Below are 111,997 nucleotides of genomic sequence, written 5' to 3' on the forward strand. Positions count from 1 at the left end.
GATCGTGGCGGTGGGCGGCATGGCCGCCTACTTCCTGAACCAGAACTATCGCGCGGTGCTGGAGCTGGGCACGCTGACCGACCGCGCCACCCAGGTGCAGGTCATCAACGCCAACATGCTGCGCGCTCGTGTCGCATTGCTGGTGTCCGCCCGCGAACTGCAGGAAGCCGGCGCACCCAACGTGTCGCCCGAAACGGCGGCCGCCGCCAAGAAGGACGCCGCCGATTCGCTGAAGTCGGCCAACGACCTGTTGACGGAGGTGCGCAACAGCTTCGGCGAATTCCAGAAGAACATGCTGGAAGACGACACCGGCCGCCAGCTGTCCATGAACCTGGTGCGCCGCTATCGGTCCTATATCGACGATGGCGTGGACACCATGGTGGAAGCCCTGCGCAGCCAGGACTACAGCACCTTCTACATGGTCAATACGGAATACGGGACGCCGCGTAGCGCCGCCTTCGTCGATGCCATCGAGGAATTCTCGAAGTACATCAAGGCCGCCCAGACCGATACGGCGGACCAGGCCGGGCAGAACCTCAAACTGGCGCTGATCGCCGTGGCCGCCGCCGTGGGCCTGGCCATCATCCTGATGATCGTGGCGCGCATCGTGTTCGGCCGTATGGTCGTGCGTCCGCTGGTCGAGGCCGGCCAGCACTTCGACAAGATCGCCAACGGCGACCTGACGCAACGCGTGGACATCCGTTCGCACAACGAAATCGGCATGCTGTACGGCGCGCTCAAGCGCATGCAGGAAAGCCTGACGCGTACCGTGTCGTCGGTGCGCCGTGGCGTGGACGAGATAAACGTGGGTTCGCGCGAGATTTCCGCGGGCAATACCGACCTGTCCAGCCGCACCGAGCAGCAGGCGGCGTCGCTGGAAGAGACCGCGGCGTCGATGGAAGAGCTGGCCTCGACGGTCAAGCAGAATGCCGAGAACGCACGCCAGGCCAACCAGCTTGCAGCCAGCGCGTCGGACGTCGCCGAACGCGGCGGTTCGGCGGTGGCGGAGGTGGTGAACACGATGCAGGAGATCTCGGGCAGCTCGCGCAAGATCTCGGAAATCGTCAGCGTGATCGACGGCATTGCGTTCCAGACCAACATCCTGGCGCTGAACGCGGCGGTGGAAGCGGCGCGCGCGGGCGAGCAGGGCAAAGGCTTCGCGGTGGTGGCGGGCGAAGTGCGCTCGCTGGCGCAGCGCAGCGCGCAGGCGGCCAAGGAAATCAAGTCGCTGATCGAGGACTCGGTGACCAAGGTGGGCGCGGGTTCGCAGCAGGTGGAGCGTGCCGGCGCGACCATGCAGGAGATCGTGGCCTCGGTGAAGCGGGTGACCGACATCATGGGCGAGATCTCGGCGGCGTCGGAAGAGCAATCCAGCGGCATCGACCAGGTCAATCGCGCGGTGTCGCAGATGGACGAAGTGACGCAGCAGAACGCGGCGCTGGTGGAAGAAGCGGCCGCTGCGGCCGGTTCGCTGCAGGAACAGGCCCAGCGCCTGGCCGAGGCGGTGTCGGTGTTCAGGATCAACGAAGGCCAGGTCATCGACGTGCCGGCGCATCAGCTGGCCGGTGGCGCGGGCTATGCTCCGCTGGCAGCCGGCTGACGCGCAATACCGCAGCAAGTCCGGAGAAGGCGGCCCGCAAGGCCGCCTTTTTTGCTTTCTGCCCGTGGTCTTTTGCTTTCGCCCCTGACTTTTTGCGTTCCGCACTCGACCGGTGCGATCAGCGTTGGAGATGCGTGGAACAACGGCTTATCGGCGGACCGCGATCGTCGAATCTATTCGTCCCCGCCGTTTCTAACCCTGCTCTCCATTCTTTCGAAAGGCTCGATGGGATGTCGGCGTAGCGGTGCGGTGGGTTCGGTAGCGCATGCAACGGCATGCCCCGGGCCCACATCCACGTGTCTTCGTCCTTCCCCGGTCCAACGGCCCGATCCGCTTCTTTTCCTGCTTCCTTTCCCTTCCGCGCTTTCCGCTCCCTTCAATGCCTCCGTGCCGTCGTTCCACGCGGCCTGCCGGAATGGCTGATCCTGCTCTATACGGCCGGCGCCTACCTGGCGCTGGACGGCTTCTTCGCGATCCAGCGATTCCACACCATCGGCCTGAACGTGCAGGGACATTTCGGCCTGGCGGAATACCTGCGGCAGGGCGTTTTCATACTCGAATACCTCGTCGCCATCCTGGCGCTGTACGCCGCCACGCAGGTCAGGCCGGCTGGCGGGGTGCCCTTGCTCCTGTTGTTGTGGCTGCTGGTGACGGTCGACCTGTCTGCGCACGCGATCTACGGCCGGCCCGCCGGCATCGGCAACATCAGCGCATTGAACGCGTCAGCCGGGATGCTGGATGCCGCCTTGCAGGAATACGGCCACCTGATCGGCGTGGCGGGGGGCAAGGGCGCGGTATTGTTCGTGCCCTTGTTGATGAAGAGCCTGGTCCCGCGTCGCTCGCGTGCCCCGTTCGCGCTGCTGGCCATCATGATCCTCGCGTTGGCCGGCATGTACGGCTACATCCTGGCGCAGCGCGGACCTCCGGCCCTGATCGGCTTTCCCAAGGGATTTTCCTATGGCTTCGGCTCCCTGGCCATCCAGGCCAACGATCTTCTGGACCATCCCCGCTATCGACCGGCACGGGTCATGGCGGCCGACGATATCCACGATTTCCGCAACGTCATCGTGATTGTCGACGAGTCCGTGGAGCGCGCGCATTTCGAACGTGAATTCCAGGGCAAGGGTGCGGCCTACGTCGATTTCGGCCTTGCCTACAGCGGCGGCAACTGCTCCGCCGCGTCGAACTACATCCTCAGGAAAGCATGGTGGCCGCGCGCCAACAGCAAGCACGTGGACATCGTCCGCACCGACAGCCTGTTCGCGCTGGCCCGGCAACGCGGCTACACCACCACGTATATCGACAACCAGGGCGTGCTGGACGATCCCTCGACGCGCAACTACATCACCCGCGACGAACTCGCGGACATCGATCACGTCATCGGAAACAAGGGCCCCCTGTACGAGCGTGACGCACGGGCCGCGAAGCAGATCCTGGCGCGCGCGGCCACAGGCAGGAACTTCATCTTCATCAACAAGAACGGCGCGCATTTCCCGTACGCGGACTACATACCGCCGGCGTCGGTGTCGGGTGACAAGGTCGCCGACTACCTCGCGGCGATTCGCCACAACTCGATCGACTTCCTGGCGACGCTGGAGCACGGGCTGCCCGCCGATACCATCGTCTTCTACACGTCGGACCACGGCCAGAACCTGACGACCCGCGCCACGCATTGCAATACCGGCGACGAGGCGACCGCCGAAGAATACCGCGTCCCTTTCCTGGTCCTGGCGACGGATCCGGCCATCCAGGCCCGCCTGCGGCAGGCGGCCGAGATCCAGCACGACAGATTGACCCACCTGGAATTTTCCGAATCGGTGCGCGAGGCACTCGGCTACCGCGTCGACGGCGTGAAATCGCTGTACGCCACAGCGCCCATCGATACGCCGTTCTGCGGTCTGTACGGTTCGCCCAAGGTCTTCTTCGGAGTCCGGCCGGCCTGCAAGGCGCTGCCGGTGGCCGAAGACGCTATCCGGCCATCAGTGTCGCCAGCCGCTCCATCGCATTGACGCCTTCCTGGAACAGCGCGCCCAGGGACGCCGTGCTTTTTGGCAGGGCGACGGCCAGCAGGATGACACCCGCGGACAGGGTGATGGGAAAGCCGACCGCGAACACCGACAGCTGCGGTGCGGCGCGGTTCAATATCCCGAGCGCCAGCTGGATTGCCAGCAGGGATGCCAACAGCGGCAGTGCCAGCAACAGTCCGGAAGAAAAAATCTTGGTGCCAAGGTGCGCGACCATCAGCCAGCCATCGGAATGCAGGGATGCCGTGCCGATCGGCACCAGGGTGAAGGTCTTGATCAGCATGCCCAGCATCAACAGATGCACGTTCAGGCTCAGGAATGTCAGCATGGCCAGGATGTTGAACAGCCGGGCCAATACTTCCGTGTTGGCCTGGGTGGTCGGGTCGAAGATCGTCGCCAGCGACAGGCCCATCTGCAGGCCGACGAAATCGCCGGCCGTCTGTACCGCCGCGAAACAGATGCGCATGCAGAAGCCCATGGCGATGCCGATGAAGACCTGCTGCGCGAGTATCCACAATCCGGCCAGCGAGCCCGGCGATACCGCCGGCATGGGCGGCAGCGACGGCGCGATCGCCACCGCGAGCACCGCGGCCAGGCCGATCTTGGTGGTGCGCGGCGCGCTGCTTTCGCCGAACAGGGGGGCGATGCCGATCAGCGCCAGCAGGCGCGTGAACGGCCACAGGAAGGTACTGATCCACCCGTACCATTGATCCAGCGTGAAGGTGATCATGGCGCCATGCCGCGAGCTTGGGTCACGACACCAGGTTGGGGATCTGTTCCATGATCTGGCGAATGTAGTCGGTCATCATGCCGATCAGCCAGGGTCCCAGCAGCACCAGCGTGGCCGCGACCGCCACCAGCTTTGGGATGAACGAAAGCGTCATTTCGTTGATCTGCGTCGCCGCCTGGAAGACGCTGATCAACAGGCCCACCGCCAGCGTGACCAGCAGCAGCGGCCCGGCCACGACCATGATCATGCGCATGGCCTGGTACGTCATCGTCATTACGGTTTCGGCGTCCATGGCGGGCCTCCGGTCACTGGTAGAAACTGCGGGCCAGCGAGCCCAGCAGCATGTGCCAGCCGTCGGCCAGCACGAACAGCATCAGCTTGAAGGGCAGCGACACCGATATGGGGGGCACCATCATCATGCCCAGGCCCATCAGCACGCTGGCCACCACCATGTCGATGATCAGGAAGGGAATGAAGATGGTGAAGCCGATCTGGAAGGCCGTCTTCAATTCGCTGGTGATGAAAGCCGGCACCAGCACCTTCATCGGCACGGCCGAAGGATCCTCCATCGGCGCCTGGTTCGTCAGGTTGGCGAACAGCGACAGGTCGGTCTCGCGCGTCTGGTGCATCATGAACGTGCGCAGCGGCTGCGCGCCGCGCTCGATCGCCGTTTCGAAGGAAATCGCGCCGTTGGACAGCGGTTCGTAGGCGTCCTTGTAGATCTGGTCGAACACCGGCGACATGGTGTACGCCGTCAGGAACAGCGCCAGGCCCACCAGCACCAGATTGGGCGGCGTGGTCTGCGTGCCCAGCGCGTTGCGCATCAGGCTGAGCACGATGATGATGCGCGTGAAGCCGGTCATCATCAGCAGCGCGGCCGGGATGAACGTCAGCGACGTCAGCATCAGCAGCGTCTGCACGCTCAGCGAATAGGTTTCGCTGCCGTTCGGACCGGGCGTCGCGGTCAGCGCCGGCAGGGTCGCTTGCGCCGACGCCACCAGGGGCGCGCACGCCAGCGCCAGCAGCGCAAGGCCGCACAGCACGCGGCGCAGGGGACCGGCTACGCCGTGTCGAGCGCGTAAGAATCGATTCATGGGACCATCCAGCCGTATCCGCCGCGTCAGCCGCGGCGCAGGGCCTGGGTAAGTTTGCTGGCGAAGGAGGCATCCGCGCCGCCGCGCCGGCGGGCGAGCAGGGATGTCACCAGGGCGCCGGGCTGCTGCGCCGGCAAGGCGGTGTCACCCGCGGGCAGCGTGTGCAACAAATTCATCTGGCCGACCGTCACGCCGACCAGCAGCCAGGCATCGGCGACTTCCACCAGCACGATGCGCTGGCGGGGACCCAGCGTCAGGCTGTCGACAACGCGCATCGTGCCGCCCGCCGCGCGCCCGGCCAGGCCGGCGCGGCGCGCCAGCCAGCCGCAGGCCAGGATCGCCGCGATGACGACGATCAGGCCGACGATGACGCGGAAGGTTGCGGCGTCGCCCATGTCGTGCTCAGCGCCGGCCGTTCAGGCGGTTGATGCGCTCTGCCGGCGTGATGATGTCGGTCAGGCGGATGCCGTACTTGTCGTCGACGACCACGACTTCGCCCTGGGCGATCAGGTAGCCGTTGACGAAGATATCCATCGGCTCGCCGGCCAGGCCGTCCAGCTCCACCACCGATCCTTGTCCCAGTTGCAGCAGGTTCTTGATGGTCAGCCGCGTACGGCCCAGTTCGACCGTCAACTGGACGGGCACGTCCATGATCAGGTCGATGTCGGCGCTCGACTTCTCGGCGGAGCCGGTCAAGGGCTTGAAGACCGACGCGCCGGCCGGTTTGGCCGCGGGGGCGGCGGGAGCGGGCGCGGCGGCCGTCGAGCCCGCGCTGGCGGCGGTCTGTTCGGCCAGGGCATCGGCCCAATCGTCGGCGGGCTTCAGGCCGTCGGCCTGCGTCGGCGGTGCGGCGCGCGACTGTTCCGCCAGGGCGTCGGCCCAGTCGTCGCTGGCCGCGGCGGGTTTGTTTTGATCGGGCCGCTCGGCGTTCTGGTCAGTCATGGTCGGGGGCCTCGTTCTCGGGGTCCAGAGGTGTAAGCAGTTTGTGTACGCGCAGCGCGTACTGGTTGTTGAACACGCCGTAGCCGCAATCGATGACGGGCACGGCGTCGATGTGGGCGGTCACGATTTCCGGCACGTCGACCGGCAATACGTCGCCCACTTTCAACTTCATCAGTTCGCGGATCGACGAGGGAATGCGGGCGAATTCGGCGATCAGCTCGACGTCGGCGCTGCGGATCTGGCGCGACAGCTGGCGCGCCCAGCGCTGGTCCACGGCTTCCAGCGCGGTTTCCTGCAAGGGACGGGTCAGTATGTCCCGCACCGGTTCGATCATCGAATAGGGCAGGCAGATGTTCAGGTCGCCGCCGGTGGCGCCGAACTCGATATGGAAGGGCGTGACCACCACGACCTCGTTCGAGCCCGTGATGCTGGCGAACTTGGTGTGCATCTCGGAGCGCACGTATTCGAACTCGACCGGATACACGGCTTCCCAGGCCTTGCCGTAGCTTTCCAGCGTCAAATTCAGCAGGCGCCGGATGATGCGCTGTTCGGTGGTCGTGAAGTCGCGGCCTTCGACCCGGGTGTGGTAACGGCCGTCGCCGCCAAACAGGCTGTCGATGACCAGGAAGACCAGGTTGGGGTCGTAGCTGAACAGGGCGGTGCCGCGCAGCGGCTTCATCTGCACCATGTTCAGGTTGCTGGGCACGGGCAGGTTGCGTTCGAAATCCGAGTACTTCAGGATGCGGATCGAGCCGACGGTGATGTCGGCGTTGCGGCGCATGAAGTTCAGCAGCACATTGCGCATGTGCCGCGCGAAACGTTCATTGATCAGCTCCAGCGTCTGCATGCGACGCCGCACGACGCGCTCCGGAGAGCTCAGGTCATAGGCGCGTACGCCATCCTGTTCGTCGGGGCTGGCTTCCTTGCCGTCGCTTTCGCCGGTGACGCCCGCCAGCAGGGCGTCTACTTCGTCCTGCGATAGGAACGCCTCGTAAGCCATGCTTATTGCACCACGAATTCGGTGAACAGCACGTCGGTGACGTACTGCCCGTCAGGCAGGGGAGTGAAGGGCTTGTTGATCGCCTTCAGCAGGGCGCTGGCCAGGTCGACCTTGCCTTGCGGCGTCTGCACGCTTTCCGGCGTCTGGGCGGACAGCAGCATCAGGACGCGGCTGCGTACTTCCGGCATGTATTTTTCGATGCGCTGGCGCGACTGCTCGTCGGCCACCCGCAAGGTCATGGCGAGGTGCACGATGCGCTCGCGGTCGGCGCTCTGCAAGGTGACCGTGAAGGGCGTGATGGGTATGAAAATGGGCGCGGGCACCGCCTGGGGCGTCTGCGGCGGCGCGACGAAGGTCGTCGGCGAGGCGCCCACGGCGGGCTGCTGCGCCTGCCCCACGTTGATCTGCACGGCGGAATTGGCCGCGTTGCGCTGCGAGCGTGTCGTGATCATCCAGGTCGTCGCGACGCTGGCGCCGGCGACGATCAGCAGGACCAGCAGGCCGATGATCGGGCGGAGGAAGCGCGACGAGCCGCTGTTACGCATCGGCAGGGTGCTGCGCGGCGGCATGGTGGGGGTTTTTGATGTCGCCATCTCGGATGGTGGTTGGTTTACCGGGAAAACGGATATCTATTGTTCGCTTGCATTTTGCCTCACTTGGGCAGGCAGGACGCAAGGGAAAAACAGGGCGAAAACTGGGTATCTCCGCCTATTGCGTGACGGGTTTCGATGGTGCCTCGGGAGGCGGTCCGTGCGGTCCGGTGAAGCGCGCTCATGCGAAGGTGTCGACCCGTCCGGCTTCCACGCCGCGTGCGGTCGGCACGGCGATCTGCACGGTATCGCCCGACGTGTCCGCCTGCGCCTGCGCGGCGGCGCCACCGCCATGTCCTGAGCGGTCGCCGCCCTGGTTCATGCCGCCGAAGCCGGCTTGCGCGCCTTGATCGCTGACGTTGGCCTGCCCCAGCGAGATGCCGGCCTGCGCCAGGCTTTGCTGCAACTGCGGCAGGGCGGACTCGACGGCCTGGCGCACGGCGGCGTGGGCCGATACGAACGACGCTTCCGCCACTCCGTTGTTCAGCTTGATCGTGACGCTGAGCGGGCCCAGGTCGGGCGGGTCCAGGCGCAATTGCGCGGTATGCGCGTCGTTGCCGGCGCGATGGGTCATGAGGACCAGCTGACTGCCCAGCTCGGTGCCCCATTGGGGCTGGCCGACCGGGGTGTGGATGGCGGGAGGGGCGGCGTTCGCGCTGGCGCTGGGTGCTGGCGCCTGCCAGGCGGATGCCAGGGCTTGCGCCATGTCGCCTGGCGCGGCGTGGGCACCGGCGCGCGGCGTGGTGGCACCGGCCTGCGTATCCCTGTCGCCATCGGCGCGCGTCGCGTTGGCCGCGGCGCGCAAGGCGTCGTCCTGCGGCCGCGCGCCGGCGTCCAGGCCTGCGTCCGTCGCGGCGCCGGCCTCGGCCTGCTGGCCGTCGCGCGGGGGAGCGGCCATATCGATGGCTTGCGCGTTGGCGGTATCGCGTCCGGCGGCGTGCGCCGCCCCGCCGGGATGGACGCCGGGGGCGGCGGCCGTCCGCGCATCCGTGGCGCCGCCCTGTGCGGGCGCCCCGGGCAGGGTCGCGGCGAGGACTTGCGCCGGCGCGGGCGTGGCGGTTTGTCCGTCCGCTGGCGTCGCGGCAGTAGCGGCGGCGCCCGCGTCCGCGGCCGCCAATTCGATCGTACCGGTCAGCGCGGTGGCCGCGGCGCCCGTGGCGGTGGCGCCGGCCGGTGCGCCGGCCTGGCCATCGGTGGAACCCTGCTTGCCTTGATCCGGGCCGTTGCCCTGCAATTGCAGCGACAGGGTGGCGATTGCCAGCGCCTGCTGCGCCAGCGTCGGCGCGGCGTCGGCGCCGGCCGTCGCGGCGAGCTTGTCCTCGTCATGCTGGCCATCGTCCACCTTGGCGTCCTCGCCGGCGGGCACGCTGTTCTGCGGCGTCGCGCTGGCGGCGTCGGTTGGCGTGCGCACGGTGCCGTCGGCGGGCGCGGCCGCATCCTGGCTGGCGCGCTGGCGCGCCATGATGTCGGAAAAGCGCGAGGCGTCCTTGCCGTCGCGCGGGCCGCGGCCATCCGGGGCCGAGGCGGCGGGCCTGGTCGCGCCGGGCGTTGCGGCGCCGGGGGCCGACGGTCCGGAAGGGGGAGCGGAGGGCGTGGCCAAGGCAAGCATGGCAAGCGGGGAAGTCATGGTCGGCGTCCTCTTCAATGCAGTCCCCCGCCGCGCCGGACCAGGCGCGCGGAGTACTCGTCATTCAGGCGTTGTTCGCGGCGCGCGTCCTCGCGCGCCTGCACTTGCTGCTGGCGCTGCGCCAGCGCGTCGAAGGAATTCAACTTGCGGCGTTCTTCGCGCCAGTGTTCCTTGCCTTGTTCCAGATGCGTCGCGGCCTGCTCGAGCACCGCTCGCTGCTGGTCGATGGCATCGTCCAATGTCGCGATGAAACGTTGGTAATTGTGGCAATCGGCGGCTGACATGCCGGTCATCATGGCGTTCTGCAGGCGTTGCAGGTAGTCGGCGCGATAGTCGTGCAGCATGCTCAGTTGCTGCTCCGCCTTGTTGCGCGCGACATGCAGTCCGCCCAGCTGCTTGGCCGCTGCGTCCGTGTGGTCCTGGGCCAAGGAGATCAGCATATCCAGGGGGAGTTGGCTAGGCATGCGATTCACCTGTCTGTAACGTGGCCTGCAGTTGCGCGATGGCCGTGCCGTAGTCCACTTTCTCGCCGACGTTCTGTTGCAGGAAGGCTTCCAGCCGCGGATAGCGCGCGATGGCGTCGTCCAGCGCCAGGTCGTGGCCGGGCGCGTAGGCGCCCACGGCGATCAGGTCGCGGTTGCGCTGGTAGCGCGACACCACCTGCTTGAAGCGCCTGACCACCGCGAACTGGTCGGTGCTGATCAGCGACGTCATGGCGCGCGATATCGAAGCCTCGATGTCGATGGCCGGGTAGTGGCCGGCCTCGGCCAGGTGGCGCGACAGCACCACGTGGCCGTCGAGGATGGCGCGGGCGGAATCGGCGATGGGATCCTGCTGGTCGTCGCCTTCCGCCAGCACCGTGTAGAACCCGGTGATCGAGCCAGCCTTGCCGTTCGGCCCGGGCGCGCCCATGCCGGCGCGTTCGACCAGGGCGGGCAGGCGCGCGAATACCGATGGCGGATAGCCCTTGGTGGCCGGAGGTTCGCCGATGGCCAGCGCGATCTCGCGCTGCGCCATGGCGTAGCGGGTCAGCGAGTCCATGATCAGCAGCACGTCCAGCCCCTGATCGCGGAAGTGTTCCGCGATACGCGTGGCGTAGGCGGCGCCCTGCAAGCGCAGCAGCGGCGACACGTCGGCGGGCGCGGCCACCACCACCGAGCGCGCCAACCCATCGGGACCCAGGTTGTGCTCGATGAATTCCTTGACCTCGCGGCCGCGTTCGCCGATGAGCCCGACCACGATGACGTCGGCCTTGGTGTAGCGCGCCATCATTCCCAGCAGCACGCTCTTGCCCACGCCCGAACCGGCGAACAGGCCCATGCGCTGGCCGCGGCCCACGGTCAGCAGGCCGTTGATGGCGCGCACGCCGACGTCCAGCACCGTATCGATGGGCGCGCGCGACAGGGGGTTGATGGGCAGGGCGGACAAGGGCGCCGAGTCGGCGCCCACCAGCGGGCCGAGATCGTCCAGCGGCCGTCCGCCGCCATCCAGCACGCGTCCCAGCAGGGCATTGCCCACCGGCAGGTGGCGGCCCAGCGCGGGCTTGGCATTGCCGTTCAGGATGGCCTTGCGGGGGAGGGGGATCTGCCGCTGCAGGGGCGGCTCGCCCGGAACCACGCGCGCGCCGGGCGGCAGGCCGGAGATATCCGATTGCGGCATCAGGTAGAGCGTATGGCCGTCGAAGCCGACCACCTCGGCGTCGGCCCAATGGTCGTGGCCGGGCGCGATCTCGATGCGGCATACCGCGCCGACCGGCAGGCGCAGGCCGGTGGCCTGCAGCACCAGGCCGGTGGCGCGGGTCACGCGGCCGGTCGCCAGCCACGGGTCGGTGGAGTTGGCCCGTATGGACCCGATCTGCAACTGCGTGACCCAGCGGTCCACCACCGGAACGGCGGGCACGCCGGCGATGGCGGGGGCGTCGCTCATTCCTCGCTCTCCAGCGGCATGTCGCGGCCCAGCGAAGCCGCGACGCGGCGCCAGCGCGTTTCCAGTGTGGCGTCGATCTCGCCCAGCGAGGTCTCGGCACGGCAGCCGCCACGCGTGATCGATTCGTCGACCAGCACGCGCCAGGGGCCGGTCTTGAGTTCTTCCGCCAGGTGCAGGCGGACCAGTTCGAGGTCGAGCGGATGCAGCCACAGGCGCAACGGCGCGCCCGCCGTGGGATTCATGTGCAGCACTTCACGGACGGCGGCCAGCAAGGCATCGGTCTGGTTCGCGACCGTGATGCGCACGACCTGGCGCGCGATGTCCAGCGCCAGGGTCATCAGGGCCTGTCCGGTTTTTTCCTCGAGCTGCCCCAGGGACGTCGCCGTGGCGTCGGCGATCGCGCGCAGGCGCTCGGCTTCCTCCGCGCCTTGCTTGCGGGCATCGGCCAGGCCTTCGGCATGGCCCGCCTTGCGACCTTCCTGCAGGCCTTCTTCGTAACCGCGTGCGCGGCCTTCGGCCACACCCAGGTCGTAGCCTTCGGCGCGGCCTTCCTTCAGCCCACGGGCATGGCCGGCGCGGCGGGCTTCTTCCTGTATCTGGCGTGGATCGGGGCCCGGGTCCGGCAATACCTCCGGCGCGTGGGCGGCCGCGTCCTGTTCCTCGAACGACGCCAGGCGCCAGCGCTGCCACGGCGCGTTGGCGGGCGGCGATGGAACGACGCGGCGTTCAGACATACGCGTCGTCTCCCTGGGCACCCAACACGATCTGGCCGCTCTCGGCCAGGCGGCGCGCGACCAGCAGGATCTTCTTCTGCTCGGCCTCGACCTTGGACATGCGGATGGGCCCCTGCGCTTCCAGGTCCTCGCGCAGCATTTCCGCCGCGCGGCTGGACATATTGCGCAGGAACTTGTCGCGCAGGTCCTCGACCGCGCCCTTGAGCGCCACCATGAGGGTGTCGTTGTCGACTTCCTTGAGTATGAGCTGGATGCCGCGGTCCTCGACCTCGAGCAGGTTTTCGAACACGAACATTTCGTCGACGATCTTCTGCGCCAGGTCGGCGTCGCGCTCCCGCAGGCTGGCCACGACGGTTTCCTCGTCGGAGGAATTCATCATGTTCAGGATCTCGGCGGCGGTGCGCACGCCGCCCATCTTGCTGCGCTTGGCGCCCTGGCCGGCCAGCACGGCATTCAAGGTTTCCGTCAGCTCGGACAGCGCCGCGGGCTGCACGCCGCCGAAGGTGGCGATGCGCAGCATCACGTCGTTGCGCAGGCGTTCGGTCAGGCGGGTCAGCACGGCGGCCGCCCGGTCGCGTTCCAGGTGGACCAGGATGGTGGCGATGATCTGCGGATGCTCGTCGCCGATCAGTTCGGCCACGATGTGCGGATCCAGCCAGTTCAGGGCATCGATGCCGCTGCCGCTGTCGCCCGCTTCCAGGATGTCCTCGATCAGGCCGGCGGCGCGATCGCTGCCCAGCGCCTTGGTGAGTACGCTGCGGATGTAGTCGTCCGAACCCAGCGTCACCGCGATGAACTGGTCGGACTCCTGGCGGAATTCCTCCAGCACCTCGGCCACGTCTTCGCGCGTCACCTGCTTGAGTTGCGCCATCGCGGCGCCCACCTGCTGGACTTCGCGCGCGCTCAGGAAGCGGAACACTTCCGCCGCGGCGTCCTCTCCCAGCGACATCAGCAGCACCGCCGCCCGCGTCATGCCATCGATGGGTTTATCACTTGGCATCTTTGCTCATCCAGGTACGCAGCACCATGGCCACCGCGCGCGGGTCCTTGCTGGCCATATCGCGGGCGCGCTTCATGTTGTCCTCGAAACGATCCATTTCCTTGGCACGCGCCTGCTCCTGGGCGTCGCGCAGCGCATCCTGGCGTTCGATCTCGGCGATTTCCGGATCGATCGGCGGATTCATATACCGCTCGTAGATCGGGCGGACCAGCGAGCGCCACACCCACACCGCCAGGATCGCCAGTACCAGCCAGCCCAGCGCGGTCTTGGCCATCGAGATGTTCGACGGATCCTTCCACCACGGCGTCGTCGGTTCGGCGTCGTTGAACTGGCTGTTCACCACGTTCAGGGAGTCGCCACGCGCTTCGGAATAGCCCATGGCTTCCTTCACCAGCGTGGTGAGCTTGTTCAACTGTTCTTCGGGCAGCGCCTTGGGCTCGCCGTCCTTGTCGGGCATGTAGTTGATCACCACCGCCACCGACAGGCGCTTCACCGCGCCGACCGGCTGCTTGATGTGGCTGATCGTGCGATCGACTTCGTAGTTGGTGGTGTTCTCGCGGCGCGAGGTCGACGGACCTTGCTGCGCGGCCGCCCCGGTGGTGGACGTGGTCTGCTGCTGTTGTCCCGCCTGCTGGGCACCCGGCTGGCCGGGACGCTGCTGCGTGGCCGGCGGGTTGGCGATGGGCGCCTGCGCATTGGCCGGCGGCTCGTTGCTCAGCGCGCCGGGCACGCCTTGCGCGGGGTTGACGCCGTTCTGCTGGGAGTCGTTGGTCTGCTGGCTGCGCACCGCGCCCTGGCCCGGTTCCTGATTGGGCCGGTACACTTCCGACGTTTCCTCGCGGCGCGCGAAGTCCATGTCGACGCTGGCCTGGGCGTGCACATTGCCGGGGCCGACCAGGGGATTCAGGATCGCCAGGATACGCTCGACAGTGCGCTGCTCGGTCTCGCGCACGTAGCGCGTCTGGTCGGCGTCCATGCCGCGGCCTTCGCCGCTGGGCGAGGACAACAGGCGGCCGTTCTGGTCGACGATGGAAACGTTGCTGATGTTCAGGTCGGGAACGCTGGACGCCACCAGCCAGGAAATGGCCGACACCTGCGAATCGCCGATGCTGCGGCCGGGGTAGAGCGTCAGTACGACGGATGCCGTCGGCGGACGGCGGTCGCGCACGAACAAGGTCTGGCGCGGCAGCGCCAGATGCACCCGTGCGTGCTGCACGGCGTTCATCGACTCGATCGAACGCGCCAGCTCGCCTTCCAGGCCGCGCTGGTAATTGATCTGTTCGGTGAACTGGCTGGCGCCGAAGCGGGTGTTGTCCAGCAGCTCGAAGCCGACCGAGCCGCCGCGGGGCAGGCCCTGGCCGGCCAACTGCAGGCGGGCGTCGTAGACCTTTTCGGACGGCACCAGGATGGCCGTCCCGGTCTCGTTGAAGCGATAGGGCACGTTCATCTGGTTCAGGGCGGCGACGATGGCGCCTCCGTCCCGGTCGTCCAGATTGGAGAACAGCACCTTATAGTTAGGATCGCGCCCCCACATCACCGCCGCGACGATCAATGCGATGACCGCCGCCGCCGCGCCCAGCAACAGCGGTTTCGGAACGTTCCGCAGCTTCTCCAGCACGGGAAACCGGGAGATCAGGGAAGAGGTCAGTGTGGCCTGCTGGTTCATCGGCTGCCCCCGCTCGCCAAACGGCGCGAGTTCCGGGGATGTATGTCGGGGGTGGGCAAGTTACACATGCAACGTGCTTCGGGTATCGGAGCGTGGATTATGGCTGTGCGGTTCGACATCCCAAGGGGAGAAAAACCTGGGTTTTTGGCGTCATTTGCCATTTATGTCTTGTGCGGTACAAGCCTTCGGCGCCAAGCAGGGGAAATATCGGGTTTTTTGACTTCATTTGTGCCGTATGCTGTCGTCCCTGGGGCGGTAGTCTCTAGCCACCGACAAATAAGGATAGATTTGCCATGGCAATAGCCGGACTGGCCGGAATTGAGAACATGCTGGAGCGGATGCGCCAGGTCGTGCGGGTCGCCGAAGGCGGCGCCCTGGACGGCACGAACGGGATGCAGGCGGCCTCGAATGGCGCCTCGGCGATCGGCGGCGGTTTCGCGGCGGAGCTTCAGCGCTCGCTGCAACGGGTGTCCGGCGCCCAGAACGCGGCTGTCACGCAGGCCAAGGCATTCGAACTCGGGGCACCCAACGTTTCCTTGAACGACGTCATCGTCGATATGCAAAAGGCCAACGTAGGTTTCCAGACGGCGGTGCAGGTGCGTAACCGCCTGGTTTCGGCCTACAAGGAAATCTCGTCCCTGACGGTGTGAGACTTGCCTGTTTTGTGCAAGAATCCTGCCCGTGCGGCACGCTTCGGACTATTTCCGTTATCGCCGTTGACGGTGTGCGATGCTTGACACTCTTACATTGCTTGTCGTAGCCGTAATCCAGTTCGAAATCATCGGCGTCGTGCTGCTGACAACTTGGTTCATTTCCCGGCGCGCCCGCGGCGCGCTCGGAGGTGGCGGCGCCATGGCGCTGGTCGCGGCGATGTGCCTGTTGCCGATCTGGTATCTGTGGGATACCGGCATCGCGCACATCGTTGGATTCCACTGGATACTGCTCGCGCTTATCGTGGTGGTGCCCTCGGGCCTGCTGCTATTCCTGGCTTTGCATCTGGTACGTTCGGAAGCCATCCTGCGTGCGGTGCGCATTACCCGCAGCGGCCAGAGCGTGCTGGGGCTGTCGCAGGTCGCCGATTCCGAAGCGTTGGAAGAAGACCTGCGCCAGGCCATGCAGGAAGTCGGGCAGCTCTACGTCCACTATCAGCCCATCTACAGCGCGGGCACGCGCACGCTGGTGGGCTTCGAGGCATTGTTGCGCTGGAACCACCCGCATCGCGGGCTGGTCGCGCCCATGCAGTTCATTCCGCTGGCGGAACAGACCGAGCTGATCGTCCCCCTGGGCGCCTGGGTGCTGGAAACGGCCTGCGCCGAAGCCGCCACCTGGCCGGAGCCCTGGTATCTGTCGGTCAACCTGTCGCCGGTGCAGCTGGAAAAGATCCAGCTGGTGCGCGACGTGCGGGCCGTCCTGGACCGCACCGGGCTGAAGGCGGAACGCCTGGAGCTGGAAATCACGGAAGGCGTGCTGGTCGCGGCGGAAGGCGGGGAAATCTCCCGCCTGGCCGAACTGCGCCGTGCCGGCGTGCGCATCGCCATCGACGATTTCGGTACGGGCTACTCCAGCCTGGGATATCTGCGGCAGCTGCCGTTCGACACGATCAAGATCGACCGGTCTTTCGTGCGCAATCTGGAAACCGATTCCAGCGCGCAGGCCATCGTCGGCACCATCGTCGAACTGTCGCGCCGTTTGAACCGCGAGATTGTTGCGGAAGGCGTGGAAACGGAAGGCCAGTACGCCATCCTGAACGCGCTGCAATGCCATCGGGTGCAGGGCTGGCTCCTGGGCAAACCGATGCCGCCCGAGGAAATCGCCGCGCATTACTTCCCGTCGGCGACGGAAGAAGGCGAAGCGCGCGAAGTGCCCTGGATCGACCAGGCCGGCACCGCCTGAGCCAGGCACTGCCCGGGCCGGCCGCACCTAACCGGCCGCACCTGGCCGGCCGCACCTGGCCGGCCGCACCTGGCCGGCCTGGCCTTTCTCTCAGTTCGTGGTGGCGCGTGCCTTTTCCAGGCGCCAGACGACCTGCTGCAGCCATGCCTCCTGGCGCCCGCTCAGCGCGGCGAATTCCGCGCCGATGTGCGTCAGCGGATCCTGCAGCGTCAGGCTGGGCCGGAGGGTGACCATTTCCGCCGCTCCCGCCTGCGCATCGTCCGTCGCCTGCGGCAAGGGTTGCCCGGACAGCGGGATCACCGTGCGCACCTGCAGATCGGTGGTCATGTTGCCGAAGTCCCCGAAGTCCAGGTAGACGTCCTGCATGATGGCGCCTTCGGCCGGCATCTCGCTGGCCGGCCGCTCGACGCGCAGGCCGATGCCTTCCACCGAAATATCCCGGATGGTGAACAGTACCGGCTTGGAGGCCAGGTCCGGACGCCACTGTCCGGCGCAGCGCACCGCCGTGCCGATGATCGACGCGCGAAACAGCTTGCGCCGCTGGATGCGGGACACGCGTTCCGGCAACGGCGACACGAAGGCGGCGCTGCCGTCGTCGAAGCGCACCAGGTCGGGCCTGGGCACGCGGAAATGGATCTGCACGCCGCCGTAGCCGTTGCCATGGAATTGCAGCACCGTACCCACACGCAGGCCACGGCTGTCGTTGGTGGCGAAGTCGGACCCCGCGAAATCGCGTGGCCGCCAGAAGAAATGGTCGGTCTGCTTGTCGATGCCCAGGACCAGGATCGCGGTTTCGCGATCGGCGGCATCGCGCACCAGCGTCGTGCAATCCTGGTGCGTCAGTTCAAAGATGGCGGAGCGTATTTCCTCCGGCCGCGTCAGCAGAAAGTCCGATTCGGGCTCTTTCAACGGCATGGCGAATTCCAGCGTGGATATCAATCGTTTCGGTCAGGGGGCAGGCCGGGTAGCGCCTTGTCGGGGCGCGCTTCCAGCCGATAAAGCCATGCCAATAGTTCGGCGACCGCCAGGTACAGCTGCGGCGGTATGTGCGCGTCCAGGTCGACCTGCATCAGCAGTCCGACCAGTTCGGGCGACTGGTGCACGTACATCCCGTTTTCGCGCGCGGTACGGATGATGGTGTCGGCCAGCGTGCCATAGCCCTTGGCCACGACACGCGGCGCGGCTTCGCCGTCCTGGTAGGACAGGGCGACCGCGGCGGCGCGGCCCGGCTCGTCGTGGCCGGCGGGGGGCGGCAGCGTCATGAGCGCTCCCGTGGCTTGGGGTGGCCGGCAACGCTCATGGCGCCGGCTCCGGAGCCGGCGCATGGGCGCTGATGGACAACTGCGTCAATTGCAGTCCGGCGCCTTCCATGCGCTTGCGCAGGTCGGCGCCGCCCGCCGCAATCTCGCGCTCGCCTTCGGGCGCCACGATCTGCAGGGATAGCTGCTGGCCGGACAGCGAGATACTCGCTTCCACCGTACCCAGGCGCGGCATGGTCAGCACCAGGCGGGTGGCCCAGCCGGCCGGTTGGTCCAAGTCACCCATGTAGGCCGACCCGTCCTGCTGCTCGCGGCGGATTTCCCACCACATGCCGGTGCCGGGCCATGCGGTGCCTTCCCATGCCAGGGTCTGGTTGGCCAGCACTTCCAGTTGCTGCCGCACCAGTAGCGTGGCGTCCGGATGGATGCCCGGCGGCGCCGCCGGCGCATGGGCGGGCGTGGAGCCCGACCAGGTCGGCGCGGAACCGGACGTCGGCGTGCCGTCGGCCTGCGGCATCGTCGGCGCGGCGCTGGTCGGCAGGTTGAACCGGGGGTTGTCGGCCAGGATCGATTGCTTGGGGACAGGCGTCTGTATCGTTTCGGCCTGGCTGGCATCCAGGCCGGCCTGGGGTTCGGTGCGCAACTGGTCGAGCCCGCGCTTGCCGTAGGCGACGTCGCTCAGATGCGATTCGTAGAACAGGCCGCTGGTCTCGATCGCCTGTTTCAGCGCCTGGGCCAGGGGACCCGCCTGCGGCGCCCCGGGATGCAGGGCGGTGGCCCGCGCCGCGTCCGCACCCTGGGCGCCCGTGGCGGCAGTGCCGGCGCCCGGGCGGGGGCCATTGGCGAGCTGCGTCACGTCGTCCGCGGCATTCTGCGCGGCCGATGCCGCCGCGGCCTTGCCGGCGCCGCCGGCGGCCTGGTCCCGGGCCGATCCCGTGGATGCCTGCGCGCCCTGGTTCTGGCCGTCCATGTCCTGTTGGGCGCCGTCGCCGCGTTCCTGCACCGGCCGCGGTTCGCCGGCCACCGCGCCCATGCCCCCGGGTCGCGCGCCCATGCCTTGCGCGGCGCCGTCGTGGCCGGTGTCGGTGGAACCGTCGCCCGACCAGAGCGGCGCCTTGCCGGCCAGGGCAGGGGCGGTCTCGGGATACTGGGCGAGCAGGGTCAGGATGACGCGGGCGGTCTGCCCCAGCGTCGTGGGCGCGGAAGGGGTGGTGCCGGTGCTGACGAAACGGCTGCGCAACGCGGCGGCCAGCTCGGCCTGTTCCGCGGCCTCGCGCAGGGCGGCGCGCTCGCGTCCCGTCAGGTTGCCCAGCTGGTCGTTGCCGCGTCCCTGCGGATCCGGCCTGACGCCGTCGGCGCCGCCGGGTGGAATGACTGCATCGCGCAGCGCGGTATTCGTGCTGCCTTGCTGTGCGAGCTGCGTTCCCAGCACAGCGTCCAGGCGCTGCACCAGCAGCGAACTGAGCGCTGTCGGGCCGATGCTCATGGGTGGGCGCTCATGCTACGGGCGCCTTGAACCCATAGGCGTTCAGCGCCGCCTGCTGCCGCTTCATGCGGCCGAGCAGCTCGCTCATGCGGGCGAGTTCGGGGATGGCCAGATCGCGCGTGTTCGCGTCGTTTTCCAGGATCTGCACCAGCATGTCATGCTTCTGGCGGCGCTCCGCGTCATCCAGCGGTTCGGTCACGCCTATGGTGCGCAGCCGTTCGACGATCTCGCAATAGGTTTGCCCGAACTGCAGGACGCTGGTCCAGTCCTGCGCGCGGGCTGAGTTCAACATCGCCGCGGTAACCGCGACGATCTCGCGATAAAGCTCGAGAATGATTTGCGAGGACGGAGACGACATAGAGAGTCTTGTGACAGCGTCGAATAATGTTGAAGGGCCCGGGACGCTCAGCTCTTGGCAGCTTCGCCGGTGCGATCCACGGATGTCTGCCATGCTTCCTGAAGCTGGGCCAGCAGCGTATCGGCGGTTTCCAGCAGCCCGGCATCCCCCTTCAGGTTGGCGTTGATCAAGGTCCGCAGGACGTAGTCGTAAAGGTTGTTCAGGTTGGCCGCGATTTCGCCGCCGTTCTCCAGGTCGAGCGCCTGTTTCAGCCCTTCGTCCACCAGGCGGGTCGCCTTGCTGATCGCGATGGCCCGCGCGGAACCGTTGCCTTGTTCGATATGGATGCGCGCCTGCCCGATGGCGGCTCGCGCCGCCGTGTAGAGCAGGGTGATGAGCCTTTCGGCGCTCGCGCTCATCACCTGGGTTTCGAGCCCTACGTCCGCGTAGGAGCGCACGGAGTAGGCATTATCCGGACGGCGGTGTGCGTAGGTCATTTACTTACTTCTGATTGGAGAGCGCGGCGAACTGCTGCGTCAGGTAGGAGCTGGTGCTGTTCATCTGCGCGACGAAGGAATCCAGCTGCACGAACTGCGCGCGCAGGTTGGCGATGTCGGCATCGATGCGATCGCTCACGCTGTCGTACTGGTCCTGCAACGACTTCTTGGTCTCGGTCAGCCCGGCGGTGCGGTTGGACAGCAGCCCGTTGGTACCCAGGATGCCCTTGATCGCTGTCCCGACGCTGGTGCCCAGCGCGGTCAGGATATCGCCGACGTCCTTGGGATTGCTGGACAGCGAATCGTTCAGCGAGTGCAGGTTGTCCTTGTCTATCGTGTTCAGGTTCAGCACCAGCGTGCCGTCGTCCGGCGACGTCGTGATGCCCAGGTCCTGGATCGTGCGCAGCGTATCCGTACCCGATGCCAGCACGCGCAGGGCGCTGGCCAGGCTGGACGAAATGGACCGGGTCGTGCTGTCGCCGGTCAGCGCCGAGCTCTGGTCCGTCGTCGGATCGTACTTGGTCAGCGACGTCACCAGTGTCTGCAGCGTGTTGTACGCGCTGACGAAACCCTGCACCGCCGACACCACCCCGGAAGAATCCGTGCTGACGTTCACCGTCACCGGGCCGTCCGTCACGTCGGTCAGCGAGACGGTGACGTTGTCGATATTCTTGTCGAGCGTATTGGAGCCGCTGACGATCTGCACGCCGTTGATGGTGGCCTTGGCATCCGCCGCCGCTTCCTGCTGCGTCATGCCGCCGGTGGGCGTCGCCGCGGCGTCGTAGCCGATGGCGCTCTGGATGTCGGTATTGGTCGACGTGATCTTGGTCACCGCCGCCTTGGTGCCGGTGTTCGTCGAGGTCAGCTGCAGATAGCTCTTGCCGTCGCCGTCGGTCAGGATGGCCGCCGTGACGCCGGCTTTCTCATCGGCGTTGATGGCCCGGGCGATACCGTTCAGCGAGGTGTCCTTGCTGACGTCGATGGTCTTGCTGGTGCCGTCGGCCAGGGTCACGGTGACGCTGCCGCCCGTGCCTATCTTGGCGGTACGGTCGCCGATCGCGCCGGACTTCAGCTGTTCCGCGGTGGCCAGCTGGTCCACTTCGATCTTGTACTTGGCCGGCGTGGCGCCCGGCAAGGTCTTCACCGTGAAGGCGGTGCTGCCGCCGACGACGGTCGCCGTCGTCACGTTGTAGGTCTTGGGATCGGCCAGGGCACCCGCCGCCGTCTGCAGGGTCTCGATCGCCTGCTGCAGGGTGCCGTAGGCGGAAAGCTGCGTGGTAACCAGGGTCTGCTGGTTCTGGATGGGCACCAGCGCCTGCTTTTCGTTGTCCTTCAGGCTGTCCAGGATGCCCTGCAGGTCCAGGTTCGAACCGGAGCCCAGGGAAGTGACTGGCGGTAGGGAAGAGGTTGCCATCGTGCTGTTTCCTTGATGCGCTTATTCTGTCAAACCGGCGGCCAGCCCGATAAGTCGGGCAAGCGGCATAAGGCCGGCTTGTTCGGGGCTTTCAGCCGTGATCGGCGGGTCGCCGGGGGCTCTCAGGCGCTGGTTTCGACGCCGCCGCCCTGCATTTTGGTGATCATCTTGGCGATGTTCAGGACCGTTTCGCTGGGGATGGTCTTCAGCGTGTCCCCGGTTTTGGAGTCCTTGATGGAAATCACGACCCGATGGGTGTCGGGGTCGATGGCGAACTCCATCTGCGTGGACCAGGCCGTCATCTGCTCATTGATTTTCTGCAGGGCCCGTTCCAGGGAAGATTGGGGGTCGGACGAGTTTCCGGACGCGCCGCCGTCGCCGGCGGCGGCGCCTTTCTGGGCGTCCCCGGCGGGAGTCACCAGAACGGCCGCGTCGGGCAACGGTGCAGGTTGAGCCTCGGCGGGCTGGACCGGAAGGGCCGCGGGGGCGATAGGGCTGACAGCCATAAGGACTCCACTTCTGCTGTGCGTCGGCGACGCGGGTTTCTGGGTAGACAACCTCGTAACGGCAGAGGGCAGGAAAACTTAAACGGGCGGGGTGGCTGTTAAAATCGGGGTTGCTTCAGCTTCGCTTTCCGCCATGTCCCTCATCGCCCCGCCAGACCCCGGCGCCACGCTCACTCAGTGGCTGGCCTACCTGGAATCCCTGCACCCGAAAACCATCGATCTGGGCCTGGAGCGGGTCCGTCAGGTACAGCAGCGGCTGGGGGTGGAGCTGGATTGCGTCAAGATCGTCGTGGGCGGCACCAATGGCAAGGGGTCGACCTGCGCCATGCTGGAAGCCATGCTGCTGGCCGCGGGCTTCAAGACCGGCTTGTATACCTCTCCCCATCTGATCGACTTCAACGAACGTGTCCGCGTCAATGGCGAACTGGCCTCCGATGCCGACCTGATCGCCCAGTTCCAGGCGGTCGAAGCCGCTCGCGGCGACATTTCGCTGACCTATTTCGAATTCACCACGCTGGCCGCGCTGCGGCTGTTCTCCCGTTCGCGGCTGGATGCGGTGGTGCTGGAAGTCGGCCTGGGCGGCCGCCTGGACGCCGTCAACATCGTCGACGCCGATTGCGCCGTCGTCACCAGCGTCGACCTGGACCACATGGATTGGCTGGGCGACACGCGGGAAAAGATCGGCTACGAAAAAGCCCACATTTATCGCCCCGGCAAGCCTGCCATCTGCGCCGACCCCGTGCCGCCGCAAAGCCTGCTCGATCATGCCGCCGCCATCGGCGCCGACCTGTGGCTCTTCGGGCGGGACTACAACTACTCCGGCGACCGCCAGCAATGGGCCTACGGCGGCCGCGCCCAGCGCCGTGGCGCGTTGGCCTATCCCGCCCTGCGCGGCGCCAACCAGTTGTTGAACGCCGCCGCCGCCCTGGCCGTGCTGGAAGCCCTGCGCGATCGGCTGCCCGTGCCGCAGCAGGCGGTGCGGCAGGGCCTGCTGCAGGCCACGCTGCCCGGCCGCTTCCAGATCCTTCCGGGGCAGCCCACCGTCATTCTCGATGTCGGGCACAACCCGCACGCCGCCGCGGTCCTGGCGCAGAACCTGGACAACATGGGCTTCCATCCCTACACCTACGCGGTGTTCGGCATGCTCAATGACAAGGACGTCGCCGGTGTGGTGGCCAAGCTGGCGGGGCGCATAGACCGCTGGTACTGCGCCGGCCTGCCCGGCCCGCGCGGCGGCACCGGCGAAGCCCTGGCGGAGCAGGTGCGCGCGGCCCTGCCACCGCCCGGCGCGGGCGACGACGTACCGCTCATCTGTCCTCACGCCGATCCCGCGCAGGCCTATGCCGCCGCGCGCGCCCAGGCGGGTGAGAATGATAGAATCGTGGTGTTCGGATCGTTCTTCACGGTCGCCGCCGTGCTCCAGTACCTGGGGCGAAAAGCCTGAATTTTCCATCGCGCATCGGGCGCGCCGGCTGCAAGGAATTCGTGCTTCATGGGTTTGTTCAATCGCAAAGATTCCTCGTCGGACACGCCGGCGGGCCGTCCTCGTCCGTCGGTATCCAGCGAAGCGCAGGCGGCCGAACTGCGTTCGCGCGCGCGGCGCCGCCTGGCTGGCGCGGTCGCCCTGGTGCTGGCGGCAGTCATCATCCTGCCCATGGTGCTGGATTCCGAACCGGCACGCGTCAGCGACGACATACCCATCCGCATCCCCGACCGTAATTCGCCTTACCAGCCGGCGGTTTCCGATCCGCAGGCGCAGGCCGATGCCGGCGGCGCGGGCAGCGCCAGCACACCCGCGACGTCCGGCGTAGCTGTCCCCGGCACCGTCGCCCCGCAGGGCCAGGGCGGACAGCCGGCGCCCGGCCAGGCGGCGTCGGCCGGCGCCACGCCGTCCGCCGACGCCGGCAGGACCGGTGTCCAATCCCGCGCCGACGCGCCCCGGACCGCGGGCGATCCCGCGCATGCCGACACCGGGCGCGTCGATACCAGCCGTGCCGATGCGAGCCGTGCCGATGCGGCGCGTACCGATGCCAGCCGGACGACGCAGCGCCAGGACACCCGCGCCGACACCTCCCGCCAGGAATCAAAGCCGGATACCCGCACCGAATCCAAGCCGGCCCCCAAGCCGGCCCCCAAGCCGGAGCCCGCGCCCCGAACCGACGACGGCAGCAAGGCGCTGGCCTTGCTGGAAGGCCGCACGGGCAGTTCCTCGCCGCCGAAACCGGCCGCCGATACCCGCGCCAACGCCGACACCAAGGGCAACTTCGTGCTGCAGATCGCCGCGTACACCACGCAGGCGGACGCTCAGGCCCGCCGCGACAAGCTGCATGCGGCCGGGGTGACCAATGCATTTGTCCAGGAAGCCAGTGTGGGCGGCAAACAGCAATACCGGCTGCGCGTGGGGCCGTTCCCTTCGCGCGAGGCGGCCCAGGCAGCCCAGGCGCGCTTGCGCACCTTGGGCTATGACAACGGTTTCATCGCCGCGCAGTGACCGGGTTCGATTTCGTCGTGCTGGCGATCATCGCCATATCGGGGCTGCTGGGCCTGGTGCGTGGCTTGCTCAAGGAAGTCCTGTCCCTGCTGGCGTACATCCTGGCGTTCGTGGCGGCGATCTGGTGGGGCCCGACGGTCTACGGATGGCTGGCCCAATGGATAGAAACAACGGTGCTGCGCATGGGCGCGGCCTATGCGGCCGTATTCCTGGTCGTGCTGCTGGGGGTCGGCCTGGTCAACATGACCCTGTCCGCGCTGATCCGTACCACCGGCCTGTCGCCGGCCGACCATGGGCTGGGCGGCCTTTTCGGCTTGATCCGCGGCGCGCTGATCGTGCTGGTGCTCGTCACGGTGGCCGGCTATACGCCGCTGCCGCAGGAGCCCTGGTGGCGCGACGCGATGTTCTCCCATACGGCCACAGAAGCCGTCAAACATACCAAAGTGTGGCTGCCGCCATCCCTGGCGTCCATGCTGCCTTATTGAATATGGCCTTATCGTGGCCATATTGAGCATATTCGTATCGTTCGAAAGAACGCGGTAGGATCAACAGGAAATTGCCATGTGTGGAATCGTCGGCGTCGTGGGGCGCAATCCCGTCAACCAACTGCTCTACGACAGCCTCCTGCTGTTGCAGCACCGCGGGCAGGATGCGGCCGGTATCGCCACGGCGCAGGGTAGCCAGTTCAATCTGTTCAAGGCGCACGGCCTCGTCCGCGACGTCTTCCGCACCCGGAACATGCGCGCGCTGCCCGGCAACAGCGGCGTCGGCCAGGTCCGCTATCCGACCGCGGGTTCCAGCGCCAGCGAAGAGGAAGCCCAGCCGTTCTACGTCAATGCCCCTTTCGGCATCATGATGACGCACAACGGCAATCTGACCAATTGGCGAGAGTTGCGCGAATCCCTGTTCCGCGTCGACCGCCGCCACATCAATACCAATTCCGATTCCGAGGTCCTGCTGAACGTGCTGGCCCACGAACTGCAGTCCGCGGCGAATGGCATTTCGCTGGATGACGACGCGATGTTCCGCGCGGTCACGGCGGTGCACCGGCGCGTGCGTGGCGCCTACGCGGTGGTGGCGCAGATCGCCGGCTACGGCCTGCTCGCTTTCCGCGATCCCTACGGCATCCGCCCGCTGTGCATCGGCCGGCAGGAAAACGAGCAGGGTGACGTCGAATGGATGGTGGCGTCCGAGTCCGTGGCGCTGGAAGGCAGCGGCTTCAGCTTCGTGCGCGATGTGGCGCCCGGCGAAGCCGTGTTCATCGACCTGGACGGCAAATTCTATAGCCGCCTGTGCGCCGACAATGCCCAGCTCGTGCCGTGCATTTTCGAGTACGTGTATTTCGCCCGCCCGGATTCGCTGATGGACGGCGTTTCCGTCTACGACGCCCGCCTCCGCATGGGCGAGTACCTTGCCGACAAGGTGGCGCGCAGCATGCGCCTGGGCGATATCGACGTCGTCATGCCGATTCCCGATTCTTCGCGTCCGGCCGCCATGCAGCTGGCCGCCCGCCTGAACCTGGATTATCGCGAAGGCCTGATCAAGAACCGCTACGTTGGCCGGACGTTCATCATGCCGGGGCAGGCGGTGCGCAAGAAGTCGGTGCGGCAGAAGCTCAACGCCATCGGCCGCGAATTCCAGGGCAAGAACGTGCTGCTGGTGGACGATTCCATCGTGCGCGGTACGACCAGCCGGGAAATCGTCGAAATGGCGCGCGCTGCCGGAGCCAACAAGGTGTTCTTCGCCTCCGCCGCGCCCCCCGTGCGTTTCCCCAATGTCTATGGCATCGATATGCCGACGCAGCGCGAGCTCATCGCCACCGGCCGCAGCGACGAGGAAATCGCCCGCACCATCGGCGCCGATGCCCTGGTCTACCAGGACCTGGACAATATGCAGCAGGCGGTGCGCGACCTGAATCCCGCCATGTCGCGTTTCGAGGCGTCCTGCTTCGACGGCCAGTACATTACCGGCGACATCACGCCGGAATACCTGGAGCGCCTTGGCCAGAGCCGGGGCGAGGCCGACGAAGAGGCGCGTGGCGGGCTGTTGTTCAACATGGGCTACGCCGCCAACGACGCCTGATCGCCAGCCGCGCAGGTACGGAAACGGCGGACCGGGAATACCCGGTCCGCCGTTTCGTTTGAGCGACGCCTTGTCCGTACGTGCGGGTGGTCGGGTGCGGCCGGCCAGGTGCGGCCGGCTAGTGCGGCCGGCTCAGGCGCGGCGCAGCAGCGCGCGCAGGCTCAAAAGCGCCAGGATGGCGAACAGCACCAGGCTCCAGACCGCGTATTCGACGCCCAGCACCTTTACCGCGGCGTCCATGCAGGTGGCATAAATCCCGAACACGGACGGCAGCGCCGCGTCCAGGCCGCTGCCGGCGATGAACTTGTCGGCGAAGGTCTGCGCGCACGACAGTAGTTGCGACGCCACGGTGTACTGGTAATAGGCGGCCCATACGCCGCACAGCGACAGGATCAGCCCCAGCAGCGCACCCACGCGCCGCAGCACCGGTCCCAGGAAGGCCAGCACCAGGCAGACGATGCCGATGACGATATAGATCAGCCGCTGCAGCACGCACCACGCGCAGGGTTGCAGGCCGAAAGCGTATTGGGACACCAGCGCGATGCACACGGCGCCGAAGGCCAGGATGGCGATCAGTACCAGGGTGCGTTGCGAAGTCGACATCATGATGTTTCTTATCCTGTAACGTCGGAAAGGAAGGGAAGCGGTATCACTGCGCGGTGCCGGCCGCGCTGGCTGTGGCGGCTTCGACCATCACGCTCAACAAGAGTTCATGCACACCGTCCCAGACGATCTGCACACCCAGGCATAACAACACGAAAGCCGACAGCCGCATGAATACCGCCGTGCCGTTATCTCCCAGCCTGTACAGGAATTGGGCGGCGAAACGCAGGCAGACGTACAGCGTCAACGCGGTAACCAGGATGCCGGGCAGCGAGCCGACCAGCCTGACCAGGCTGACGATACGGTCCGGTTCGCGCAGGGAAGCGCCGACCGTGATTGCGGCGGCGATCGAGCCGGGCCCGCAGGAAATCGGGAAGGTGAGCGGATAGAAGGCGCGCGCCTTGGCCATTTCCGGCGTGAAGGACTCGGCGGCGCGGGCGGCGCTTTGCGCCCCGGCATCGGGCGAGTTCACCAGGCGCCACGCGCTGGCGATGACCAGCAGCCCGCCGCCTACGCGGACGATCGCCAGGGACAGTCCGAAGAAACTCAAAAGCACGTTGCCCGCCACCATCGCGATGGTCAGCATCACGCCCACATTGATGGCCACCCGCTTGGCCAGCGCCGTGCGCGTGGCATTGGAAGCGCCTTCGGTCAGCGTCCAGAAAATGGGCGCGACGGCCGGAGGATTCAGGAAAGGCAGCAGGGTGGCCAGCGCGAACAGGAAGCTGCGACCAAATACCAGCAGATAGTCGTGCGCGAGCATGGGGAAAGGTGGCCTGGCCGACGAGGAAAGGTCGATTGTAAGCGTCGACCGTTCGTTCCGGCCACGTCAACGTGGATGTAAGGCGCTATCCGAACCCGCAATTCCACGTCGGATTTCATCCACGCCCCGCGCCATACGAGGATGCCGCCCAATCCAGGACGCCGAGGATCCGGGCGGGCGGCCAGCCCTCCGCCGGTCCTCCAGCGTCGGCACGCGACGCCGCAACGTGTCGCAGGTGCTGCTTGACCCGGGACGCCGAGGATCCGGCTCCGCCGGTCCTCCAGCGTCGCCCCCCTTGGGGGGAAGCGCGCAGCGCTTCGGGGGGGGACCCTCAAGCAGCCGCGCGCTGCGTCCCGTCGCCCGACAGCGCGTCCAGGATGGCGCGCTCGAACTGCATTTGCGAGCGGGGCCGTTCCAGGGTCGAGCCTTCGATGATGAAGACGTCTTCCACACGGTCGCCCAGCGTCATGACCTTGGCCATCTGCAGATTCACGCCATGGCCGACGAAGACCCGCGCCAGGGCATGCAGCAGGCCCGGCCTGTCCGTCGCCGTGACGGAAAGCCGCCAGGATTTGCTGCGGTCGTCCGGCTGCAGTTCGGCTTGCGGTGGCACCGGGAACACGCGCGACATCCGCGATTGCCGCAGCCGGCCATAGGTCGCGCCGCCGCCCGCCGTCGCCGAAGACGCCGTGCCGGCTTCCTTGAGCCGCGCGGCCAGTTCGTGTTCGACCAACGACGCCTGCGCGCGCAGGTCGCTCGCGCCATCCGGCAGCAGCACGATAAAGCTGTCCAGCGCCCAGCCATGGCGTGTGGTATGGATGCGGGCGTCCTGGATGCTCAGCGACTTGGCGTCGAAATAGCCGCAGATCGCCGCGAACAGGTCGGGCGCGTCGCGGGTGTACACCATGACCTGCAGTCCTTCGCCCTGTTCGGTGGGCCGGGCCTTGACGACGGCCTGGTCCGGGGCAGGGCGGTGGTACAGGTGGCGTGTATGCCAGGCGATGTCGGAAGCGTCGTGGCGCAGGAAGTAGGCCACGTCCAGCTGTTTCCAGAAGGCTTCGCGCGCGTCGTCGCGCAAGCCGGCCAGCCGCGTCAGCCGCGCCGCTTCCGCCTTGCGATGATTCAGCACCGTATCCGCATCGTGATGCGCGCCGCCCAGCGCACCCAGGGTCAGGCGGTACAGGTCTTCCAGCAGCTTGCCTTTCCAGGCATTCCAGACCTTGGGGCTGGTGCCGCGGATGTCGGCGACGGTCAGCAGGTACAGGGCGGTCAGATGGCGTTCGTCCTTGACCGTGGCGGCGAACTCGCGCACGACCTCCGGGTCGGACAGATCGCGCTTCTGCGCCACGGTGGACATCAGCAGATGCTGCCGGACCAGGAATTCCACCAGTTCGGCGTCTTCGGGCGCCAGGCCGTGGTCATGGGCGAACTTGCGCACCTCACGCGCGCCCAGCTCGGAGTGGTCGCCGCCGCGCCCCTTGGCGATATCGTGGAAAAGCGCGGCCACGTAGAGCAGCCAGTGCCGGTCCAGCTCGGAAATCAGCTGGCTGGCCAGCGGATACTCCTGCGCGTGTTCGGGCATGGTGAAGCGGCGCAGGTTGCGGATGACGGTCAGCGTATGCTGGTCCACCGTATAGACGTGGAACAGGTCGTGCTGCATCTGGCCGACGATGCGGCGGAACACCGGCAGGTAGCGCGGCAGGATATTCAGCATCGTCATGCGGCGCAGCTCGTGCACGATGCCCGCCGGCTGCTGCAGGATCTGCAGGAACAGCCGGCGATTGACCGGATTGCGGCGGAACTGCGCGTCGATGCGATGACGCGAGTGCCAGATGGCGCGCATGGTGCGCGCCGACATGCCGTTCAGGTGCGGGTGCTGCTGCATGACCAGGAAAGCGCGCAGCAGCAGCGTCGGATTGCGTTCGAACGCATCGTCGCGAATGATGTCCAGCCGGTCGTGCAAGCTGCGGAAATCGTCATCGATATCGCGCGCGTCGCAGGCCGGGCGAGGGAACAGCCGTTCTTCGATATTCTGGACCAGGATGGAATTCAGCTGCGTGACCAGGCGCGCCGCCCAGTAATAGCGCTGCATCATCAGTTCGCTGGCGCGCCGCGTGGCGGTCGCCTTGATACCGTAGATTTCCGCGAGCGCCGGCTGCAGGTCGAACAGCACGCGGTCTTCGCGTCGCTTGGACATCAGGTGCAGCTCGATGCGCAAGCGCTTGAAGGCCTGCTCGGCGCGCCGCAGGCCGCGCGCTTCCGATGCCGTGAGCAGGCCGGCCTTGGCGATCTCGCGCCAGGTCTCGCCGAAGCCCGCCGCCCGCGCCATCCACATGATGACCTGCAGATCGCGCAGGCCGCCCGGGGATTCCTTGCAATTCGGTTCGAGCGCGTACGGCGTGTCCTGGTAGCGCGCATGGCGCTGCTGCATTTCGACCCGCTTGGCGCGGAAGAACACCGCCGGATCCAGGCGCGCCCGCATCGCGGTGTCGAAGGTTTTCATCAGCGCGCGGTTGCCGGCCAGCCAGCGCGATTCCAGCAGCGCGGTTTCCACCGTGATGTCGGCATCCGCCTCGCGTTCGCAGTCGGCGATGGTGCGCACGCTGTGGCCCGGCTCCAGGCCCAGGTCCCACAAGGCGGCCACCAGGCGCTCGATGGCGGCTTCCTCATCCTGCGATGGCGGATGCGGCAGCAGGATCAGCAGGTCGACGTCGGAATGCGGGTAAAGTTCGCCCCGGCCGTAGCCGCCCACGGCGGCCAGTACGGCACCGGGCGGCAGCGGGCATTGCTTGATCAGGTCGCGCAGGGTCTGGTCGGTGATCCGGCGCAGTTCATGCAGCAGCGGATCGGGCCGCTCGTGCTCCCGGAAGGCGGCGATGGCGGCATCGCGGCGCTCGCGCATGCGGGCGCGCAGCGCGGGTAGGCCCGCGGCCGCATCGGGCGCCGCGAGCAGGGATTCGGCTTGCGTACTCATACGGCGGTCCTTCCGGTGTGTCTGGGCGCTGTCGGCGCGGTTGCGCGGCTAGGCGGCCGGTACCGCGACCGCTTCCGTCACGAAGGCGGGCGGCGCCGGCATGCCGGACGACACCGTCAACACTTCGTAGCCCGTTTCGGTGACCAGGACGGTATGTTCCCACTGGGCCGACAGGCTGTGGTCGCGCGTGACCACGGTCCAGCCGTCCGACAACTGGCGGATCTCGCGGCGGCCCGCGTTGATCATCGGTTCGATGGTGAAGATCATGCCGGGCACCAGCTTCACGCCGGTGCCGGGCTTGCCGTAGTGCAGCACCTGGGGATCTTCGTGGAAGCGGCGCCCCACGCCGTGGCCGCAGAATTCGCGCACCACCGAGAAACCGCTGCCTTCCGCGTGCTTCTGGATGGCGTTGCCGATGTCGCCCAGCGTGGCGCCGGCGCGCACCTGGCGGATGCCCAGCCACATGCATTCGTAGGTGACGTCAGCCAGCCGGCGCGCCAGGATGGACGGTTCGCCGACGTAGAACATCCGGCTGGTGTCGCCGAACCAGCCATCCTTGATGATGGTGACGTCGATATTCAAAACGTCCCCATTTTTCAGGACCTTGTCGCCGGGGATGCCGTGGCAGACCTGATGGTTCACCGACGTGCAGATGGCGCCGGGAAAGGGCGGGTAGCCCGGCGGCGCGTAGCCGACGGTGGCCGACTTGACCTTCAATTCATTGGTCAGGTAGTCCAGCGCCAGACGGTCCAGCTCGCCGGTCGTGACGCCCGGCTTCACGTAGGGCGTGAGGTAATCCAGCACGCGCGCGGCGTCCTGGCAGGCCAGGCGCATTTGGTCGAGTTCGGCGGGGTCGGTGACTATGCCCATGTATCAGCTTGAGGATTGTCTTGGAAAAATAGTAGAATTATAGGCTTCCCTGGAAAAGCAGGGGAGCTTCACTGTGAAGTCTGATCTGTGAAGGCCGATCTGTGAAGTCTGATCTGTGAAGTCCAATAGAAGTCCAATCGCGCGCCCAGCCAACGAGGGTGTCGACGGGAATAGCCGGCAGCGAATCGCGAAAGCGAAAGCCGCTCTTTCCGGACGATGCAGGCCCGGCGCAAGTCCAAACCCTTGGAGAATACTATGTCCCTCATGCGTGAAATGCTGGAAGCCGGCGTCCACTTCGGCCACCAGACCCGTTACTGGAATCCGAAGATGGCCCCCTTCATCTTCGGTCAGCGTAACAAGATCCACATCATCAACCTGGAACAGACGGTCGGCAAGTACGTCGAAGCCACCAAGTTCGTCAAGCAGCTGGCCGCTCGTGGCGGCAAGATCCTGTTCGTGGGCACCAAGCGTGCCGCGCGCGAACTGATCGCCGGCGAAGCCGCCCGCTGCGGCATGCCTTTCGTCGACGCCCGCTGGCTGGGCGGCATGCTGACCAACTTCAAGACGGTCAAGACCTCGATCAAGCGCCTGAAGGACATGGAAGCCGTGGTCGCCGAAGGCGGCGCGGAACGCATGATCAAGAAGGAAGGCCTGCTGTTCCAGCGCGAACTGGAAAAGCTGAACAAGTCCATGGGCGGCATCAAGGACATGAACGGCCTGCCGGACGCGCTGTTCGTGATCGACGTCGGCTACCACAAGATCGCCATCGCCGAAGCCCGCAAGCTGGGCATCCCGGTCGTGGCCGTGGTCGACACCAACCACTCGCCGGACGGCATCGACTACGTCATCCCGGGCAATGACGACTCCGCCAAGGCCATCGCGCTGTATGCCAAGGGCATCGCCGACGCCGTGCTGGAAGGCCGCGAGCAGAACCTGAACGGTCTGGTCGAAGAAGGCGGCGAAGGCCAGGAAGAGTTCGTCGAAGTGCAAGACGGCCAGGCTTGAGCAGGCGCCCGCGGGCGCCCTGTGCCGGATGCGCTCTGCGGAGCGCATCCCCGAATCGAAACACAACATGCCCCGGCTTGCCGGGGCGTGCTTTAGAAAGAATGGAGCGAACATGGCTGAAATTTCCGCCTCGATGGTCAAGGAACTGCGCGAGAAGACCGACGCGCCCATGATGGAATGCAAGAAGGCGCTGACCGAAGCCGAAGGCGATCTGGCTCGCGCCGAGGAAATCCTGCGCGTCAAGCTGGGCAACAAGGCCAGCAAGGCCGCCGCCCGCGTGACGGCCGAAGGCCTGATCGGCCTGTACATCTCGCCCGATGCCAAGCAGGGCGCCGTCATCGAAGTCAATTGCGAAACCGACTTCGTCGCCAAGAACAACGACTTCGTCGCCTACGTGAACACGCTGGCGGAAATGGTCGCGACCAAGAATCCGGCCGACGTGGCCGCGCTGTCCGAACTGCCCCTGGAAGGCGGCACGGTGGAAACGGTGCGTACCGCCCTGATCGGCAAGATCGGTGAAAACATCTCGATCCGCCGCTTCGAGCGCATGGAAACCGCCAACAAGCTGGCCAGCTACGTGCATGGCGGCAAGATCGGCGTGCTGGTGGACTTCAGCGGCGCGGACGGCGTCGGCAAGGACCTGGCCATGCATATCGCGGCCACCAAGCCCAAGGCGCTGAACGCCGACGGCGTCCCTGCCGCCGACATCGCCACCGAGCGTTCCGTGGCCGAGCAGAAGGCCGCCGAATCCGGCAAGCCGGCCGACATCGTCGCCAAGATGGTCGAAGGTTCGGTGCAGAAGTTCCTGAAGGAAGTCACGCTGTTGTCGCAGCCCTTCGTCAAGAACGACAAGCAGACCGTTGAACAGATGCTGAAGGCTGAAAACGCCGGCATCGCGCGCTTCGCGCTGTTCATCGTCGGCGAAGGCATCGAAAAGAAGACCACCGACTTCGCGGCGGAAGTCGCCGCCGCCGCTGCCGGCCGCGCCTGATAAGTTCCGACACAGACTTATCCGTCGCATTGCAGTTCTTTTTATTACAGGCCGGCGCGTGACCGGCCTGTTTCTTGTCTTACACTTCCGTCGGATCGTTTCCAGGGATATCGCTCATGACCAGCAGATCGTATAAGCGGGTTCTTCTCAAACTGTCCGGCGAAGCGCTGATGGGCGAGGACGCCTTCGGCATCAACCGCGCCACCATCGCCCGGATGACCGAGGAAATCGCCGAGATCGTGAATCTGGGCGTGGAGCTGGCCATCGTCATCGGTGGCGGGAATATCTTCCGCGGCGTGGCCCCGGGCGCGCAGGGCATGGATCGCGCGACCGCCGACTACATGGGCATGATGGCCACCATCATGAACGCCCTGGCCCTGCAGGATGCCTTGAAGCACCGCAGCGTCGACACGCGCGTGCAGTCGGCCCTGAACATCGAGCAGGTGGTCGAACCTTATATCCGCCCCAAGGCCTTGCGCTACCTGGAAGAAGGCAAGGTGGTGATTTTCGCCGCCGGTACGGGCAATCCCTTCTTCACCACCGACACCGCGGCGGCACTGCGTGGCGCGGAAATCGGCGCCGAAATCGTGCTGAAGGCGACCAAGGTGGACGGCATCTACAGTGCCGACCCCAACAAGGACCCGACCGCCACGCGTTATTCCCGTATCAGCTTCGACGAGGCCATCGTGCGTCGCCTGGAAGTCATGGACGCCACGGCATTCGCCCTGTGCCGCGACCAGAAGCTGCCCATCAAGGTGTTTTCCATCAACAAGTCGGGCGCGCTGAAACGCGCGGTCACCGGCGAAGATGAAGGCACACTGGTACACGTTTGAATCAAGGAGTCGCAATGAGCGTCGCAGACATCAAGAAATCGGCCGAGTCCCGGATGGCCAAATCCATCGAAACGCTCAAGGTCAATCTGTCCAAGATACGGACCGGCCGCGCGCACACCGGTATCCTGGACCACGTGCAGGTCGAATACTACGGCTCGCCCGTGCCCATCAGCCAGGTGGCCAACGTCAACCTCGTCGATGCGCGCACGATCAGCGTGCAGCCCTATGAAAAGAACATGGCGGGCCCGGTCGAAAAGGCCATCCGCGAATCCGATCTGGGGCTCAATCCGGTGTCCATGGGCGAAACCATACGCGTCCCCATGCCGGCGTTGACCGAAGAGCGTCGCCGCGACCTGACCAAGGTTGTCAAGAACGAAGGCGAGGACGCCAAGATCGCCGTGCGCAACCTGCGCCGCGAGGGCAACGAAGCCTTGAAGAAGCTGGTCAAGGACAAGTCGATCTCGGAAGACGAAGAGCGCCGCGCGCAGGACGAAATCCAAAAACTGACCGACCGCTGCGTGGGTGACATCGACAAGATGATCGCGCAGAAAGAAGCGGAGATCATGACCGTCTGACGCGAGCGCCGCGCGGTCTTTGCAACCTCATGACTATCAGTTCCACCCAGGCCGTCCCGCCGACGTCGAACATCCCGCAGCATGTTGCCATCATCATGGATGGCAACGGCCGCTGGGCCACGCGGCGGCATCTGCCCCGCACCGCCGGGCACGCCAAGGGCGTGCAGGCCGTGCGCCGGGTCGTGGAGGCCTGCGGCCGCCGTGGCGTCCGTTACCTGACCCTGTTCGCCTTCAGCTCCGAAAACTGGCGCCGTCCGGCCGAAGAGGTCTCGCTGCTGATGCGGCTGTTCGTGCAGGCGCTGGAACGCGAAGTCGACAAGCTCGACGGGCAGGGCGTCAGGCTGCGCGTGGTGGGCGATCTTTCGCCCTTCGAGCCTCGCTTGCGCGAACTGATCGAGCAGGCGCAGGCCCGTACCGCGCACAACGACCAGCTGCATCTTTCGGTGTGCGCCAACTACGGCGGCCGCTGGGACATCCTGCAGGCCATGCGCCGCATGCTGGCGGAAAATCCGGCGCTGGCGCAGGCGCCGGACGGCATCGACGAAGCCACGCTGAGCCGCTATCTGTCGATGGCCTGGGCGCCCGAACCGGACCTGTTCATCCGCACCGGCGGCGAACAGCGCATCTCGAACTACCTGATCTGGCAATTGGCGTATACCGAGCTGTTCTTCACGGACCGCTATTGGCCGGATTTCGGTGGGCCGGAGCTGGAAGAAGCCTTCGAATGGTATCGGACCCGCGAGCGGCGTTTCGGGCGCACCAGCGCCCAGGTCAATGCGGCCGGAAAACGCTAGCCTGGCCGGGCCCCTTCGCCCGCCGCCACGCGGCCCCATGAAAAGGGGGCAGAATACGGTGTTCCCGCCGTTGCGGCGGGCGGTCGCCCAGGCACCCGCCCCGGAACATGCCTGGGCATCCGGCCCGGCACTTGCCCAAGCACCTGGCCGGGCACCTGCCCAAGCACCTGCCCAAGCACTCGCCCAAGATTAGGAGACCCCATGCTGCGCCAGCGCATCGTCACAGCCGTCATCCTCCTTGCCGTCCTGGCCGCCACGATGGCGGCGCCTACCCCCTGGCCTTTCATGGTGCTGCTCGCCGTCGCGACCGCTTGCGCGGGCTGGGAATGGGCGCGCCTGACGCTGCCGGCGGGCGGTGGGGCCGGGGCGATCGCCGTCGGCGTATTGCTGGGCATCGCGGCACTGTGCGTCACCTTCTGGTGGACGGGCGGCAGCCGCTACGATTTCGCCGCCGAAGCCTCCGGCGCGCTGCTATTCAACTGGGTCGTGCCCCTGTCGGCATTGTTGTGGATCTTCGGCGCCACCGTCGCCGTGGTGCGCGGACGCAGCGACGCGCCGCCGGCCAGCGTGCCGCTGACGCTGTTCGCCATCCTGGCCCTGCTGGCGGCCTGGGCGGTCCTGGCCTTGTTCTTCATGACCCACGGGGCGGTCTTCCTGCTGTCCCTGCTGGCGCTGGTGTGGGCGGCCGATATTGCCGCCTATTTCGGCGGCCGGGCCCTGGGGCGCCGCAAGCTGGCGCCGCGCGTCAGCCCTGGCAAGACCGTCGAAGGCGCCATCTGCGGCGTCGCGGCCGCCGTCATCTGGATAGGCGTCAGCAGCCTCTGGCAGGGTACCTTCGGCCACGCCCTGGTCCAGCGCTGGACGCTCTGGGGCGCGCTGCCCATCGCCGCGCTGCTGGGCATGCTTTCCATCGTCGGCGACCTGTTCGAGTCGCTGCTCAAGCGGCGCGCCGGACGCAAGGATTCCAGTAATCTGCTGCCCGGGCACGGTGGCGTCTACGACCGTATCGACGCCATCCTGCCGGTGGCGCCGGTGGCCTTGCTACTCAGTGGAGTACTGTTTTGACAGCGTTTCAGCGTATCGCCGTGCTGGGGTCCACGGGATCGATCGGCGACAGCACCCTGGACGTGATCGCGCGGCATCCCGACAGGCTGGGCGTGTATGCGCTTTCGGCCCATAGCCGCATGGAAAAGCTGGCGGAACAGGCGCTCGCCAGCGCCGCGCGCGTGGTGGTCGTGCCTGACGCGGATGCCGCCGCGCGTTTCCGCCAGGCCTGGGCGCAACTGCGCACGCAGGGAACCACGCCGCCGGAGATCCGCATCGGCGCACAGGCGCTGGCCGATACCGCGGCCGATCCGGATTGCGATACCGTCATGGCGGCCATCGTCGGCGCCGCCGGCCTGCCGTCGGCGCTTGCCGCCGCGCGCAGCGGCAAGCGGGTGCTGCTGGCCAACAAGGAAGCGCTGGTCGCGGCCGGGTCGCTGTTCATGGCCGCCGTGCGCGACCACGGGGCCGAACTGCTGCCCATCGACAGCGAGCACAACGCCATCTTCCAATGCCTGCCGCATGGCGAGCGCGCCTCCGCGCCCACGCGGCCCGCCGCCGGCGTGCGGCGCCTGATCCTGACCGCGTCGGGCGGCCCGTTCCGCCAGCACGACCCGGATGCGCTGCACGCCATCACACCGGCGCAGGCGTGCAAGCATCCCAACTGGAGCATGGGCCGCAAGATCTCCGTCGATTCGGCCACCATGGCGAACAAGGGGCTGGAAGTGATCGAGGCGCACTGGCTGTTCGCCATGCCCGCCGACCGCATCGAAGTGCTCATCCATCCGCAGAGCGTCGTCCATTCCATGGTCGAGTATGAAGACGGCTCGGTGCTGGCGCAGCTTGGCCAGCCGGACATGCGCACGCCCATCGCCTACGGGCTGGGCTTTCCCGACCGTCTGGCCAGCGGCGTCGGGCTGCTGGACCTGGCGCGCTGCGGCCGCCTGGATTTCGAAAAGCCCGATCTGCGCCGTTTTCCCTGCCTGGGCCTGGCCTTCGATGCGCTGGCGGCCGGGCAGGGCGCCTGTATCGCCCTGAATGCCGCCAACGAGATCGCCGTGGACGCCTTCCTGCGTGAAACGGTGCCCTACACCTGTATCCCCGCCGTTATCGCCCAAACCCTCGAGTGGCACGCCGGTCGGCCATCTGTTACGCTGGACAGCCTCGACGACGTCCTGGCGGAAGACGCTGCCGCGCGGGCTCGGGCGGAACAGGTCCTGGCGCATTCCCGGGTCGCCGCAACCCAGTCCAGGGGCCGCTGACGCCATCCGCGACGCCATCACGCGAAACGGCCGCGCGACACCATCGCGCGGCGTGCCTTGCGCGGCTCCTTCATTTGGTACGCCTCCATGCTCTTCACCTTGCTTGCCTTCGCCGTCGCGCTGGGTATCCTGATCACCTTCCACGAACTCGGCCATTATTGGGTGGCGCGGCTGTGCGGCGTACGGGTATTGCGGTTCTCCGTGGGCTTCGGCAAGGTCCTGTTGCGGCGCATCGACCGCCACGGCACCGAATGGGCCGTCTCGGCCATCCCCCTGGGCGGCTACGTCAAGATGCAGGACGATCCCCCACCAGGCGCCACGCCGGCGGAATCGGCCGAGTCGTTCAATCGGCAACCCGTGGGCAAGCGCATCCTGATCGTCGCCGCGGGTCCCGTTTTCAACCTGATCCTGGCGGTAGTCCTCTACGCCGGCCTGAACCTGGCCGGCGTGGAGGAGCCCGCCGCCTTCATCGCCCAGCCTGCCGCCGGTACCTCGGCCGCCCAGGCGGGCCTGCAGGCCGGTGACCGCATCGTCTCGATCGATGGCGCGCCGATCACGTCATGGAACGACGCGCGCTGGCAGTTGATGGACCATATCTCCACCGGCGGGCGGGTACAGGTGGGCGTGCGGACCGTGCAGGGCGCCGTCCATGAACGCGAACTGACGCTGGGCGAGAACCGCCTCGATCCTTCCCAGGGCGATCCGCTGGCCGTGGCCGGCCTGCGCTTGCAGGAACCGCGTCCCGTGGTGCGTGGCCTGGTGGCCGGCTCGGCGGGAGAACAGGCCGGGCTGCGGGGCGGCGACGTCGTGCTGGCCGTCGATGGCCAGCCGGTGCAGGATGTCGGCTCGGTGGTCCGTGTGGTCCAGCAGCACGCCGGCCAGGCGGTGCCCTTGCTGGTCCGGCGTGATGGCGCCGATGTCTCCCTGATGGTGACGCCCCGCGCCGAACGCCTGGAAAACGGCGAAACCGTCGGCCGCATCGGCGTGCAGCTGGGCGGGGACGTGCCCATGGTGACGGTGCGCTACGGCCTCGTCGACAGCATGTGGCAGGGCGTGACCCGCACCGCCGACACGGCCTGGTTCTCGCTGCGCATGATGGGCCGCATGGTCACCGGCGCGGTTTCGTGGCGCAATATCAGCGGTCCGGTGACCATCGCCGACTATGCCGGCCAGACGGCCCGGATCGGTTTGGCCGCCTATATCGCCTATCTGGCGCTCATCAGCATCAGCCTGGGCGTCCTCAATCTGCTGCCCATCCCCATGCTGGACGGCGGCCACCTGCTGTATTACCTGTTGGAAATCGTCCGTGGCAGCCCGCCGCCTACGCGCTGGCTGGACATCGGCCAGCGTGCCGGCCTGGGCCTCCTGGCGGGCTTGATGGGGCTGGCCCTGTTCAATGATTTCGCCCGGCTTTTCACCTAGGCGCCCGGGTCCTGCATGCCCCTGCCGACCCTCCGCGGCCCGCATCCGACGATGTGGGCCGCATGGGTGGAAGGTGTGTGCCTTTCGCTCGGGCGGGTTCTGCCTTAAAATCCTCCGCCATTTGCACCTATAACTCCGCCATTTGGACCACCAAGGATCCCCCAGGATGTTTTTCCGCTGGATGTTTAAGCCCAACAAGGGTATTTGGGCGGGCCTGATCGCCATGCTGATGCTGCTGCCGGCGCTGGCCAACGCCTTCGAACCCTTCGTCGTCAAGGACATCCGAGTGGAGGGCATCCAGCGTATCGATGCCGGCACGGTGTTCGGCTATCTGCCCTTCAAGGTGGGCGATACCTTCACGGAAGATACCGCGACGGAGTCCGTGCGCCGCCTCTACGGCAGCGGTTTCTTCAGCGACGTGCGCATCGACACCAACAACAACGTGGTCGTGGTGGTGGTGCAGGAACGCGCGACCATCGCGTCCATCACGTTCAATGGCATGCGGGAGTTCGACAGCAAGGCGATCCTGGAATCGTTGCGCAACGTCGGCTTCGCGGAAGGGCGCATCTTCGACCGCTCCATGCTCGAGCGGGCCGAACTCGAACTCAAGCAGCAGTACATGTCCAAGGGCAAGTACGGCGTCGAAGTCACCTCCACCGTGACGCCGCTGCCGCGCAATCGCGTCGGCATCAGCTTCGACATCTTCGAAGGCGACGTGGCGCGCATCCGCGAAATCCACTTCGTCGGCAACAAGGCCTTCTCGGAAAGCGAACTGCTGGACCAGATCCAGATGACCACGCCCGGCTGGCTGACCTGGTACACCGATACGGACAAGTACTCGCGCGAAAAGCTGGAAGGCGACGTCGAGCGGATCCGCTCGTTCTACCTGGACCGCGGCTATCTCGAAGTGGCGGTGGAGCCCCCGCAGGTCACCATTTCGCCCGATCGCAAGGACATCTACATTACCTACACCCTGCACGAAGGCGAGCCCTACAAGGTGCGCAGCGTCAAGCTGGCCGGCAACCTGCTGGGGTTGGACAAGCAGATCGACGCGCTGGTGCAGGTCAAGGCCGGGGAGACCTTCTCGGCCGCCAAGACCAACGATAGCGCCAAGGCCATCACCGACTACCTGGGCGAACTGGGCTACGCCTTCGCCAACGTCAACCCGAATCCGCAGCTGGATCGCGCCAAGCATGAGGCCGACCTGACGTTCTACGTCGATCCCAGCCGCCGCGTGTACGTGCGCCGCATCCAGATCGGCGGCAACACGCGTACGCGGGATGAGGTCATCCGCCGCGAAATGCGCCAGGAAGAGGCCGCCTGGTACGACGCCGGCGATATCAAGATGTCGCGCGACCGCGTCGACCGCCTGGGCTATTTCAACGACGTCAACGTCAAGACCGATCCGGTGCCGGGTTCGCCCGACCAGGTCGACGTCAACGTCGACGTCAAGGAAAAGCCGACCGGCATGGTCAACCTGGGCGTGGGCTACGGCTCCACGGACCGCGCCATCTTCAGCGCCGGTATCAGCGAAGACAACGTTTTCGGCAGCGGCACCAACCTGACGCTGCAGCTGAACACCAGCAAGACCAACCGCGCCGCGGTGCTGTCGCATACCGACCCGTACTGGACCAAGGACGGCATCAGCCGCACCACGTCGCTGTACTACCGCCAGCAGCGTCCGTTCATCGACAACGACGGCGAGTACCGCGTCGATACGTTCGGCCTGGGCATGAATTTCGGCGTGCCCATTTCGGAATACGACCGCATCATCCTGGGTGCGTCCTTCGAACGCAACCGCGTCCATCTGGACAGCAACTCGCCGCTGGCCTATCAGCAATACGTCGACCAGTACGGCGCTTCGACCAACTCGGTGCTGTTGACCACTGGCTGGAACAAGGACACCCGCGACAGCGCGCTGGCGCCGACCAAGGGCTACTTCACCAAACTGCAGGCCAACGTGTCGACGATGGACCTGAAATACACCATGCTGTCCGGGCAGCAGCAGTACTACATGCCGCTGGGCCGCAGCTACACGCTGGCCTTGAACGGCATGATCGACTGGGGGCAGTCGTACGGCGGCAAGGACTTCCCGGTCATCAAGGACGTCTACGCCGGCGGCATCGGCTCGGTGCGCGGCTATGAAGGCGCGTCCCTGGGCCCGCGCGACTCCCTGACGGGCGATTACCTGGGCGGCGCGCGCCGCATCGTGGCCAATGCGCAGCTCTACCTGCCGTTCCCGGGGGCCACCAAGGACAAGACCCTGCGCTGGTTCCTGTTCACGGACGCCGGTCGCGTACAGCCGGGCACCGGGCTGACCTGCACGGCCGGCAAGAACAACGAAGTCGAGGATCCTTGCGGATGGCGTTATTCCGCGGGTGTGGGCCTGTCCTGGCAATCGCCGCTGGGCCCGCTGCAACTCTCCTACGGCCGGCCGCTCAACGCGAAGTCGGGTGACGATACACAGAGCTTCCAGTTCCAGATCGGCACTGGTTTCTAAACGCAAATCAAAGGTGGCCGGATGTTTCCGGCCGCCCAATAGGGTGTCGGTTTAGTGGCACAATAGCGGTTTGCTTGACCTTATCGGAAGGTGAAATTTTCATGATGTCTATTTTCGTACGCAAATTGTCCCGTTCATCGCGCAAGAGCTCCGTTTCCCTGACGGCTGTGCTGGCGCTGGCGGGCGCGCTGCTGCTGGGCGCGTCGTACGCGGCGCCCGCCGCTGCGCAGGGGACGAAAATCGGCTTCGTCAATACCGAGCGTATCCTGCGCGAATCCGGTCCCGCCCGCGCGGCGCAAGCCAAGATCGAATCCGAATTCAAGGCCCGTGACGCCGACCTGCAGCGTCTGGCGACCAATCTGCGCGCCCAGGCGGAGAAGTTCGACAAGGATGCGCCCGTCCTGTCCGAGTCCGATCGCATGAAGCGCCAGCGCGACCTCAGCAACATGGATGGCGACCTGCAACGCCGCCGCCGCGAATTCCAGGAAGACTTCAACCGTCGCCGCAACGAAGAATTCTCGGCCATCGTGCAGAAGGCCAACGCGGCCATCAAGAATATCGCCGAGAAGGAAAACTACGACCTGATCGTGCAGGACGCCGTGACTGTCAGCCCGCGCGTGGACATCACCGACAAAGTGATCCAGGCCCTCGGCAAGTAAGCGTCGCCCATGCCGGTTCTGCTAGATCCCGCTCGCGCGCCCTTACTTGACGAGTTATTGGCGGATACCGACACCCAAGGCCTGACGTGGCAGATCAGCGCCCCATCGAATGGGGCGCTCCCCCGCATACAGGGGCTGGGAACGCTGGCCTCCGCCGGGCCGGCTGAAATCAGCTTTCTTTCCAATCCCCGCTATCAAAACCAGCTGCCCGCCACGCGGGCCGGCGCGGTCATCGTGACGCCGGACGTGGAACAGGCTTTGTCCGCCCAGTCGGCGCCTGCCGCCTTCGCCCGCGTCGTCACCGCGAATCCCTATCTGCTCTACGCGCGCATCGCGCAGTGGTTCGACCGTGCGCGGCGTCCGGCATTGCCGGGTGGCGTGCATCCCACCGCCGTGGTCGCCGACGACGCGGTGATCGAAGCCGGCGCGCGTGTCGGGCCGCATTGCGTGATCGAATCCGGTGCGCATATCGGCCGCGACGCCGTGCTCGGGGCCGGCTGTATCGTCGGTGCCGGATCCTCCATCGGGGCTGGCGGACTCCTGCACGCTCGGGTAACGTTGTATGCGGGCGTAACCGTGGGCGCCCGCGCCGTCATCCATACGGGCGCGGTCCTGGGCGCGGACGGTTTCGGTTTCGCGCCGGATCCGGCCCTGGGCAAAGGCGCCTGGGGCAAGATTCCCCAGTTCGGCGGCGTGACCGTGGGCGATGATGTGGAAATCGGCGCGAACACCACGATCGACCGGGGCGCGCTGGAAGACACGGTGATCGGGGACGGCGTCAAGCTGGACAACCAGATCATGGTCGCGCATAACGTCCGGATCGGGGCGCATACGGCAGTGGCGGCTTGCGTGGGCATCGCGGGTTCCACCACCATAGGCGCGCGCTGCACCATAGGCGGGGCATCGATGTTGTCCGGCCACCTGACGCTGGCGGACGACGTCCACATATCGGGCGGCACCGCCATCACGTCGAATATCTCCAAGCCAGGCCGCTACACCGGAGTCTATCCCTACGCGGAACATGGCGATTGGCAGCGCAATGCGGCTGTCATCCAGCAGTTGGGCCAGTTGCGCCGTCGCGTGCGGACGCTGGAGCAGGAATAACATCGCGGCGCGCGGCCAGCCCGCCGTGCCGTAAGAAGAATTGCAATGCAGGAACATACTCATGGAACTCGACATTAAGGGGATCCTGGATCGCTTGCCGCATCGGTATCCGATGCTGTTGATCGACCGCGTGATCGACATCCAGCCCGGCAAATCCATCATTGCCTTGAAGAACGTCTCGATTAACGAGCCGTTCTTCACGGGGCACTTCCCGCACCATCCGGTCATGCCCGGCGTGCTGATCCTGGAAGCCATGGCGCAAGCCGCCGCGCTGTTCTCGTTTTCGGATGAGTCCGCGCTGAAGAACGACGCCGGGGGCTCGTCCACGGTGTATTACTTCGTCGGCATCGACGGCGCGCGTTTCCGCCGTCCTGTCCTGCCGGGCGACCAACTCCGCATCGAAGTCGACGCCGAGCGCTTGAGTCGCAGCATCTGCAAGTACGCCGGCCGCGCGCTGGTGGACGGCCAACTGGTCGCCGAAGCCAAACTCATGTGTGCCATCCGCAACCTGGACGCATAAATGACCGATCGCATCCATCCCACCGCCGTGGTCGATCCGGCTGCTGAGATCGACAGTTCCGTTGTCATCGGTCCATACAGCGTCGTCGGCCCGCGGGTGCGCATCGGCGCGGGAACGGAGATCGGATCGCATTGCGTCATCGATGGCGTCACCACCATCGGCCGCGACAACCGTTTCTACCGGTTCTGCTCGATCGGCGGCATGCCGCAGGACAAGAAGTACGCCGGCGAACCGACACGGCTGGAAATCGGCGATCGCAACACCGTGCGCGAGTTCACCACCTTCAACACCGGCACGGTGCAGGACGGTGGCGTCACCACCATCGGCAGCGACAACTGGATCATGGCGTACGTGCATATCGCCCATGATTGCCACGTCGGCAGCAATACCATACTGGCGAATGGCGTGCAGCTGGGCGGACACGTGCGGGTGGGCGACTGGGCTATTCTCGGCGGCCTGACCGGCGTCCATCAGTTCAGCACCATAGGTGCGCACAGCATGACGGGCGGCAACAGCTCGCTGATGCAGGATACGCCCCCCTACGTGCTGGCGGCGGGCAACCCGTGCCGTCCGGTGGGCATCAATGTGGAAGGCCTGAAGCGGCGCGGCTTCACGCCCGCCGTCGTCTCGTCCCTGCGCGACGCCTACAAGGCCATCTACCGGCGCGGCCTGTCCCTGGACGAAGCGCGCGCCGAACTGCGCGCCCGGCAGGATAGCGAGCCCGAAACGCGCGAAGTCCTGCAGGTCATGCTGGATTTCCTGGATCAGTCGCAACGCGGCATCATCCGGCCGTGACCACGCGTATCGGCATGGTCGCCGGCGAGCCCTCCGGGGACCTGCTGGCCGGCCGCATCATCGAAGGCTTGCGCGAATACGATGCCTCGGTGTCCTGCGCCGGAATAGGTGGGCCGCGCATGCAGGCGCGCGGCTTCGACAGCTGGCATCCCATGCATGCGTTGACGGTGTTCGGCTACGTGGATGCGCTCAAGCGCATTCCCAGCCTGCTGGCCATCTACGGTGACGTCAAGCGGCGCATGCTGGCCGAGCCGCCTGCCGTGTTCGTCGGCATCGACGCGCCGGATTTCAATCTCAAGCTCGAATTGCAGCTGCGGCAGGCGGGCGTACCGACCGTGCATTTCGTCGGGCCGTCGATCTGGGCCTGGCGCTACGACCGCATCCACAAGATCCGCCAGGCGGTCTCGCACATGTTGGTGCTGTTCCCTTTCGAAGTCGATATCTATCGCAAGGAAGGCATACCGGTCACCTATGTGGGCCATCCGCTTGCCGGCACCATACCCATGGTTCCCGATCGCGCTGTCGCGCGCGCGCGCCTGGGCATGGAAGCCGGTGCCCGCGTGCTGGCCATGCTGCCAGGCAGCCGCTCCTCGGAAATCCGCGTGCTGGCGCCGCGTTTCCTGCAGGCCCTGCAGCAATTGCAGGCGCGCGACCCGGCCCTGCAATGCCTGGTGCCCATGGTGAACGCCGCGCGCCGCGCCGAATTCGAAGGCTTCCTGCGCCAGCATCCCGTCAGGAACCTGCGCATCGTCACGGCGGAAGACGTCGCACCCGCCGAGGGCCATCCCGTGGCCTGGTCGGTCATGGAAGCCGCCGACGCGGTGCTGGTGGCCAGCGGCACGGCCACGCTGGAAGCCGCGCTGTACAAGCGTCCCATGGTTATTTCCTATGTGCTGTCGCCCTGGATGCGACGTATCATGGCGTGGAAATCCGGGCAGCAGCGTCCCTATCTGCCTTGGGTGGGGCTGCCCAACGTGCTGCTGCGCGACTTCGCCGTACCCGAGCTGCTACAGGACGACGCCATGCCGGACAAGCTGGCCGACGCCACCTGGCGCGCGCTGACGGATGAAGCTGGCGCCGCCCGTATCCAGGCGCGGTTCACGGATCTGCACGCCGAGCTGCTGCGCGACACGCCGGCACTGGCGGCCCGGGTCATCAACGAGGTGGCGCATGGCGCAAAGTGACATGTTCGGCGACGAAGGCCTGCGAGATGTAATCATCTCTGGGGTGGACGAAGCTGGGCGCGGGCCGCTGGCCGGCGCCGTCTACGCCGCCGCGGTGATCCTGAACCCGGCGCGTCCCATCGAAGGGCTGGCGGATTCCAAGGTGCTGACCGCCCCGCGACGCGAGGAGCTGGCGCTCGAAATCAAGGAATACGCGGTCGCCTGGTGCGTGGCCAGCGCCAGCGTGAAGGAAATCGACTCCCTGAACATCCTGCGGGCGACCTTGCTGGCGATGCGCCGCGCGGTGCTCGGGCTGGGCGTCAAGCCGGGCCTTGCGCTGGTGGACGGCAACCAGGCGCCGCGCCTGCCTTGCGGCGTCAAGACGGTGATCCAGGGCGACGCCCTGGTGCCGGCCATTTCGGCCGCGTCGATACTGGCCAAGACCGCCCGCGATGCCGACCTGGTGCGCCTGCATGGCAAGTATCCCAACTATGGCTTCGACCAGCATAAGGGCTACGGCACGGTCATGCATCTGGAACGCCTGCGCGCGCATGGCCCGTGTCCCGAACACCGGCGCAGCTTCTCGCCCGTCAAGGATCTGCTGATCCTGTCATGAAGCACATTGCTTCACGCGACAATCCCCTGGTCAAGACCCTGCAGCGCCTGGCCGCATCGGCGGGGCGCCGCGAATCCCAGGTACTGCTGGACGGCATCCATCTCTGCCAGGCGTGGCTGCGGCATCACGGCGCGCCGGTGCGGGCGCTGTTCGACGTCGCGCGGCTGGACCATCCGGAAATCGCCGAGCTGGCGCGCGTGCTGCCGGAGGAAACCTGCGTCAGCCTGGACACGCGGCTGTTGCGGGGCCTGGCCAGCGTCGAAAGCGACCAGGGCGTGGCCTTCGTCGTGCAGCCGCCGCAGCCGGCACTGCCCGAGCGCATCGAGGAAACCTGTGTTTTGCTGGATCGCGTGCAGGACCCCGGCAATGTCGGCACCTTGATACGCACCTGCGCGGGCGCCGGCATACGGCGCATCCTGCTGTCGGAGGGCTGTGCCGCGGCGTGGTCGCCCAAGGTGCTGCGCAGTGCCCAGGGTGCGCATTTCGCGCTTGCCGTGCACGAGCGGGTCGACCTATCGGACCTGCTGCCGCGGCTGGGCGTGCCCCTGGTGGCCACGGCTCTGCAGGAATCGATCTCGCTCTACGACGCCAACCTGCCGGCGCATTGCGCCTGGGTATTCGGCCACGAGGGGCAGGGCGTTTCGGCGGAACTGCTGCGTGCCGCCGACCTGCGCGTGCGGATCCCGCACGATGCGCAGGCGGTGGAATCCCTGAACGTCGCGGTTTCGGCGGCGATCTGCCTGTTCGAGCAGCGGCGCCGTTTTCCCTCTCCGACGGGGGGCGGTTAAGCGGCGGCGCTCAAGCCGCCGGCGCGGCCGCGCCCCGTCTCAACCGCCGCGATCCAGGCCGACTTCCTGCAGCACCGTGGTGGAAATTTCCTCGATCGATTTGGTCGTGGTGGACAGCCACTCAATGCCCTCGCGGCGCATCAGGCGCTCCGCCTCGGCGACTTCATAGCGGCACTGCTCGATGGACGCGTACTGGCTGTTGGGGCGCCGTTCATGCCGCACTTCCGCCAGCCGGTCGGGCTGGATCGACAGGCCGAACAGCTTGCTGCGATGGGGCGCCAGGGTCGAAGGCAGCACACCGCGCTCGAAGTCGTCGGGCGTCAGCGGGAAGTTGGCCGCCTTGACGGCGTACTGCATGGCCAGGTACAGGCTGGTCGGCGTCTTGCCGCAGCGGGACACGCCGACGAGGATCACGTCCGCCTGGCCCAGATTTGTAACGAACTGGCCGTCGTCGTGGGACAGGCTGAAATTGATCGCGTCGATACGGTTGCGATATTTCTCACTATTGGCCGCCATGTGCGAGCGGCCGATGGAGTGGCTGGATTTCAGGCCGAGCTCGTGTTCGATGTGGCTTACAAACGTTCCAAATAGATCCAGGAAGATACCGTTGGCCTGGCGCACCCGCGCCATGATTTCGGGATGCACCAGGGTGCTGAAAACGATGGGCTGCATACCCGTTTCGGCCGCGTTGCGGTCGATGCGCAGGGCGGCTTCTTCAGCCTTCTGCAGGGTATCGACGAAGGGCAGGCGGATCTGCCGGAACGTCACGTTCTCGAACTGCGCCAATACCGAATGGCTGAAGGTCTCGGCCGTGATGCCGGTGCTGTCCGAGACGATGTAGACGGTCCGTTCGAGCGGTAGGTTGGTCATATGTAAAAAATTCCGACGAGGCTGGAAGTAGGGCGGATCCTAGCGGGTACAATCAGCCCCCGATAAGTCACCCCAATGCGGTCCCAAGGCCAGTTTGGCCAGCGCGCGTTTCCGTGCCCTGACCAAACTCGCTTTCTTTCCATTGTAAAAGGTGACTTCAATGTCGTACGTCGTTTCGTTCGAGCAGCTCCGCATGGCGGATGTGGACTCGGTAGGAGGCAAGAACGCATCACTAGGTGAAATGATCAGCCAACTGGCGGGCGCGGGTGTGCGCGTGCCGGGTGGCTTTGCGACCACGGCCGAGGCGTTCCGCGATTTCCTGAAATCGTCGGGCCTGGACAAGCGTATCGCCGATCGTCTCGCCTCGCTCAATCCGGAAGACGTACGCGAACTGGCGACGGCCGGGGCGGAGATCCGCCAATGGCTGACCGACGCGCCGTTCTCGCCCGAATTCGAGCAGCAGATCCGCACCGCCTTCGCCGCCCTGGATGCGGACGGCAAGGGCTCGTTCGCGGTCCGTTCGTCCGCCACCGCGGAAGACCTGCCCGACGCGTCGTTCGCGGGCCAGCAGGAAACCTTCCTGAACGTGGTCGGCATCGAAGACGTGCTGGACAAGATCCGCCACGTCTTCGCGTCGCTGTACAACGACCGCGCCATCTCCTACCGCGTGCACAAGGGCTATGCGCATGCCGACGTCGCCCTGTCGGCCGGCGTGCAGCGCATGGTGCGCTCGGACAAGGGCAGCGCCGGCGTCATGTTCACCATCGACACCGAATCCGGCTTCAAGGACGTGGTGTTCATCACGTCGTCCTACGGCCTGGGCGAAACCGTGGTGCAGGGCGCCGTCAACCCCGACGAGTTCTACGTCTTCAAGCCCACGCTGGAAAAGGGCATGTACCCCATCGTGGGCCGCCGCATCGGCTCCAAGCTGATCAAGATGGAATTCGACCCGGAGCGTCCGCAGGGCCGCGCCGTGCGCACGGTGGATGTGCCGGTGTCCGAACGCAATCGCTATTCGCTGACCGACGATGAAGTCACCGAACTGGCGCGCTACGCGGTCATCATCGAAAAGCATTACGGCCGTCCCATGGACATCGAATGGGGCCGCGACGGGGTCGACGGCAAGCTGTATATCCTGCAGGCCCGTCCGGAAACCGTGAAGTCCCAGCAGACCGGCAACGAAGTGCAGCAGCGCTACCGCCTGAAGGCCACCGGCCGGGTCGTGGTGACCGGCCGCGCGATCGGCCAGAAGATCGGCTCGGGCCGCGTGCGCATCGTCGCCGACGTTTCCGAAATGGACAAGGTGCAGGCGGGCGACGTGCTGGTCACCGACATGACCGATCCCAACTGGGAACCGGTGATGAAGCGCGCCGCGGCCATCGTCACCAACCGTGGCGGCCGCACCTGCCACGCCGCGATCATCGCGCGTGAGCTCGGCATCCCGGCGGTGGTGGGCTGCGCCACGGCGACCGACGACCTGAAGGAAGGCCAGGCGGTGACCGTGTCCTGCGCGGAAGGCGATGAAGGCCGCATCTACGACGGCCTGATCGAAACCGAGGTCGAGGAAGTGCGCCGCGGCGAAATGCCTGCCATCGACGTGAAGATCATGATGAACGTCGGCAATCCCCAGCTGGCTTTCGATTTCGCGCAGATTCCCAACGAAGGCGTGGGCCTGGCCCGCCTTGAGTTCATCATCAACAACAACATCGGCATCCATCCGAAGGCGGTGCTGGATTATCCCAACGTCGATGCCGAGCTGAAAAAAGCGGTCGAATCGGCCGCGCGCGGCTATGCCAGCCCGCGTGCCTTCTTCGTCGAAAAGCTGGCCGAAGGCATCGCCACCATCGCCGCCGCGTTCTGGCCCAAGCCGGTCATCGTACGCCTGTCCGACTTCAAGTCGAACGAGTACCGCAAGCTGGTGGGCGGTTCGCGCTACGAGCCGGAAGAAGAAAACCCCATGCTGGGCTTCCGCGGCGCCTCGCGCTATATCGCGCAGGAGTTCGACGAGTGCTTCCGCATGGAATGCGAAGCCCTGAAGCGGGTGCGTGGCGAAATGGGCCTGTCCAACGTCGAGATCATGGTGCCCTTCGTGCGTACGCTGAGCCAGGCCGGTCGGGTGGTCGAACTGCTGGGCAAAAACGGGCTGAAGCGCGGCGAAAACGGCCTGAAGCTGATCATGATGTGCGAAGTGCCGTCCAACGCCATCCTGGCCGAGTCCTTCCTGGACTACTTCGACGGGTTCTCGATCGGCTCCAACGACATGACGCAGCTGACGCTGGGCCTGGATCGCGATTCGGGCATGGAGCTGTTGGCGGCGGACTTCGACGAACGCGACGAAGCCGTCAAGTTCATGCTGCGCCGGGCGATCCAGGCCTGCCTGGCCAAGGGCAAGTACGTCGGTATCTGCGGCCAGGGGCCCAGCGACCATCCGGACTTCGCGCAATGGCTGAAGGACGAAGGCATCCTGTCGATGTCTCTGAATCCGGATACCGTGGTCGATACCTGGCAGCGTCTGGCGGGCTGATGACCGCCGCCGCGGCTGGCCACGCCGGCCGCGTTCAGCGCGGCTGGCCGCTTTCGCGTGCCAGCAGCTCCAGCTTGCGCGCCACGCCCCAACGGTAGCCGCCCGCGCCGCCGTCCGTACGCACGACGCGGTGGCAAGGGATGGCCAGGGCGATGTCATTGCTCGCGCAGGCGCGCGCCACAGCGCGCACGGCGGCCGGGGCACCGATGCGACGGGCGATCTCCGCATAGGAGGCGGTGCTGCCCAGGGGGATTTCGCGCAGGGCCTGCCAGACACGTTGCTGGAAAGCCGTGCCGCGCACGTCCAGGGGCAGGGCGAGACCCCCACTGGGGGTCTCTACGAAGCCGACCACCTGCGCCACCCATCTTTTGAATTTGTCGTCACCGCCTTCCAGTTCAGCCTGGGCGTAGCGGTCCTGCAGCGCCTGCACCAGCGCCTGGGGGTCGTCGCCCAGCGCGATCTGGCATATTCCCTTGTCCGTCGCGGCCACCAACAGGGCGCCCAACGAGCACTGGGCGACGGCGAAGCGGATGCCCAGGCCGGCGCCGCCACGGCGGAATTCCGTCGGTGTCATGCCCAGGATGGCAGGCACGCTTTCGTAGAAGCGGCCGCTGGAGTTGAACCCGGCCTCGTAGATGGCGTCGGTGACGGAGCGTCCGCGCGATTGCGCGCGATCCAGTTCCTGACGCGCGCGCGACGCGCGGATGGCCTGGGCGTAGGCCTTGGGCGTAATGCCGGTGACCGCCTTGAATACCCGATGGAAGTGGAAACGGCTCATGCCGGCCTGTTCGGCCAGCGTGGCGAGATCCGTCGCCGTCCCGCTTTCCATGGCGCGGCAGGCCTGCTCGACCAGCGCCGCATGGGGATGCGTGGGTGGGGCGGATGGATTCATGGATCGCGCCGTGGAAGAAGATGCCACCATCGTATCGCGCATGGCTGTGTCCGTTGTGCCTCGTCCGTTGTGACCAGCGCCCAGCTTGCGGGATCTCCCCCACCCCCGCACTCCGGTTTTTGCTCCGGGCCCGGCTGTCAGGCCGGCTCGGGCAGGCGCGAGGCGGTGACGTACAGGTCCAGGAACCGGCGCAGCAGCCCGGCGGCTTCCGGCGTGGGCCGCACGTCCCCGATCAAGCCGGGGACATCCAGGTTTTCCCCGCCGTACTTCTCGGCGTTGCGCTCCAGATTCTCCCGCACGAATTCCGGCGGGAATTCCGGGTGGAACTGGGTGGAAACGATGGCCGGTCCCAGGCGCAGGATCTGGTGCGCATCCAGCGCCGAACTGGCCAGCACCGTCGCCCCCGGCGGCGGCTGGATGACGGACTGCATGTGCATCATCTGCGCCGGGAAGTCGCGCGGCACGCCGGCGAGCAGGGGATCTTCGCCCAGGTGCCGGACCAGATGCGTGCCGACCTCTCGCCCCGCGGGGTTGTAGCCCACCTGGCCGCCCAGCGCGTGCGCCAGCAATTGGTGGCCGTAGCAGATGCCGAACATCGGCAGTCCCTGGGATGCCGCGCCGCGCAGCCAATGGGCGGTCTGCTCGCTCCAGGGGGCGCGGTCGGTGACCATGGCGGGGGAGCCGGTGATGAAGGCGGCGCGGTAGCGCTCCGGGTTGGCGGGCTGCGGGCCCATGTAGACCGGCACGATGTGGACGTCGTCGGGCGCCAGTCCCGCGGCGCGGCGGACGAAGCCCGCATAGCTGTCGTGGGCGGCCTTGATGGCGTCTTCCGGGTCGCCGGTATGGATGATGAGTACGGGAAGGTCGTTGGAAGTCATGATGTGTGGCGCCACGAAAAGGCATGGCGGTGCAGGATCATAGTGTAGCGGCGGCGTCCGCCCGTTGAACCGACGTTGAGACGGCCTCGGCATCCAGCCTGCGATCCACGCCCGCCATGCTCATCCGTACTCCTGATTTTCTGCAAAATCGTACAATCGGTCGCTAACTGCAATAAAAGGCTCATGCGATGTGGATATGGTTCGGGCTGGCCGTGCTGGCGCTCATAGGGGAAGTGGCGACCGGCACGTTTTACCTGCTGCTGGTGGCCACCGGCCTGGCGGCCGGTGGCCTGGCCGTCGTGGCTGGCCTGGCGCTGAAGGGCCAGCTTCTGGTCTGCGGCGCGGTGGTGATCGCCGGCTTGCTGGTGTTGCGCGGCACCGGCGTATTGAAAAAGCGTGAAGTCGACGCGCAACGCAATGCCGACGTGAACCTGGATATCGGCCAGATCGTGAAAGTGGACGATTGGGCGGGCGGCCGCACGGCCAGGGTCTGGTATCGCGGCGCGAGCTGGGACGCGGTGCTGGCCGCCGGCTGCGACCCTGTCGCGGGCGAACAGGTCATCACCGAGGTACGCGGCAGCCAGTTGATCGTCCAGCCCCGACCTTCCGTTTCCTCTCTTTCCGAAGGCTGATGCCATGCTAGATCCGTCCACCATCGTACTGCTCGTCGTCGTTCTGCTGGCGATCCTCGTCGTCGTGAAGTCCATCGCCATCGTCCCGCAGCAGCATGCCTGGGTCGTGGAACGACTGGGCAAGTTCGACCGCGTGCTGTCGCCGGGCGCCGGCTTCGTCATCCCCTTCGTCGAGCGCGTGGCCTACAAGCATTCGCTCAAGGAAATCCCGCTGGACGTGCCCAGCCAGGTCTGCATCACGCGGGACAACACGCAGCTGCAGGTGGATGGCGTCCTGTATTTCCAGGTCACCGATCCCATGCGGGCATCCTACGGATCGTCCAACTACATTTCGGCGATCACGCAACTGTCGCAGACCACGCTGCGCTCGGTGATCGGCAAGCTCGAACTGGACCGCACCTTCGAGGAACGCGAGTTCATCAACACGACCATCGTCGCGTCGCTGGACGAAGCGGCGTTGAACTGGGGCGTGAAGGTCCTGCGCTACGAAATCAAGGACCTGACGCCGCCCAACGAGATCCTGCGCGCCATGCAGGCGCAGATCACCGCCGAGCGCGAAAAGCGCGCGCTGATCGCGGCGTCCGAAGGCCGCCGCCAGGAGCAGATCAATATCGCCACCGGCGAACGCGAAGCCGCCATCGCGCGGTCCGAAGGCGAAAAGCAGGCGCAGATCAACCAGGCGCAGGGCGAGGCCGCGGCCGTGCTGGCGATCGCCGAGGCGACGGCGCGCGCGGTGAGCCAGGTGGCCGAATCCATACGGCAGCCCGGGGGCATGGAAGCGGTCAACCTGCGCGTGGCGGAACGCTATGTCGACGCCTTCGGCAATGTGGCGCAGAAGGGCAACACACTGATCCTGCCGGCCAATCTCGCCGATGTCGGCGGCCTGATCGCATCGGCGATGTCCATCGTCAAATCCACACAGAGATAAGGCTGCATCCGGCGGGTCGTCGCCGGTAGCAGGCACCGCGCGCGATCAATGTCTCCCTCCGTCGTTCTGCTCATACTCACGGCGCTGACCAATTGCCTGATGCTGGCAGTGCTGGGGTCGCTGGCGCGCAGCGGTATCCGCGGTATCCGCGAATCCATACGCGGCGCCTCCCTGGTATTCGTTTCGTTGATCGGCTTCGCGGCGCAGGCCGCGCTGCCGCCCATCCTGGGTGTCGTCCTGGCGAATTTCCTGATGGCCGCGGGGGTCGCCTATTTCTACGCGGCGGTGCTGTTGTTCTTCGGCCGGCCGGTGCCACGGCGCACCCTGGCCTGCGCGGTACTGGCGACTACGCTCGGCATCGTGCTGTTCTGGTATGTGTGGCGCGACACCAATACCCGCATCCTGATCGTTTCCATCCTGCATTGCGCGCTGATGGCGTGCATCGCGCGGGCCATCCAGCGGAACCGGCCCCGCAACCGGCCGGGCTACCCCTACGTATTCGCCTTGTCCGTGGCGTGGTTCGAATCGGTCGGCCACGGCCTGCGCGGGCTGATCTACGGCGTGCGCTGGGAAGTGATGCCCACGCTGGCGACGGACACGCCCCTGCACCTGCTGTTCCTGTCCATCGGCGTGCTGGTGGTGCCCAGCCTGACGCTGGGCATGGTGCTGATGGTGCATGACCGCATGCTGGAAGAGCGCGAAAGCGAAGCCAATACCGATTCCCTGACGGGCGTGCTGTCGCGCAAGGCGTGGTGGCTGCTGGCGGAGAAGACCGTGGCGCGGGCGACGCGGGCGGACCAGCGGCTGTCCTTGCTGATGCTGGACATCGACCGGTTCAAGGACATCAACGATACGCACGGACATGCCCATGGCGATGCCGTCCTGAAGCACTTCGGCGCGCTGGCGTCCACCGCCTTGCGGCAGGAAGACCTGTTGGGACGCCTGGGCGGCGAAGAGTTCGCCGTGCTGTTCCCCGATACCCGTATCGATGCCGCCGCGTTCGCCACGAATCGCCTGCAGGAGGCCATCCGCGCCAACGGCTGCGCGCCCGGCGGGGTCACGATACCCTATACCTTCAGCGGCGGGCTGGTGGAATGGGACGGCGAGGAAAGCATGGAAGCCCTGGTGCAGCGCGCCGACCGCGCGCTGTACGCGGCCAAGCTGGACGGTCGCGACAGGGTGGTGGTCAGGTAGGTCAGGGGTAGGTCGGGCGATGGGTCAGGCGTCGTCGCGCCGCGAGGCGCGCGTGTCGTGCTTCATCAGCCGTTCTTTTTCGCGGGCCCAGTCCTTGTCGCGCGCGGTATCGCGCTTGTCGTGCAACTTCTTGCCACGTCCCAGCGCGAAGTCCAGTTTCACCCGTCCGGCCTTGTAGTGCAGGTTCAGCGGCACCAGGGTATAGCCGCGCTGTTCCACCTTGCCGATCAGCTTGCTGATTTCCTCGCTGTGCAGCAGCAGCTTGCGTGTGCGCGCGGCGTCGGGATGGATGTGGGTGGACGCGGTGGGCAGCGGGCTGACGTGCATGCCCAGGATGAACAGCTCGCCATCGCGCACGATGACGTAGCTTTCGTTCAGCTGCACGCGGCCTTCGCGTATGGCCTTCACTTCCCAACCCTGCAGGACCAAGCCGGCCTCGAAGCGGTCTTCGATGAAGTATTCGTGTGACGCTTTCCGGTTTTCTACGATGCTCATTTGGACTCACGCCTGGTTCGGACCGCCCGCTGTTCAGACCCGCCGGGCGGCGTCGTCGGCGTATAGCCGGTAAAATCTTGCCATTCTAGCGATTTGCGACCGCCGATGCACAAAGTCCAGCGTTCCGTTCTTGTCCCTTACAGCGATGCCCAGATGTTCCAGCTGGTGGCTGGCGTCGAACATTATCCCGAGTTCATGCCGTGGTGCGGCGGCGCGGAAGTGCTGTCCCGGGACGAGCACGGCATGCAGGCGTCCATCGTCATCAGTTTCGCGGGCATCAAGCAGCGTTTCACCACGCGCAATACCCATCAGTTTCCGCATCGCATCGATCTCGAACTGGTCGATGGCCCTTTTTCGATGCTGGTGGGCCACTGGGAATTCCAGGCCCTGGCGGCCGATGCCTGCAAGGTGCTCTTCACCATGGAGTACGAGTTTTCCAGCCGTCCGCTGGAACTGGTCGTGGGACCGGTATTCAACCGTATCGCGACCAGCTTCATCGATTCTTTCACCAAGCGCGCCCAGAGCGTTTATGGGGAATGAGTCCACGCTGACGGTCTGGGTGTGCCACGCCCGGCCGCATGCGGCCTGGCAGCGCGAGCTGCGCTTGCCCGCCGGCGCCACGGCGCGCGATGCCATCGCGGCCAGCGGCTTCGCGGAGGCGTTTCCCGCCATCGATCCCTGGACAGCCGGCGTCGGTGTGTTCGGCCGCGCCGTCCAGCCTGCCCAGCCTTTGCGCGACGGCGATCGCGTGGAGGTCTATCGACCCCTGGTGTTCGATCCCATGGAATCCCGTCGCCGGCGGGCGGCGCACAAGGCACGTGGCGGCAAGGCGGCGCGGCCGCCGCGCACGCCGAAAGCACCGCGCTGATCTCCGGCAAGGCCTTGTCACGGTGTTTCCGTTTACGTTAACGTAAAACATCGACCGTAAAGGATCGACAATCGCCCGGCAGCCGGGGCGCGCCTGTGATCCAGCGCGCCGGCAGGCACGCCGGGGCACCTGGAGGAGACCGGAACATGGACATGGACTTGAGCGACGATCAGCAGGCCTTCGCGCAGGCGGCGCGCGAATTCGCCCAGGGCGAACTCGCGCCGCACGCGGCGGCTTGGGACGCCGAAGGCATATTCCCCAAGCAGACCTTCCACCGCGCGGGCGAGTTGGGCTTCTGTGGCATGTATGCGCCGCAGGAGATCGGCGGCCTGGGCCTGCCGCGACTGGATGCCACGCTCGTCTTCGAGGAAATGGCGGCGGTCGATCCGTCCACCACGGCCTTCCTGACCATCCACAACATGGCCGCATGGATGCTGGGCACCTGGGGCGGCCCGGCGCTGCGCGAAACCTGGGGGCCCCGTTTGTCTTCCGGCAGCCATCTGGCTTCCTACTGCCTGACGGAGCCCGGCTCGGGCTCGGACGCCGCATCGCTGCGCACGCGTGCCGACCAGGATGGCGCGGACTATGTCCTGAACGGTTCCAAGGCCTTTATTTCAGGCGGCGGCGACACCGACCTGCTGATCGTCATGGCGCGCACCGGGGGCGCTGGCGCCGGCGGGGTGAGCGCCTTTGCCGTGCCTGCCGACAGCGACGGCATCACCTATGGGCGCAAGGAAGACAAGATGGGCTGGAACAGCCAGTCCACGCGGGCGATTGCCTTTGAAAACGTGCGGGTGCCGGCGGCGAACATGCTCGGCGAACCGGGGCAGGGCTTCAAGATCGCCATGCGCGGCCTGGATGGCGGGCGCATCAATATCGCGACGTGCTCGGTGGGGGCGGCGCAAGGCGCGCTGGACGCGGCACGCCTCTACATGCGTGAGCGGCGCCAGTTCGGCGCGCCCTTGGCCGATTTCCAGGCCTTGCAGTTCAAGCTGGCCGACATGGCGACGCATCTGGTGGCCGCGCGCCAGATGGTGCGCCTGGCGGCCTGCAAGCTGGATGGCGGATCGCCGGATGCCGGCGCGTACTGCGCGATGGCCAAGCGCTTCGCCACCGACATGGGTTTCCAGATATGCCTGGATGCGCAACAGATCCACGGCGGCTACGGCTATCTGAAGGACTACCCATTGGAACGGCTGGTGCGCGATACTCGCGTACATCAGATACTGGAAGGCACGAACGAGATCATGCGCGTGATCGTCGCCCGCCAGTTGTTGGAGAAAGGAGCAGATCTGCGATGAACCAGCCCGTGCTTTTCGAGGAACGTCCAACCGCGAACGGGATGCGTATCGGCGTGGCCACGTTGAATGCGCCACAGACTTTGAATGGCCTGTCGCTCGACATGGCGCGCATGCTCGATGAAAGGCTGCGCGCCTGGGCGGTGGATCCGGGCCTGGCGGTGGTCGTGCTGCAGGGCGCCGGCGACAAGGCGTTCTGCGCGGGCGGCGACCTGCACGGGCTGTATCGCAGCATGCGCGAAGCCCCGCCCGGCAACCCATGGTCCAACCGCTACGCCCGCGATTTCTTCGAAACCGAATATCGGCTGGACTATCGCATCCATACCTACCCGAAGCCGGTCCTGTGCTGGGGCAATGGCTTCGTGATGGGCGGCGGCATCGGCCTGATGATGGGCGCCAGCCATCGCGTGGTCAGCGAGACCTCCAGGCTGGCCATGCCGGAAATCAGCATCGGCCTGTTCCCGGACGTCGGTGGCAGCTGGCTGCTCAATCGCATGCCGGGTAGCACCGGGGTCTTCCTGGCGCTGACCGGCGCCCAGCTGAACGCCGCCGATGCGTTCTTCACCGGCCTGGCGGATTTCCACGTGCGGCAGGCGGATTGGCCAGGCCTGCTGGAGCGCCTGCTGGAGCTGCCCTGGGCGGGCAGCGGGGTCGGCATCGATACCGACGAAGAGGCCCCGGCATTCGCCCCGCGCTCCATGAACGACGGCCTGCTGCGGCAGGCGCTGGTCGCGCTGGAGCCGTCGCAGGGCCTGGAGCCCGGTCCCTTGAAGCAGCATTCCTTCCAGATCAACAACCTGTGCTCGGGCACGGACCTGCTGGACATCCACGAGAACATCGCCTCGCTGGCGCAGCACGACGACCCCTGGCTGTCGAAGGCGGCGCGCACCATGCTGGCGGGGTCGCCGGGGACGGCGCGGCTGGCGTTCACGCTGCTGCTGCGCATGCGGCAACGCTCGCTGGAGGACGTGTTCCGCGCGGAATACGTCGCCGCGCTGCAGGCCACCGCGCATGGCGATTTCGCCGAGGGCATACGCGCCTTGCTGATCGACAAGGACCGCAAGCCGCGCTGGAATCCCGCCACCATCGAGGCCGCGGACAAGCAATGGGTGCTCAAGTTCTTCGATGAGCCCTGGCCGGAAGGCCAGGCGCATCCGCTGGCGGACCTGGGCGCCGCCTGACGGCGCTGCCCGCGGCGCGCGCGCCGGCATCACCTGCTTTTCGCACCGCGGGCCAGCCACGAGCCGGCGCGCGACATCACAGGGCGGCGGCATGTCCCGCCGGCCGACAATGAGGAGACAGCCGTGAGCAAGATCGCATTCATCGGGTTGGGCAACATGGGCGCGCCGATGGCCTCGAACCTGGCCAGGGCGGGCCATGCGCTGGCCGTCCACGACCTGGTGCCCGCCAGCGTCGCCAGGCTGGCGGAAGCGGGCGCCCGCGCGGCGGCGTCGGCGCACGACGCGGTCGCCGGGGCAGACATCGTCATCACCATGCTGCCGGCCAGCCGCCATGTCGAGGGCCTGTATCTGGGCGACGATCTGCTCGCCCATATCGACACCCGCGCGCTGGTGATCGAATGCAGCACCATCGCGCCGGAGTCGGCGCGCAAGGTGGCGGCGGCGGCGCAGGCGCGCGGCATCGCCATGCTGGATGCGCCGGTGTCCGGCGGCACGGCCGGCGCGGCGGCCGGCACGCTGACCTTCATTGTCGGCGGCGAAGCCGATGCCCTGGCGCGCGCGCGGCCCGTGCTGGAGCAGATGGGCAAGAATATCTTCCACGCCGGACCGGCCGGCGCGGGGCAGGTGGCCAAGATCTGCAACAACATGCTGCTCGGCGTGCTGATGGCCGGCACCGCCGAAGCCTTGGCGCTGGGCGTGGCCAACGGCCTGGACCCGAAGGTGCTTTCCGATATCGTCGCCAAGAGCTCGGGCCGCAACTGGGCGACCGAGCTGTACAACCCCTGGCCGGGGGTGATGGAGCATGCGCCCGCGTCCAAGGGCTATGCGGGCGGTTTCGGCAGCGACCTCATGCTCAAGGACCTGGGCCTGGCGGGCGAGGCCGCACAGGCGACGCGCTCGTCGATACCCCTGGGCGCGCTGGCCCGCAACCTGTATGCGATGCATGGCGCGGCGGGGCACGGCGGACTGGATTTTTCCAGCATCCTGAAGCTGTACAAGCCCGATTGAATCCATACGGGTACTATCTCGGCGATCCGTCCTTGGGCTGACCGGCCATCCATGCGCGATGGCCCATTGCGGACGGTTTTTATTCGCATCGATCGTCCGAGGTAGCATGCCGGCTCCGCAACATCATCGTATTCATCGCACCGGGTGGCTGCGCGCCGCCGTATTGGGCGCCAACGACGGCATCGTCTCGACCGCCAGCCTGATCGCCGGGGTGGCGGCCGCGCAGGGCAGCCATGGCGCCATCCTGACGGCGGGGCTGGCGGGGCTGGTGGCAGGCGCGCTTTCCATGGCGGCCGGCGAATACGTATCGGTGAAGTCGCAGTCGGATATCGAAAGCGCCGATCTCAAGCTGGAGCAGAATGCGTTGCTGCGCAATTCGGCGGTGGAGCTGCAGGAGCTCACCGACATCTACGTGAATCGCGGAGTGCCGCCCGGCCTGGCCCTGCAGGTGGCGCGGGCCTTGACCGCGCACGATGCGCTGGACGCCCATGCGCGCGACGAACTGGGGATCTCGACGAATTCGCGTGCTCGCCCGTTGCAGGCGGCCGTCGCATCGGCGCTCAGTTTCGCGACCGGCGCCGCGTTGCCGCTGGTGCTGGCCGTGCTGACGCCCCAGGCCGAGTGGCGGTTGCCAGTGGTGGGAATCGGCTCGGTCGCCTGCCTGGCCGCGCTGGGCGCCGTGGCCGCGTGGGCGGGCGGCGCGCCGAAAGGGAAGGCGGTGGCGCGGGTCGTGCTGCTGGGCGCGGCGGCCATCATCCTGACGGCTGGTGTGGGATCGCTGTTCGGCGTGGCGGGCTGAGACGGCCCTGGCCCTGGCTATCTGTCACTGGTTCGCCAGGATTTGATGATATTGGGGAATACACCCAGTGACAGCCTGAATGCCAGCTTTCAGAATACGCGCCACATCGTGGTTTGCCCAAGAAGCCGGTGATGCACGATACGCCCCGGAACATCCTTCCGTACGGCTGCCACGTGCAGAGCCGCTCAACCCTAGCGGAGATCTCTCGCATGACTATGCTGCAACGCCTTACCCCGATCGCGCTCACGCTGGGGGCGCTGACGCTCGCCGCCGCAGCGCATGCCGCCGATACCATCAAGATCGGTATTCCCCAGCCCATGACGGGTCCCAATACCCAGTACGGCGATCAGATCCAGGCGGGCGCGCTGACTGCCATCGAAACCATCAATGCCAAGGGTGGCGTCAAAGGTAAAAAACTCGAACCCATCCTGATCGACGACGGCTGCGAGCCCAAGCAGGCCGTGCCTGCCGCCAACCGCGTCGTCAATTCCGGCGCCAAGTTCGCCGTGGCGCACGCATGCTCGGGCGTGACGGTACCCGCCGTGAATGTCTACGAGCAGGAACATATCGTCGGCATCACCCCCGGCGCGACCTCGCCGCTGGTCACCGATACCATCAAGCCGCATTATTTCTTCCGCACCATCGGCCGCGATGACCAACAGGGTCCGTACGCCGCCAACTACATCGCGAAGACCGTCAAGCCGACCAAGGTCGCGGTGCTGCACGACAAGCAGACCTACGGTTCCGGCGTTGCCACGCAGGTGCGCGATACGCTCAAGAAAGACGGCGTGAACGTCGTGATGTTCGAAGGCATCAACGTCGGCGACAGCGACTACTCGGCCGTGATCACCAAGCTGAAGTCGGCGGGGGTGGATTTCGTCTACTTCGGCGGCTACCACCCCGAACTGGGCCTGCTGCTGCGCCAATCGCGCGAGCAGGGCTTGAACGTGCAGTTCATGGGACCGGAAGGCACTGCCAACCAGGATCTCGTGGCGATCGCCGGTCCGGCCATTGAAGGCCTGCTGGTGACGCTGCCGTCCGACTTCACCAAGCTGCCCGGCAACGAAGGCATCGTCAAGGCCTTCCATGACAAGAAACGCGATCCGGATGGCGCCTTCCAGATGCCGGCCTATGCCGCCGTGCAGATACTCGCCGACAGCATCAACGCGGTGGGCGAGGATCCGACCAAGGTAGCCGACTATATGCATCAACACTCTTTCAACACTGCCATCGGCAAGGTCGAATACGATGCGAAGGGCGATTTGAAAAATTTCGAATTTGCGGTTTTCAAGTGGGATAAGAACGGCAAGAAAACCCAGCTGTAATGGCGACTGCCCCATGCCAGGGGCCTCAATTCGAACGCCCAGGTTTCCGGCTCCGGGTCGTATTACCGGGGCCGGTGCTATTTGGAGCCTGCATAAGACATGTCTGACCTTCTCCCCCAACTAACGCAACAATTCTTCAATGGATTGTCGCTGGGTGCCATTTATGCCCTGATCGCCATCGGCTACACGATGGTCTACGGCATTATCGGCATGATCAACTTCGCTCACGGCGAGATCTACATGATCGGCGCCTACGTCGGCCTGGTGACGCTGACGGCGATCGGCACGCAGAGCGGTGCGCCGGTCCCCTTGATCGTCGCCGCCATGCTGATCGCGGCGATGGCGGTTACCGGTGTCTACGGCTTCGCCATGGAGCGGGTGGCGTACAGGCCCTTGCGCAGCAGTCCGCGCCTGGTGGCGCTGATCTCCGCGATCGGCATGTCGATCTTCCTGCAGAACTGGGTGGCGCTGGGGCAGGGCGCGCGCGATATGGCGGTGCCCAACATCATCTTCGGCGCCATCAATTTCACGATGGGCAACAAGTTCGACGTCACCATCCCGTATTCGCGCGTCATGATCATCGTGGTGACGGTGGTGCTGATGATCGGGTTGTCGCTGTTCATCAAGTATTCGCGCATGGGCCGTGCATCGCGCGCGTGCTCGCAGGACATGCATATGGCCAACCTGCTGGGCATCGACACCAATCGCGTCATTTCCTTCACCTTCGTGCTGGGTGCGGTGCTGGCCGCGGTGGGTGGCGTGCTGATCGCGCTGACCATCGGCAAGCTGAACCCCTTCATCGGCTTCATCGTCGGGATCAAGGCGTTCACGGCCGCCGTGCTGGGCGGGATCGGCAGCATTCCGGGCGCCATGCTGGGTGGCGTCCTGCTGGGGCTGGTGGAAACCTTCGCCGCGGCCTACATCTCGTCGCAATACAAGGACATCATCGCTTTTCTGCTGCTCGTGCTGATCCTGCTGTTCCGCCCCACCGGTCTGTTGGGCAAACCCGAGGTGGAAAAAGTCTGATGGCGAATCAAATCAAAAACGCATTCATCGCGGCCATCCTGACCGCATTCATCGTGACGCCGGTGTTCGGCCTGCAGCTGGTGCGCCAGGGGGCGCGCACCCTGATGGACCCGCACTGGAGCAATGTGCTCATCGCGATGGCCGTGGTCTTCGTCGGCCAACTGCTGCGTCCGTGGCTGGCCCTGCCGTTCAAGCGCATGAAGGGCTCCTTGCCGACGCTGCCGGCGGCGCCGGTGCAGGGCCACAAGTGGCTGATGGTGCTGATCGTGGCGGTGGCCATCGTGTGGCCGTTTTTCAGCGATCGCGGTTCGGTGGACATCGCCACGCTGGTGCTGATCTACGTGATGCTGGGCCTCGGCCTGAACATCGTGGTGGGCTTCGCGGGGCTGCTGGACCTGGGCTTCGTCGGTTTCTATGCGGTGGGCGCCTATACCTACGCCCTGCTGTATCACTGGGGCGGTTGGACGTTCTGGGAATCGCTGCCGTTTTCCGGCGCCGTGGCGGCGCTGTTCGGCTTCGTGCTGGGCTTTCCCGTCCTGCGCCTGCGCGGCGACTACCTGGCCATCGTGACGCTGGGCTTCGGCGAAATCATCCGCCTGCTGCTGATCAACCTGAACTGGCTGACGGGCGGCCCCGACGGCATTTCGGGCATTCCCAAGCCCACCGTCTTCGGCCTCGAAATGGCGCGCACGTCCAGCGTCGAAGGGCAGAAGACCTTCCACGAACTGCTGGGCCTGACCTTCCAGAACCAGCACGTGATCGTCTACCTGTACCTGATGGCGCTGATGCTGGCGCTGATCACGCTGTTCGTCGCCACGCGCCTGAAGCGCATGCCGGTGGGCCGTGCATGGGAAGCCCTGCGCGAAGACGAAATCGCCTGCCGGTCGCTGGGCTTGAATCCCACGCGCATCAAGCTGTCGGCCTTCACCCTGGGTGCCATGTTCGCGGGTTTCGGCGGGGCGTTCTTCGCCGCCCGCCAGGGCCTGGTGAATCCGGAGTCCTTCACCTTCATCGAGTCGGCGCTGATCCTGGCCATCGTGGTGCTGGGCGGGATGGGGTCGCAGATAGGCGTCATCCTGGCGGCCATCCTGCTGACCGTGCTGCCGGAGCTGGCGCGCGAGTTCGCCGAATATCGCATGCTGATGTTCGGCCTGGTGATGGTGTTGATGATGATGTGGCGTCCGCAGGGACTGCTGCCGATGAAGCGTCCTCACGTGGAGCTGGACAAATGAGCGACGTGCTATTGAAGGTATCCGGGCTGTGCATGCGATTCGGCGGCCTGCTGGCCGTCGATCATGTGGATTTCGAGGTCAAGAGCGACGAGGTGTTCGCCATCATCGGGCCCAACGGCGCCGGCAAGACCACCGTGTTCAACTGCGTGGGCGGCTTCTACAAGCCGACGGAAGGCGACATCCTGATGGACGGCCAGCGCATCACGGGCCTGTCCAGCCATATGGTGGCGCGCCATGGCCTGGTGCGCACGTTCCAGAACGTGCGGTTGTTCAAGCAGCTGACGGTGCTGGAAAACCTGTTGGTGGCGCAGCATACCCAGGTGGAAACGCGCTTGCTGCCGGGGCTGCTGAAGCTGAGGTCCTACCGCCAGTCGGAAGCGGACGCGCTGGCGCGCGCGGCGCAGTGGCTGGATTTCATGGGCCTGCGCCAGTACGCCAACCGCGAAGCCGGCAACCTGGCCTACGGCCACCAGCGCCGGCTGGAGATCGCCCGCTGCATGATCACCAAGCCGCGCCTGTTGATGCTGGACGAGCCCGCGGCGGGCCTGAACCCGCAGGAAAAGCAGGACCTGCAAAGGCTGATCGATCGCCTGCGCCGCGAGTTCGGCGTGGCGGTGCTGCTGATCGAGCACGACATGAGCCTGATCATGGGAATTTCCGACCGCATACTCGTCATGGAGCACGGCAAGCCCATCATGACCGGCACGCCGCAGGCGGTGCGCAGCGATGAGCGCGTCATCAAGGCGTATCTGGGAGAAGAGTAATGCTGAAGTTGGACAACGTGCACACCTACTACGGCGCGATCCAGGCGCTGAACGGCGTGTCCGTGGAAGTGAACAAGGGCGAGATCGTGACGCTGATCGGCGCCAACGGCGCCGGCAAGACGACGCTGCTGATGACGGTGTGCGGCAACCCGCGCGCGCGGTCCGGCAGCATCACCTTCGAAGGGCAGGACATCACCAACAAGGAAACCTCGCGCATCATGCGTAGCGGCATCGCGATCTCGCCCGAGGGGCGGCGCGTGTTCAAGGACCTGACGGTGGCGGAAAACCTGATGATGGGCGGGTTCTTTTCGAACCGGGCCGAGATCCAGCAGGGAATCGAATACGTCTACGACCTGTTCCCGCGGCTCAAGGAGCGTGCCGAACAGCGGGCGGGCACGATGTCCGGTGGCGAGCAGCAGATGCTGGCGATCGGCCGCGCGCTGATGACCCGGCCGCGCCTGCTGCTGCTGGACGAGCCCACGCTGGGCCTGGCGCCGCTGATCATCGCGCAGATCTTCGACATCATCCGCACCATACGCCAGCAGGGCGTGACGGTCTTCCTGGTCGAACAGAACGCCAACAAGGCGCTGGGCGTGGCCGATCGCGGCTACGTCCTGGAAAACGGCCGCGTCGTGCTGCAGGACACCGGCGCCAACCTGCTCGCCAACGCGGACGTGCGCAAGGCCTACCTGGGCGGGTGAGAGGACACGACTGCTTGTTGGCTTCCGACATTCCGCTTTGCAGTCGCATGGTTATGGTATAAAATTTTATACAAAGTTGTTGTATGCAGTGTGAGAAGGAAATTCGCTGGGTCGGGTCCGCCTACGATGATCTGGTGCAGTTTCCTGCGGTGCCGCGCCGGGATGCCGGTTTTCAGCTAAGCAAGATCCAGGCGGGTCAGGATCCGGACGACTGGAAGCCTTTTGAAGAGGTAGGTGCTGGGACACGGGAAATCCGAGTCCGGGACGCGAGCGGTATCTTCAGGGTGATGTATGTCGCCAAGTTCGAGGAGGCCGTGTATGTCCTGCATTGCTTCCAGAAGAAGACGCAGACGATAAGCAAGCGGGACAAGGATATAGCTACGGCGCGCTATCGTGCCGTGGCCAATGCGAGAAGAGGTAGGCCATGAAAATCGATACCGAAATTCGCCATGTCACCAAACCCGGCGCGAACCTATTCCTGGAACTGGGCTTTTCGGCCGAAGAGGCCGCGCGGCTGCAAGCTGCTTCACGGAAGCAGATAAACGACACCCGATTGCTCAAAGAGCAGTTGATGTCGGAGTTGGCCGAATGGATAGCGGAGCATCATCTCAAACAGGCCGAGGCCGCTGAGATTCTGATGGTGTCGCGCCCGCGCGTGTCTGATGTGGTGAACAAGAAGACATCGAAATTCACCATCGACACGCTGGTCGAGATGTTGAGCCGGGTAGGAAAACCGGTTCGGCTGGCTATTGGCTAAGCTATTCGGCCTGATACCGCTGAATCACCGCCAGCGCCAGCGCATCGATCGAGTCCGTCATGGGCACGTCGAACTCCATGCGGCGGTCGTGGGGGATGGCAAGGGGGAGTTCGGTGCAGCCCAGGGCGACCGCCACGGCGCCGCGCGACTCCAGAAGGCGGACGCAGGCGGCGGCGGGTTCGTAGGCTTCGGCCAGGCGATTGGCCTTCACGGCCAGGATGGACTTGGTGCAATAGGCGACCTGTTCGTCCTCGCTGGGTACGATGCATTCGTAGCCATGGCGTTCCAGGGTGCGCTGATACAGGCCCAGGCGCAAGGTGGCTTCCGTGCCCATCAAGCCTATCCTGCCTTCGCGTATGCCGCGGCGGTGCAGGTCTTCGACGACGGATTCGATGATGTGCAGGACGGGGGCGCGCGAGGCCTGCACCATCTGCTCGTACCACAGGTGCGCCGTATTGCAGGGAATGGCGATCAGGCGCGCGCCGCTGTCGTTCAGGAAGCGAATGCCGCGCAGCAGATAGGGCAGGGGATCTTCGCCGCCGCGCGTGGCGGCCGTGCGGTCCGGCACGCGCGGATCGTTCAGCAGGACCGCGGGAATGTGATCCTGGTCGCGGTCGGCGGGCGTGAGGGCGGCCAGGCGCAAGGCGAAGGCGGCGCCGGCCATGGGGCCCATGCCGCCCAGGATGCCCAGATAACAGCCGGGATGCGCATCGTTCACTGCAGGGACTCCGGTTTCCGAGTGGGGGTCAGCACCTGGCCGGGGCGTTCGGTGCCGGCGGCGCCGTCCTTCCAGACCCGGCGGCCGTTGACCCATACGCCCTCGATGCCCTGGCTGACCTGGACCGGCTGGTCGAAGGTCGCCCGGTCGGAGACACGGTCGGGGTCGAACAGCACCAGGTCGGCATAATAGCCCGGCTGCAGCAGCCCGCGTTCGGCCACACCGTAGTTGCGGGCGGCCTGGCCGGTCATCTTGTGGATGGCTTCTTCCAGGGACAGCAACGATTGCTCGCGCACCAGCGTGCGCAGGACGTTGGTGAAGGTGCCCCATTGCCGGGGATGCGGGTGAGGATCGAAGGGCAGGCCATCGGAGCCCACAATCGCCAGCGGATGGGTCATGATGCGCTTGACGTCCTGCTCGTCGAGCAGGAAATAAATGGCCCCGGCGGGGGACAGCTTTTGCAGCGTTTCCTCTTCGGTGAGCCCCAGTTCGCGCATCACGTCCGCGAAATCGCGGCCCTTGGCTTCCGGATGCCCCTTGGACCAGGTGATCATGGTACGGCGCGAGATGCGGACGCGGTCCAGGCGCAGCATGGTGGACGTGGCGGGGTAGGGATGGCAGTCGAGGCATACCGGCTGCATGGCGCCGGCGCGTTCCATCAGTGCCAGCGTTTCCGCCGAACGGCCGTGGTTTTTCTCGCCGGCCAGTTTGTGGTGGGAGAACACGACCAGGCAGTCCAGGGCATTGCCGATCGCCAGCGCTTCTTCCATGGCCGGGACGATGTGGTCCGCTTCGTCGCGCAGGTGGGTGGCGTACAGGCCGCCGTGGGCGCGGATCGGCGCGCCGACGCCGATGATTTCGTCGGTGGGGGCGTGGGCGGCGGGCGGATAGAAGGTGCCCGTGGACATGCCGAAGGCGCCGGCGGCCATGGCTTCTTCCATCATCGCGCGCATGGCGGCGATTTCGTCGTCGGTGGCGGCGCGGTCCGTGTCCGCCATGGCGGCGACACGCAGGGTGGTGTGGCCGACCAGCGGAATGACGTTGACGGCGGCCGGCGCGGCACGCAGCGCATCGAGCCAACCGGCGAAGGTCTTGAAGCGGAAGAGCGCCGGCGGCCCCAGCAGGTCCAGCGGCTGCGGGATCTGCTCGGCCACCAGCGGCGCGAGGCTGACGCCGCAGTTGCCGGTGACCACGGTGGTGATGCCCTGGGAGACCTTGGGCGTCATGTCGGGATGCGCCAGCAGGTAGCCGTCGTCGTGGGTGTGCGAGTCGATGAAACCGGGCGCGAGCACCTGACCCCGCGCGTCGACGGCCGGTACATCGGCGGCGTCGAAGCCGCCGATGCCGGCGATCCGCTCGCCGGCAATCGCCACGTCGGCGGTGTAGCGCTGCTTACCGGTGCCATCGATAACGGTGGCATTACGCAGAATCAAATCGGCATTCATATCATGGTCCCCCGCAGAAAACGGGTGTCGGTTCAATCGGGGCCGCGGCGGAGCCGGCTTTGCCGGTCCGCCGGCGGCGCCCCCTTGAGGGGGAAGCGCGTCAGCGCTTCGGGGGTGGTTACCCTTCAGTCAAGTTTCTCGATGTGGGCGGTTTCGATGATGTCGTGCCACTTTGCCGTTTCGCTATCGATCAGCTTCTTGAAATCTTCCGGCGAGCCGCCGGCCGGCACGGCGCCCAGGGTGGCCAGGCCTTCGCGGACTTCCGGCGCCTTCAGGGCCTGGTTGATATCGGCGTTGATCTTGGCGACCACGTCCGGCGGCGTGCCATGCGGCGCGACCACGCCGCCCCAGGCCACGGTTTCATAGCCCTTCAGGCCGGCCTCGTCCAGCGTGGGGACCTCGGGCAGCAGGTCCAGGCGCCTCAGGCTGCTGACGCCCAGGGCGCGCACCTTGCCGCTCTTGACCAGCGGCACGGCTTCGGAAGAGTTGGCGAACAGATAGTCGATACGGCCACCCAGCAGGTCCTGGATGGCGGCGGGACCGCCGTTGTAGGGAATGAACATCACGTCGATCTTCGCCATGCTCTTGAACAACTCGCCACCCATATGCCCCGTGGTGCCCACGCCGGGCGCCCCGTAGGACAGCTTGCCGGGGTTCTTGCGGGCCAGGTCGATCAGCTCCTGCACGCTATGGGCGGGTGAATCGGCCGGCACGACCAGCACGTTGTACAGGTCCATCATGTGTACGACAGGCACCAGGTCCTTGTCCACGTCGTAGGGCAGCTTCTTGAACAACGAGCGGTTCACCGCCAGCGTGTTGATGTTGCCGTAGCCGATGGTGTAGCCGTCCGGCGCGGCGCGCTTGACCAGGTTGATGCCGATATTGCCGGCCGCCCCTGGGCGGTTTTCGATAACCAGGGTCCCGCCGGTCTGCTTGGCCACCTGCGCGGTGACCAGGCGCGACAGCACGTCCGGCGAACCGCCGGCGGCCGACGGCACGATGAACGTGACGGGATGGTCGGGCCAGTTGGCGCCGGCGGCGGCTGCGCTGCCGGCGATGGCGATCAGGGCCGTTGCGGCGGCCCAGCGGCGGAACTGCTGGATGGTGGACATTGTCCGTTCCCCTTGCTTGGTTTGAGTGGCTGCGGTCGTGCGACCCGGGGGCGGGACAGGGCCGCCGTCCGGGTCAAAGCGGGGAAGGTACCACCAGCCCCGCACCGCCCGCATATCAAAAAATATGGAAAACCTATAATCGCGAGTTATCCAGGACTCCTTACTTTTCGGCCCGCGGCGCATGCGCTCCGGGCCGCCAGAGGCTCAACCCGTGTCGCCATCCCGTGACGACGGCGCGCCGGACCCCGGTTCGCGCGGCGACCCCGGCGGCGCCCGCCCGCCGCTGAACCTGCGCCAGATCGAGGTTTTCCGCGCCATCATGCTGTCAGGCTCCATCAGCGGCGCCGGCCGCATGCTGCACGTGTCGCAGCCGGCCATCAGCCGCGTGCTGGCCCTGATGGAAAGCCGGCTGCGCTACCCGCTGTTCGAACGGTCGCGCAGCCGCCTGACCCCCACCGCGGAGGCGCGGCGCCTGTACGCCGAGGTGGAGCAGGTGTACGGCGGCATCCAGCGCGTCAACGAGCTTGCCACCACCCTGGGCGAATCCGGCGCTGGCATGCTGCGCGTCGTCTCCAGCGCCAGCTACGGCCAGCGCATGGTGCCCATGGCCTTGCGGGCGCTGCGTGCGGCGCGGGCGCGCGTCCGGGTCGATTACCGCACCGCGACCTTCGACGAACTGGCGGGATATTTCCTGGGGGGACATGCCGACATCGCGGTCTCCATGCGTCCCCCTGATCATCCTAACCTTGCCGCCGTCGAGCTGGGCAGCTCCCGGGTGGTCTGTATCCTGCCGCCCGGCCATGCGCTGGCGGCGCAGCCGGTTGTGCGCGCGCGGGATTTCTCGTCGGTGGACTGGATAGGCTATCCCGCCGAAGCGCCGCTGGGCCGCGTGCTGGCCAGCTTTTTCGACGGCGCGCCGGCCCATGCGGCGGCGATGGAGGTCCACTCGCCGGTTACGGCAGCTGCCTTTGTCCAGCAAGGGCTGGGGCCCGCCTTGGTCGACGCCTGGTGCGTCGGGCCGGAGTTGCGGCGTTCCGTCGCGGTGCGGCCGATCGAACCCGCCGCCAGCGTGGGGATCTGGGCGACCTATTCCGGGCTGCAACCCTTGCCGCTGATGGCGCATCGCTTCCTGGAGGTGCTGCGCGGCGTACTCGCCAGCGAGCCGCCGCCCGTGTTCGGGGATCCGGTTACGTCCTGATGCGTCGACGGCCGCGGCGCGGGTGTACAGTGCCAGGGCATCCGCCGCCACGCGGCCCGCACGGGATGACTCGCAGGGGAGCGCCGCCATGACGCACTACGAATTGATCGGTTCGCGGGGCTGCGGCTCGGCCATCGTCGAAGCCGCATTACGCCTGTCGGGCCTGGACGCCCGCATCACCGACATCCCTTACCTCAAGCCCGGACCGGGCCGCGACCGCCTGCTGGGACTCAATCCGCTGGGTCAGGTGCCTGTGCTGATTTTGCCGGGCGGCGCCGTGATGACCGAAAGCGCCGCCATGATCCTGCATCTGAACGACGCCGCCCCGCATGCCAACCTGGTGCCGGCGGCGGGCGGCCTGGCGCGCGCGCGTTTCTTCGAAATCCTGGTGCGCCTCGGCGCCGCGGTGTATCCGACCTTCACCTACGGCGACGATCCGGCGCGCTGGACCGGCGAGGGCGAAGCGGCGCAAAAGCTGCGCGCGGCCACCGACGACCGCCGGGAAGTGCTCTGGCGCTCCATCGAAGAACAGGTCGGCGAACCGCACGTGCTGGGCGAGCAGTTGACCGCGCTGGATCTCTATGTGGCCGTCATGACGCACTGGCGTCCTCGGCGCGCATGGTTCGACGAGCACTGCCCGCGCCTGGCCGCGGTGGCCGACCAGGCGGCGGGACATCCCCGGATTCGCGACGTCCTGCATCGGCATTTTTCCGGCGCCGGGGATTGACCGTCGGCCGCCGCGGCGGGATGGTCGTCCGCCAGAAGCACAGGGCCAGCAGGCTGACCGCCGCACCGAGCAAGCACACGCCTTTCCAGCCCGCGTGGGCGTAGGTGAGGGTGGTAGCGATGGCGCCCAGCCCGCTGCCCACCGCATAGAACAGCATGTAAAGGCCGACCAGCCGGCTATGGGCTTCCGGGCGAGTGCGGAAGATCAGGCTCTGGTTGGTGACGTGCAGCGCCTGGCCACCCAGATCGAGCAGGACGATGCCTATCACCAGTGCCCACAGCGACCATTGCATCAGCGACAGCGGCCACCAGGCCAGCAACAATACCGCCAGCGCCGCCGCGCTGGTGCGCTGGGCATGGCCACGATCGGCCCACTGTCCGGCACGCGCGGCGGCGAGGGCGCCTACCACACCGACCAGGCCAAATGCACCGATGACGGTGTGCGAAAAGCGGTACGGCGGCGCGCTCAACGGCAGCACGAGCGCGCTCCAGAAAATGTTGAACGCGGCGAACATCAAGAGCGCCAACGTACCGCGCACTTGCAGCACTTTTTCTTCCCGCAGCAGCGTCAGCATGGAGACGATCAGACGCGAGTAAGGCATAGGATGGGCTGCCAACGCCAAGGCAGGCAACCGCCGCCACAGCGGCAGCGCGATCGCCAGCATCAGCAAGGCGGCGCAGAAATACACACCTCGCCAGCCCGCCAGGTCGCTGACGACCCCCGCGACCCCCCGCGCGAGCAGCAGGCCGATGAACACGCCACTCTGTGCCGTACCGACGACCCGCCCTTGCTCGTGGGGCGCGGCGACGCTGGCCGCATAGGCGATCAGGCCCTGCGTCATCGCCGTGCCCAGCAGCCCAACCCCCAGCATGCCCGCCAGCAGGACAGATGCGGACTGCGCCATGCCGACCGTCGCCAATGCCGCCACCAGGCTTAGCAGTTGCACCGCCATCAATCGGCGGCGGTCCACCCGATCACCCAGCGGCACCAGCAGCAACAAAGCCAAGGCACAGCCGATCTGGGTGGCTGTCACCACGCCCCCCACGGCGGCATGGCTGATGCCGAAGTCGCGGGCCAGCGCATCCAGCAGGGGTTGTGCGTAGTACACATTCGCCACGCTCAGGCCACTGGCGGCGGCAAACAGCAGCACCAGGCCGCGCGGCATATCGGCAGTCAGCGATGATTTCATGTGTCTCGATCCATGCAATCCGGTTTTAAAACAAAACCGATTGAATGCTAGGGCATGTGGTTTTAAAATGCAACTATTAACCCTGACTACTGCTGTCTGCCTGGAGAAGTCGTGCCGCGCCGCCCTACCAACGACGAACCCTGTCCTGTCGCTCGCGCCGTCGATGTGGTCGGGGATCGCTGGTCGCTGCTGATCGTGCGCGACGCGTTCGACGGCACGCACCGCTTTGGCGATTTCCAGCGCAAGCTGGGCGTGGCCCGCAACATCCTTTCCGATCGCCTGCGCAAACTGGTTGACGCGGGCATCCTCGAAACGAGGGATGCTTCGGACGGCACGGCCTACCAGGAATACGTGCTGACGCCACAGGGCGAAAGTCTGTTTCCCGTAGTAGTGGCGCTGCGCCAGTGGGGCGAACAGCATCTGTTCACGCGCGGCGAACGCCATTCGGTGCTGATCGAAACTCGCACCGGCAAGCCGATTGCGCGCATGGCGCCGCAGGCTTCCGATGGCTCCGTGCTGCTGCCCGCCGCGACCGAAGTGCGGAAAGTGACGTAAGGCGAAATCAACGGCCGCAATTGGACAGAGACCAGGTTTCGGCCTACTGTAATGCCTGCGCCGCGCCGTCTTTTTTGTCCGGAGATGTCTTCGGGCCGGTCGCCACGCTACGTCAGCTGCTCCCTCCATGACTTCGCCATCGATCAAGCGCGACCCGCCGCATGGCGTGGATGCGCCGCCGCGCCATACGCGTGGCACGCCGGGTTACCGCAACACCAACTGGGCGCTGTTCGCCGCCGGTTTTTCCACCTTCTCGCTGATGTACTGCGTGCAGCCGCTCTTGCCGCTGTTCGCCGACCATTTCGGCATCACCCCCACACAGAGCAGCCTGTCGCTGTCGCTCACCACGGGGCTGCTGGCGCTGGCGATCTTCATCGTCGGGTTCTGGTCCAGCCGCCTGCCGCGCAAGGGCGTCATGGCCGTGTCGCTGTTCGCCTCGGGTATCCTGACCCTGGGGGTGGCCTTGACGCCCACCTGGCATGCGCTGCTGGCCGTGCGGGCCCTGCAGGGGCTGGTATTGGGCGGCGTGCCGGCCGTCGCCATGGCCTACCTGGCGGAAGAGGTCGCGCCTACGGACCTGGGGTTCGCCATGGGACTGTATATCGGCGGCAGTGCCTTCGGCGGCATGGCCGGGCGGGTGATGACGGGCCTGCTGGCCGACTATTTCGACTGGCGCATCGCCATGATGGCGGTGGGCGCGCTGGGCATAGGCTCGGCGGTGCTGTTCGTGATGAGCCTGCCGGCGTCGCGCCATTTCACACCGCAGCGGGGTGGCGGCTGGGAGGCGGCGCGCGCGGGCATCATGACCCATCTGGTCGACGTCAACCTGCTGTCGCTGTTCGCCTTGGCCTTCCTGCTGATGGGTGGCTTCGTCACGATCTACAACTACGCGGGCTTTCGCCTGCTGGCGCCGCCTTTTTCGCTGAGCCAGGCGGCCGTTAGCGCGATCTTCGCGGTCTACGTGGTGGGGATATTCGCATCGGCGCTGTTCGGCCGGCTGGCCGACCGCCATGGGCGCGGGGCCATGCTTTGCCTGGGCGTGGGGACGATGCTGCTGGGCATACTGCTGACGCTGTCCTCCGCGCTGGCGGTCGTGGTGGCGGGCGTGATCCTGGCGACGTTCGGGTTCTTCGCCGCGCACGCGGTGGCCAGCGGCTGGGTGGGTCAACTGGCGCGCGGCTACAAGGCGCAGGCGGCGTCGCTTTATCTGCTGGCCTATTACCTGGGTTCCAGCGTGCTGGGCTCGGTCGGCGGAACCTGCTGGGAATTGGCGGGGTGGAAGGGCGTGGCGGGCCTGATCGGCACGTTCCTGGTGCTGGGCCTGGCGCTGTCGTGGCGTCTGTATGCGGTAATCGGCAGGCAGCCGGCGCAGGGGCCGGCATCCGCGACGAAGGCCAGGTAGCCCGCGGCGGCTAACGCCGCTTCCCGGCCGCCCGCATCGATTCCCGCAGGATGATGCCCAGGCCCGCGGCTACGATGATCACCGCGCCCACGGACGTCATGAGGTCCGGCGTTTCACCCCAGAAGATCCAGCCCAGCAGCGTGGCCCATATCAGGCCGGTGTAATCGAAGGGCGCGACCACCGACGCGGGCGCGATGCGGAAAGCCTGCGTGATCAGGGACAGGCCGGCGGTGCTGAACAGCGCGACGCCGACGAAGAAAGGCCAGTGGGTGGGACCCGGCGTGCGCCAGAACCAGGGGAGGACGGCCGCGCTGCACACCAGCTGGGCCACCACGATGTAAAAGGCCATGGTCAGGAAGCTTTCGTCCGGCCCGATGGCCCGTGCCGTGATCATCATTGCGGCGTACAGCACCGCCGTGACCAGCGGCAGCAGCGCTGCGGCCTGGAAGCTCGACGCGCCCGGCCTCACGATCAACAGTACGCCGGCGAAGCCCAGCACGATCACGCCCCAACGCATGGCGTCCACGCGCTCCTTCAGCACGATCACGGACAGCACGGTCACGCACAGCGGCGCCGCGTACGAGATGGCTGTCGCTTCCGCGAATGGCAGGTAGCGCAAGCTGCCGTAGAACGCGCAGGCCGACACCACATTGATCCCGCCGCGCAGCAGATGGATGCCGGGATGGCGGGTGCGCAGCGCCTGCCTGCCGCCCAGGGCCAGCACCACGGCGGCGACGAAGGGCAGGGCGATGGCGGCGCGCAGGAACAGGATCTGGGGCGGCGAATACATGCCGCCCAGCCATTTGGCGATGGCGTCGCTGATGGTCAGGCTCAGCATGCCCACCAGGATGCAGAGGATCCCGGCGGACGGCGGCGTCCCGGTGGAGGGCGTGGAGCTCAACTGCCCGAGGTAGCGCGCAGCGCCTGCCACGCCACCAGCGCCCAGGCGGCCAGGAAGGCCGTGCCGCCCAGCGGCGTGATCGCGCCCAGCCAGCGGATGCCGGTGCCCGCCAGCAGGTACAGACTGCCGCTGAAAACCACGATCCCGGCGAACATCAACCAACCCGCGGCGTTCCACATCCCGGGCGCGTGAGCAAAACGGGGCGCCAGGGCGGCGATCGCCAGCAGGCCCAGGGCGTGGGCCATGTGGTAAGTGACGGCCGTCTGCCAGACCTGCAGCATGTCGGCCGACAGGATGCGCCGCAGGCCGTGCGCGCCGAACGCGCCCGCGCCCACGGCCAGGAACATGTTCAGGGCGCCGAGAAAAACGAATATGCGGTCAGGCATGGCATTCCAGGATAGGGGCAATCGTCCGTCCCCGATTCTACATCCGGCCCGTCAGGCGTGCGGCACGTTGTCCAGCGAGCGCAGCTTGCGCAGCTCGGGATACCACCACATCCACAGGCCGGCCACCGCGATGGTGCCGAAGCCGCCCACCACGACGGCCGCCACCGCACCGGTGACTTCGGCCATCACGCCGGCGCGGAACTCGCCCAGCTGGTTGGAGGTGCCGATGAACAGCATGTTGATGGCGCTCACCCGACCCAGCATCTCGTTGGGCGTATTCAGCTGGACCAGCGACGTGCGCACTACCACGCTGATCGAGTCGGCGGCGCCCAGCAGAATCAGGGCCGCCACGGATACCGGGATGGACCGCGAGTAGCCGAACACGATGGTGGCCAGGCCGAACAGGAACAGGGCGCCGAACAGGGTCAGTCCGATATTGCCGTCCAGGTTCCTGCGGCTGAGGATCAGGGCCGTGCAGGCGGCGCCGATGGCGGGCGCGGCGCGCAAGGCGCCCAGCGCCCACGGTCCGGCCTGCAGGATGTCCTTGGCGAATACCGGCAGCAGCGCGGTGGCGCCGCCCAGCAGCACCGCGAACAGGTCCAGCGACAGGGTGCCGAACAGGATGCGGCGGCTGGCGATGAAGGTGAAGCCGGCAAACAGCGTCTGCCAGGTGGTCGGCTCCTTGCGCGCCGGCGGTCCTTCGGTCTTCATGCCCAGCATGGCGATCAGCCCGACGGCATAGCAGGCCGCGGCGGCCGCGTACACCCAGCCGGCCCCCAGGCCGTAGCCCACGCCGCCGAGCGCGGGCCCGGCAATCTGCGCGACCTGGTTGGACGATGTGGACAGCGCCGTGGCGCGTGGAATCAGGATGCGCGGGACGACTGCGGGAAGCAACGCCGGCAGGGTGGGCGACTCGAAGGCGCGCGCCGAGCTGATGGCGATGATGGCGGCGTACACGATGACATGGTTGGCCGCGCCGTTGAGGGAAACGGCGGCCAGCACGATGGCCGCGAGCGCCTCCACCGCCATGCAGATGGCGACGATCCTGCGGCGGTCGTAGCGGTCGGCGACGTGCCCCACGACCAGGGTCAAGGCCAGCATGGGACCGAACTGCGCCAGCCCGATCAGGCCCAGGTCCAGCGCGCTGCCGGTCAGCGCGTAGATCTGCCAGCCGACCGCCACGGAAACGATCTGGAAGGCCAGCGACGCCGCGAAGCGCGCCACCAGGAACCGGGCGAAGGCCGGTCGCGCGAGCAGGCCCGCGGCGATGGCCGGGTCGGTATGGTCTGGCGTGGCCATAGAGGGCGGCGGGGCTCGTCGACGAAGAAGCCGCCGATCGTAATCGAAAAACGGATCGGGAACGCGGCGCCGCGCCCACGCGCATCGCACGGGCATTCAGAAAATCGTCAAGTTTTGGCGGTGGACGCTCCCGCATGCTCGTGCTACCTTGCGCACGCTTTTGCGGCGGCGCGAACCCCGCAAGCGCTTTCTTTGTCGTCTCTGCTTGCGGGAGCGGGGCATGTACCCGATTTCTGTCTCCAAACCGGCGGTGCGTTCCGCCGACGGCCGCGGTCCCAACCGATGGGACTGGGCCTTGTTGCCCCTGATCCTGGGCGTACTGGCGGCGCTGGCGTTCGGCGCATCGCAGATGGCCAAGCCGTATGCGGTGGGCACGCCCCTGCCCATATCGCTGGACCCCGCCTATCTGCCGTACTACCTGTTGCGGACCACGCTGCGCATGTTCATGGCGCTGGGCGCGTCGCTGCTGTTCAGCTTCGTGTTCGCCGCGGTGGCGTCCAAATCGCGCACCGCGGAAAAAATCCTGGTGCCCATGGTGGACATCCTGCAGTCGATTCCCATCCTGGGTTTCCTGTCCATCACGGTCACGGGTTTCATCGCGCTGTTTCCCGGCAGCCTGCTGGGCGTCGAATGCGCCGCCATCTTCGCCATTTTCACGTCGCAGGCCTGGAACATGGCGCTGAGCCTGTACCAGTCGATACGTACGGTGCCCTCGGAACTGAACGAAGCCGCGCGCGTGTTCCGGCTCAGCGGCTGGCAGCGATTCTGGCGGCTGGAGCTGCCGTACGCCACGCCCGCGCTGCTGTGGAACATGATGCTGTCGATGTCGGGTGGCTGGTTCTTCGTGGTGGCGTCCGAGGCCATCACCGTATCCAACCAGGACATCAAGCTGCCCGGCATCGGCTCCTATATCGCGGTCGCCATCGATGCGCAGAACGTGCATGCCATCGTCTACGCCATCATCGCCATGGCGATCGGCATCCTGCTATACGACCAACTGTTCTTCCGTCCGCTGCTGGCCTGGGCCGACAAGTTCCGCTTCGAGGATACGCAGAGCAATACCGCGCAGCAGTCGTGGGTGCTCGATCTGCTGCGGCGGGGCCGCCTGACGCGGGCCTGCAGCGAAGCGTTGGCCCACCGCGCGCAGGGCATGCTGGGCTGGTTCCGCCGCGGCTATGACGGGACCTCGGTGCGTTCGCGCACCCGCACGCGCAGCGCCTATGTCGAGCGTGCCGTCGACGCGGTGCTGACCGCGCTGGTGCTGATCGCCGTATGGCGGCTGGTGGTTTTCGTCCATGCGGAAGTCGGGTGGACCGAAGTGGTGCGCGTGTTCGGCCTGGGCCTGATCACGTTGCTGCGGGTGCTGGTTCTGATCTGCCTGGCGTCGCTGATCTGGGTGCCGCTAGGCATCATGATAGGCCTGCGCCCCGCGTGGTCGCAGCGCGTGCAGGCGCTGGCGCAACTGCTGGCCGCGTTTCCTTCCAACCTGCTGTTCCCGCTGGCCGTCATCGTGATCGTGGCCTTCCAGCTGAATCCGGAGATCTGGCTGAGTCCGCTCATCATCTTCGGCACCCAGTGGTATATCTTGTTCAATGTGGTCGCGGGCGCCACCACCATACCCAGCGAATTGCGCTATGCGGCGGACAACCTGGGGCTGAAGGGCTGGCTGAAATGGCGCCGCTTCTATCTGCCCGCGGTCTTTCCGAGTTTCGTCACCGGCGCCATCACGGCCAGCGGCGGCTCATGGAACGCCAGCATCGTGGCCGAGGTGGTCACCTGGGGCAAGACCACGCTGACGGCCCACGGGCTGGGCGGCTATATCGCCGACATGACCTCGCGCGGCGATTTTCCGCGCATCGCGCTGGGCATAGGCGTGATGTGCGTGTTCGTCATGGGCTTGAACCGGTTCCTGTGGCGCCGGCTGTATTTACTCGCCGAAAAGTGGAGCAGATAGCGATGGTGACCGACAACAATCTGCTGGACCTGGCCGGCGTCAGCAAGATGTTCCGCACCGCGGATGGCGCGGCGCGTTCGGTGCTGGAAGGCGTGGATTTCCACTTGCGGGAAGGCGAGATCGTCGCCTTGCTGGGCAAGTCGGGTTCCGGCAAATCGACGCTGCTGCGCATCATGGCGGGCCTGATCCCGGCTGACCACGGCAGCATCCGCTATCGCGGGCAGCCGCTGTACGGACCCGCCGCGGGCATCGCGATGGTGTTCCAGTCCTTCGCGCTGTTCCCCTGGCTGACCGTGCGGCAGAACGTCGCGCTGGGGCTGGAGGCGCAGGGCGTGGCGCCGGCCGAGCGCGAACAGCGTGCCGAGGCGGCGCTGGAATTGATCGGCCTGGCGGGTTTCGGCGGCGCCTTGCCGCGCGAGTTGTCGGGCGGCATGCGGCAGCGTGTGGGGATCGCGCGGGCGCTGGCTACCAACCCCGACGTGCTGCTGATGGACGAGGCCTTCTCCGCCCTGGACGTGCTGACCGGCGAATCCCTGCGCGACGATATGCTGGAACTATGGGAAGAGCGCCGCATGGGTACGCGCGGCATCCTGGTGGTGTCGCACAACATCGAGGAAGCGGTGATGATGGCCGACCGCATCCTGATTTTCGCCAGCGACCCAGGGCGCGTGCGCGACGAAATCCACGTCACGCTGCCGCGCCCGCGCAACGCCGATTCGCCGGAAGTGCGCTACCTGGTCGACCAGGTGTATTCGCTGATGACGGCCAAGCCGCTGCCGGCGACGTCCACGGGCGCGCCGCCCGCGCCGGTGCACCAGGCCTACCGCCTGCCGGACGCGAACGTCGGCACCATGGAGGCCGTGCTGGAACTGCTGGCCGAACCTCCGCTGAACGGCCGGGCCGACCTGCCGCGGCTGGCAGAGGAAGCCGGCCTGCCCGACGAGGAATTGTTCCCGGCCTACGAAGCATTGGGCCTGCTCGGGCTGGCGGTGGTGGAACAGGGCGATATCGCCCTGACGCCGGTGGGGCGCCGCTACGCCGGTGCGGAACAGCAGGAACGCCAGGAGATCTTCGGTCGCCAGCTGCTGGCGCATATTCCGCTGGCCGCGAATATCTGCCATTCGCTGCAGCAGGAGCCCACCGGCGAATTGCCGGACAAGCAGTTCCTGGACATGCTGGAAGAATTCCTGAAGGCCGACGAGGCCGAGCGGGTGCTGAAGGTGGCCGTCGAGTGGGGCCGTTACGGCGAAGTCTATGGCTACGATTACCACACCGGCCGGCTGCACCTGCCGACCACCCCCGCCGAATAGCGGCCGCTGGCCGGCGACGTCGCGATGGGCGGTCAGCCGCCGCGCGCCGGCACCAGCCGGATCCGCGTGATCTCCGACGGCGCGCCCACCCGCTTGGGCGGCCCCCAGTAGCCGGTGCCGCGGCTGGTATAGACCCACAGCCGGCCCATTTTCTTCAGCCCGGCGGTAAAAGGCTGCTGCAAGCGGACGAAGAAATTCCAGGGCAGGAATTGGCCGCCGTGGGTATGGCCGGAAATCTGCAGGGTGTATCCCGCCGGCTCGGCCGCCTCCGCCGTGCGCGGTTGGTGGGCGAGCAGGATGCGCACCGTCGCATCGGCCGGCGCGCCCAGCAGGGCGCCGCGCGGATCGCTGCGCTGGCCCGGATCGAACTGGCCGGCGGTGTAGTCGGTCACGCCCGCCAGGATCAGGCGCGCGCCGTTGTGCGTGATCACCACGTGGCGATTGGACAGCACCTTCAGGCCCAGGCGCTCGAACTCCGCCACCCATTCGCGCGCGCCCGAGTAGTACTCATGGTTGCCGGTCACCAGGTAGGCGCCGTAGCGGCCGCTCAGGCCGGACAAGGGCGCCGTGTGGGGCGACAACTGGTCCACCGGTCCGTCCACTACGTCCCCGGTCACGGCGACCACGTCGGCGCCCAGGGCATTGACGGCCGCGACGATGGCCTCGACGTAGGGGCGGCGGATGGTGGGGCCCACGTGCACGTCGCTGATCTGGGCGATGGTGAAGCCCGACAGGGCCGGGGGCAGCCCGGCGATCGGCACGTCCACGGTGACGACGCGCGCCAGGCGACGGGCATTGAACAATCCCACCAGCGTGATAAGCAAGGCCAGCGCCGGCACCGCCAGGGCGGACGTGCCACGCAAGGACGCCATATCGGCGGGCAGGCCGCGCAAGGCGCCTACCGCCCAGACCGCCAGCAACAGCAGGTCGCGCAGCAGCGTCAGCACGAACAGCGAGGAGAAAAACCCCATCGCCATCAGGCCCGTCCAGGCGGCCTGCCGCGACCACCCCGGCGCCATCTGGCGCGCGCGGGCGCCCAGGGGAATCAGCACGCAGGACGCGAGCAGGTACAGCACGGCGACCCAGCGGACGGGATCGGGTACGGGGGCTTCCGGGATCAGGCGCAGCGCAATGTATACGTGCAGGAGAATGCCAATGGCGAGAATACGGGTAATCAGAGGGGGGCGACGCATGCAGGGGGTCTCCGCCGAATTGAAAAATAGCCGGCGCGCCCTCATTATGCGATATGGCGCTGACGCGCCGCATTAATTCCACGCGAATTCCATGCGCCGCCAGGCGGCCCCCGCCACACTGGCGGGCGGCATGCGCGGTGTCCCGAGTTTGTCGAGTTTGTCCCGAGAACGGTTTTGAAAGATATCGAGTTCCTGCTGTTGGAGTATGGCCCGCTGCTGGTCTTCCTGAACGTCCTGCTTGAGCAGGCCGGGTTGCCTATTCCGGCCTATCCGCTGTTGATCGTCGCCGGGGCGCTGGCCGTGCAGGGCAACCTGCCCTGGGAGCTGACCCTGATGGCGGCCGTGGCTGGCTGCCTGATCGCCGATGCCGCCTGGTACGCCGGCGGCAAGCGTTTCGGCAGCGGGCTGCTCAATACCGTATGCCGCGTGTCGATCTCGCGCGACTCCTGCATACGCCAGACGCAATCGCTGTACTGGCGCACGGGTCCGCGCATCCTGTTCGTCGCGAAATTCCTGCCGGGCGCGAGCGCGCTTTCCACCGTGATGTCCGGGTACGCCGGCCTGCCGTTCCGCAGGTTCGTCGCCTACGATGCCGTCGGATCGATCATCTGGGCGGGATCGGCCGTGATCGTGGGCGCCGTCTTCAATGACATGGTGGGCACGGTGATCGCCGTGCTGGGCGAGTATGGCGGCTACGGCTTGCTGGCGATCGCCGTGGTCCTGGTCCTGTACCTGGGCTATCGCTGGGTGCGCCGCAAGCGCACCATCCGCCGCTTTGCCCATGTGCGCCGCGTTACGCTGGACGAACTGGACGACATGCAGGCCCGGGGCTGCGTGCCGGTCCTGCTGGACGTGCGGGCGACCAGCGACAATCCCTTGCCCGGTGCCATCGCCTTCGATCCCCACGCGGCGATCGGTCAGGAAGGGCAGGCTTGGCCACTGGACGCCCATATCGTCATCTATTGCGCCTGCCCGGAGGAAATCTCCGCCGCGGTGCTGGCCGATCGTCTGCTGAAGGCGGGCTATCGCAATACCAGCGCGCTGGCGGGCGGGTACAACGCCTGGGTGGCTCGGCAGCAGGCCGAAGCCGCCTCGCTGGGCGGCGACGCGGCCGGCCCGGCGGCCTCCGCGCCGGCGCGCGCCTCCGGGGGCTGATCGCCGTGGCCACCCGGCCCGCCAAGCCGGCCGCGCGCCCGCGTTCCGCCGAGATGCCGTCGCTGCAGAGCCGCCAGGATATCGACCCCAGCGTGGCCGAATTCCTCGATGCCCTGTGGCTGGAGGACGGGCTGTCGCGCAACACCCTCAACGCCTATCGCAACGACCTGGCCGCGTTCGACGTCTGGCTGCATGAGCACGAAGGCCGGCGCATTTCGGCGGCCCATACCGGCGACATCGAAGCCTGGTTCGCCTCCGTCCACACCGATACGCGCCCGACGACGGCAAACCGCCGGCTGTCGGCGCTGCGGCGCTACTACCAATGGGCGCTGCGCGAACGGCGCATCGCGCAGGATCCCTGCCTGGCCGTCCGTTCGGCGCGCCAGCCACTGCGTACGCCCAAGACCCTGTCGGAAGCCCAGGTCGAAGCCTTGTTGCGCGCGCCCCGCGTGGATACCGAACTGGGCTTGCGCGACAGGGCCATGCTGGAGACCCTGTACGCCACCGGCCTGCGGGTTTCCGAACTGATGGGCCTGGCGGCGCTGGACGTGGACCTGAACCAGGGCGTCGTGCGGGTGGTGGGCGGCAAGGGCGGCAAGGACCGCCTGGTGCCGTTGGGCGCGGAAGCCGCACATTGGGTGGACCGTTACGTCAAGCATGCGCGGCCGCTGCTGCTCGCGGGCCGCATGTGCGATGCGCTGTTCGTGACAGTGCGCGGCGATGCCATGCACCGCCAGACCTTCTGGCTGATGGTCGGCCGCTATGCCCGCGACGCCGACATCCGCGCGCCGATTTCTCCCCACGTCCTGCGCCACGCCTTCGCCACGCACCTGGTCAATCACGGCGCCGACCTGCGCGTCGTCCAGATGCTGCTGGGCCACGCGGATATCTCGACCACCCAGATCTATACCCACGTTGCGCGCGAGCGCCTGAAAACGCTGCACGCGCAGCATCATCCGCGCGGATGATTGGCGGCGCTTCAGCGCGTCTTGCGGAAGGTCAGGTTCACGCGGCTGGCGCCCGTCGCGGGATGCACGCCGTCGCGCAGCGGCGCGATGCCGTGGAAGGCCAGGCGCGACGGACCGCCCCATACCGCCACGTCGCCATGTACCAGCGGGAAACGCCGCGGGCGGTCGTTGCGCTGCAGGCCGCCGAAGAGAAAGGTGGCCGGCAAGCCCAGGGATATCGACACGATGGGCGCGTCCAGGTCCAGTTCGTCGCGATCCTGGTGCAGGGTCAGGCGGGCCCCGGGGCGATACAGGTTGATCAGGCAGGCTTCCGGGGCGAAATCCGCATAGCCGGCGTGCGCCGCGGCCTCGCGCGCCAGGCGCACCAGGCTTTCCGGCATGGCGGGCCAGGGCTTGCCGCTGAGCGGATCCTCCGCGCCATACCGGTAGCCGCGGCGATCCGAAATCCACCCCTGATCGCCGCAGTTGGTCATCGCCACCGACATCCGCTGTCCGCCCGGCGTAATCAGGTGCCGGAAGGGCGCGTCCGCCGCGACGGCCTTGACCGCGGCCAGCAGTTCGCCAGCGCGCGAGCAGGCATAGCGGCGTAGCAGCACGGCGCCCGGCGCGATGGGCTCGTCCCAGGGCGTTTCTTCGTCGGGGCTGCCGAACAGATCGGCGGTAGCCGGTGGCAGGGAAGGGAAATCAGCCATGCCTGTGATTGTAGGCCGGGCCGCGTAGGCCGGGCCGCGCAGGCCGGGCCGCGCAGGTTGCGCATGGCAGGGCACGCGGGGCGCTAGAATAGGCTTCGATTTTCCTGCAGGCATGACGACCATGGACGTGACTTTCGACTTTCCCCAGCGGCTTACCAACGGATACCAGGATTTCCTCTCGGGACGCTTCCATGCGGAGCGCAACCGGTATCGACAATTGGCGGAAGGTCAGAGTCCCGAGATCATGGTCATCGGCTGCTGTGATTCGCGCGTGGCGCCGGAGCTGATCTTCGACGCCGGTCCCGGCGAAATCTTCGTCCTGCGCAACGTGGCCAACCTGGTCCCGCCCTACGAACCGGATTCGCATTACCATGGCACCAGCTCCGCCATCGAATTCGCGGTCAACGGCTTGAACGTCAAGCATATCGTCGTGATGGGCCATGCATCCTGCGGCGGCATCCGTTCGTATTACGACGATGCCGAGCCGCTGGCCAAGGGCGACTTCATCGGCAAATGGATGTCGCAGATCGACGCCACCGCCCGCAAGGTCGACATGACCGGCGACCGCGTGGCCGACCTGCGCCGCCTGGAGCTCAAGGTGGTGGAGCACAGCCTGAAGAACCTGATGACCTTCCCGTACATCAGCCAGCGCGTGCAGCGCGGCGAGCTGCATCTGCACGGCGCGTATTTCGGCGTGGCCACCGGCCTGCTGTTCGTTCGCGATCCTCAATCGGGCGAGTTCGCGCCGGTCGGCGAAGGTCCGGCCGACGACGGCGCGGCCTGAGGCCCGAACGCGATGCCGGCCTCGTTTCCGCCAGCCTTATCGAGCCTGTCCTTCAGCCCGCCGCGGCGGCGTGTCCTGCGCGCGCTGGGGGCCGTGGCCGCGGGCCTGGCGGCCGCGCCCATCGCGCGAGTGCAGGCCCAGCCGGCGCCCCTGCGTATAGGCGTCATCGCCAGCGTTGCCAACGAAGCCACCGAAATCGCCATTACCCAGGCACGCGATGTCGGCGTCAACGCCAGGCTGGTGGAGTTCGCCGATTGGGTGATGCCCAATGTCGCGGTGGCGGATGGCTCCATCGAGGCCAATTTCTTCCAGCACCAACCTTTCCTGGATCTGTTCAACCGCAGCCGCGGCGCGAACCTGACTTCCGTGGCCTATGGTTATTCGACCACGATGGGGCTGTTTTCCAAGAAGGTGAAACGGGGCGAACCCATGCCGCATGGCGCGTCGATCGGCGTGCCGGCCGACCCGGTGAATACCGGCCGCGCCTTGCTGCTGCTGCAATCCATGGGCCTGATCAGGCTCAAGGCCGGCGCTGCCGAACGGGCCACGCTGCTCGACGTGGAAAGCAATCCGCTGGATCTCAAATTCGTCGCGATCGAAGGCGCGCAGGCGGGCCGCGCTTTCGATGACGTGACGGCGTCGGCCACCTACACGACGTTCGCCAAGCATGGCGGGCTGGACGAAAAAGACGGCCTGGCCTTCGACAACAACGATCCCGACAATGTGCGGCGCTACGCGATACGCTGGGTGGCACTGCCCGAACATGCCCAGGATGCGCGCCTGCTGAAGTTCATCGAGGTGTACCAGCAGTCGCCGGAGGTCAAGGGCACGCTGCGGCGCCTGTATGGGGACCTGATCGACTTCCCCTGGTAGGGCAGGGGAAGCCGGAAGAGTTGATCGAATCGCGGGTGATCGAACCGCGGGTGATCAAGCCGCGGCGATCAGTCCTCGGCGGGCGCCTCGCCCTCCAGCGTGAACAGGTCCCACACCGCCACGAACAGCGCCGCGATCAGCGGCCCGATCACGAACCCGTTCAGGCCGAACAGGGCCATGCCGCCCAGCGTCGAGATCAGGATCACCCAATCGGGAAGTTTCGTGTCCTTGCCCACCAGGATGGGGCGCATGATGTTGTCGACCGTGCCGATCACCAGGACGCAGAAGGCGATCAGTCCAACCCCCTGCCAGATGGCCCCGGTCACCAGGAAGTACACGGCCACCGGCACCCAGATCAGCGCCGCGCCCACCGCCGGCAGCAGGGACAGGAAGGCCATCAACACGCCCCACAGCAGCGAGCCCTGGATGCCCAGCACCCAGAACGCCAGTCCGCCCAGCAGGCCCTGCGTCGCCGCCACCGCCACGTTGCCCTTGATCGTCGCACGGATGACGGTGGTGAACTTGCGCGTCAAATGCTGCTTGTAGGCCTCGCTGAGCGGAATGGCGCGGCTGATGCCGCGCGATAGCGATGCGCCGTCGCGCAACAGGAAAAACAGCAGATACAGCATGACGCCGAAACTGACCACGAACTGGAACGTGTCCTGGCCGATGCTGAAGGCCTGCGTGGCCAGGAACTGGCTGCCCTGCACGGTCGCGGCGCTGAGCTTCTGCTGCAGGCTGCGGATGTCCGACAGGTCGAACCGGTCCAGCAAGGCGTGGACGGACGGCGGCAGGGCGTTTATCACGCGCTCGAAGTACAGGCCGAAATTCAAATCGCCCGACTTGATCTGTTGATACAGTGCCGTGCCTTCCTGCACCAGCGAGCCGGTGATCAGGATCACTGGCAGAATGGCGATCAGCACGCACAGCAGCAGGGTGATCAGCGCCGCCATGTTGCGGCGCTTGCCCATGCGCGCCAGCAGGCGGCGGTGCAGGGGGGCGAAGATGATGGCCAGGATGGTGCCCCAGAACACGGCGCCGTAGAATGGCCAGAGTATCCAGCCAAAAGCGATCGATACAGCGATCAGCAGGAAGATGAAAGTCCGGTAATGCAGGTTGGAATTGCTCATTGTTGGGGATTCCCGCGATAGCGCGCATCGCCCGTACGACGATGCGCCATGCGCATGATGCCATTGTTGGCGGGCCCGTGCGCCATTCTTCCAGAAGGAGGACAGACATGACGGATTCCGTCGATCTCAAGGGCATAGGGCTGAAAGTCACATTTCCCCGGCTCAAAATACTGGATCTCTTTCGCAACAGCGAACAGCGGCACCTGAGCGCCGAAGACGTCTATCGGCATCTGATGAACGAAGGCGTGGAAATGGGGCTGGCCACGGTCTATCGCGTCCTGACGCAATTCGAACAGGCGGGCCTGCTGAAACGCAGCCAGCTGGGCGGCAACAAGGCGGTCTTCGAGCTGAACGATGGCGACCGACACCACGGCCATCTGGTCAGCACGTCGACCGGCGACGTGGAAGAGTTCGTCGATCCGGAGATCGAACGCCGCCTGCGGCAGATCGCCGACGATATGGGCTACAGCCTGACCGAGTTCACGATCACGATTTTCGCCACGCCCAAGCAGGCCTAGGCCGGCGGCGCGTCAGCGGCTGGCGGCGGCGGCTTCGAAGAACCGCGCCAGCAGCGGCGTCTCGTCACCGGCGCGATGGGCCAGCAGGATCTGGCTGCTGGCGTCTGGCGTATCCAGCGGCCGATAGGCCACCCCTGGAATCCCGGTCTTGGCATAGGTCTCCGGCAGCACGGAAACGCCCATGCCCGCCGCGACCAGGCCGACGATGGTGGCGCCTTCGCGGGCTTCCTGACCGATCTGCAGCGCGAAGCCGGCGCGGCTGGCCAGCACGCCCACGTGCTCGAACAGCCCGCAGCCCAGGCCGCGCGGGAACAGGATGAAGGACTCGCCCGACAAGGCCGACATGGGCAGCGGTCCGTCGCCGCGCGCCAGCCTGTGTCCCGCGGGCAGGGCGGCCATCAGGCGGTCGCTCCACAGCGTCAGGACGCGGATGTCGGGTGGCGGGCAGAACAGGATGGACGGGCGCAGGAAGCCGACGTCGATGCTGCGGTGGGCCAGGGCCTGCAACTGCTGGCCGGTGGACATATGAAGGAGGTCGGCCCGGGCGCCAGGATGCCGGCTGCGGAATGCCTGCACGATGCGCGGAAAGGCCTCGAACATGGGTACGGAGGCGGTAAAGGCGATGCGGATCTCGCCGGCTTCGCCCTGCACCGCCTGCCGCACGACATCGCCGGCGCGTTCCAGGTGCTGCAACGCCCGCCGCGCCTGTTCCAGGAAAAGCGTGCCGGCCTCGGTCAGTTCCACGCGCCGCTTGGTCCGATGCAGCAGGGTGGCGCCCAGTTCGTCTTCCAGGGATTTCACCTGCATGCTCAGGGGCGGCTGGCTGACGTGCAGGCGCCGCGCCGCGGCGCTGAAGCTCAGTTCCTCTGCCACCGCCACGAAATAGCGAAGCTGGCGAAAATCCATGGTTATCTGAAAAACGTATAAATGTTGATGGGAAAAAGTATTGGACGCTATGGTTTAGGGTAAACCATTATAACGTTTGAAACAGAAGGTATTTTTTCGCAATTCCAAGGAGACCTGAATGCGACCCAGCAGCGCGCTTTCGAAATTTGTTCGCGGCCTCGGCCTGGCGACCGCCATGGCCACCGCCGCGGTGCCGGGGATCAGTCACGCCGCCGACTTCCCGTCCAAGCCCATCAAGATCGTCGTGCCTTACGCGCCCGGCGGCGCGGTCGATATCGTCACCCGGCTGGTGGCGCAGAAAATGGGCGAAACGCTCAAGCAAAGCATCATTATCGATAACCGCCCCGGCGGCGCCACCAATATCGGCATGGACATCGTGGCGCGCGCGCCGGCCGACGGCTATACCTTGCTGACGGCGTCCAATTCGCTGGCCAGCAATGCTTCGCTGTTTTCCAACCTGAACTTCGACCCGGCCAAGGACCTGATTCCTGTTGGCGCCATCGGCTATGCGCCCCTGGTGGTGGTCGTCCCGGCCTCGTCGCAGTTCAAGACGCTGCAGGACATGATCGCCTACGGCAAGGCCAATCCGGACAAGCTGACGTACGCGACCGCGGGCAACGGCAGCTCGGGCCATCTGGCCAGCGAACTGCTGAAGGACGAAGGCAAGTTCAACGCGCTGCACGTGCCGTACAAGGGCGGCGCGCCGGCCATCACCGACATGCTGGGCGGCCGTATCGACTTCATGGCCATCAATCCCGTCGAGGCCATTCCGCACATCAAGGCCGGCAAGATGACGACGCTGGCCGTGCTGGACAGCAAGCCGTCCGCGTTGCTGCCGAGCGTGCCGACGATCTCGTCCCTGGGCCTGCCCAACGCAGCCGCGTCCGTATGGTGGGGACTGTGCGCGCCCAAGGGCACGCCCGCCGATGTGGTGGCGACGTTGAACGACGCGCTGCAGAAGGCCTTGGCCGACGGCGCCGTGCAGTCGCGGCTGTCGGAACTGGGCGCGGTCACCACTCCGGGCAGCGCGGCCGACTTCGGCAAGTTCGTGCAGGACGAAACGGTCAAGTGGGCCCGCGTGATCAAGGCCGGCAACATCAAGGCAGACTAGAAGGCCCACCCCCGAAGCGCTCCGCGCTTCCCCCTCAAGGGGGCGACGCTGGCGGACCGGCGGAGCCGGATCCGCGGCGTCCTGGGTCGCTCGGGCAGACGGCGTTGGTTTCTCGGGAGGCCGGGGCGCGCGGGCTGGCCGGTTCGTGAGTTCCGAGGGGCGCGACATCTTGCAGGGCCATGCGGGTGCGCGTGGCGTTTTGGAGAATGGCATGACTTACGCGGTACGAAATATCCAGCGCGCCGATGGCGCGCTCATCAAGCAGCTGGCGGCGGCGGGTACCGCCACGGTTCATGAAGCCCAGGGGCGTAGTGGGCTGCTGCAGCCTTACATGCGTCCCATCCAGACGGGTGTGGCAATCGGCGGCAGCGCGGTCACGGTGCTGGCGCATCCGGGCGACAACTGGATGCTGCACGTGGCCATCGAGCTGTGTCAGCCGGGCGACGTCATGGTCGTGGCCTGCAGTGCGCCGAATACCGACGGCATGTTCGGTGAACTGCTCGCCACGTCCATGCAGGCGCGCGGCGTCGTCGGCCTGGTGATCGATGCCGGCTGCCGCGACGTGCAGGCGCTCAAGGACATGCGCTTTCCGGTCTGGTCCAAGGCGATTTCCGCCAAGGGCACGATCAAGGCCACGCCCGGATCGGTCAACCTGCCGGTGGTGTGCGGTGGCGCCATGGTGTCGGCCGGTGACGTGGTGGTTGCCGACGATGACGGCATCGTGATCGTCCCGCGCCGCCGCGCGGCGGCGGTCGCGCAAGCCTGCGACGCGCGCCTGCAGAAGGAAGCCTTGAACCGCAAGCGCCTGGCCGCCGGCGAGCTCGGGCTGGACATCTACGGCATGCGCGATAAGCTGCGCGAAGCCGGCCTGGTGTACGTGGATAGCGAGAACGACCTGCCCTGAATCCGCGCTGCTTACGCGCTCAGGCAGCAAAGCCGGGCCCTGGACGGCCGCCGACCGGATGATCCGGCGGCGGCCGTTCAGGGCCCGTTGTCGTTCTTCATAGTTCCTCGGACCACCCAACTCTTATATAATATATAAGACAGTCGCCCCAAAGTAACCCGAACCCCGCAACCTTCTCCTTGGATTCCCCGGCATGAAGCCCGCAGCGAACGCCGCAGCGCCCACGATCGAGCAGCCGCTCGCCGATCCGCCCACCGTGTGGCAGTTGTTCATGGGCTTTTTCTGGTTGGGGATGACGGCGTTCGGTGGCGCCTTGCCGCTGGCGCGCCGCATGACGGTGGAAAAGCATCGCTGGATTTCCAGCGAAGAGTTCACCACGCTGCTGGGCCTGTGCCAATTCATGCCAGGGGGCAACATCATCAACCTGTCCGTGGCCTTGGGCATGCGCTTTCGCGGCGTGCCCGGCGCCGTCAGCGCGATGCTGGGCTTCGTGCTCGTGCCCACGATCGTCGTCATCATGCTGGGCGCGGTGTACGACCATTTCCAGAACGACCCGCACGTCAGGCACCTGTTCGCCGGCCTGGCGGCCGCGGCGGCGGGCTTGCTGATTTCGCTCACCTTGAAAATGGGCGCGCCCCTGCTGAAAAACCGCTGGGGGCTGGTGGTGGCGGTGCTGTGCTTCATCGCCATCGCGGTCATGCGCATGCCGCTGCTCCCCACCATGCTGCTGATCACGCCGCTCAGCATCCTGATCACCTGGAGGATGCGCCGATGACCACCATCCTGATCCAGCTGGCCGTTCTTTTCACGCAGTTGTCGCTGATCGCTTTCGGCGGTGGCAATACCATCCTGCCTGAAATGCAGCGCCAGGTCGTCGACGTGCATCACTGGATGACGGCGGAAAACTTCACGGCGCTGTTCGCGCTGGCGCAGGCGGCGCCGGGCCCGAACCTGATGATCGTGCCGATGATCGGCTGGCATATCGCCGGGCTGCCCGGCATGCTGGTCAGCAGCTTCGCCAAGTTCGTGCCGTCTTCGCTGGTGGTCATCATCGTGATGCGCCTGTGGGATCGCTTCAAGGACAAGCCGTGGCGCGCGGTCGCGCAGGCAGGCATATTCCCGGTCACGGTGGGCCTGCTGGCCGCCAGCGCGACCTTGATCACCGAAGCCTCGGTCGATGGCTGGCTGCTGGGCGCCATCGCGGCGGCCGTGGCCTTGCTGGGTTGGCGCACGCGGCTGCATCCGCTGTGGCTGCTGCTGGGCGGCGCGCTGATCGGCCTGGCGGGATTGCCTGGCGGTTTCTAGCTTGATCCACGTCAGGTCGCGTTCGGCGGGGATGGCGTAGAATTTCTGCCCTGGCTTGAACCTCCGGCGTGTCGATGATCCGATGCGCCGGGCCGCGTGGAATACCCGATGTCTTCGCCGTTGACAGCTGCCCAGCTGGATATCCTGCGTGAGCAGGGCTTTGTGGTCGTACCCGATTTCCTGCCCGCCGCACAGCGCGACGAACTGCGCGCGCTGGCGCAGGCCCAACTCGAACAGGTCATCGCGCCGGTCGAGTACGAGGCTGACCTGGCCTATCCCGGCGCACCCGCTTCGCGCCAGGCAGAAGGCGGCGGCACCGTCAGGCGCCTGCTGGATGCCTATGCCCGCGATCCGCGCTTCGCCGCCTGGGCCACCGCGCCCGCCGTGGCGGAATCCTTGCAGCGTTATTTCGGCCAGGCGCCCGTGCTGTCGCGCGCACATCACAACTGCGTGATGACCAAGCATCCGCGGTTCGGCAGCCTGACCGGCTGGCACCGTGACATCCGTTATTGGTCCTTCGATCGCCAGGACCTGGTGTCCACTTGGCTGGCCTTGGGGCGGGAGACCGCGCATAACGGCGGATTGTGGCTGGTGCCTGGCTCGCATGTGATGGACTTGTCGGCCGAGCGTTTCGACGACGCGCAGTTCCTGCGCGAGGACCTGCCCGAAAATGCGGCCCTCATCGCGCGCGCGGTGTCGCCGGAACTGGCGCCAGGCGACGTTTTGTTTTTCCATTGCAGAACCTTGCACGCCGCCGGCCGCAACCAGAGCGACCAGGTCAAGCTTTCCGTGGTCCACACCTACCACGCGGCCGACACGCATCCCCTGCCGAACACCCGGTCGGCCAGCAAGCCGGAAGTTCCGCTGGCGCCCGCGCCGCGCTGATACGGCGCCGTCCGGCGCCCCGTTGAAACCTTCTCGCCGACGGGATGTCACAACGACATCCCGTCACGAGTTGCTATCATGGTTTCAGATCGCGAAAAACAGGGGAATCCCGGCCAGCCCGGTTCCGGGCATCGGCGCCCAGGGCAGGGCAGTTCCGAGCTGGATGGCCCCGAGCTGGATGGCCCCGGGCTGGATGGCCCCGGGCTGGACGGCCCCGGGCTGGACAGCCTGGACAGTGGTACCCGCGTATCGCCCGCCACCCTGGCGGCGCTGTTCGACGGCGGCCGGAAGATCTCGACCTGGCACCTGATCAAGCCATACTGGGTCTCGGAAGACCGCCATCGGGCCAGGGGCCTGCTGGCGTTGGTGCTGGCGTTGAATCTGGGAATCGTCTACGTGAACCTCAGGGTCAACACCTGGTACGCGACGTTCTATGATGCCCTGGATAAACGCGACCTTCCCGCGTTCACCCACCTGGTTTTGGTTTTTACCCTGCTGGCTTTCATTTTCATTGCGTTGAGCACCGCGCAGATCTACTTCCGCCAGATGCTCGAGTTCCGCTGGCGCCAGTGGCTCACCGACGTATACCTGCGGCAATGGCTGATCAGCCGTTCCTATTACCGCATGGAACGCGACCGTATCGTGGATAACCCGGATCAGCGTATCGCCGAGGACCTGCGCAGCATGGCGAGCAATACGCTGGCGCTGTCCATAGACCTGGTATCGACGGTCGCCACCTTCTGCGTCTTCGTCTCCCTGTTGTGGATCCTGTCGGGCGCGCTGGCGTTCGCGCTGTTCGGCCATCCCGTGCATATCCCGGGCTATATGGTCTGGGTCGCCATCGGCTACGGCATCCTGGGTTCCTTTCTGGTGCACAAGATCGCGCGCCGGCTGGTCGACGTCGGCTATCGGCAGCAGAAAGTGGAAGCCGATTTTCGCGTGCTGCTGGTGCGCGTGCGCGAAAACGCCGAGCAGATCGCCTTCTACGATGGCGGCCCGCAGGAAGGCCGGCGCGCGCGCGTGGCCTTCAAGGCCGTGCGCAACAACTGGCGCGAAATCATGCGCTATACCAAGCGGCTGGTGTTCGCCAATTCCATCTATTCGCAGATCGCCGTGATCTTTCCGCTGGTCGCCGCCGCGCCGCGCTACTTCGCGGGCGCCTTCACCCTGGGCGTACTCATGCAGCTGAACAACGCGTTCGGCCAGGTCAGCGGCGCCTGTTCGTGGTTCATCAACAGTTATGCCACGCTGGCGGACTGGCGTGCCACCATCAACCGCTTGCGTGAGTTCAGCATGCGCATGGGGCAGGGCGATCCGGACCGGTTGACGCGCGAGCAGGGCCACGAAGTCGCCGCGCGCGGCCTGCAGATCTTCCGTCCCGATGGCCAGGCGCTGGACGTTCCGCCCGAATTCCGCCTGCGTCCTGGCGAACGTTGGCTGGTGCGCGGCCCGTCCGGCGCCGGCAAGAGTACGCTGCTGCGTACCCTGGCCGGCCTGTGGCCGCATGCGTCGGGCTCGCTGACCATGCCGGCGGGAACGGATATGCAAGGCTACGCGGACGCCAGCGCCGGTCCGGGCGCGCAGCCTGGCCGGGATGGGGGAGGGCGCCACGTCGCGCTTTTCCTGCCGCAGATGGCGTACGTGCCGGACGGCACCTTGAAGCAGGCCGTCTGTTATCCGGACAGCGCCGAGGCCTACAGCGACGCCGAGTGCGCGGACGTGTTGCGCCTGTGCAGGTTGGAAGCCTATGCCGGGCAGCTGGACGCGATCGACGCCTGGTCGCGGCGCCTGTCGCCCGGTGAAAAGCAACGCCTGGCGTTCGCGCGCGCGCTGCTGCTCAAGCCCGATTTCCTTTTCATGGACGAGTCCACGTCTTCGCTCGATACCGACACCGAGCGTCATCTGTACGAAACGCTGTTGCAACGCCTGCCGCGCGCGGCCATCGTCAGCGTGGCCCACCGGGATACGCTGGCGCGCTTCCACACGCACGAAATGCGGGTGGGGCCGCAGGCGGGCGCGCAGCAACTGGCGCTGGCGGCAGCCGGAGCCTGAATGCCTGCATTGACGCGCCGATCGCTGGCGGCCGTCGCCGCGTCCCTGGCGGCCTGCCTGGCATTCGCCTTGTCCGGCGGCCACGCGCATGCCCGTGCCGATGTCGATGCAACGGCGCCGGCGCGCATCGTGGCGGCCATGTCGCCCGACATCGAGCCTTCGGCGGCTGCGCAGCGTGGCACCGCCATCGTGCGTGCGGCCACGCAAGCCGGCGACATCAGCGAAAGCTTCGTCATCGCGCCGGCGGTGTTCTGGCGTGAGATCTTCCCCGGCATCCTGCTGCTGCTGGCCACCGCGGTAGGCGTGTCGCTGGGCTATTGGCAGTTGCGCCGCGAGGTCATGCGGCGACGCGCGGTCGAAGCGCAATTGCAGGCGGCCCGCGATCTGGCGGACAGCGCGGCCCTGGCCAAGGCGACCTTCCTGGCGACCATGAGCCACGAGATACGGACGCCGCTCAGCGGCATCATCGGCATGCTGGACCTGCTCATGCGGGCGTCGATGGGGTCGGAGCAACGGCAGATGCTGGGGGCCATCAACGCCGCGACCACCTCGCTGTTGCAGATCCTGGACCAGGTGATGGATTTCTCCAAAATGGAGGCGAACCGCATGAGCCTGGAGTCCGTGCCGGTGGACCTGCGCGCCATGGTGCAGAGCGTGGTCATGGTGATGGGCGAGCCCGCGCGCCGCCGCGGCGTCAAGACCCCGTATGAAATCGACGACAAGCTCAACGAGGCGCTGCTGGGCGATCCCTTGCGGATCCGGCAGATCCTGACCAACCTGATCAGCAATGCCGCCAAGTTCACTGCGCATGGCGAGGTGCGGCTGACGCTGACCGTGGATGCGTCGGATGCGGGCCACCAATCGCTGCGCTTCGTCGTGGCGGACACAGGCATAGGCATCCCCCGCGAAAAACTGGCGCAGGTCATGACGCCGTTCCTGCAGGCCGATACCTCGATCTCGCGGCATTACGGCGGCAGCGGCCTGGGACTGTCCGTGTCCAGCCGGTTGGCCGCGCTGATGGGCGGCCAGCTGTTGTTGAGCAGCGCGCCGGAGCAGGGTACGCGCGCCACCTTCGTCTGCCGCCTGCCGATCGCACGGCGTACGGATGCTTCCGTCACGGCACGCGCCGGCGCGATGCCGAGCCAGGCATTGCCCGGCCCCGCGATCCCACCGTGTTCCAACGCGGACGCGATCCCAACGGGCGCGGACCCAATCGACGCGAACTCAATGGAAGCGAACGCGATGGACGCGAACGCAGTGGACGCGAATCCACTGGCGGCCATGGACGCCATGCCGGATGTCGAGCTGCGCCCGGACGCGCCGCGCCTGCTGGTGGTGGACGACCATGCGATCAACCGCGACCTGATCCGCAGGCAGCTCGCCACGCTGGGGTATGCCTGCGACGCGCGCGCCGACGGGGCCACGGCCCTGCAGGCCTTGCGTTCGGGCCGCTATGCCATGTTGCTGACGGATTGCCAGATGCCGGCAATGGGTGGCGCGGAGCTGGTCCAGGCCTGGCGTCAGGAAGAATCGCGCTGCGGCTTGGCGCGCCTGCCCATCGCCATGGTCACCGCGCGGCCCCGTGAGGAGCCATCCCGCGATCCCGACATCGATGCCCATATCCGCAAGCCCGTCACGCTGGACCGGTTGCGGGCGGTCCTGATGGAGTGCCTGCCTCCGGAAGCGGTGACGGCCGCGCTGGCGATGGAATGCGCGCCGGCGGCGCCGCGAGGCGGACTCGCCCTGGCGGTGCTCAGGGAAAATTTTCGCCAGGACGATGCCGCGCTGCGTGGCTTCCTGCAGGCCTCGCTGACGGCCTTGCGCGCGGACCTGGCCCAGGCGCGGTCCGGACTTACGCCGCAGTTCTGCGCGCGCTACGCCGACTGGCTGCATCGCGCGCTGGGCGCGCTGGGGATGCTCGGGCACTGGCCGGTCGTCGATCAGGGTAACGCGCTGGAGGCCGCCTTGCTCGATACACCGGGTCCGGACCTGCTGCCCGACATGCAGGCCTTCCTGCGGGCCTTCGCGGCGACCATCGACGATATCGACAGGGAAGCCCGGCAGGTTTGACGGGTCGGCTACGCTTTGACGCGGGGGCTTGAAACCCGCGGCAGCGCGGCGTCCGACGGCGGCGCGAGCGTCAATACCGCGCGTCGTCGCTTGCCATGCCCATCAGTCCGGTCATCCTGTCCGGCACCTGGCTGAGCGCCGATCCCGCCATTTCCATGGCGTGGTAGCTGCCGTCCGAACCGCGCAGTCGCAGGCGCAAGCGACGCAAGGCGTACGATTCGGTGCCGGTGTTCAACCAGGCGCGCACCGGGTCGCGGTCGTCCTCGTGCACGTGGCGCAGCCAGTCCGCCAACGGCATGGGCTCGTTCGCCACGTCGATGCCGTAAGGCAGCCGGCCCAGCCAGTACAGGCGTTCCTCAGTGCGGCGATATTCCCAGGCGACCTGGCCGCTCACGCGCAGGGCGGCTTCGAGCTGGCGGGTCAGCGCGGCGGTGCGTTTCAGGGCCTGTTCCCGGTCGGCGGAAAGCGCGGTGGTGACCAGGCTCAGCAGCGACGCGCAGCCCAGGAAGCCTTGCACCGCCAGCAGCGGTTCGCCGGTGAAGTGGTCCATATTGGCGTAGGGTCCCATGCCACTCAGGGTGTAGGAGCCAGCGACCAGCGCGAGTCCCGCGACGGTCAGGGTGCTGCCGGCCGCGCCCCACGCCAACGCCACGATGGCCACGAACAGCAAGGGTCCGTAGCTCACGCCGAATCCGTCGTGCCAGATGAAGTGCGCGCCGCTGGGCGGATTGTTGAAAACCAGCGTCGTACCCGCCAGCAGGGCGAAGGCGGCGATCAGGCCTATCCAGAGATGCAGCACATTCTGCTCGGCCAGCGCCCGCGGGCGGAAACGCGACCAGGCCAGTATGGCCGGCGTGGTGATGATGCAGCCGACGAAGCCCGCCAGGCTCCAGACATACCAGTGCGCGGCGGATGCCGAGGTATCCACGGCACGCAGGCCCAACGCGGCCAGGGCCCCGCCGCCGATGCTGCCCAGGGCCAGCACCACGATGAACCATAGGGTGGCACGCAGGGTCGTCAGCACGGCGGGCGCATAGGTGCGCCAGCGCCACAGTGCCGCGACCGCGCCGCAGAACGCCAGGTCGGTCAAGGCGAAGACCAGCGCGACCGGCACCGACCGGTTCCCCACCTCGACGCCGATCGCGACGTGCAGCGCGGCGGCCAGGGCCATCCAGCCGATCCAGCAACGCGGCGGATTGAGCATGAGCGCCGCCATCAACAGGCCCGCGGGCGGCCAGAACAGCGTGGACAGCGTGACCGAGTCCCGCTCGCGCATGCTGACCGCGGCCAGGCAGGCATAGCCCAAGGTGTATCCCAGCAGGCACAGTACGCGGTGTCGCGTCATGGCGTCAGGAGAAGGATGGGATTTGAACATCGGACGCATCTTACAATGCTGATCCGGGGGACAACACACCGTTCGCAAGGGAAGAAATGATGGACATTCAGCGCTTTCGCCGATTGGCGGCATCGCTTGCCGCGACCGTACTCGGGGCCGCATGCATCGCGCATGCAGAGGCGGCATCGCGTCCCGCCGTCGAGGCCAGGAACGGCATGGTGGTGACCTCGCAATACCTGGCTTCGGAAGTCGGCGTCAATATCCTCAAGATGGGCGGCAATGCCGTCGACGCCGCGGTCGCCGTGGGCTATGCCCAGGCCGTCGTCAATCCCTGTTGCGGCAACATCGGCGGCGGCGGGTTCATGACGATACATCTGGCCGACGGCCGGGATACCTTCATCAATTTCCGCGAAACCGCGCCGGCGGGTGCGTCGCGCGATATGTACCTGGACGACAAGGGCCAACTGGTCAAGGGCGCCAGCCTGTACGGCTATCGCGCGGTCGGCACGCCGGGCACGGTGCTGGGCATGGACACGGCGCTGCGCAAGTACGGCAGGCTGTCGCGCCAGGCCGTCATGGCGCCGGCCATCGAGCTGGCGCGCGCAGGCTTCGTCTTGACGCGCGCGGACACGGACATCATGGACACCAGTACGGAAATGTTCCGCCGCGATCCCGTAGCGGCGAGGATATTCCTGCGTCCTGACGGCACGCCGCTGCAGCCGGGCGACCGGCTGGTGCAGGCCGACCTGGCGCGTACGCTGCAGGCCATCGCCGATCACGGCCCCGATGCGTTCTACAAGGGTCGGATACCGGCGGCCGTCGAGCAGGCCTCCATGCAGGGCGGCGGCGTGATCCGCGCGGCCGACTTCGCCGCATATACCATCACGGAAACCGCGCCCATCACCTGCAATTACCGCGGTTATGTGTTCGTGTCGGCGCCGCCGCCCAGCTCGGGCGGCGCCACCCTGTGCCAGATCCTGAACATCCTGTCCGGCTACGACCTGCGCGCCATGGGCTATGGATCGGCGCAATCCGTGCACGTCATGACCGAGGCCATGCGGCATGCCTATATGGATCGCAATACCTACCTGGGCGATCCCGCCTTCGTCGACAATCCGCTGGGCCGCCTGCTGAGCAAGTCGTACGCGGCGGCGATACGCGAGAAGATCGCCGGCGACCGCGCCACGCCATCGAAGGAGGTGCAGCCCGGCATGGCGCCGCATGAGAAGACCGAGACCACGCATTACTCCATCGTCGACAAGGACGGCAACGCGGTGTCCACCACGTACACGGTGAACGGCCGCTTCGGCGCCGGCGTCATCGCGCCAGGCACCGGCTTCTTCCTGAACGACGAAATGGACGACTTCACGACGAAGATAGGGGCACAGAATCTGTTCGGCCTGGTGCAGGGCGCCACCAACGCCATCGCCCCGGGCAAGCGGCCGCTGTCGTCCATGGCGCCGACGCTGGTGACGCGCGGCGGCAAGACCTATATGGTGCTGGGTTCGCCGGGTGGCTCGCGCATCATCACCATTACGCTGGAAACCGCCATCAACGTCATCGACCACGGCATGGCGCCGCAGGAAGCGGTGGATGCGCCGCGCATCCATCACCAATGGCTGCCGGACGAGGTCTATTACGAGAAATACGGCCTGTCGCCCGACACGCTGAACATCCTGCGCGGCATGGGCTACAAGATGGTCGAGCAGACCCCTTGGGGCGCCGCCGAGCTGGTGCTGGTCGGCCTGCCCGACGAAGCCGCCGGGCAGGGCGCGGCCAGCTCGGGCAATGACGCGTCGGTGTCGGGCGCGGTGCGCCCGGGCTATCTCTATGGCGCCAACGACGAACGCCGTCCCGCTGGGGCGGCCCTGGGGTATTGATGACGATCGAAGAAGACCTGGCGCGGCGGATCAAGGAGCTGGAAATCAAATCAGGCTTCGCCGAGGATCTGCTGGAGCAGCTGAATCAGGTGGTGCACCGGCAGCAGTCCCAGATCGAAAGATTGGCGCAGACCATAGGCCAGCTGCGTCGGCAGATCGACGACGCGGACAACGCCAAGGGGGCTGTCCGTGGCCCGCGCGACGAGTTGCCGCCGCACTACTGACGGGGCCTGGGCCCGCACCTGGGCTTGGACGCGGCCGTTGCAGGTCAGCGCCGCGTCGACAGGCGTGCCTGCAACGCATGAAAGCCGGCCAGGAAGACTTCCTGGCCGACGAAGCGCTTGAGCTCGGCTTCGCGTTCCGCAGGCGCCATGAATTCGGCACTCCACTCGCCAAAGCAGCGATCGCCGTCAGTGACGGGCGTGAGCTTCAGCGTCGCGACGTAGTCGGAAACGCCCATGGGGCTTTCCAGTATGGCGTAGGTGAAGGTGTAGTCGTAATCGGACAAGGCCAGCAACTGCTCCCGGATCAGGCCGCCGTCGCGTGTGTGGAAGCGGCGTACGCAGCCGACGCGATCGGCGGTCAGTCCGTTCTCTATCGTGGAGTCGGCAATCACCGGATGCCACTGCGGCATGGCATCGAAGTCCCGCACGGTGGCCCAGACCTCGCCGGCCGGAGCGTCGATGACGCTGGAGACGAAGACCGTCGTCATGCTTTCTTCTCCCCGGTGGGTCCGGCCAGTGTGGTCGCGCCCGCCATCCGGTTGATGTCCGCGCTGTCCAGGCCGATCTCCTTCAGCAGCTGGTCCACGATGGGCGCCTGGGCGCGGAAGCGCAGCGCGGAATTGACGACGCCGTCGGAAAACGTGCCGCCGTGGTCATGGCCGCCCACGCCACCGCCGCCCGCCAGGCCGTCGACGTGCATGATGCGTATGCTGTCTATCTTCTCCATAGGCTTGACCGATTCGCGGATGATGCCTTCCACTTTTTCGAGCAGGCGCATGCGCAGGGCCGACGCGCGTGCTTCGGGCGTCAGGATGTTGGACGACTCGTTCATCATGCGCAGCCCTTCGGCTTCGACCTCGTGGCGGATGCGGGCGGCGGCCAGGCGGATGCGGTCGGCGTCGGCTTCCGCTTCGGCCTGGGCGCGCATTGCGTAGCCGCGGTCTTCGCTGGCGGCGCGCTCGGCTTCGGCGGCGACGCGCACGCCCAGGGCTTCACGCTCGGCCGCCTGGGCGGCGGCGACGAGTTCGATGCGCTTGCGCCGTTCGGCCATCTCCAGTTCGCGCGCCGTGAAGATTTTTTCCTCGGCGGCGACGGCCAGGGCCCGCGCCGTGTCGGCCGCGGCCTGGGCTTCGGACTGGGATTTCGATTGCATGGCCACGGCGATGGAACGCTGCTGTTCGGCCAGTTCGACGGCCTTGCGGCGCTCGATCTCCGCCGCCTGCAGTTCACGGTCCTTGTTGATGCGGTTGGATTCGACGATCTGTTCCGCGCGCAGGCGGGCTTCTTCCACGGCCTGCTGCGCGGCGATCTGCGCGCGCTGGCCTTCCTTGTCGCGCTCGGCCCGTTCGCGGGCCAGCGTCGCGCGCTGTTCGGCGCGGGCGATCTCCAGGTCGCGCTCCTGCGCCAGGCGCGCGCCTTCCGATTCGCGATCGATGTCCAGGGACAGCTTTTCCGCTTCCAGGTTCTTGTTGCGGATCGCGATCAGGGTATCCTGCTCGATGTCGTTGCGCTGCTTCTTGCGCCGCTCGATCTGTTCGGTCAGGCGGGTCAGGCCTTCGGCATCGAAGGCGTTGCTGGGGTTGAAGAACTCCATCGATGTCTGGTCCAGCTGGGTGAGAGAAGCGGCTTCCAGCTCCAGGCCGTTCTTGGTCAGGTTCTCCGCCACGGCTTCCCGCACCCGGCGTACGTAGTCGCCACGCCGCTCGTGCAGCTCCTCCATGGTCAGTTCGGCCGCCACGGTACGCAGGGCGTCGACAAACTTGCCTTCCAGCAATTCCTTCAGCTGTTCCGGCGCCATGGTCCGTTGTCCCAGCGTTTGCGCGGCATCGGCCACCGCCTGGGCGCTTGCCTGCACGCGCACGTAGAACTCGGCGATGACGTCGACGCGCATACGGTCCTTGGTGATCAAGGCCTTGTCGCGGCCGCGCGAAACCTCCAGCCGCAGCGTGCTCATGTTGACGGGAATGACGTCGTGGACGATGGGCAGCACCAGGGCGCCGCCGTCCAGCACCACGCGCTGGCCGCCCAGTCCGGTGCGGACGAAGGCGCGCTCCTTGGATGCCCGCAGGTACAGCCAGTGCAGCAGTCCGACGACGATGGCGGCGACGATCGCGATCGCGAGCACGATCAGCAGGAAAGTGCCGAATTGTGAGCCTGACATGATGAGCCTCTTTTATCGGGTGATTTGCTTGAACTGGCGCGCGGTTTCCGTCAGCGCGGTTTCGGCCGGCAGGCGCTCCATGCTGGAGGCGCCGAAGAAGCCGTGGCATTGCGGGCATGCGGACAGGATGTAGGCGGCATCCTCCGGCGCGGAGATGGGGCCGCCATGGCATAGGACGATGACGTCGTCGCGGGCGGCGCGGGCCGCGTCCGCCCAGGCCTGGATGCGCGGCACGCAGTCGCGCAGCGTGAGCGCGGTGCGCGCGCCGATGTCGCCGCCGGTGGTGAGGCCCAGATGGCACACCACGACGTCGGCGCCGGCCCGCGCCATGTCTGCCGCATTGGCTTCGCTGAATACATAGGGGGTCGTCAGCATGTCCAGCGCATGGGCGCGCGCGATCATGTCGACTTCCATGGCGTAGCTCATGCCTGTTTCTTCCAGGTTGGCGCGGAACACGCCATCGATCAGGCCGACGGTGGGAAAATTCTGCACGCCCGAGAAGCCCAGCGCCTGCAGCTGGCGCAGGAACGGTTCGGCCAGCATGAAGGGATCCGTGCCGTTGACACCGGCCAGCACCGGGGTATGGCTGACCACGGGCAGCACTTCGCGCGCCATCTCCAGCACGACTTCGTTGGCATTGCCATAGGCCATCAGCCCGGCCAGCGACCCGCGGCCCGCCATGCGGTAGCGGCCCGAGTTGTAGATCACGATCAGGTCCACGCCGCCGGCTTCCTCGCAACGCGCGGAAAGTCCCGTGCCGGCGCCCGCGCCGATGATGGGCTCGCCGCGGGCGATCATGCCGCGCAGGCGTTCGAGTATGGTTTCACGCGTGATGCGTGGCATGATCGTTCTCCTGGCCTGTGGATGGGAAAGCGGCGGCCGGGAAGGCGCGGGCCGGCGCATGGATCTCATGGAAGGCACGCACCAGCGCGTCGGCGAAGCGCGGATCGTTGATGTGATGGGGCAGGCGCTGCAATCGGCGCGTCGCCGTGGGGCGGAAGGCTTCCTCGATGGCGGAGAACAGGGCGCGGTCCGCGTCGGGATCCCAGAAAGGCTGGCCGGGCATATCGATGGCGGACACGCCGCCTTCGGGCAGCAGGAAGCGCACGGGACCTGGCATGCGATTCAGCTTGTCGGCCAGGAAGGCGCCGATGCGGCGGCTTTCTTCCACCGTGGTGCGCATCAGCGTGATGTTGTCGTTGTGGCGGTACAGCTTGCGCGAGCGGAAGCGGTCCGGCACGGTCGCCATGGCCATGAAGTTCACCATGTCCAGCGCGCCGCATGAGCCGACATAGGGAATGCCGGTTTCGATGACGGCGTCCAGGCGGCCGGGACCGGCGGAAAACACGCCGCCGACGATTTCGTCGGCGATTTCGGTGGTGGATACGTCGATCACGCCTTGCAGCAGATGCGATTCCACCAGCTTTTCCATCGAGTTGCCGCCGATGCCGGTGGCGTGGAACACCATGCAGTCGTAATCGGCACCCAATGCCGCCGTCACCGCCTGTACGCAGGGCGTCGTGACACCGAACATGGTCAGGCCGACCGCGGGCCGTTCGGCGGGTGGCTGCGGCCGGCGATGCAGCACCATGCCGGCCAGCGCGTGCGCCGCGTTGCCGAGCACCTGGGTGCTGATGGGATGGATGCCGGAGACGTCCGTCACGGAATACATCATGCAGATATCGCTGGGGCCGACGTAGGGGCGGACGTCGCCGGACGCCACGGTCGACACCAGCACCTTGGGGACGCCGACCGCCAGGGCGCGCATGCCGGCGCTGATGAGCGCGGTGCCGCCGGAGCCGCCGGCGCCGATGACGCCACCCAGGTCGCGGCGGGCGGGCAGGAAGCGCGCCAGCGCCTGTGCCATGGAAGAGACGGCGCTGCCGCGATCGCCGGTGAAGACCGCCTGTTCGCCGCCGGGATGATGGCGCGCGACGTCGCGGGGATGGACCGAGGCGGGTGAGGGTTGCCCCGACGTCGACACGTCGACGGTGACGGTGCGCAGCCCCAGGCGTTGCAGGCAGTCGCGCAGCAGCATCAGTTCACGGGCCTTGGTGTCGAAGGTGCCGACGATGTAGACCGCGCGGTCGGCCAGCGCGCCGGCGGGGGACAGGATGGGGGGATGGCTGTAGGGGCCCGGACTGCGGGCGGTTTCAGCGGTACCGGATGTTCCAGATGTTCCAGATGTTCCAGATATCCCGGAAGTTCGGGCAGTGCCGGCGGTTCCGAAGGCTCCGGCCGCCCCGGCGTGGGACGGCGTTGCCTGGCCGTGGCCGCCCGCGGCAGGTTGCCCGGCGGCCTGCCAGCGGTTGTAGCCATCGGATGCCCGCGGCAACGCCGGCGCCGCGCCGCCGTGCTCGCGGCGTATCGTCAGGACTTCCACCACGCCTTCGCGCGGCGCCGCGCTGCGATCCGCACCGCCCGGCAATGGACCGGCGCCGCCCGCCGCGTCCATGCCGTGCTGTCCCGGCGCACCATCACCGGTCCCCGACGCCACGCCCAGCAGCCGCTGCTGCAAGACGCGATCCGCCGCCAGCTGCGCGGCCGGCATCACGCGCGCCACCTGACCGTTCACCAGCACCGCCACCGTATCGGCGACGTCGATCGCCACGCCCAGATTCTGTTCGATCAGCAGTACCGCGATCCTGCCTTCGCCCGCCAGGGTCTTGAGCATCGCGGCGACCTGGTCCACGATGACCGGCGCCAGGCCTTCCGTCGGTTCGTCCATCACCAGCAGGCTAGGATTGAACAGCAGGGCGCGGCCGATCGCCAGCATCTGCTGCTCGCCGCCGGACAACTGCGCGCCACCGTTATGGCGGCGTTCCGCCAGCCGCGGGAAGGTCGCATAGACGCGGTCCACCGTCCAGTCGCCGCGCCGCGCGCTGCGCGACGCCAGCCGGAAGTGCTCGTCGACTGTCAACGACGGCCAGACGTGGCGGCCTTGCGGCACATAGCCGATGCCCATTTCGGCGATGGCATGCGGGGGCTTGCCCAGGACGTCGCGGCCATGCAGCCGGATGGCGCCGCGCGCCGGCACCAGGCCGGTGACGGCGTTGCACAGTGTGGTCTTGCCCATGCCGTTGCGGCCCACCACCGCCAGCACCCCGTGCGGCAATGTCAACGACACGTCGTGCAGCGCGTGCGCGCTGCCGTAGAACACGTCCAGGCCGGCGATATCCAGTACCGGCGCATCGCTGGCGGCCGCCGCACCGGCCGCGGGCCGGCTCGGCGCCGATCCGCCGGCGTTCGCGCCATGCGCATCAATGGCCATGCTGGCGCTCCCCCATGTAGATCGCCTGTACGTCGGGATCGCTTTCGATTTCGGCGGGCGTGCCATGCCGCAGCACGCGGCCGTTGTGCATGACGGTGACCCGCGTCGCCACCGACAGCGCGATCTCCAGGTCGTGCTCGATGATCACATAGCCGATATGGCGCGGCAGCGCCTGCAGCAGCGCCACCAGTTCGCGGCGCTCGGCGGGCGACAGGCCCGCCGCCGGTTCGTCGAACAGGATCAGGCGCGGTGCGCCGGCCAGGGCCATGCCGATCTCCAGCTGGCGCTGCTGCCCGTGCGACAGCAGGGCGACCGGCGTCTCCGCCAGCCGCGACAGGCGGGCGTGCTCCAGCAGCTCATCCGCCGCCGCGTCGGTCGCCGACGCACGCGCCGTGCGCCGCAGGCTGAAGCGTCCGCGCGCCACGCCGCGCACCGCCAGGTACAGGTTGTCCCGCACACTCAGGTCGCGGAACAGCAGCGACGACTGATACGTGCGGCGCAGGCCGCGCCGTATGCGTTCCCAGGGCGGCAGGGCGGTCACGTCCTCGCCGAACAGCAGCACGCGGCCGGCCGTCACCGGAAAATCGCCGGTGATCATGTTGAACAGGGTCGTCTTGCCAGCCCCGTTGGAGCCCAGCACGGCATGGCGCTGGCCGGCCTCGACGTTGAAGGACACGCCGTCGATGGCCTTGAGCGCGCCGAACGCCCGGGTGATCCCGTGCAGTTCCAGCGCATTGCCGGAAGAAAACCCCGTGGCCGCGTGCATGCCGTTCACTTGCACTCCGGATTGGTGCGCGAGCCCAGGCCCATCTTGTCGAATTCCGCCTTGGACAGCCCCAACCGCTGGTTGACGTCGGGGATGACCTTGACGAACTTGTTGTACAGCGTTCCGTCGCTGTTCTTCGCCACTTCCGTCAGGAAGATGTTGGCCACCGCGTTGCGGTTTTCGTCCAGCTTGACGTTGCCGGTGGGCGTGGACACCGTCATGGTCGACAGCGTCTGCCTGAGCTTGGCCTGGTTGTTGGACAGGTCGGCCTTATCCTGCTCCAGCGCATCCAGCACGGCCTTGGTGTTGACGTAGTAGGCATGCGCGAACAGGCTGGGGCTGGGCAGGCCGTCCTTGTAGGCGGCGCGATAGTCGGCGACGAACTTCTTCCAGGCGGGATCGTCGTAGTTGTCGGCGATGGGGCCGGCGGAAGGCGTGCCGATCAGCGCGTCGCGGCGCTTGCCCTTGTAGCCCAGCACCGATTGGTCGATGGTGATGGACCCCGCGATCAGCGGTTTGTCGCCGCCGGCCTGTTCGTACTGCGAAAAGAAATTCACGGCATCCGAACCGCCCAGGGCGACGTAGATCGCGTCGATGTTGTCGGGCAGCCGCGCGATCACCGACGAATAGTCCTTGGTGCCCAGGGGCACCCAGTGCTTGTCCACCACCTTGCCGCCGGCCTTGCAGAACTCGATCATGAAGCCCTGCAGCAGCGAATAGGGAAAGGAGTAGTCCTCGGCCACCGAGACGATCCGCTTGTAGCCCTTGTCCTTGTAGGCGTAGCTGCCCAGACCGGCCTGCCATTGCGCGCCGTCGGTGGAAAAGCGGAAGAAGTTCGGCGCGGGGTCCTGCAGCGTCGTGCCCTGCGCGGCGGATGAGCCGTTGACGAAGGTCACCTCCGGGTGGGTCTTGGCGTAGTTCTTCACCGCGATGCCTTCCGAACCGGAAAGCGGTCCGATGAGGATCTGCACGCCGTCCTGTTCCACCAGCTTGCGCGCCGCGTTGACCGCCGTATCCGGATTGCCGTTGGACGACGCCTTGATGATCTCGATCTTCTTGCCGGCCACCATGCCCTTGTGCTGCGCGACCGCCAGGTCCACGCCGCGCATGCCGTCCTGGCCGGGCACGGCGAACGGGCCTTCCAGCGTGGCCAGCGCGCCGATCTTGATGACTTGCTGGGCCCGCGCGGGATGCGCGCCCAGCGCGGCGGCAAGCGCCAGCGCCAGCGTGCCGGCGGCCAGGACGGCGCGTCGCTTTGATGGCCGGGGGCGGGATGCGATGATCGCGTGGTTCATGTATGTCTCCTGGTTCTGGTCGTTATGCCACTGGGTGGAGGCGCGCGGCCGGCGCCTTTCGAATCGGCCTGCACGGCGGGGCGAGCCGGCCCGCGCAAGCGCCGCAGGAGGCCCATGAGACCATCCGGCGAAACCATCAGAACCAGGAGGAACACGCCGCCGATCACCAGGTTGAACCGTTCGCGGTCCACCAGATCGATGGCGAAGTTCTGCAGCAATACGAAGAGCAGGGCGCCCAGGAAGGCGCCGGCCGGATGGCGCATGCCGCCCAGCACGGCGATGATCAGGATGTTGATCATCGATGTGGTGTTGACCGAACCGGGGGAGATCTGCGAGTTGTACCAGACCAGCAGCACGCCGCCCACGCTGGCGATCAGGCCGGCCAGCGCGTGCGCGGCGACGCGATGGGCGGTGACGTCGAAGCCCAGTGCTCGCATGCGGCGCGGGTTGTCGCGTATGCCTTGCAAGGCCATGCCGAAGGGTGCGCGGGCGATATACGCCACGCCCGCATAGCCCAGCGCGGCACAGGCCAGGCTGATGTAGTAGAACGCGGCCGGGCCGCGCAGGTCGGCGCCGTGTATCGGCGGCGGCAGGATGCGCGCCAATCCCTGGAAGCCGTTGAACACCGTGTAGTTCTGCTGCACGAGGTAGAAGAACGCCACGCCTATCGCCAGCGTGATCATGATGGTGTAGATGCCTTCGGTACGCACGGCAAGCACGCCGATCAGCGTCGCGGCCAGCGTGCCGATCCCCAGCGCCGCCAGCACCGCCAGCCACCAGGGCCACCCCAGGCTGTGCGCCGGGTCGGCGTTGGTGCCCAGCAGGGCCACCGCGTAGCCCGCGATGCCGGCCACCGTCATCTGCGATAGCGTCACCATGCCGCCGTAGCCGGCCAGCAGGGCCAGCGACAGGGCGATCAGGCCCAGCACCAGCGATTGGGCGCCCACCTGGAAAGTGAAGAATGGCGTGGCGACCAGCGGGTACAGCAGCAGGGCTGAGGCGATGGCGATATGCGCGATCGCCTGGCGCGGGCGTACGCCGGCACGTCGGCCGGCGGTGTCCGCCGCGCGTGCCGTGCCGGCCTCGCCGTACGCGGGTCGTCCAGGCGCCACGGCGGCGGTTGACAGGCTGGCCGCGGCCGTCGCGGGATAAGCCGCCGAACCCTGGGACATGACGCGCCGCCATTTCGCCGCACTCATCGCCGTTTTGCTCCCGTTTTTGCGTTCAGGTCCGCCTGCCCATCAGCCCCTGGGGGCGGAAGGCGAGCACGGCCACCATGATCAGGAAGGTGAACACCACGCCATAGGTCGGCGCGTAAGCCAGCCCGAAGGTTTCCGCCAGCCCGATCAGCAGCGCGCCGACCGCCGCGCCGGCGATGCTGCCCATGCCACCGACGATCACCACGATCAGCGACGCGAGCAGGTAGCGCACGTCCTCTCCCGGTGCGATGGACAAGGCGGTGCCGCCCATGACGCCGGCGAAGCCGGCCAGGCCCGCGCCCACCGCGAAGGTGATCGCGAACACCTTCTGCACGTTCACGCCGCTGGCCGACAGCATGCGTTTGTTGTCCACACCGGCGCGTATCATCATGCCGATGCGCGTGCGGTTGAGGAACAGCCACAGCGCCAGGCCGATGACGACCGCCGACAAGAGCACCACCAGCCGGAATCCCGAATACTTGCCGACGCCCGGCACGCCCACCGTGCCCATCAGCCAGCCCGGTGGGTCGAATTGATAGGCCTCGCCGCCCCAGATCCACAGGAAGACATCGGCAAGCACGATGGACAGGCCCAGCGTCACCAGCGTCTGCCGCAGGTCCTGGCCTTCCATGTACTGGAAGACCAGCAGCTGCAACAGCAGCCCCGCCAGCGCCGTCGCCAGGAAACCCGCCGCCAGGGCCAGGAACCAGGACCCCGATGCGTCGCCGACCGTGTAGCCTACGTAGCCGCCCAGCAGGAACAGCGATCCGTGCGCCAGGTTGACGTTGCGCATCAGGCCGAAGACCAGCGTGAACCCGCTGGCCACCAGGAAATACAGGGCGGCCAGCGTCAATCCGTTCAATAGCGACAAGCCGAACAGGCGTGCGTTGTCCGCGATGGCGGTTGTCGCCAGCGCCAGCAGGATCGCCGCGGCGGCAATGGCCAGGGCCCAGGTCGCGTAGCGTTTCATGTGGCCGCCCATCCGCCGGGTCAGGCCGCCCAGCGCGTGCTGCGCGCGCTCACGATCTGCGGGGCGCGATGGAACTCGCCGTCCTTCATCACGGCCAGGATGCGCTTCCTGTCCTGCAGGATGCGGATGTCGGCCAGGGGATCGCCGTCGATCAGCAGCAGGTCCGCAAGGTAGCCGTCGCGGATCTGGCCCAGCTCATTGCCCTGCATCATGATCTGGCCGCCCAGCGTGGTGGCGGAAAGCAGGGCGTCCTGCGACGACATGCCGACGTACTTGACGAAGTACTCCAGATCGGTCGCGTTGGTCCCGTGCGGCGTCCAGGCAAAGCCGTAGTCGCCGCCGGGCAGGATGCGGATCCCGCGCCGGTGCATTTTCTTCATCGACTCCACCGCCACTTCCAATTCCCGGTGATAGCCCATCTTGGCGGTGATCTCCGGCGTCAGGCCCCATTCGCTGGCGTGGTACGAGGTGTTGACCAGCCAGGCCAGTCCCGGCGCCACGAACACCTGGTCCTTCTTCGACTCCAGCATGTCCAGCGATTCCTCGTCGGTGAAGCTGGCGTGGTAGATGATATCGATGCCGTGGCGTACGCACTGCTTGAT

At 66.7% G+C, this 111,997-nt stretch carries 108 protein-coding genes and 3 pseudogenes (2 of these 111 cut by a window edge); 61 read left to right on the top strand and 50 right to left on the bottom strand.

Annotated elements, in window-relative coordinates; all coding sequences use genetic code 11:
- Positions 1–1,600, top strand: partial view of a methyl-accepting chemotaxis protein gene (locus CAL12_RS11955; RefSeq protein WP_086064638.1) — the 3' portion only. Its footprint begins 146 nt before the window's first position; the window shows 1,600 of its 1,746 coding nt (coding positions 147–1,746); the start codon falls outside the window, past its left edge; the stop codon is at positions 1,598–1,600.
- A 275-nt stretch (positions 1,601–1,875) separates the two neighbouring features.
- Complete coding sequence (locus CAL12_RS11960; RefSeq protein ID WP_086064639.1) at positions 1,876–3,609, top strand: sulfatase-like hydrolase/transferase; 1,734 nt, start codon at positions 1,876–1,878, stop codon at positions 3,607–3,609.
- Here the strand turns inward: CAL12_RS11960 and fliR are convergent.
- The 13 genes from fliR to fliF form a co-directional block, all read right to left on the bottom strand.
- The gene (gene fliR / locus CAL12_RS11965; protein ID WP_086064640.1) at positions 3,569–4,354 is read right to left on the bottom strand and encodes a flagellar biosynthetic protein FliR; all 786 of its coding nucleotides are present in this window, start codon (positions 4,352–4,354) and stop codon (positions 3,569–3,571) included. The two genes, CAL12_RS11960 and fliR, sit on opposite strands and share 41 nt — an antisense overlap.
- Positions 4,355–4,376: 22 nt before the next feature.
- Complete coding sequence (gene fliQ / locus CAL12_RS11970; protein WP_086064641.1) at positions 4,377–4,646, bottom strand: flagellar biosynthesis protein FliQ; 270 nt, start codon at positions 4,644–4,646, stop codon at positions 4,377–4,379.
- A 13-nt stretch (positions 4,647–4,659) separates the two neighbouring features.
- A complete protein-coding gene (gene fliP, locus CAL12_RS11975; RefSeq protein WP_086064642.1) occupies positions 4,660–5,448 on the bottom strand; it encodes a flagellar type III secretion system pore protein FliP in 789 nt (262 codons plus the stop codon).
- A 26-nt stretch (positions 5,449–5,474) separates the two neighbouring features.
- A complete protein-coding gene (fliO, locus tag CAL12_RS11980; protein WP_086064643.1) occupies positions 5,475–5,843 on the bottom strand; it encodes a flagellar biosynthetic protein FliO in 369 nt (122 codons plus the stop codon).
- Positions 5,844–5,850: 7 nt separating this feature from the next.
- Positions 5,851–6,390: a flagellar motor switch protein FliN gene (fliN, locus tag CAL12_RS11985; protein WP_086064644.1), complete on the bottom strand. Its 540-nt coding sequence runs from the start codon at positions 6,388–6,390 to the stop codon at positions 5,851–5,853.
- Positions 6,383–7,390, bottom strand: coding sequence for a flagellar motor switch protein FliM (gene fliM / locus CAL12_RS11990; protein WP_086064645.1), 1,008 nt, complete (start codon positions 7,388–7,390; stop codon positions 6,383–6,385). Before fliM ends, fliN begins: the two co-directional genes overlap by 8 nt.
- A gap of 2 nt (positions 7,391–7,392) precedes the next feature.
- Complete coding sequence (locus CAL12_RS11995) at positions 7,393–7,983, bottom strand: flagellar basal body-associated FliL family protein (protein ID WP_086064646.1); 591 nt, start codon at positions 7,981–7,983, stop codon at positions 7,393–7,395.
- A 178-nt stretch (positions 7,984–8,161) separates the two neighbouring features.
- Entirely contained in the window at positions 8,162–9,607 is a 1,446-nt protein-coding gene (locus tag CAL12_RS12000) for a flagellar hook-length control protein FliK (protein WP_086064647.1), read from the bottom strand.
- Positions 9,608–9,621: 14 nt separating this feature from the next.
- Entirely contained in the window at positions 9,622–10,071 is a 450-nt protein-coding gene (gene fliJ, locus CAL12_RS12005; RefSeq protein ID WP_086064648.1) for a flagellar export protein FliJ, read from the bottom strand.
- The gene (fliI, locus tag CAL12_RS12010) at positions 10,064–11,533 is read right to left on the bottom strand and encodes a flagellar protein export ATPase FliI (RefSeq protein WP_086064649.1); all 1,470 of its coding nucleotides are present in this window, start codon (positions 11,531–11,533) and stop codon (positions 10,064–10,066) included. The genes fliJ and fliI overlap by 8 nt, the downstream gene beginning before the upstream one ends.
- Complete coding sequence (gene fliH / locus CAL12_RS12015; protein ID WP_086064650.1) at positions 11,530–12,267, bottom strand: flagellar assembly protein FliH; 738 nt, start codon at positions 12,265–12,267, stop codon at positions 11,530–11,532. The genes fliI and fliH overlap by 4 nt, the downstream gene beginning before the upstream one ends.
- The gene (gene fliG / locus CAL12_RS12020) at positions 12,260–13,267 is read right to left on the bottom strand and encodes a flagellar motor switch protein FliG (protein ID WP_086064651.1); all 1,008 of its coding nucleotides are present in this window, start codon (positions 13,265–13,267) and stop codon (positions 12,260–12,262) included. Before fliG ends, fliH begins: the two co-directional genes overlap by 8 nt.
- Positions 13,257–14,933 carry a flagellar basal-body MS-ring/collar protein FliF gene (gene fliF / locus CAL12_RS12025; protein WP_086064652.1) on the bottom strand — a complete coding sequence of 559 codons (1,677 nt, stop codon included), beginning with the start codon at positions 14,931–14,933 and terminating at the stop codon, positions 13,257–13,259. Before fliF ends, fliG begins: the two co-directional genes overlap by 11 nt.
- Positions 14,934–15,226: 293 nt before the next feature.
- Between fliF and fliE the strand changes: the two genes are divergently transcribed.
- Both fliE and CAL12_RS12035 read left to right on the top strand, forming a co-directional pair.
- The gene (fliE, locus tag CAL12_RS12030) at positions 15,227–15,583 is read left to right on the top strand and encodes a flagellar hook-basal body complex protein FliE (RefSeq protein WP_086064653.1); all 357 of its coding nucleotides are present in this window, start codon (positions 15,227–15,229) and stop codon (positions 15,581–15,583) included.
- A 79-nt stretch (positions 15,584–15,662) separates the two neighbouring features.
- A complete protein-coding gene (locus CAL12_RS12035; protein WP_086064654.1) occupies positions 15,663–16,826 on the top strand; it encodes a putative bifunctional diguanylate cyclase/phosphodiesterase in 1,164 nt (387 codons plus the stop codon).
- A 90-nt stretch (positions 16,827–16,916) separates the two neighbouring features.
- On the opposite strand, the gene CAL12_RS12040 is transcribed toward CAL12_RS12035, so the two are convergent.
- From CAL12_RS12040 to CAL12_RS12070, 7 genes are all read right to left on the bottom strand, one after another.
- Positions 16,917–17,741 carry a flagellar brake protein gene (locus CAL12_RS12040; protein ID WP_086067834.1) on the bottom strand — a complete coding sequence of 275 codons (825 nt, stop codon included), beginning with the start codon at positions 17,739–17,741 and terminating at the stop codon, positions 16,917–16,919.
- Between the two features lie 20 nt (positions 17,742–17,761).
- A complete protein-coding gene (locus tag CAL12_RS12045; RefSeq protein ID WP_086064655.1) occupies positions 17,762–18,088 on the bottom strand; it encodes an EscU/YscU/HrcU family type III secretion system export apparatus switch protein in 327 nt (108 codons plus the stop codon).
- 34 nt (positions 18,089–18,122) lie between these two features.
- On the bottom strand, positions 18,123–19,571 hold the full coding sequence (gene fliK, locus CAL12_RS12050; RefSeq protein WP_086064656.1) for a flagellar hook-length control protein FliK: 1,449 nt from the start codon (positions 19,569–19,571) through the stop codon (positions 18,123–18,125).
- 10 nt (positions 19,572–19,581) lie between these two features.
- Positions 19,582–19,929, bottom strand: coding sequence for a flagellar protein FliT (locus CAL12_RS12055; protein WP_232464787.1), 348 nt, complete (start codon positions 19,927–19,929; stop codon positions 19,582–19,584).
- 47 nt (positions 19,930–19,976) lie between these two features.
- Positions 19,977–20,405 carry a flagellar export chaperone FliS gene (fliS, locus tag CAL12_RS12060; RefSeq protein WP_086064657.1) on the bottom strand — a complete coding sequence of 143 codons (429 nt, stop codon included), beginning with the start codon at positions 20,403–20,405 and terminating at the stop codon, positions 19,977–19,979.
- Between the two features lie 4 nt (positions 20,406–20,409).
- Positions 20,410–21,819: a flagellar filament capping protein FliD gene (fliD, locus tag CAL12_RS12065; RefSeq protein WP_086064658.1), complete on the bottom strand. Its 1,410-nt coding sequence runs from the start codon at positions 21,817–21,819 to the stop codon at positions 20,410–20,412.
- A gap of 122 nt (positions 21,820–21,941) precedes the next feature.
- Positions 21,942–22,325 carry a flagellar protein FlaG gene (locus CAL12_RS12070; protein WP_086064659.1) on the bottom strand — a complete coding sequence of 128 codons (384 nt, stop codon included), beginning with the start codon at positions 22,323–22,325 and terminating at the stop codon, positions 21,942–21,944.
- Between the two features lie 133 nt (positions 22,326–22,458).
- Between CAL12_RS12070 and folC the strand changes: the two genes are divergently transcribed.
- The 4 genes from folC (at position 22,459) to purF (ending at position 26,898) form a co-directional block, all read left to right on the top strand.
- Positions 22,459–23,769 (top strand): bifunctional tetrahydrofolate synthase/dihydrofolate synthase, encoded by a 1,311-nt coding sequence (gene folC / locus CAL12_RS12075; protein ID WP_086064660.1) that lies wholly within the window; start codon positions 22,459–22,461, stop codon positions 23,767–23,769.
- A 48-nt stretch (positions 23,770–23,817) separates the two neighbouring features.
- Positions 23,818–24,816, top strand: a complete 999-nt coding sequence (locus CAL12_RS12080) for an SPOR domain-containing protein (protein ID WP_086064661.1) — start codon at positions 23,818–23,820, stop codon at positions 24,814–24,816.
- A complete protein-coding gene (locus tag CAL12_RS12085; protein ID WP_086064662.1) occupies positions 24,813–25,301 on the top strand; it encodes a CvpA family protein in 489 nt (162 codons plus the stop codon). Before CAL12_RS12080 ends, CAL12_RS12085 begins: the two co-directional genes overlap by 4 nt.
- 76 nt (positions 25,302–25,377) lie before the next feature.
- Entirely contained in the window at positions 25,378–26,898 is a 1,521-nt protein-coding gene (gene purF / locus CAL12_RS12090; RefSeq protein ID WP_086064663.1) for an amidophosphoribosyltransferase, read from the top strand.
- A 132-nt stretch (positions 26,899–27,030) separates the two neighbouring features.
- On the opposite strand, the gene CAL12_RS12095 is transcribed toward purF, so the two are convergent.
- From CAL12_RS12095 to map, 4 genes are all read right to left on the bottom strand, one after another.
- On the bottom strand, positions 27,031–27,504 hold the full coding sequence (locus tag CAL12_RS12095; protein ID WP_086064664.1) for a disulfide bond formation protein B: 474 nt from the start codon (positions 27,502–27,504) through the stop codon (positions 27,031–27,033).
- Positions 27,505–27,547: 43 nt separating this feature from the next.
- The gene (locus CAL12_RS12100) at positions 27,548–28,264 is read right to left on the bottom strand and encodes a MarC family protein (RefSeq protein ID WP_086064665.1); all 717 of its coding nucleotides are present in this window, start codon (positions 28,262–28,264) and stop codon (positions 27,548–27,550) included.
- Between the two features lie 331 nt (positions 28,265–28,595).
- Positions 28,596–31,238: a [protein-PII] uridylyltransferase gene (locus CAL12_RS12105; RefSeq protein ID WP_086064666.1), complete on the bottom strand. Its 2,643-nt coding sequence runs from the start codon at positions 31,236–31,238 to the stop codon at positions 28,596–28,598.
- A gap of 48 nt (positions 31,239–31,286) precedes the next feature.
- Positions 31,287–32,108, bottom strand: coding sequence for a type I methionyl aminopeptidase (gene map, locus CAL12_RS12110; protein WP_086064667.1), 822 nt, complete (start codon positions 32,106–32,108; stop codon positions 31,287–31,289).
- A 255-nt stretch (positions 32,109–32,363) separates the two neighbouring features.
- Here map and rpsB point away from each other — a divergent pair, with 255 nt between their 5' ends.
- From rpsB to CAL12_RS12190, 16 genes are all read left to right on the top strand, one after another.
- A complete protein-coding gene (gene rpsB, locus CAL12_RS12115; RefSeq protein ID WP_086064668.1) occupies positions 32,364–33,113 on the top strand; it encodes a 30S ribosomal protein S2 in 750 nt (249 codons plus the stop codon).
- Positions 33,114–33,225: 112 nt separating this feature from the next.
- The gene (tsf, locus tag CAL12_RS12120; protein WP_086064669.1) at positions 33,226–34,104 is read left to right on the top strand and encodes a translation elongation factor Ts; all 879 of its coding nucleotides are present in this window, start codon (positions 33,226–33,228) and stop codon (positions 34,102–34,104) included.
- A gap of 116 nt (positions 34,105–34,220) precedes the next feature.
- On the top strand, positions 34,221–34,937 hold the full coding sequence (gene pyrH / locus CAL12_RS12125) for a UMP kinase (protein ID WP_086064670.1): 717 nt from the start codon (positions 34,221–34,223) through the stop codon (positions 34,935–34,937).
- Between the two features lie 14 nt (positions 34,938–34,951).
- Positions 34,952–35,512 (top strand): ribosome recycling factor, encoded by a 561-nt coding sequence (gene frr / locus CAL12_RS12130; protein WP_086064671.1) that lies wholly within the window; start codon positions 34,952–34,954, stop codon positions 35,510–35,512.
- A 29-nt stretch (positions 35,513–35,541) separates the two neighbouring features.
- Complete coding sequence (gene uppS / locus CAL12_RS12135) at positions 35,542–36,306, top strand: polyprenyl diphosphate synthase (RefSeq protein ID WP_086064672.1); 765 nt, start codon at positions 35,542–35,544, stop codon at positions 36,304–36,306.
- A 201-nt stretch (positions 36,307–36,507) separates the two neighbouring features.
- Positions 36,508–37,371: a phosphatidate cytidylyltransferase gene (locus CAL12_RS12140; protein ID WP_086064673.1), complete on the top strand. Its 864-nt coding sequence runs from the start codon at positions 36,508–36,510 to the stop codon at positions 37,369–37,371.
- Complete coding sequence (locus tag CAL12_RS12145; protein WP_086064674.1) at positions 37,368–38,612, top strand: 1-deoxy-D-xylulose-5-phosphate reductoisomerase; 1,245 nt, start codon at positions 37,368–37,370, stop codon at positions 38,610–38,612. The genes CAL12_RS12140 and CAL12_RS12145 overlap by 4 nt, the downstream gene beginning before the upstream one ends.
- An 87-nt stretch (positions 38,613–38,699) precedes the next feature.
- Positions 38,700–40,034, top strand: a complete 1,335-nt coding sequence (rseP, locus tag CAL12_RS12150; protein ID WP_086067836.1) for an RIP metalloprotease RseP — start codon at positions 38,700–38,702, stop codon at positions 40,032–40,034.
- 166 nt (positions 40,035–40,200) lie between these two features.
- The gene (gene bamA, locus CAL12_RS12155; protein ID WP_086064675.1) at positions 40,201–42,534 is read left to right on the top strand and encodes an outer membrane protein assembly factor BamA; all 2,334 of its coding nucleotides are present in this window, start codon (positions 40,201–40,203) and stop codon (positions 42,532–42,534) included.
- Positions 42,535–42,635: 101 nt separating this feature from the next.
- Positions 42,636–43,193, top strand: coding sequence for an OmpH family outer membrane protein (locus CAL12_RS12160; RefSeq protein WP_086064676.1), 558 nt, complete (start codon positions 42,636–42,638; stop codon positions 43,191–43,193).
- 9 nt (positions 43,194–43,202) lie between these two features.
- Positions 43,203–44,297: a UDP-3-O-(3-hydroxymyristoyl)glucosamine N-acyltransferase gene (gene lpxD, locus CAL12_RS12165; RefSeq protein WP_086064677.1), complete on the top strand. Its 1,095-nt coding sequence runs from the start codon at positions 43,203–43,205 to the stop codon at positions 44,295–44,297.
- Between the two features lie 61 nt (positions 44,298–44,358).
- Positions 44,359–44,817, top strand: a complete 459-nt coding sequence (gene fabZ, locus CAL12_RS12170; protein WP_086064678.1) for a 3-hydroxyacyl-ACP dehydratase FabZ — start codon at positions 44,359–44,361, stop codon at positions 44,815–44,817.
- Complete coding sequence (gene lpxA / locus CAL12_RS12175) at positions 44,818–45,612, top strand: acyl-ACP--UDP-N-acetylglucosamine O-acyltransferase (protein ID WP_086064679.1); 795 nt, start codon at positions 44,818–44,820, stop codon at positions 45,610–45,612. It abuts the gene before it with no gap.
- Positions 45,609–46,796: a lipid-A-disaccharide synthase gene (gene lpxB, locus CAL12_RS12180; protein ID WP_086064680.1), complete on the top strand. Its 1,188-nt coding sequence runs from the start codon at positions 45,609–45,611 to the stop codon at positions 46,794–46,796. The genes lpxA and lpxB overlap by 4 nt, the downstream gene beginning before the upstream one ends.
- Entirely contained in the window at positions 46,783–47,391 is a 609-nt protein-coding gene (gene rnhB / locus CAL12_RS12185; RefSeq protein ID WP_086064681.1) for a ribonuclease HII, read from the top strand. Before lpxB ends, rnhB begins: the two co-directional genes overlap by 14 nt.
- Positions 47,388–48,179, top strand: a complete 792-nt coding sequence (locus CAL12_RS12190) for a TrmH family RNA methyltransferase (RefSeq protein WP_086064682.1) — start codon at positions 47,388–47,390, stop codon at positions 48,177–48,179. The genes rnhB and CAL12_RS12190 overlap by 4 nt, the downstream gene beginning before the upstream one ends.
- A 39-nt stretch (positions 48,180–48,218) precedes the next feature.
- Here the strand turns inward: CAL12_RS12190 and ppsR are convergent, their stop codons facing one another.
- Entirely contained in the window at positions 48,219–49,049 is an 831-nt protein-coding gene (gene ppsR / locus CAL12_RS12195; RefSeq protein WP_086064683.1) for a posphoenolpyruvate synthetase regulatory kinase/phosphorylase PpsR, read from the bottom strand.
- A 160-nt stretch (positions 49,050–49,209) separates the two neighbouring features.
- Here ppsR and ppsA point away from each other — a divergent pair, with 160 nt between their 5' ends.
- Positions 49,210–51,573: a phosphoenolpyruvate synthase gene (ppsA, locus tag CAL12_RS12200; protein WP_086064684.1), complete on the top strand. Its 2,364-nt coding sequence runs from the start codon at positions 49,210–49,212 to the stop codon at positions 51,571–51,573.
- A 34-nt stretch (positions 51,574–51,607) separates the two neighbouring features.
- Here ppsA and CAL12_RS12205 read toward each other — a convergent pair whose 3' ends face one another.
- Both CAL12_RS12205 and CAL12_RS12210 read right to left on the bottom strand, forming a co-directional pair.
- Positions 51,608–52,507 (bottom strand): bifunctional transcriptional activator/DNA repair enzyme AdaA, encoded by a 900-nt coding sequence (locus tag CAL12_RS12205; RefSeq protein ID WP_420042770.1) that lies wholly within the window; start codon positions 52,505–52,507, stop codon positions 51,608–51,610.
- 95 nt (positions 52,508–52,602) lie between these two features.
- Entirely contained in the window at positions 52,603–53,343 is a 741-nt protein-coding gene (locus CAL12_RS12210) for a glutamine amidotransferase (protein ID WP_086064685.1), read from the bottom strand.
- 188 nt (positions 53,344–53,531) lie between these two features.
- Between CAL12_RS12210 and CAL12_RS12215 the strand changes: the two genes are divergently transcribed.
- Genes CAL12_RS12215 through CAL12_RS12225 form a run of 3 tightly spaced genes read left to right on the top strand, consistent with a single transcriptional unit; the run spans position 53,532 to position 56,097 of the window.
- On the top strand, positions 53,532–53,975 hold the full coding sequence (locus tag CAL12_RS12215) for an NfeD family protein (RefSeq protein WP_086064686.1): 444 nt from the start codon (positions 53,532–53,534) through the stop codon (positions 53,973–53,975).
- A 4-nt stretch (positions 53,976–53,979) separates the two neighbouring features.
- A complete protein-coding gene (locus tag CAL12_RS12220) occupies positions 53,980–54,903 on the top strand; it encodes an SPFH domain-containing protein (RefSeq protein WP_086064687.1) in 924 nt (307 codons plus the stop codon).
- A 48-nt stretch (positions 54,904–54,951) separates the two neighbouring features.
- Positions 54,952–56,097: a GGDEF domain-containing protein gene (locus CAL12_RS12225; RefSeq protein ID WP_086064688.1), complete on the top strand. Its 1,146-nt coding sequence runs from the start codon at positions 54,952–54,954 to the stop codon at positions 56,095–56,097.
- A 24-nt stretch (positions 56,098–56,121) separates the two neighbouring features.
- Here CAL12_RS12225 and smpB read toward each other — a convergent pair whose 3' ends face one another.
- The gene (gene smpB / locus CAL12_RS12230) at positions 56,122–56,592 is read right to left on the bottom strand and encodes an SsrA-binding protein SmpB (protein WP_086064689.1); all 471 of its coding nucleotides are present in this window, start codon (positions 56,590–56,592) and stop codon (positions 56,122–56,124) included.
- A gap of 105 nt (positions 56,593–56,697) precedes the next feature.
- Here smpB and CAL12_RS12235 point away from each other — a divergent pair, with 105 nt between their 5' ends.
- From CAL12_RS12235 to CAL12_RS12295, 13 genes are all read left to right on the top strand, one after another.
- Positions 56,698–57,132 (top strand): type II toxin-antitoxin system RatA family toxin, encoded by a 435-nt coding sequence (locus CAL12_RS12235; RefSeq protein WP_086064690.1) that lies wholly within the window; start codon positions 56,698–56,700, stop codon positions 57,130–57,132.
- A complete protein-coding gene (locus CAL12_RS12240) occupies positions 57,122–57,460 on the top strand; it encodes an RnfH family protein (protein WP_086064691.1) in 339 nt (112 codons plus the stop codon). Before CAL12_RS12235 ends, CAL12_RS12240 begins: the two co-directional genes overlap by 11 nt.
- A 146-nt stretch (positions 57,461–57,606) precedes the next feature.
- Complete coding sequence (locus CAL12_RS12245; protein WP_086064692.1) at positions 57,607–58,761, top strand: acyl-CoA dehydrogenase family protein; 1,155 nt, start codon at positions 57,607–57,609, stop codon at positions 58,759–58,761.
- On the top strand, positions 58,758–59,939 hold the full coding sequence (locus tag CAL12_RS12250) for an enoyl-CoA hydratase/isomerase family protein (RefSeq protein ID WP_086064693.1): 1,182 nt from the start codon (positions 58,758–58,760) through the stop codon (positions 59,937–59,939). Before CAL12_RS12245 ends, CAL12_RS12250 begins: the two co-directional genes overlap by 4 nt.
- A gap of 123 nt (positions 59,940–60,062) precedes the next feature.
- A complete protein-coding gene (mmsB, locus tag CAL12_RS12255; protein WP_086064694.1) occupies positions 60,063–60,947 on the top strand; it encodes a 3-hydroxyisobutyrate dehydrogenase in 885 nt (294 codons plus the stop codon).
- 106 nt (positions 60,948–61,053) lie between these two features.
- A complete protein-coding gene (locus tag CAL12_RS12260) occupies positions 61,054–61,746 on the top strand; it encodes a VIT1/CCC1 transporter family protein (RefSeq protein ID WP_086064695.1) in 693 nt (230 codons plus the stop codon).
- A gap of 209 nt (positions 61,747–61,955) precedes the next feature.
- A complete protein-coding gene (locus CAL12_RS12265; protein ID WP_086064696.1) occupies positions 61,956–63,071 on the top strand; it encodes a branched-chain amino acid ABC transporter substrate-binding protein in 1,116 nt (371 codons plus the stop codon).
- Between the two features lie 99 nt (positions 63,072–63,170).
- A complete protein-coding gene (livH, locus tag CAL12_RS12270) occupies positions 63,171–64,097 on the top strand; it encodes a high-affinity branched-chain amino acid ABC transporter permease LivH (protein WP_086064697.1) in 927 nt (308 codons plus the stop codon).
- A complete protein-coding gene (locus CAL12_RS12275; protein ID WP_086064698.1) occupies positions 64,097–65,329 on the top strand; it encodes a high-affinity branched-chain amino acid ABC transporter permease LivM in 1,233 nt (410 codons plus the stop codon). The genes livH and CAL12_RS12275 overlap by 1 nt, the downstream gene beginning before the upstream one ends.
- A complete protein-coding gene (gene livG, locus CAL12_RS12280) occupies positions 65,326–66,093 on the top strand; it encodes a high-affinity branched-chain amino acid ABC transporter ATP-binding protein LivG (protein ID WP_086064699.1) in 768 nt (255 codons plus the stop codon). The genes CAL12_RS12275 and livG overlap by 4 nt, the downstream gene beginning before the upstream one ends.
- Complete coding sequence (locus CAL12_RS12285; RefSeq protein WP_086064700.1) at positions 66,093–66,794, top strand: ABC transporter ATP-binding protein; 702 nt, start codon at positions 66,093–66,095, stop codon at positions 66,792–66,794. Before livG ends, CAL12_RS12285 begins: the two co-directional genes overlap by 1 nt.
- 83 nt (positions 66,795–66,877) lie before the next feature.
- On the top strand, positions 66,878–67,222 hold the full coding sequence (locus tag CAL12_RS12290; protein ID WP_086064701.1) for a type II toxin-antitoxin system RelE/ParE family toxin: 345 nt from the start codon (positions 66,878–66,880) through the stop codon (positions 67,220–67,222).
- On the top strand, positions 67,219–67,551 hold the full coding sequence (locus CAL12_RS12295) for a helix-turn-helix domain-containing protein (RefSeq protein ID WP_086064702.1): 333 nt from the start codon (positions 67,219–67,221) through the stop codon (positions 67,549–67,551). Before CAL12_RS12290 ends, CAL12_RS12295 begins: the two co-directional genes overlap by 4 nt.
- A gap of 1 nt (position 67,552) precedes the next feature.
- Here CAL12_RS12295 and CAL12_RS12300 read toward each other — a convergent pair whose 3' ends face one another.
- From CAL12_RS12300 to CAL12_RS12310, 3 genes are all read right to left on the bottom strand, one after another.
- Positions 67,553–68,269, bottom strand: a complete 717-nt coding sequence (locus tag CAL12_RS12300; protein ID WP_269768436.1) for an aspartate/glutamate racemase family protein — start codon at positions 68,267–68,269, stop codon at positions 67,553–67,555.
- A complete protein-coding gene (locus tag CAL12_RS12305; RefSeq protein ID WP_086064704.1) occupies positions 68,266–69,714 on the bottom strand; it encodes an N-acyl-D-amino-acid deacylase family protein in 1,449 nt (482 codons plus the stop codon). The genes CAL12_RS12300 and CAL12_RS12305 overlap by 4 nt, the downstream gene beginning before the upstream one ends.
- Positions 69,715–69,839: 125 nt before the next feature.
- Positions 69,840–70,826, bottom strand: coding sequence for a Bug family tripartite tricarboxylate transporter substrate binding protein (locus CAL12_RS12310; protein ID WP_086064705.1), 987 nt, complete (start codon positions 70,824–70,826; stop codon positions 69,840–69,842).
- A gap of 211 nt (positions 70,827–71,037) precedes the next feature.
- On the opposite strand from CAL12_RS12310, the gene CAL12_RS12315 reads away from it, so the two are divergent.
- Together CAL12_RS12315 and CAL12_RS12320 are read left to right on the top strand one after the other, a co-directional pair.
- Positions 71,038–72,024, top strand: a complete 987-nt coding sequence (locus tag CAL12_RS12315) for a LysR family transcriptional regulator (protein WP_420042771.1) — start codon at positions 71,038–71,040, stop codon at positions 72,022–72,024.
- Between the two features lie 88 nt (positions 72,025–72,112).
- Positions 72,113–72,751 carry a glutathione S-transferase family protein gene (locus CAL12_RS12320; RefSeq protein WP_232464789.1) on the top strand — a complete coding sequence of 213 codons (639 nt, stop codon included), beginning with the start codon at positions 72,113–72,115 and terminating at the stop codon, positions 72,749–72,751.
- On the opposite strand, the pseudogene CAL12_RS12325 reads toward CAL12_RS12320, so the two are convergent.
- Positions 72,714–73,940: pseudogene (locus CAL12_RS12325) on the bottom strand (MFS transporter); the annotation flags it as partial. The gene CAL12_RS12320 and the pseudogene CAL12_RS12325 sit on opposite strands and share 38 nt — an antisense overlap.
- Positions 73,941–74,051: 111 nt before the next feature.
- Here CAL12_RS12325 and CAL12_RS12330 point away from each other — a divergent pair.
- Positions 74,052–74,495, top strand: coding sequence for a winged helix-turn-helix transcriptional regulator (locus tag CAL12_RS12330; RefSeq protein WP_198298432.1), 444 nt, complete (start codon positions 74,052–74,054; stop codon positions 74,493–74,495).
- Positions 74,496–74,622: 127 nt separating this feature from the next.
- On the top strand, positions 74,623–75,897 hold the full coding sequence (locus CAL12_RS12335; protein ID WP_086064709.1) for an MFS transporter: 1,275 nt from the start codon (positions 74,623–74,625) through the stop codon (positions 75,895–75,897).
- Between the two features lie 10 nt (positions 75,898–75,907).
- On the opposite strand, the gene CAL12_RS12340 is transcribed toward CAL12_RS12335, so the two are convergent.
- The 3 genes from CAL12_RS12340 to CAL12_RS12350 are packed head-to-tail and all read right to left on the bottom strand — an operon-like array spanning position 75,908 to position 78,483.
- Complete coding sequence (locus tag CAL12_RS12340; protein WP_269768440.1) at positions 75,908–76,798, bottom strand: DMT family transporter; 891 nt, start codon at positions 76,796–76,798, stop codon at positions 75,908–75,910.
- Complete coding sequence (locus CAL12_RS12345; RefSeq protein WP_086064710.1) at positions 76,795–77,184, bottom strand: DUF423 domain-containing protein; 390 nt, start codon at positions 77,182–77,184, stop codon at positions 76,795–76,797. Before CAL12_RS12345 ends, CAL12_RS12340 begins: the two co-directional genes overlap by 4 nt.
- 51 nt (positions 77,185–77,235) lie before the next feature.
- Positions 77,236–78,483 (bottom strand): MFS transporter, encoded by a 1,248-nt coding sequence (locus CAL12_RS12350; RefSeq protein ID WP_086064711.1) that lies wholly within the window; start codon positions 78,481–78,483, stop codon positions 77,236–77,238.
- Between the two features lie 220 nt (positions 78,484–78,703).
- On the opposite strand from CAL12_RS12350, the gene CAL12_RS12355 reads away from it, so the two are divergent.
- Both CAL12_RS12355 and CAL12_RS12360 read left to right on the top strand, forming a co-directional pair.
- Complete coding sequence (locus CAL12_RS12355; protein WP_086064712.1) at positions 78,704–80,437, top strand: ABC transporter permease; 1,734 nt, start codon at positions 78,704–78,706, stop codon at positions 80,435–80,437.
- A gap of 2 nt (positions 80,438–80,439) precedes the next feature.
- The gene (locus tag CAL12_RS12360) at positions 80,440–81,747 is read left to right on the top strand and encodes an ABC transporter ATP-binding protein (RefSeq protein ID WP_420042772.1); all 1,308 of its coding nucleotides are present in this window, start codon (positions 80,440–80,442) and stop codon (positions 81,745–81,747) included.
- Between the two features lie 32 nt (positions 81,748–81,779).
- Here CAL12_RS12360 and CAL12_RS12365 read toward each other — a convergent pair whose 3' ends face one another.
- On the bottom strand, positions 81,780–82,940 hold the full coding sequence (locus tag CAL12_RS12365; RefSeq protein WP_086064713.1) for a metallophosphoesterase: 1,161 nt from the start codon (positions 82,938–82,940) through the stop codon (positions 81,780–81,782).
- A gap of 174 nt (positions 82,941–83,114) precedes the next feature.
- Here CAL12_RS12365 and CAL12_RS12370 point away from each other — a divergent pair, with 174 nt between their 5' ends.
- Together CAL12_RS12370 and xerD are read left to right on the top strand one after the other, a co-directional pair.
- Entirely contained in the window at positions 83,115–84,095 is a 981-nt protein-coding gene (locus tag CAL12_RS12370; RefSeq protein ID WP_086064714.1) for a VTT domain-containing protein, read from the top strand.
- A 53-nt stretch (positions 84,096–84,148) separates the two neighbouring features.
- Positions 84,149–85,063: a site-specific tyrosine recombinase XerD gene (xerD, locus tag CAL12_RS12375; protein ID WP_086067840.1), complete on the top strand. Its 915-nt coding sequence runs from the start codon at positions 84,149–84,151 to the stop codon at positions 85,061–85,063.
- An 11-nt stretch (positions 85,064–85,074) separates the two neighbouring features.
- Here the strand turns inward: xerD and alkB are convergent, their stop codons facing one another.
- Positions 85,075–85,755 (bottom strand): DNA oxidative demethylase AlkB, encoded by a 681-nt coding sequence (gene alkB / locus CAL12_RS12380; protein ID WP_086067841.1) that lies wholly within the window; start codon positions 85,753–85,755, stop codon positions 85,075–85,077.
- Between the two features lie 121 nt (positions 85,756–85,876).
- On the opposite strand from alkB, the gene CAL12_RS12385 reads away from it, so the two are divergent.
- Complete coding sequence (locus tag CAL12_RS12385) at positions 85,877–86,539, top strand: carbonic anhydrase (RefSeq protein WP_086067842.1); 663 nt, start codon at positions 85,877–85,879, stop codon at positions 86,537–86,539.
- 12 nt (positions 86,540–86,551) lie between these two features.
- Entirely contained in the window at positions 86,552–87,412 is an 861-nt protein-coding gene (locus CAL12_RS12390) for a MetQ/NlpA family ABC transporter substrate-binding protein (protein ID WP_086064715.1), read from the top strand.
- A gap of 68 nt (positions 87,413–87,480) precedes the next feature.
- Here CAL12_RS12390 and CAL12_RS12395 read toward each other — a convergent pair whose 3' ends face one another.
- Positions 87,481–88,542 (bottom strand): AI-2E family transporter, encoded by a 1,062-nt coding sequence (locus CAL12_RS12395; RefSeq protein ID WP_086064716.1) that lies wholly within the window; start codon positions 88,540–88,542, stop codon positions 87,481–87,483.
- 107 nt (positions 88,543–88,649) lie between these two features.
- On the opposite strand from CAL12_RS12395, the gene CAL12_RS12400 reads away from it, so the two are divergent.
- On the top strand, positions 88,650–89,060 hold the full coding sequence (locus tag CAL12_RS12400; RefSeq protein ID WP_086064717.1) for a transcriptional repressor: 411 nt from the start codon (positions 88,650–88,652) through the stop codon (positions 89,058–89,060).
- A gap of 12 nt (positions 89,061–89,072) precedes the next feature.
- Here CAL12_RS12400 and CAL12_RS12405 read toward each other — a convergent pair whose 3' ends face one another.
- Positions 89,073–89,966 (bottom strand): LysR substrate-binding domain-containing protein, encoded by an 894-nt coding sequence (locus CAL12_RS12405; protein WP_086064718.1) that lies wholly within the window; start codon positions 89,964–89,966, stop codon positions 89,073–89,075.
- Positions 89,967–90,084: 118 nt separating this feature from the next.
- Between CAL12_RS12405 and CAL12_RS12410 the strand changes: the two genes are divergently transcribed.
- The 7 genes from CAL12_RS12410 (at position 90,085) to CAL12_RS12440 (ending at position 98,293) form a co-directional block, all read left to right on the top strand.
- Positions 90,085–91,077, top strand: coding sequence for a Bug family tripartite tricarboxylate transporter substrate binding protein (locus tag CAL12_RS12410; RefSeq protein WP_086064719.1), 993 nt, complete (start codon positions 90,085–90,087; stop codon positions 91,075–91,077).
- 211 nt (positions 91,078–91,288) lie between these two features.
- Positions 91,289–91,981 carry a 4-carboxy-4-hydroxy-2-oxoadipate aldolase/oxaloacetate decarboxylase gene (locus CAL12_RS12415; RefSeq protein WP_086064720.1) on the top strand — a complete coding sequence of 231 codons (693 nt, stop codon included), beginning with the start codon at positions 91,289–91,291 and terminating at the stop codon, positions 91,979–91,981.
- Positions 91,982–92,174: 193 nt separating this feature from the next.
- Positions 92,175–92,756, top strand: coding sequence for a chromate transporter (locus tag CAL12_RS12420; RefSeq protein ID WP_086064721.1), 582 nt, complete (start codon positions 92,175–92,177; stop codon positions 92,754–92,756).
- The gene (locus CAL12_RS12425) at positions 92,753–93,286 is read left to right on the top strand and encodes a chromate transporter (RefSeq protein ID WP_086064722.1); all 534 of its coding nucleotides are present in this window, start codon (positions 92,753–92,755) and stop codon (positions 93,284–93,286) included. The genes CAL12_RS12420 and CAL12_RS12425 overlap by 4 nt, the downstream gene beginning before the upstream one ends.
- Before the next feature lie 108 nt (positions 93,287–93,394).
- Entirely contained in the window at positions 93,395–94,171 is a 777-nt protein-coding gene (locus CAL12_RS12430; protein WP_086064723.1) for a phytanoyl-CoA dioxygenase family protein, read from the top strand.
- 78 nt (positions 94,172–94,249) lie between these two features.
- Positions 94,250–96,223, top strand: a complete 1,974-nt coding sequence (locus tag CAL12_RS12435; RefSeq protein ID WP_198298433.1) for an ABC transporter ATP-binding protein/permease — start codon at positions 94,250–94,252, stop codon at positions 96,221–96,223.
- On the top strand, positions 96,224–98,293 hold the full coding sequence (locus CAL12_RS12440; RefSeq protein ID WP_086064724.1) for an ATP-binding protein: 2,070 nt from the start codon (positions 96,224–96,226) through the stop codon (positions 98,291–98,293).
- Positions 98,294–98,363: 70 nt separating this feature from the next.
- Here CAL12_RS12440 and CAL12_RS12445 read toward each other — a convergent pair whose 3' ends face one another.
- The gene (locus tag CAL12_RS12445) at positions 98,364–99,668 is read right to left on the bottom strand and encodes an MASE1 domain-containing protein (RefSeq protein ID WP_157792967.1); all 1,305 of its coding nucleotides are present in this window, start codon (positions 99,666–99,668) and stop codon (positions 98,364–98,366) included.
- 176 nt (positions 99,669–99,844) lie between these two features.
- Between CAL12_RS12445 and ggt the strand changes: the two genes are divergently transcribed.
- Positions 99,845–101,509: a gamma-glutamyltransferase gene (gene ggt, locus CAL12_RS12450; protein ID WP_232464881.1), complete on the top strand. Its 1,665-nt coding sequence runs from the start codon at positions 99,845–99,847 to the stop codon at positions 101,507–101,509.
- Positions 101,509–101,733 carry a SlyX family protein gene (locus tag CAL12_RS12455; RefSeq protein ID WP_086064725.1) on the top strand — a complete coding sequence of 75 codons (225 nt, stop codon included), beginning with the start codon at positions 101,509–101,511 and terminating at the stop codon, positions 101,731–101,733. The genes ggt and CAL12_RS12455 overlap by 1 nt, the downstream gene beginning before the upstream one ends.
- A 44-nt stretch (positions 101,734–101,777) precedes the next feature.
- Here the strand turns inward: CAL12_RS12455 and CAL12_RS12460 are convergent, their stop codons facing one another.
- From CAL12_RS12460 to CAL12_RS12500, 10 genes and pseudogenes are all read right to left on the bottom strand, one after another.
- Positions 101,778–102,221: an SRPBCC family protein gene (locus tag CAL12_RS12460; protein ID WP_086064726.1), complete on the bottom strand. Its 444-nt coding sequence runs from the start codon at positions 102,219–102,221 to the stop codon at positions 101,778–101,780.
- Complete coding sequence (locus CAL12_RS12465; protein ID WP_086064727.1) at positions 102,218–103,894, bottom strand: flotillin family protein; 1,677 nt, start codon at positions 103,892–103,894, stop codon at positions 102,218–102,220. Before CAL12_RS12465 ends, CAL12_RS12460 begins: the two co-directional genes overlap by 4 nt.
- A gap of 12 nt (positions 103,895–103,906) precedes the next feature.
- Positions 103,907–104,737, bottom strand: coding sequence for a phosphoenolpyruvate hydrolase family protein (locus CAL12_RS12470; RefSeq protein WP_086064728.1), 831 nt, complete (start codon positions 104,735–104,737; stop codon positions 103,907–103,909).
- Between the two features lie 61 nt (positions 104,738–104,798).
- A pseudogene (locus CAL12_RS28685) lies at positions 104,799–105,989 on the bottom strand (Tm-1-like ATP-binding domain-containing protein); the annotation flags it as partial.
- 630 nt (positions 105,990–106,619) lie between these two features.
- A pseudogene (locus CAL12_RS28690) lies at positions 106,620–107,231 on the bottom strand (ABC transporter ATP-binding protein); the annotation flags it as partial.
- Positions 107,155–107,931 (bottom strand): ABC transporter ATP-binding protein, encoded by a 777-nt coding sequence (locus CAL12_RS12480; RefSeq protein ID WP_086067846.1) that lies wholly within the window; start codon positions 107,929–107,931, stop codon positions 107,155–107,157. The gene CAL12_RS12480 and the pseudogene CAL12_RS28690, both read right to left, overlap by 77 nt.
- 5 nt (positions 107,932–107,936) lie before the next feature.
- Positions 107,937–109,226: an ABC transporter substrate-binding protein gene (locus tag CAL12_RS12485; RefSeq protein WP_086064730.1), complete on the bottom strand. Its 1,290-nt coding sequence runs from the start codon at positions 109,224–109,226 to the stop codon at positions 107,937–107,939.
- A complete protein-coding gene (locus CAL12_RS12490) occupies positions 109,223–110,398 on the bottom strand; it encodes a branched-chain amino acid ABC transporter permease (protein ID WP_086067847.1) in 1,176 nt (391 codons plus the stop codon). Before CAL12_RS12490 ends, CAL12_RS12485 begins: the two co-directional genes overlap by 4 nt.
- Positions 110,399–110,450: 52 nt before the next feature.
- Positions 110,451–111,395 (bottom strand): branched-chain amino acid ABC transporter permease, encoded by a 945-nt coding sequence (locus CAL12_RS12495; RefSeq protein ID WP_198298435.1) that lies wholly within the window; start codon positions 111,393–111,395, stop codon positions 110,451–110,453.
- A 20-nt stretch (positions 111,396–111,415) separates the two neighbouring features.
- Positions 111,416–111,997, bottom strand: the final stretch of a protein-coding gene (locus CAL12_RS12500; protein WP_086064732.1) for a metal-dependent hydrolase family protein. The gene runs 699 nt beyond the window's last position; 582 of the gene's 1,281 nt are visible here — the last part of the coding sequence; its start codon lies beyond the right edge, outside the window; the stop codon is at positions 111,416–111,418.

The organism is Bordetella genomosp. 8 (assembly GCF_002119685.1).
Lineage (GTDB): Bacteria > Pseudomonadota > Gammaproteobacteria > Burkholderiales > Burkholderiaceae_B > Bordetella_C.

Bases quoted from the DNA above. Each gene is read 5' to 3' on its own strand.
- rseP (WP_086067836.1), top strand. From the start codon at position 38,700: ATGCTCTTCACCTTGCTTGCCTTCGCCGTCGCGCTGGGTATCCTGATC.
- CAL12_RS12445 (WP_157792967.1), bottom strand. From the start codon at position 99,668: ATGTTCAAATCCCATCCTTCTCCTGACGCCATGACGCGACACCGCGTA.
- CAL12_RS12465 (WP_086064727.1), bottom strand. From the start codon at position 103,894: ATGTCAGGCTCACAATTCGGCACTTTCCTGCTGATCGTGCTCGCGATC.
- rnhB (WP_086064681.1), top strand. From the start codon at position 46,783: ATGGCGCAAAGTGACATGTTCGGCGACGAAGGCCTGCGAGATGTAATC.
- CAL12_RS12490 (WP_086067847.1), bottom strand. From the start codon at position 110,398: ATGTCCCAGGGTTCGGCGGCTTATCCCGCGACGGCCGCGGCCAGCCTG.
- fliQ (WP_086064641.1), bottom strand. From the start codon at position 4,646: ATGGACGCCGAAACCGTAATGACGATGACGTACCAGGCCATGCGCATG.
- tsf (WP_086064669.1), top strand. From the start codon at position 33,226: ATGGCTGAAATTTCCGCCTCGATGGTCAAGGAACTGCGCGAGAAGACC.
- pyrH (WP_086064670.1), top strand. From the start codon at position 34,221: ATGACCAGCAGATCGTATAAGCGGGTTCTTCTCAAACTGTCCGGCGAA.
- CAL12_RS12405 (WP_086064718.1), bottom strand. From the start codon at position 89,966: ATGGATTTTCGCCAGCTTCGCTATTTCGTGGCGGTGGCAGAGGAACTG.
- fabZ (WP_086064678.1), top strand. From the start codon at position 44,359: ATGGAACTCGACATTAAGGGGATCCTGGATCGCTTGCCGCATCGGTAT.
- CAL12_RS12250 (WP_086064693.1), top strand. From the start codon at position 58,758: ATGAACCAGCCCGTGCTTTTCGAGGAACGTCCAACCGCGAACGGGATG.
- CAL12_RS12080 (WP_086064661.1), top strand. From the start codon at position 23,818: ATGGGTTTGTTCAATCGCAAAGATTCCTCGTCGGACACGCCGGCGGGC.
- CAL12_RS12140 (WP_086064673.1), top strand. From the start codon at position 36,508: ATGCTGCGCCAGCGCATCGTCACAGCCGTCATCCTCCTTGCCGTCCTG.
- fliN (WP_086064644.1), bottom strand. From the start codon at position 6,390: ATGACTGACCAGAACGCCGAGCGGCCCGATCAAAACAAACCCGCCGCG.
- CAL12_RS12420 (WP_086064721.1), top strand. From the start codon at position 92,175: ATGAAGCCCGCAGCGAACGCCGCAGCGCCCACGATCGAGCAGCCGCTC.
- CAL12_RS12410 (WP_086064719.1), top strand. From the start codon at position 90,085: ATGCGACCCAGCAGCGCGCTTTCGAAATTTGTTCGCGGCCTCGGCCTG.
- CAL12_RS12385 (WP_086067842.1), top strand. From the start codon at position 85,877: ATGGACGTGACTTTCGACTTTCCCCAGCGGCTTACCAACGGATACCAG.
- ppsR (WP_086064683.1), bottom strand. From the start codon at position 49,049: ATGACCAACCTACCGCTCGAACGGACCGTCTACATCGTCTCGGACAGC.
- fliE (WP_086064653.1), top strand. From the start codon at position 15,227: ATGGCAATAGCCGGACTGGCCGGAATTGAGAACATGCTGGAGCGGATG.
- CAL12_RS12390 (WP_086064715.1), top strand. From the start codon at position 86,552: ATGCCGGCCTCGTTTCCGCCAGCCTTATCGAGCCTGTCCTTCAGCCCG.
- CAL12_RS12295 (WP_086064702.1), top strand. From the start codon at position 67,219: ATGAAAATCGATACCGAAATTCGCCATGTCACCAAACCCGGCGCGAAC.
- livG (WP_086064699.1), top strand. From the start codon at position 65,326: ATGAGCGACGTGCTATTGAAGGTATCCGGGCTGTGCATGCGATTCGGC.
- xerD (WP_086067840.1), top strand. From the start codon at position 84,149: ATGCCGTCGCTGCAGAGCCGCCAGGATATCGACCCCAGCGTGGCCGAA.
- CAL12_RS11995 (WP_086064646.1), bottom strand. From the start codon at position 7,983: ATGGCGACATCAAAAACCCCCACCATGCCGCCGCGCAGCACCCTGCCG.
- fliI (WP_086064649.1), bottom strand. From the start codon at position 11,533: ATGAGCGACGCCCCCGCCATCGCCGGCGTGCCCGCCGTTCCGGTGGTG.
- CAL12_RS12495 (WP_198298435.1), bottom strand. From the start codon at position 111,395: ATGAAACGCTACGCGACCTGGGCCCTGGCCATTGCCGCCGCGGCGATC.
- map (WP_086064667.1), bottom strand. From the start codon at position 32,108: ATGGGCATAGTCACCGACCCCGCCGAACTCGACCAAATGCGCCTGGCC.
- purF (WP_086064663.1), top strand. From the start codon at position 25,378: ATGTGTGGAATCGTCGGCGTCGTGGGGCGCAATCCCGTCAACCAACTG.
- CAL12_RS12430 (WP_086064723.1), top strand. From the start codon at position 93,395: ATGTCTTCGCCGTTGACAGCTGCCCAGCTGGATATCCTGCGTGAGCAG.
- CAL12_RS12310 (WP_086064705.1), bottom strand. From the start codon at position 70,826: ATGTCCACCATCCAGCAGTTCCGCCGCTGGGCCGCCGCAACGGCCCTG.
- CAL12_RS12455 (WP_086064725.1), top strand. From the start codon at position 101,509: ATGACGATCGAAGAAGACCTGGCGCGGCGGATCAAGGAGCTGGAAATC.
- fliP (WP_086064642.1), bottom strand. From the start codon at position 5,448: ATGAATCGATTCTTACGCGCTCGACACGGCGTAGCCGGTCCCCTGCGC.
- CAL12_RS12240 (WP_086064691.1), top strand. From the start codon at position 57,122: ATGGGGAATGAGTCCACGCTGACGGTCTGGGTGTGCCACGCCCGGCCG.
- CAL12_RS12040 (WP_086067834.1), bottom strand. From the start codon at position 17,741: ATGCCGTTGAAAGAGCCCGAATCGGACTTTCTGCTGACGCGGCCGGAG.
- alkB (WP_086067841.1), bottom strand. From the start codon at position 85,755: ATGGCTGATTTCCCTTCCCTGCCACCGGCTACCGCCGATCTGTTCGGC.
- CAL12_RS12100 (WP_086064665.1), bottom strand. From the start codon at position 28,264: ATGCTCGCGCACGACTATCTGCTGGTATTTGGTCGCAGCTTCCTGTTC.
- CAL12_RS12360 (WP_420042772.1), top strand. From the start codon at position 80,440: ATGGTGACCGACAACAATCTGCTGGACCTGGCCGGCGTCAGCAAGATG.
- fliK (WP_086064656.1), bottom strand. From the start codon at position 19,571: ATGAGCATCGGCCCGACAGCGCTCAGTTCGCTGCTGGTGCAGCGCCTG.
- fliM (WP_086064645.1), bottom strand. From the start codon at position 7,390: ATGGCTTACGAGGCGTTCCTATCGCAGGACGAAGTAGACGCCCTGCTG.
- CAL12_RS12365 (WP_086064713.1), bottom strand. From the start codon at position 82,940: ATGCGTCGCCCCCCTCTGATTACCCGTATTCTCGCCATTGGCATTCTC.
- CAL12_RS12205 (WP_420042770.1), bottom strand. From the start codon at position 52,507: ATGCGCGATACGATGGTGGCATCTTCTTCCACGGCGCGATCCATGAAT.
- CAL12_RS12225 (WP_086064688.1), top strand. From the start codon at position 54,952: ATGTCTCCCTCCGTCGTTCTGCTCATACTCACGGCGCTGACCAATTGC.
- fliG (WP_086064651.1), bottom strand. From the start codon at position 13,267: ATGCCAAGTGATAAACCCATCGATGGCATGACGCGGGCGGCGGTGCTG.
- folC (WP_086064660.1), top strand. From the start codon at position 22,459: ATGTCCCTCATCGCCCCGCCAGACCCCGGCGCCACGCTCACTCAGTGG.
- uppS (WP_086064672.1), top strand. From the start codon at position 35,542: ATGACTATCAGTTCCACCCAGGCCGTCCCGCCGACGTCGAACATCCCG.
- CAL12_RS12290 (WP_086064701.1), top strand. From the start codon at position 66,878: ATGCAGTGTGAGAAGGAAATTCGCTGGGTCGGGTCCGCCTACGATGAT.
- CAL12_RS12460 (WP_086064726.1), bottom strand. From the start codon at position 102,221: ATGACGACGGTCTTCGTCTCCAGCGTCATCGACGCTCCGGCCGGCGAG.
- fliD (WP_086064658.1), bottom strand. From the start codon at position 21,819: ATGGCAACCTCTTCCCTACCGCCAGTCACTTCCCTGGGCTCCGGTTCG.
- ppsA (WP_086064684.1), top strand. From the start codon at position 49,210: ATGTCGTACGTCGTTTCGTTCGAGCAGCTCCGCATGGCGGATGTGGAC.
- ggt (WP_232464881.1), top strand. From the start codon at position 99,845: ATGGTGGTGACCTCGCAATACCTGGCTTCGGAAGTCGGCGTCAATATC.
- CAL12_RS12215 (WP_086064686.1), top strand. From the start codon at position 53,532: ATGTGGATATGGTTCGGGCTGGCCGTGCTGGCGCTCATAGGGGAAGTG.
- CAL12_RS12265 (WP_086064696.1), top strand. From the start codon at position 61,956: ATGACTATGCTGCAACGCCTTACCCCGATCGCGCTCACGCTGGGGGCG.
- CAL12_RS12275 (WP_086064698.1), top strand. From the start codon at position 64,097: ATGGCGAATCAAATCAAAAACGCATTCATCGCGGCCATCCTGACCGCA.
- CAL12_RS12350 (WP_086064711.1), bottom strand. From the start codon at position 78,483: ATGGCCACGCCAGACCATACCGACCCGGCCATCGCCGCGGGCCTGCTC.
- CAL12_RS12425 (WP_086064722.1), top strand. From the start codon at position 92,753: ATGACCACCATCCTGATCCAGCTGGCCGTTCTTTTCACGCAGTTGTCG.
- CAL12_RS11960 (WP_086064639.1), top strand. From the start codon at position 1,876: ATGCCCCGGGCCCACATCCACGTGTCTTCGTCCTTCCCCGGTCCAACG.
- CAL12_RS12210 (WP_086064685.1), bottom strand. From the start codon at position 53,343: ATGACTTCCAACGACCTTCCCGTACTCATCATCCATACCGGCGACCCG.
- smpB (WP_086064689.1), bottom strand. From the start codon at position 56,592: ATGAGCATCGTAGAAAACCGGAAAGCGTCACACGAATACTTCATCGAA.
- CAL12_RS12355 (WP_086064712.1), top strand. From the start codon at position 78,704: ATGTACCCGATTTCTGTCTCCAAACCGGCGGTGCGTTCCGCCGACGGC.
- CAL12_RS12000 (WP_086064647.1), bottom strand. From the start codon at position 9,607: ATGACTTCCCCGCTTGCCATGCTTGCCTTGGCCACGCCCTCCGCTCCC.
- CAL12_RS12285 (WP_086064700.1), top strand. From the start codon at position 66,093: ATGCTGAAGTTGGACAACGTGCACACCTACTACGGCGCGATCCAGGCG.
- CAL12_RS12220 (WP_086064687.1), top strand. From the start codon at position 53,980: ATGCTAGATCCGTCCACCATCGTACTGCTCGTCGTCGTTCTGCTGGCG.
- fliH (WP_086064650.1), bottom strand. From the start codon at position 12,267: ATGTCTGAACGCCGCGTCGTTCCATCGCCGCCCGCCAACGCGCCGTGG.
- CAL12_RS12485 (WP_086064730.1), bottom strand. From the start codon at position 109,226: ATGAACCACGCGATCATCGCATCCCGCCCCCGGCCATCAAAGCGACGC.
- CAL12_RS12070 (WP_086064659.1), bottom strand. From the start codon at position 22,325: ATGGCTGTCAGCCCTATCGCCCCCGCGGCCCTTCCGGTCCAGCCCGCC.
- CAL12_RS12235 (WP_086064690.1), top strand. From the start codon at position 56,698: ATGCACAAAGTCCAGCGTTCCGTTCTTGTCCCTTACAGCGATGCCCAG.
- CAL12_RS12245 (WP_086064692.1), top strand. From the start codon at position 57,607: ATGGACATGGACTTGAGCGACGATCAGCAGGCCTTCGCGCAGGCGGCG.
- livH (WP_086064697.1), top strand. From the start codon at position 63,171: ATGTCTGACCTTCTCCCCCAACTAACGCAACAATTCTTCAATGGATTG.
- fliR (WP_086064640.1), bottom strand. From the start codon at position 4,354: ATGATCACCTTCACGCTGGATCAATGGTACGGGTGGATCAGTACCTTC.
- frr (WP_086064671.1), top strand. From the start codon at position 34,952: ATGAGCGTCGCAGACATCAAGAAATCGGCCGAGTCCCGGATGGCCAAA.
- CAL12_RS12105 (WP_086064666.1), bottom strand. From the start codon at position 31,238: ATGAGTACGCAAGCCGAATCCCTGCTCGCGGCGCCCGATGCGGCCGCG.
- CAL12_RS12415 (WP_086064720.1), top strand. From the start codon at position 91,289: ATGACTTACGCGGTACGAAATATCCAGCGCGCCGATGGCGCGCTCATC.
- CAL12_RS12190 (WP_086064682.1), top strand. From the start codon at position 47,388: ATGAAGCACATTGCTTCACGCGACAATCCCCTGGTCAAGACCCTGCAG.
- fliS (WP_086064657.1), bottom strand. From the start codon at position 20,405: ATGACCTACGCACACCGCCGTCCGGATAATGCCTACTCCGTGCGCTCC.
- CAL12_RS12320 (WP_232464789.1), top strand. From the start codon at position 72,113: ATGACGCACTACGAATTGATCGGTTCGCGGGGCTGCGGCTCGGCCATC.
- CAL12_RS12395 (WP_086064716.1), bottom strand. From the start codon at position 88,542: ATGAGCAATTCCAACCTGCATTACCGGACTTTCATCTTCCTGCTGATC.
- CAL12_RS12035 (WP_086064654.1), top strand. From the start codon at position 15,663: ATGCTTGACACTCTTACATTGCTTGTCGTAGCCGTAATCCAGTTCGAA.
- bamA (WP_086064675.1), top strand. From the start codon at position 40,201: ATGTTTTTCCGCTGGATGTTTAAGCCCAACAAGGGTATTTGGGCGGGC.
- CAL12_RS12160 (WP_086064676.1), top strand. From the start codon at position 42,636: ATGATGTCTATTTTCGTACGCAAATTGTCCCGTTCATCGCGCAAGAGC.
- CAL12_RS12335 (WP_086064709.1), top strand. From the start codon at position 74,623: ATGACTTCGCCATCGATCAAGCGCGACCCGCCGCATGGCGTGGATGCG.
- fliJ (WP_086064648.1), bottom strand. From the start codon at position 10,071: ATGCCTAGCCAACTCCCCCTGGATATGCTGATCTCCTTGGCCCAGGAC.
- CAL12_RS12440 (WP_086064724.1), top strand. From the start codon at position 96,224: ATGCCTGCATTGACGCGCCGATCGCTGGCGGCCGTCGCCGCGTCCCTG.
- CAL12_RS12095 (WP_086064664.1), bottom strand. From the start codon at position 27,504: ATGATGTCGACTTCGCAACGCACCCTGGTACTGATCGCCATCCTGGCC.
- CAL12_RS12435 (WP_198298433.1), top strand. From the start codon at position 94,250: ATGGTTTCAGATCGCGAAAAACAGGGGAATCCCGGCCAGCCCGGTTCC.
- CAL12_RS12400 (WP_086064717.1), top strand. From the start codon at position 88,650: ATGACGGATTCCGTCGATCTCAAGGGCATAGGGCTGAAAGTCACATTT.
- fliF (WP_086064652.1), bottom strand. From the start codon at position 14,933: ATGAACCAGCAGGCCACACTGACCTCTTCCCTGATCTCCCGGTTTCCC.
- rpsB (WP_086064668.1), top strand. From the start codon at position 32,364: ATGTCCCTCATGCGTGAAATGCTGGAAGCCGGCGTCCACTTCGGCCAC.
- CAL12_RS12055 (WP_232464787.1), bottom strand. From the start codon at position 19,929: ATGTCGTCTCCGTCCTCGCAAATCATTCTCGAGCTTTATCGCGAGATC.
- lpxD (WP_086064677.1), top strand. From the start codon at position 43,203: ATGCCGGTTCTGCTAGATCCCGCTCGCGCGCCCTTACTTGACGAGTTA.
- lpxA (WP_086064679.1), top strand. From the start codon at position 44,818: ATGACCGATCGCATCCATCCCACCGCCGTGGTCGATCCGGCTGCTGAG.
- CAL12_RS12480 (WP_086067846.1), bottom strand. From the start codon at position 107,931: ATGCACGCGGCCACGGGGTTTTCTTCCGGCAATGCGCTGGAACTGCAC.
- CAL12_RS12470 (WP_086064728.1), bottom strand. From the start codon at position 104,737: ATGCCACGCATCACGCGTGAAACCATACTCGAACGCCTGCGCGGCATG.
- fliO (WP_086064643.1), bottom strand. From the start codon at position 5,843: ATGGGCGACGCCGCAACCTTCCGCGTCATCGTCGGCCTGATCGTCGTC.
- CAL12_RS12305 (WP_086064704.1), bottom strand. From the start codon at position 69,714: ATGAATGCCGATTTGATTCTGCGTAATGCCACCGTTATCGATGGCACC.
- CAL12_RS12345 (WP_086064710.1), bottom strand. From the start codon at position 77,184: ATGCCTGACCGCATATTCGTTTTTCTCGGCGCCCTGAACATGTTCCTG.
- CAL12_RS12045 (WP_086064655.1), bottom strand. From the start codon at position 18,088: ATGACGCTGCCGCCCCCCGCCGGCCACGACGAGCCGGGCCGCGCCGCC.
- CAL12_RS12260 (WP_086064695.1), top strand. From the start codon at position 61,054: ATGCCGGCTCCGCAACATCATCGTATTCATCGCACCGGGTGGCTGCGC.